The organism is Pseudoalteromonas sp. H103, from assembly GCF_001469205.1.
GTDB lineage: Bacteria > Pseudomonadota > Gammaproteobacteria > Enterobacterales > Alteromonadaceae > Pseudoalteromonas > Pseudoalteromonas carrageenovora.
Genome location: NZ_LOFG01000001.1, coordinates 115,344 through 230,686, shown reverse-complemented (window position 1 = coordinate 230,686; position 115,343 = coordinate 115,344). Strand labels below are relative to the sequence as shown.

Here is a 115,343-nt window from a genome sequence, read left to right as displayed (position 1 = left end):
ACCTCGCCAAATAAAGCGCTTACCAGCGCAAATTCAACCAATACCCGCAGTGAATTACGACAAATGATCCGCGGAACAAACACTAAAATAAAAACTAAAAATTCAAAAAACAATTTTGCACTTGCTGTGCACCCGCTATCGGAGCGTTTTGGCTCAGTAGGCGGTAAAATGGAAGCCACGCTCAAAGTTGATCATGTAGCCCTGCGTGCAAACGATCCGAGTAAAAAAGCCGCGTATTCTGTGGTGGTTGGGCAAATACATGCAGGTAAAGATCAGGCACTTATAGACACTAAGCTGGGCTATGGCTGGGGTAACGAACCACTTAAAATTTATTACAAAAAATGGCCAGGGCATAAAACCGGATCGGTATTTTGGAACTACGAGCGTAACTTACCAAAAAAAGATCCTAACCGTACCGACATTACTTACCCTGTATGGGGTAACACCTGGGAAAACCCAGATGACCCAGCAGCTAACGGTATTGCACTAGGTGACGAGTTTAGCTACACCGTGAACGTACATAAAAATGTTATGCACCTTACATTTAGTGCTCAAGGCAAAAAAGACGTTAACTACTCTATTAACTTAGGTAATAACGTAGATGCTTATGGCAAAGTAGATGATAAAGATCATCCTAATGGCTACGCTGCCGATTGGCATTACTTTAAAGCGGGTGCGTATAACCAATGTAGTACCAAAAGCGCTAAAGGAATTTGGTACCCAGGTTGTTTAGGTACCGGTGATTGGGCTACAGACAAGCAAAATGGCGATTACGCGCAAGTAAGCTTTAAAAAATTAGTATTAAGCCCATCAACTAAGCCGTAAGCGTTGTTGTAGTTAAGTAGTTTTTAAGTGATGTAAACAGTGGCGATGGTAAATTATTAATGTCGCACCAGCGCCACTGAATACATTTATTTGGCTCGTTTAGCACAGGCTCACCGCCTTCGTAATCGGCTTTTACATATAAAGTAATGTAATGTTTATTTTCAGCACTAAAAAAATCGTTAGTAAAATCTAGCTTAGTTACTTTACTTACATTTAGCCCTGTTTCCTCACATACCTCGCGTATTGCACATTGCTCAACGCTTTCGCCAAATTCTAAATGCCCGCCGGGCGTTGCCCATGTATTTGCACCATGTGCACCTATTCGCTCACCTAATAAAATAGTGTTTTGGCGCATAATAATAACCGCCACGCCTACTCGTACTGTATTACTCATAAATTTTTTCACTCATTTTAATTGCCCGCATGCTGAGCCACACACTTTATTTTGTCAATTTTGCTATATAAAAAACACTTTTCTGATTAACTTTTAGCCGACCATAGTCGAATACCTATTGCTTAAAAAAAGGCCTACTTTTGTAAGGTCTCTCACACACATTTAGTATTAGGAGCCAATTATGTTAGGCCCATATAAACAGCATTATAATAATTTTAAGCAAAGCCCAGAGCAGTTTTGGCTCGAACAAGCAAAGCGCCTACCTTGGTACAAAAAACCCGAACACGCCTACACACAAGACAACGACGGCCTTTACCACTGGTTTGACGGTGGCCAATTAAATAGCAGCTTTTTAGCGCTCGACCAGCATGTAATTGCTGGCTTTGGTGAACAAACAGCTCTCATTTACGACTCCCCCGTAACCAATACCAAGCAAACGTATAGTTACTTACAACTACAACAGCAGGTAGCTAAATTTGCAGGTGTAATGCAATCGTTAGGCGTTACTAAAGGCGACCGAGTTGTTATTTACATGCCTATGATCCCCCAAGCTGTAATAGGCATGTTGGCCTGCGCCCGCTTAGGAGCAATTCATTCAGTGGTATTTGGTGGATTTGCAGCCCACGAATTAGCTGTACGCATTGATGATGCTAAACCAAAGCTAGTACTGAGCGCTTCATGTGGCGTAGAGGTAGATAGCATTATTGAATACAAACCACTGCTAGATAACGCTTTAGACCTTGCCACACACAAGGTAGATCATTGTGTTATTTATCAGCGCGAGCAAGCAATTGCGCCATTAACGCCTACACGCGATATTAATTGGGACAACGCAATGCAAAGCGCCAAAGAAGTTGCGCCTGTTGCCGTTAATGCAAGTGACCCACTTTATATTTTATATACCTCTGGCACCACAGGCACACCTAAAGGTGTTGTTCGCGAAAACGGCGGTCACGCAGTTGCTATGCACTACAGCATGGAAACCGTTTACGGCATGCAGCCCGGTGATGTGTTTTGGGCTGCTTCAGATATTGGCTGGGTAGTTGGACACTCATACATAGTGTATGCGCCGCTAATGTACCGGTGCACCACTATTTTATTTGAAGGCAAACCTGTACGCACTCCCGACGCCAATGCATTTTGGCGAGTGGTTGAAGAGTATAAGGTAAATGCATTATTTAGCGCGCCAACTGCATTTAGAGCTATAAAAAAAGAAGACCCTAACGCAGAGGGCTTTAAGCAATACAACACCAGTAGTTTAAAACGCTTATTTTTAGCGGGCGAGCGGCTAGACCCGCCAACTTACAACTGGCTAAAAGAAAAAACCAACCTACCAATACTCGATCACTGGTGGCAAACCGAAACCGGCTGGGCCATTGCTTGTAACCCTGTAGGCATAGAAGAATTAGTAACAAAACCAGGCAGCTCAACGGTGCCAACCCCTGGGTTTGATGTGCAAATACTAAATATGCATGGCGAGCAATGCGCGCCAAACGAGCAAGGTGCTGTAGTGATAAAACTGCCGTTGCCACCAGGTTGCATGCCAACCATTTGGCAAAATACACCACGTTTTAAAACAGGTTACCTAACGGAGTACCCGGGTTACTACCTTTCGGGCGATGGTGGCTACATAGATGGCGACGGCTACTTATTTATAATGGGCCGCACAGACGATGTTATAAATGTAGCAGGCCATAGGCTTTCAACTGGCGAAATGGAAGAAATAGTCGCGGCGCACCCAGCCGTTGCCGAATGCGCTGTGTTTGGTGTTACCGATAACCTAAAAGGGCAATTACCTATGGCGATGATTGTTCTTAAAAACGACTTTACCGGCTCCCCTACCGATGTAGAGCAAGAGCTTGTGCAAACAGTACGCAACCAAATAGGCGCTATAGCGTGCCTTAAAACGATAGTAAGCGTAGAGCGATTACCAAAAACTCGTTCAGGTAAAATATTACGCAAAAATTTACGCCAATTGGTCGATGGCGACGAACTACAAATACCTTCAACCATAGACGATGCCGGTATTTTTGAAGAAATAAACCAACAAATAACTCAACGCTAAACCCAAAAATAACATAGCTATTTGTATAAATAGCTATGTTAGTTAACTTTTGCCGCCAATTTATTTAATAAAATTATTTTTATAAAAATCAGATAACTATTAAAAATTCTAGTAAAGTACAAAATGTAACTATAATAAAAATATACCCATAATAATGTAGGATTTATTGATGTTTGTTTTAAGTAAAAAGTACCTAGAAACTAAAAACTATAACGAAGAGCTAGCAAAACAAATTGAAGAGTTAACTGCGCATAACGAACTACTATTACAAGAAAACAAACACTTAGAACAACAGCTAAGCTTTACACAAACCACAAATAACGAACAATTTACCGAAAACTTACTTTCAAGCTCTATAGATTGCATAAGCCAAATTGAAGGTGTTCGCCAAACGGTGCTTGAGTCTTACTCAACCATTGAGCAAGAGAGCCAAGTTAGCTATAAAATAAATGAGCTTTTAAATAACTCAAACGAATCATTAATGCATATAGCCAGCGAGATGGAACTTATGACCCATAAAATGGGTAGCATGAGTGAAAACATATCTGGCCTTTCAAGCCTTGCTGGTAGTATTAATACCTTTGTATCGACCATTTCTAAAATATCGGATCAAACAAATTTATTAGCACTTAATGCCGCCATTGAGGCTGCCCGAGCAGGTGAAGCTGGCCGAGGCTTTAGCGTGGTTGCCGACGAAGTACGCGTACTCGCTACTAACACAAATAAATCGGCTCAAGAGGTTGCCGACCTAGTAAAAGAAATTATCGATAAAACAGAAGTAACTGTAACTTCCGCCGACGATATACAACAAAATAACACACAACTTACTAGCAATTTTGCATCGCTGAATAGCGATTACGCATCAATCATTGATTTTTGCACCAGCATGAAAAACACCATTTCGCAGGCATCTATACGCTCATTTATTCAAACCGTTAAGTTAGATCATATTGTATGGAAAGGTGAAGTGTACGCCGTAGCCAATGGCAAAATTAATAAATCGATAGATGATTTTACCGATCACACCATGTGCCGCTTAGGTAAATGGTACAAGTCAGACGAATCAAATGAATACAAATCACTAAGCGCATTTAAACAAATAGACAAGCCCCACAGTGAAGTACACAAAAACGGCGTACAAGCGCTACAACTAATTAAGCAAGGCAAAAAAGCCGAAGCTGTTAAACACATACACTTAATGGAATCAGCCAGTGAACAAGTAATACATTTACTCGATCAGCTAGTTCGTTAAAAAAATAGCGGGCTAAATTACCTTTAGCCCGCTACCTTTTCTATAAAAGCTGAAATTTATTCCTTACTTGCACTTTCTTACTTAACTAACCTATAAAAAACGTTAAACAGGAATGTGCATGTCTCGCTTATTACAAACACTAATCGCTACCAGCCTATTACTTATTGGTTTTATGGCTCAAAGTTACGAAATTGAAGATTTAGGCGATGGCCTCCACCGCTTCATTGACGACAGACACCGCTCGGTATTTTTAATCACTCCACAAGGTGCAATAGTTACCGACCCACTTAATAAAAAAGCTGCTACTTGGTTAAAGGAGCAAATTAAAACTCGCTACAACGTACCGGTAAAATATGTTGTATACAGTCATAATCACAGCGACCATATTTACGGCGCAGAGGTATTTAAAAGCCCGAACACAACCTTTGTTGCGCACAAATTTACCGCGCAAGATATTAAAAACACAAAAATGAAAACTGTTATGCCTAATCTTACCTTTGATGACGAACTAATACTTACCCTTGGCGGCTCAACCTTAAAACTTAACTACCACGGTCCTAATGATGGACGAGGCTCGGTAAGTATGCTGTTCGAAAAGCAAAAAACACTATTTGTGGTCGACTGGATAGTTATTGGCAGAATGCCATGGCAAAAACTATGGAGCTACGATATTCAAGGTATGATTAATTCAACCCAAGCGGTTTTAAAATACGACTTTAATACCTTTGTGGGCGGCCATGCCGATATGGGTAATAAAGCCGATGTAGCACGTTACTTACGCTATATAGAGCAGCTTTACAGCCAAGTAACCGCAGGCGCACTTGCAGGGCAAAGCCTAGAGCAAATAAAACAAAACGTTAAGCTCGATGAGTTTTCAGATTTAAAGCAATACCAAGCATGGTTGCCACTTAATATTGAAGGCGTATACGAGCGCCTTATGGAAGAGTCGGGCATGGGCTGGCGCAGCGATTTATAAGCTTGCACTCAGCGCTGCAAGCTCAAAGTTCAAAACTCAATATTATAAATAAAATTGATATAAGCATTGGTATTAGCGTATTAAACGCAGTACCAATGTACTTATTAGTTATGACTTCAAAAGCCCTCTAAGCCACCTTTACAATACCCTTACGTTTGCTTACAGCACTATACAAAAAAAGGTTTATCTTAAGCTTATACAAAGCCAAAGAGGATAAATACCTATGAACTTATCTTTAAAAATTATCAGCGTAGCAGCAATAGCATTGATCATGAGTGGCTGCACTGTGTATCAACATGGTCCCAGTGCGTATAAACCACATAAAAAAGTCGTTAAAGTGGTTACTCCAGCCTTAGTAACTGAGCACAACTCTCCCAACATTATTATCGTAAAAGCCAAGCCGACAAGAGAGAGCTGCACTAAACACAATGATCATTGGCATTGCAGGGCTCGATAAAAATGCTTTTTTAGTAAATTTACTTAGGTAAAAGAAGTCAATTACGCTTTTTATTAATATAGAGTTGATTAATGTTGGCAGTGCTAACGTTGCCAACATTTACTGCGCCTAGTTCATTTACACAAACCCACGCATTGGGAATAACCCTGCTTTATAGGCTTGAGATATTTAGGTATTTTAAAATTGATTAGGCTTACCAAGCATTCATAGGAACCTCTAAAGGAACTTGGCTACCATCCTCATTTTCTAAAACTAACTGTAAGATATCTCCTGACTCCTTGCGCATTAATTTTTTTGCTTTACTGGCAGGGCAGCCCGGAATTTTACAGCCTTCTATAGAAATAATTTTTTGCCCTGCAACAATCCCTGCTTTTTCAGCGGGTGAATTAGGCTTTACGTTTTCAATAATAAATGACATTACTTTTGGGCTAAAAAAGCCATCCGCCCCAACGTTCCCTACAACTCCAAGTTTCACTTCTTCTGCTGCCAAGGCATTAAAAGAAATAATTGATATTAAAATAATTATAATTTTGAACATAAAAATAAACACTCCATGTTATCTAACACTAAATATGTTGGTATCGTTTTTTGTATTGTTTGCTAAATATATGACTATTAATCATTCTCTGGGTCGCCGCGTTTGTTATATCGCTCTTTGAATGACTCATAGTCTTCGCTTTCAAGTAATAAAACATTTTGTAAAGTATAACTAGCCGCACCATATGTAAAATCAGCTGAAACAGAAACACTTTCCCCTATTTCAAAATCAGAACGATTAAACCCGCTAATTTCAGACTTGTTTATAGCAGCACACAACGAAGCTAACTTCTTTCGACCACTATTAATACTTATGCATAACTCAGATATTGATTGGCCTTGCTGATCAACTTCGGGGTACATTAGTATTATCCTGCTATCGTCCAAATTTTCACTATTTCCATCAACTAGTCGATGAATGTGTAATTTTTTTGCTTCATCTGAGCTCAGTACATTTTCAGAAATAACAAGCGATGTGTTTTCAGCACTACATACCCAAAATGGGCAAAGTAATATAAAAACTAAAAGTATCTGCATACATTTCCTAAAATAAAACATTCAATAATCGCAACTAGTTTGTACTGGATTGCCCTGATTACTATAGAGCAATTTCCCATTCCCAGTTTCACACTCTACTATCGCATACTATTTAATCAAATATTTAATTTCACATAAAAAACCGCACTAACCCTTTATAAAAAAGCTTTAGCGCGGTTATCAATACTTTCAAGCCTAATTAACCAAATAACTAACTAAAATCGACCACCACTTCATAGCGCCCTGGCATGTCGTTTACATCGTAAACCCAGCCGTGGCGTTTTATTATTTTTTCGCTTAATTGCAGGCCTAGTCCGTACCCTATGCTGGCGTGTTTTGCTGAGGGCTCGCTCGCTTTAGGGGCATCGTCTTGCTTACTACAATTAACAATAGTCACTTTACTGCCTTGCTGCGTAATGTGTACTTGGCCAAATTGGGTATGTTGGTAGGCATTACGAATTAAATTAGTCAGTACAATTTGGCACGCAGTAGCATCGGTTGTAATAACGCTCTCTTGTTGGGTGTTTAAAACCACCTCAACGTGCTTCGCATTAAGCAAGTATTTAAGCTCGTTACTCAGGGTTGTTATTTTATCACTAAGGTTTACAGGTTCTGGACAACTTTGCTGATCTTCGTTGCGGCTTAGCCATAATAACGTATCGGTTAAATCGCTCATGGTTAAACCGGCGCGCCCTATACGCTCAAGTGTAAGCTGTTGTTTATAACTTAACGGGGCTTTTTCGCTCAGCCGATTGAGTAGCTCAACGTTACTGCGAATAACCGAAATTGGCGTACGCAGCTCGTGGCTAGCATAGCTTAAAAAGCGCTGCTCACGCTCTACGCTTTCATTCGCCGAAAGTAAGCTGCTGCGTATTAATGTGGCTAAAGTGTTTAGTTCGTTATATGTAAAATCGGGCGGTGTTTGCTGCAGATTAGTTTGGTTTAACGATTTAGCCCAGCCCCTTAACGTCTCCACTGGCTTGGCTATTTTTTTCATTACCATAAACAAAAAAAACGCAAATAACACAATGGCAGCAATGCCTGTAATAGCAATCCATAGCATGCGTTGTTCGGGCTCTATATTAGCGAGCAATTGTGGTTTGTCTTTTTCGAGCATAATACGCGATATATAACGCGGCTCGCCTTCGGGGCTTGGATAATACACCACAAAAAATAAATTTTGCGGCATAGAAAACATCGATGGCCTGTCTTTTGTTTTATGTAAAAGCCCCACCTCTGTTGGTTTTTTAAAACGCTGCTGAATTGACGCAGGCATGTCTTCCCAGCGGCTTGCTATATTAAAGCCCACCAGCTCTTTTGTTTCCCCTGGCTTTACTTCTGTGGTTTGCGAAAGCTTTAACATAACCCCGTTTAAGCCTTTATCTAGCCCATCAATAAAGTAATTTACACTTAAAAACGAAAAGCCAATGGCCATAGCAGAGCTAAGCACCACCATACTGGCAAAAAAGTAGAGCCTTAAACTAGGCCTTATTTTCATTGTGGTTGCCCTTCATTTGCTGTTATTGCAAAGCCCACACTAGGAATGGTCTCAAGTGTAACTTGGTGTGTGGTGGCTTCTAATTGCTTACGTAAATGATGCACATGCACTTTTAAACTGTTGCTGTCGGGCTGCTCTTCGCCCCATATAGCTTGCATAATTACACTGCGCGTAACAGGCTGCGGCGCATGGCGTACTAAGGTTTCTAGCAATTTAAATGCAATGGGCGATAACTTTAATGTTTGCCCCTCTACATCGGCACTGCGCTTTGCTAAATCTAAATTTAAATTAGCTAAGGTGAGGCGTTTTGCCTCACCACTTTTGCGCTTTGCCAGCACTTGTACCCGCGCTACTAGCTCTTTCATGGCAAAGGGTTTTACTAAATAGTCGTCGCTACCGGCGGCAAAGCCCTCTAGTTTGTTATCGAGGCTATCGCGTGCGGTCAACATTAATACCGGAATATCTTTACCTTGTTCACGCAATGTTTTGCACATTGTTAAGCCGTCCATTTTGGGCATGTTTACATCTAAAATAATCATTTGATAATCATTAACTTGCAGTAAATTTAAGCCCAAAACGCCGTTACTTGCATGGTCACACTCAATGTCTTCTATATCGAGGTAATCAACAATGGTTGTTGCCAGGTCTATGTCGTCTTCAACCAGTAGTACGTTTATCATTAAGAGGCAGCTCCTTGGGTGCGTTTACCACTTAAAAAGTCTAACACATTGGCAAGTAAGCGCTTAATGTCTATTTGAATCATTAATAATGCCGGAATAAGGATTAACGTAATAACCGTGGCAAACAAAATACCATAACCAAGTGATGCCGCAGCAGGGATTAAAAACTGTGCCTGCATTGAGGTTTCGCTTAATAACGGCACTAAGCCCGCATAGGTTGTAATTGAGGTAAGCATTACCGCGCGCAGGCGGCTTGTGCACGACTCTACAATGGCATCGTGCGTGCTCATGCCTTCATCTTTTACCAGCTCGTTAAAGCGCGATACCAATAATAGGCTGTCGTTTACAACCACCCCACTGAGCGCCAAAATACCATTTAAAGAAAGTATGCTGATGGTTAAGTCGTTCCACCAATGGCCTAAAATAGCACCCACAATACCAAACGGAATCGCCACCATAATCAATACTGGTTGAATGTACGATTTAAGCGGAATCGCCAGCAATACGTAAATAACTAATAACGCGGCTATAAACATAGTGGCCATTGAGCCTGTTGTTTCGTCTTGCTCTTCGGCTTCTCCGGCAAAGTGAATACTTAAGTTAGGAAATTGCGCGTTAAGCTCAGGTACTAAATCGCGGCTTAAGTTAGCAACTAATTCGTTAGATGCCACAATGTTTTTATCTACTTGTGCGCTTAAGTAAATTGCCCGTAAGCCATCAATGCGGGTTATTTCATCTTGCTGATATTCGCTGCTTATATTGGCTACGTTAACTAAAGGTACTACGGTGCCATCGGGTAACCTTATACGCGATTGCATAATATCGGCTGGTGTTTTACGGGCGTTTTCTGGGTAACGTACACGTACTTTTACTTCGTCTTTATCGCGCTGGTAACGCTGTACAATTGCTCCACCAAAAGCTTGTAAAACCTGCTCTGATAGGCTCGCCGTATCCATACCTAAAGCGCGCCCTTGTGCATTTAAGCTAAATTTAAGCTGTGGCTGACCTGGGTTTAAATTATCGTCTATGCCATTAACACCAGCGGTATTTTGTAAGCGCTCTTTAAACAGTGCGCCTGCGGCCATTACGGTTTCGTCATCCCAGGCTTTTAATTCTACTTTAAAGTTATCAACCATTTTACGTGTAGCCAATACTTGTAGTTTTTTGCTGCCCTCTGGCATACCGGCAAGGCGCTGCCATTCTTGTGCAAATTCGCTTGCTGTAAAGTCGCCCTCGTTTAATAGCTCAACACTTACCGTACCGCTAGTATCGCTACTGCTCACTAATTGTAAGCTCGTTATTTCGCTTTCTTGCGAGTCAAACTTATCCATTAAATTTTGCTGGGCTTGTAGTGCACTTTGCTCAAGCGCTAACAAGTTTTTATTAGTTTGCCCATACGCTGCATCGTTTTGCATAACAAGCTCAGCGGTTACGGTATCGCCGGCAATACTTGGGAAAAAACCTACTTTTACTGCGCCGGTCATAGGCATACCAACAACCAGAATAAAAAAGGCCACAAATGCAGCAACAATGGCGTACCTAAATCGTAACGAGTATTCAATAACGCGGCGGTACACTTTATCGCTAAACCAAGTTAGACCGCTGTCGGCGCCGTGCTGCACCTTTGACCACAAGCCACTAAGGCCCGACTTTAACTGGCGTTTAGTGCTTACGTGGGCTAAATGCGACGGTAAAATAAGTTTTGATTCAACAACCGAAAGCAGTAAACAAATCGTCACTACGGTCGCAAACTGTGAGTAAATTTTACCTAAATTGCCAGATACATTCGAAAGCGCAACAAACGCAGCTACCGTGGTTAATACGCCAAATATGGTGGGTACAGCCACCTTCATGGTGCCTAAAATTGTGTTATTAAGGGTGTCGCCGTGTTTTTTGCGAGTGGTGTAAATACTCTCCCCCACAACCACGGCATCGTCGACCACGATCCCCAGCGCCATAATAAAACCAAAGGTGGTCATTTCATTTATGGTCAGCGCGGTGTAGCTGTCGGTCATAAAGTACAGAGTGCCAAAAAATACAAATGGCAAGCCACCTGCAACCCATAGTGCAACGCGTACATTTAAAAATATCGCTAAAATAACAAACACCATAATAATACCGGTTACGGCATTTTTAGTAAGCAGCGATAGGCGCTCGGTGATCATGGTGCTTTTGTCGTGCCAGCTTTCAAGCTCTACATTTTGCGGTAATAAGCCGCGCTCGTGCCATGTATCAATTACGCTTTGTGCTTGCTCAACTATGGTGGTTATATCGCTATTTTCATCCATTAAAATTTCAATGCCTACGGCATTTTGTTGGTTATAACGACTTAGTGAGTTGGTATCTTCTGCGAAGGTGTCGGTAACGGTTGCTACATCACCTAATTTAATTTGTGTGCCTGATTGCGTTGTAAGTAACACAATATTGGCAAAGTCGCGCTGCCAGTAAGCTTGATCTGCCGCTTTTAGGCGCATTATTTTATTGCTATCGCGCAAGCTAGTAGAAAGCGGGCTCGATGATTCGTTGTTAATCACCTCGCTTACATCGCTAATTGTTAAACCGTAGGCTTGTAGTTTGCCTTCGTCGATTTCTACCGACATCATAGGGTCAAGCACGCCCGATTGCTCTACATCGCTAATGCCCGATTTAGCTAATAAATCGGCTTTTAGTTTTTCACCTAGGTTTTGCAACGTATGGCGGTCGGCATCACCAAACAATTGTAAGGTTAATGCGTGATCTTGCCTACGCGCTTTGTCGATAACCGGCTCTTCGGCATCTGCCGGAAAGTTATTTATGGCATCAACTTGGTTTTTAACATCGGTGAGTAGCTCATCAAGCGAGTAATCGGTTTTTTTCTCAATGCTTACATGACTGCCGCTGGCATCAGATGTAGAGGTAATACGCTTAATACCCGGTACGGTTTCAAGTGCCTCTTCTACTTTTAGGGCGATGCCTTCTTCTGCTTGTAAGGCATCGCCACTGTCGTAAACCACCGATACCGAAATAGTATCTGGCTCAAGGCTTGGAAACGCCTCTTTACGCAAAGTAGAAAGCGACATTATGCCCATAACTATTACGCTAATGAGTAATAAATTGGCGGCCACTGAGTTGTTAGCAAACCAGCTAATAATGCCGTGCAAAGGGTTAGTATTATTAGGTAATTGCGGTGCTTGATGCGGGCTCATTATGGCATCTCCTCAACAATTGGGTTTACTAACATATCGTTTAAGTAGCTTACGAGTGGGCGAGCCACCACACGTAAATTAGTGTGTCCTTCAATAGGAGAGATATAAACGTAATCGCCGCGCTCAAATAGTTTTTGCGCTTGAATGCTCATTAACGTGTTTTGCTCGTTTACGTACCAAATTAAGCCTTCTTGCGATACTGCTGAGGCGGGTAATTTAATTACGTTGTTAAGCGCTTTACCGGCAATTTGTACCGCTAAAAATGTACCTGGTAGCAATGGTGTTGCTTGCTCAAAAGGTTTGTCTAGCGCAACCACTACACTGCGCTGGCGAGAGCTATCGTCAAGATGCTGCTCAAAACGAGCAATGTAACCTTGCCACTGATTCTGTGTTGTTACATCATTTAAAATAACCTCGCCCGACTTATCGCTTGCCAGGTTTTGCCATTGGCTTAATGAAAGCGGTACGCTAATTTCTACTTTGTCGGTGCTATTTAATGTAGCCAGTGTATCGCCAATGCTTACGTAAGTGCCTAAATCTACATCGCGCGATAAAATAACAGCATCAAACGGCGCACTTATATGGGTGTTTTTTTCATCACGCTGCGCAGTTTGTAGTGCGTATTGGGCGTTATCAGCCGTTGCTTGGGCGGCTTCTAGCTGTAGCGTTCTAAATACTAAAGGTGAGCTTGGCGCTTGTGTTACGCCCGAGCGCTGCCATTCACGCTTTGCTTGGTTTCCTAAGTCTTGCTCTTCTTGTAGGGCAAGTTTGGCATCTGCCAATGTGGCTTTAGCGCTCGCGACTGCTTGTAAGTATTCGGTGTTATCTATTTGTGCAAGCACTTGGCCCTTTTTAACTACATTACCGGTAGCAAATTGCTCGCTCATATTGGTTATTTCGCCCTTAACTTGTGCTTTTAAGCTAAGTGCCCAGTGTGCTTTAGCCTCACCGTGGCCGCTAACATAGGCTTGATACGTACTTGGCACAGCATTTATAACCGATACATTGGGTGCCACAGATTTAGCTGGCTCTGGCTTTGGGCCATTTGCTTGCTGCGCCATTTTTTGGCCGTTATATGAAATAGCAAGCCCTATACAAACAATGGCAACAAGAGTTACAACAACAGGTACTGGCGAAATTTTCATGACGATACTCCAAGGCCCAAGGCAAGGCCTAAATCTATACGGTTAGTTAAAAGGGTGTAATTTATTTGGCTTAGCTGAGCTTGTAGGTCGTATACCTGCTGCTGCACGGTTAGTAAATCTAAAATATCAACCAAACCTTGCTGGTATTTGCTTTGGTAGTTGCTATAACTGCGCTTAGCACTGGCAAGTGCTTTACTAATTTGTAGCTGCTGCTGTGTTAATGATTGCTCTTGGCCTAGTGCGTTTTCTACTTCGTTTACGGCGCTAAGTAGCGTGTCTTGGTATTCCCAAAAGGCTTGTTCGGCATTTAATTTTGCAATATCAACTTGTGCACGAAGTGCCCCGCCTTGAAACAATGGCGCACTTAAACTGCCTAATAAGTTCCATACTGGGCTGGTTAATAATGCTTGGCTTGGTGTAGTTGCTAAATCGCTAAGCGATGCCGAAAGCGTAATGCTTGGCAGTAAATCTTTGTAAGCAACATCCACTAAATAACGTTTAGATTGAATATTGTAATAGGCACTTTGTAAATCGGGGCGACGCGCTAAATCTTGCTCTGGTAGCGCGCTTAGCGGCTCAATAACCTCAGGTAAAACAGAGGTAGTAGGTAAGTTTTCAAGTTTATCAACGCCCACTAATAATACTAAAGCACGTTTAGCTTGCGCTATTTGTTCTTGATAATCGGCAATAGTGGCTCGGGTGGAGGCGGTATTTGTACGCGCGGTATCAAGGGCTTCTAAATCACCTAAGCCGTATTGGTAACGCTCAACAATACTTTGCTCGTTATTTTCTAAAACCGTTAAACGCTGCTGCTCTATGTTAAGTAAATCTTGCTGCAAAATAATGTTTAAATACGTGCGCATCACGCTGGCTACTAAGGTGTCTTTAGCGCCTTGGTAAGTGGCCTGATTACTGGCTATGGTCATGTCTTGCGCGGCTACGTTATCAGCAATTTTTTGCCATACGTCGGCTTCCCAGCTAACCCCTAGCGATGAGCTGTACTGTGTGCCAGTTGTTTCGTTGCGCTGAGCGTCAAAATCGGCATCTACACTAAACCACTGGCTTGCTGCGGTAACATCGCGCTGCGCATAAGCAAGTTTTAGCGCCACATGCACTTGGTTAAATGAAGGGTTATTTGCAACGGCTTGGTTAATAAGCGAATCAAGCCCCGCTATATTCACTAAATCAGTGATATAACTTACCTCGGTTGCATCATCTTGTGTGTATTGCCAATTTGCATGCTGCTTTAGCGATTGCTCGGTGCTATTACCTGTATAGCTTGGCTGGCTACTACACGCAGCAAGCGTGCAGCTAAGTGCAAGCAACAAAACCGTTGAGCGCTTTTTAAAATAAACCATTTAACTGTGCCTAATTTACATCATTACACACAGTGTATTAGGGCAAGGGTTAAGGATGGGTTAACTTACTTTAGACAAATTAGTATTTGCCTCGTTTAGCCAAATTACGTAGCCTTTGGCAAAAATACTCACTTAAAACTCATATGCATAAATTAATTTTTACCCTTTTTTTAATACTCCCTACGTTATTGCAGGCTCAAGTAACCTTAAGTGATAAAACCATTATATACAGTGGCCAAATCAACAAACAAAATAACAATACGGCAGCTGAGCTTTTAAAAACTAACCCTACAATTAATACATTTACGATTACCAGCGGCGGCGGAAACATAGATTTAGGGATGGACTTAGCCGAATTAATTTTGGCGCATAAGCTAACAGTAAACATAAAGCAGTTTTGCTTTTCGTCGTGTGCTAATTATGTGTTGCTTGCTGGGCACCCTACTACAATTGAGCCCAATACGATTATCGGCTGGCATGGGGATGCTGCCTCAGCTAAATGGTTAGATAGTGATATTGATGCCATGGTAAAGCACTTAAAAGAGCCACAAAAAAGCCAAAAATGGCAGACATTACGCGCCCATTACGATGAGGTGATAAATAAAGCAAGCCTGCGCGAAAAAGCCTTTTACACAAAGTTAAATGTAAATCACGACCTACTCACTGTAGGGCTAAAACCCAGTTTACGCAGCGCCGCCATAAAGCAACATGCGCGTGGCTGGACGTATTCACCTAAGGTGCTTAACTATTTTGGAATTAGCAATATTAGCTATAATAATTGGCAACCTCGTTCAGTTAAAAATTTTCCGCTGCTTATTATTAGCGACTTAAACTAATAACCCCCCCTCTCTTTACTAATCTCATTTTTACTCATAATAAAGCCCTGTTAATAGCAGGGTTTTGTATTTTAGCTGTCTTATAAGTACTTTATGGATACTCACTATTAGTATGACAAACACTTCGCACTTTAAAATCTAATTGATATGTATTATCATTCGCAACATCATTAACTTTTTATATTAACAATAATGAACAAGCTAATTAAATTTACCCCAATATTATGCGCGCTTACGTTGGCAGGTTGTGGCGGTGGCTCTAGTAATACTGCTCCACAGTTTTCTCAGCCTAATTTAAGTTTTACTGTAAACGAAGACACCACTTTTTCAAGCCAAGTAAAAGCCACCGACGATGACGCCTTAAGCTACACGCTTGCCAATGCACCAGGTAACGGGACTATACAGATAGAAGCAAATGGTGGGTTTACGTATACGCCTAACGCCGATTTTTTTGGTAGCGATAGTGCTTCAATTTCAGCTAGCGATGGTTCTCTTAGTTCAAATGTAACGCTAAACTTTACGGTCGAAAATGTTAATGATATGCCGGTATTACAAACAACAAACGTATTTGTTACCTCATCATCAACAACAGAGGGGACTATTAATGTAGTTGATGCCGATGGAGATGAAATAACATTTACGCTGGTAACCTCCCCTGAAAATGGTGTAATTACAATAAACGAAAGCACGGGCGAGTTTATCTTTGAAGCGCAAACATTAAGTTCAGTTAATGAAGCATTCGTAATAAGCTATACGGATGGCGTAATTGATGAACCAATTACGGCCAGTATTACACTAAGCCCTTCTTATATTACAAATGAAGACAAACGTAATTTTTACTACAGCTCTAGTAAATCACACTTAAAACAAGCCGATATTGTAAACGAAAGCATTAACGATGAAATTTCACGTTATACCGTATACCAAGTTCAAGCAGCGGCGTATGCACGTGCTGGGTTTTTAGATACAGCCGAAGACTATTTATTACTCATTAACGAGCAAACAGCTCTTGCTGGAGGCCTAAGAGATGTAGGTGTTGCGTTAGATAGCATCAATGAAAAAGAGCAAGGTGCACAATATCGCTCACGCGCTTTAGCCGCTTACAACCAGTACTTAGCTGAAAAGGGCTTTGAAAATATAAACAGTAGTGATGCGTCTTGGTTACTTGGTTTATTAAATGATTATATGGATGTAGGGCAAACTGAAGAAGCAGAAACCCTACTAAATACCATTAACAGCTACGCAGAGATTGTACGTGAAGAAGAGTACACAAAAACGTATGGTTACTTTCAAACAGCGTTTAAAAATGCAGCCGAAGGTGCATTAGACGTATATGCAGCTGACCCAACTGATACCAATCAGCTTACAGCACAAACATTCGCTGCTGCACTGGTAAACATTTCGAGTAACACAGGTTACCAAATTCACAAAAGCGGTGAATTTAAAGGTAAAAAAACACAAAGACTAAAAGCGCTTTATACCGCATGGGCAGCAGAGATTTTATTTCGTGCAAACTCGCTTGAGTTAGCTCGAGAATACGTAAATCTAGCGCTGTCGTTTTATGGTATAACGGGCATAGATAGCAACTATGACTTTGCTGTTTCAGAATACACTGAAGCCAATTTAGGTACTTATACTTATCCACTACAAACTCTGGCCGGATTACTAGAAGGCCTGTACGATCTTGAGGAGAACCCTGCGTTTGCCTTACTTTCATCTGATTTTGATATCAGTGGTGCTAATCAAATTATGTATAGCTTCAGCGTAGCTAAAAGTATTATATCGGGCTCTTCAGTGGACGATGCAGCCGCTGAGGCCTTTACCTTTTTTACCGAGGAAGGTGATTATAATGAATTTTTTAGAAGTTTAGTCGAAACAGACAACAACGCAGGCACAGCGCAAATTTTATATCAGTACGGGTATACCGAACAAGCGAAAGACGTATTAACGTATGCGGGTGAGTTTATTTCATCTGACAAATACATAAGTGCAGAGTCATCTACTTCTTTCTTAGCTGGCTATAAAGGCTGTGGTTTACTAGTCACCATTAGTAGAGAAGTCGGCGCAGATACTGCTGCTGCCGCAAATCGCTGTTTAACCATGTTAAATAAACTAAATACAGGCACATTACGAACTTTAACCGACACTTCTGCAATTGTTGTTCACAGCAATGTAATGGTATCACTTGACCGCGCAGGCTTAACTGACGAAATCCCCGCAATAAACACGCAATTACTTAGTAAAATTAGTGTATTAGATGACATTGAAGACCGCTTTGAATACCGATTAGAAACATTAGGCTATTTAGTAAACGCAGGGTTTACCGACTTAGCCTTAACTACATTTAATAGTGCAATAGTTGAAGTAAACGAAAATTTAAGCACTTTAACAAGTAACCAACTACTTGAGGTACTCGAATCACTAAAAAATGAAACAATACTACTTAGCCCGTCTGCAACTGGCTTTTGGGAGCGTTACAGCATGCTTTCTAGCATGGGGGCTAATGCCGGCAGTATTACTGACTTTGCCAGCACTTACAGTAGTGTGAAAACACAAACCTCAGCACTTCTCGCTGATATTGAAACGCTTATTTTAGCGCAAGCCGATACTGTCATTATTGATGCCATGGAAGATTTAGTCGAAGCACATACCTTACTTGGCGAATACGAGCAAGCGACAGCGCTTGTCACTAACGAGGTAAATGGTGAAGCCGACCAACTTGACCTTTACACCACAATGGCTGAATTAATTGCAAGCAAAGATGACTTTAGAGATAACCGTGTTGCCAGTGTTGATACTGATAACGACGGGCTTCCAAACTTCTTCTTAGCAAATGTAACTGATGAAGATGTTACCGCTTCGGGTTTAACAGCCGATGAAGATGCTGACAACGATGGTATTGCTGATAGCGAAGACAGCACTCCAATTGGCAACTAAATAAGAGAAAACAATGCAGACACGTTATATTTATGCGTGTCTGTTTTTGCTTGCCCATAATTCATATGGTGCGACCGAGCAAAAACAGACTCCTCCCCCACCTGAAGATTGCAGCACACTCACTGATGAAAAAAAAAGTTTATGTGAAGCTATCGAACACATTGAAGTCAAAGGCCAATTTATAGGGATAGAAGTTCCTGAAGTTATTGGTCGTTCGTATTTAGACCGCAGTTTTATTGATGCAACAGCCAAAGGGAATGGCGACATAAATGAGCTAATTGCCCTTTTACCTGGCGTACAATTAAGCAATGAGGCATTCAGCATTGAAAGCTTAGCAGAGATAAGTGCGCCAGAAATATCCATCTCAGGTGCCCAACCTTGGCAAACAGGTTTTTCACTTGATGGTATGAACTACAATAATCGTATTGATCCCGCCAGTAGTAGCCGCTTAACATCATCAAGTAATGACGTGTCAGGCGGTGTGCAAAGCATGAATGTAAACTCTGATGTAGTTGAGTCAATCACTGTGTACGACCATAACATTCCGGCTGAATTTGGTGGCTTTTCTGGCGGTGTTGTTGATACCAAAACAAAAGAAACGTTTGGCAAAGATAGTTTTAGCTTTACTGTACGCGGGAATCACAGTGATTGGGCTGATTATCATTATATTCAAGCCGACGATCAAACTGAGCAAAGCAGTACAGATGAAGCTGAATTAGAGGCTCCAGTATACGAAAAAATAAGCTATTCATTGAGCGGTAAAAAGCAACTTAATAAACGTCACGGTGTAATGCTTAGTTTAAATTACCTTAACAGTGATATAAGTGACTTATCACTGGGGCAAACAAAAACCCAAAGCCGCCGTAACATTAACGCTATATTTAAATATGGTTATAAGAACGGCTGGGTTGATAATTTTACGATAAGTATGATCTATTCTCCCTACGAGGTGAATGGTTTTATTACTGATGCACTTGATAGTGACTATCAGTTAGAAGGTGGCGCATATGGTAGCGCAATACAATTAAAGCAAGATTTTAAATATGTAACATGGGCAAGTAATTTAAGCTTTAACATAAGTGATAGTAGCCGAGATGGCCCAGCGCATTTTTATAGTTGGCTGCAAACAAAAGGAAAAGACTGGGGACAATACGCTAACCAAGGTGATGCAGACGAACGCTTTTCACGCCAAGGTGGTTATGGCGCGTTAGATAACCGCCAATTCACTACCAATTGGAAAAATACATTTAATCTAGAAACTTTTAAATTTTTAGGATTAACCCACTCAGTTGTGGCTGGTGCAGAAATTAAATATCAGCAAATAGAACGTGAGCGTTTTCAAGATGGCTATAACTACAGTTCGCCTGTTATATGGTCTAGTGCTACTACACCCCTTAATTGCAGCGGTTATTCACTTGATTGTCAAGCACTCGAAACTCTCATCCCTATAGAAGAATTAGCTGAGCAATTAGGTGGGGAGATTGACTTTAACAACTCGGAACACGTCACCGCATACAGTAATAATATAACTACTACAGCGCAATTTTTTAATGGCCGAACTGTTAGCCCTGCTGAATACATAGATGTAAATTTAAACCGCAACGCACTCTACGTTACCGACCATATTAACTATGGCAAACTGGATGTGAATTTAGGTATGCGCTACAGCTATGATGACTTTTTACGAAACCATGATGTAGCACCGCGAATTTCATTAGGTTACGACGTATTTGATAATAAAAAAACCATTATTAGTGCCGGCCTTAACCGCTATTACGACTCTGCAATTATCAGTTATAAAATAAAAGAGCAACAGCAGTTTTCGTACCTGCAATACAGACCTATCGAAAGTGGATATTTACAAAACTGGTTAGATTCAAATTACACTGGTAGCTTTAAATATCGATTTAATGACGTGGATACCCCTTACGATGATGAACTTGCACTGGGTATCGCTCACGCATTTGAGACAATGGGTAATGTGTCTTTAAAATACATAAAACGTAAAAAACATCAGCAGTTCTCTCGCACTACTTCAGACGAAACAGATCTTGATGGGTACACTTATATTGATATTAGTAATGAAGGAACGGGAAGTTCAGAACGTATTTCACTAGCATGGAGCGCACAATTTGGTGCCCATTCAGTATGGGCAAATACATCGTATGCCGAGAACGAAATATCAAATGACAATTATAATGCAACCGTAGATAACACCCCACTTGATGAGCTCGTTTACTATGTTAATGCAAAAGATGAAGGATCACTGGTCACATTAAGTCAACTATCTCAGATACGAACTAATTTTGGAGCACCTATTACAGCAGCCTTAGGCTGGAACGTAGATTGGGTCGATTCATTTAGCACTGGATTAAATATCTCATATTCAGGAAGCTACGATACAGCTGTACGTACAGGAGGAAGCGAAAGTATTGATATAGAAGATGTCTGTGCTAGCTGCCCAGTTGTTTCCACTCTATTTGATGTATACCAGGAACAGACTATACGTGCCAGGACAATGCTAAACCTAAGTTTAAAATACAAACATAAACTGACCCGCAACCAAAGCTTAGAGTTACGCGCTGATATTTCTAATTTATTAAATGATAGAACGTATACAGTTGCAGAGGGCGCATCAGGTATTGAGCCTGGTCGAGTGTTTTGGTTAGAGCTGAGCTACAAGTATGATTAAAGTTATTTTTGTAGCCCTTGCTGTATTCTTATTTACGGCTGATTCGAAAGCTTTAAACAATAACGATTTACGCTCACATTATAGCAAAGGCCAAGCTCATTGGCCTGCTATTCAAACCAGTGACGGAAGAAGCGTTGAGCCCATGTCGCTTTTGACTGTAGCCTCGCCAAAACCTGAGCATGTTGCTTTAGGTGACAAGCTTTTTCATGATGTGCAGCTCTCGCGTAATAATACCGTTAGCTGCGCAACCTGCCATGATCGCGACAAAGGCTTTCATGATGGCCGTACAACTGCCATAGGCATTGACGAGCAAATAGGCACACGTAACACCCCTGCTATTTTTGGTATTGATCAGTGGCAAAGCTTTTTTTGGGATGGTCGTGCAAGCACGGCAGAGCAACAAGCGCTAATGCCCATAGCAAACCCAATTGAAATGGACTTAGACCCTGAGATAGCTTTAGCGCGGGTAAATAAAGATAAAAGCTACAGTGTATTTAATCAAAGTGCTTTTAATAGTAATACCCTCACTTCAGAGCAAATGGCAAAAGCCTTAGTTGCGTTTGAGCGCACATTAGCACCCCCAAATAGCCGCTATAAAATTTTTTTAACGCAGCTTAATAAAAATCCAATACAAGCAGTTAATAGCCTAAGTGATAGTGAGTTAAATGGCCTGCACCTATTTAGAACTAAAGCTAAATGCATGACTTGCCATAACGGCGCACTACTCAGCGACAACCAATTCCATGGCACAGGGCTGCATTATTACGGCCGCCGTTTTGAAGATAAAGGCCGCTACGATGCCACCCACAACTCTGAGCATATTGGCCAATTTAGAACCCCATCACTATTAGGGTTAATGCAAACATTTCCGTGGATGCATAACGGCTTATTTGAAGATTTATCAGGCATCGTAAGTATGTATAACCATGGCGGAGCTAGACCAAGACCACGAAAAAACCAACTAAACGACCCACACTTCCCTAAAACCACCGACCTGCTTATAAAGCTTAATTTAACCAAGCAAGAACAAACAGACCTAGTGGCATTTTTACGGATTTTATAAATAGTAAGCTACTCACCTAAAGTGCGCGTGAGTAGCTTAGCGATATAAAATCGAGGCCTGGGTTGGGCTTTTTAATACCAGCGTTTGAATAATGAAAATACTTAAGCGACACGCTGTGTTGCTCAGCCTCACCAAACTTCATGGCAATGCCTAGGCGGTCTTCAAACTGGTAATGGGTGCTTATGTTTTTTCCTGCAAATTTGGTGTCGTCTAATAAGCTTAAACCAATACCAAACTCGGCAAAAACGCGGTTCCCAGCAATACTGCCAATAGGATAAAAAATAACAGGCGAAAGCGATAAGCCTAAATTAGCGTCGTAGCGTTTTGGGTCATCGTATTCAAAAAAGTTGGCATTGGCTTCTAGGTAAATCTCTAGCTCTTCAAAGCCTTCTATTTGATAATCTAAGGCATATTGATAAGCCACCTTAACCCCTCGCACGTCTCCTTCACCTTGAATATAGCTCATCGAAAAGTAATCTTGTGCAGCCGTTGCAGCGCCTGCGTATAGCGTTATAGCTATTAAAAACAATTTATAAAGTTTCATGTTATTCACCTCAAGCAGCTCTATTTTTATTGCAATTACTTGACCTAAACACAGCAAATTTAACTGCTATAGATTAAGCAATGATTCAATGAGGTGCATACTAATTACATTTAACTATTTTGATAATTGCAATTTAAGTGGAATAACTTTCTTTAATATATTGATAATTAAACAGTGATTGAGCGCACGCTAACGTGTGTTGTTAACCGCTTATATTGCTGCTTAAAAAGCTGCCAACCCACAATACCCGACAAGGTATTACCGCATGCCATACCGATAAATAACCCTGTTAAACCGTAAAAATACGAGCCTAACCAAAGTAGTGGTAAGTAACACAAAAAGAGCCGCAATATGGAGATAAATAAGGCCGTGGTCGCAAACCCCAGCGCGTTACATACCGATACCGTGATCATACATACACCCAAAGCCGCGTAGCTCAGGGGCACAAATGCAAAGTAATCTGTTAGGTTAGCAACTATTTCACTATTATTGCTAAGCGCATTTGCAAGCGGGTTAGCCACACCTAGCATAATAACCGCTAATAAAATTTGTATGCCAATTACAAAACCGCAAGCAAGTTTTACTACGCTTAATATTTGACTAAGCTCGCCCCGCCCTTTTAAATTTCCAACAATGGGGGGCAGCGCCATGGTAAGCGCTAAAATTAAAATAATCGCAATATATTCAATACGGTTTGCAAGCCCCCAAGCTGCTACAACAAACCCACCATACGCGGCAATCAGTGCCGTTACTATCATGGCTGAAATAGGCGGAATAAACTGTGAAAGTAAAGCCGGTGCCATCATTTTTGCAATGGCTTTTATTGCCTGCTCGGTGCGGTTTTTTAAAACGTCAAAAGTTATAAGTTCTCGTTTAATAAGCGTGTAAAACACCACTACTAAGCCTATTGCAAAAGCAGCACAGCTTGCCCATGCAGCACCCGCTAACCCCATATCAAAGGTAAACATAAACAATGGGTCGAGCGCTATATTTAACACGCTGGTTAGCACCATAATTCGCCCAGGCAATAAGGTCTCGTTATGAGCACGGCAAATGCTGTAACCAAAATAAAGCAGCGATCCAAGCCAGCAGCTTATTAGCCAAGGTAGCCAGTAAAGCTCGGTTAAATTAAATAACGAAGGCGTTGCACCCAGCGCTAAAATTATAGGCTGCTGAAAAAGCCACAACGCCAAGCACAATAGCGTTACTATTACGGTGCCAATAAATACGATTAAACTACCTAAGTAGCGTGCGTAGTTAACTTTATTTTCCCCAAGTGCAGTAGAAATGGTCGCAGTTGCCGCAATACCTAAGCCTACTTGTACTCCAACAATTACCTGAAAAATAGCAATACTAAAGGCAACTACAGCGAGCGGCTCAGCGCCTAGCTTAGCAATAAAAATACTATCAACCAGCTGGCTTCCCATAATAGAAAACAAGCCAACCAACATAGGCCAAGTTTGCTTAAATAAATACTTTAAAAGTAATGATGTATTACGGCTCATAAGGCAGGCTCACTCTAAACTTAAAAATTTAAACGAGAAAAATACCGAAAAAAAAGGCGCTTATAGTAAGCGCCACAGGAAAAGTCACAATGAATAAGCTGCTAGTATATTTACACAACTAAGTATTGATAATATAGTTGTTTAAATAATCAGTTTATTGAAAAATTTGATAATGAACATTGCCCATTTAAATCTGTTTGTAAGAATAGCAACAACACACAATATTAGCTTAGCTGGCAAGGAGTTAGGTTTGTCGGCTGCGGTTTCTAGCGCACAAATGAATAAGCTTGAAGAAACCCTAGGCGTTAAACTTATGCACCGTACAACGCGTAAAGTGTCGTTAACTGAAGAAGGCCAAGCCTTTTTACCTCACGCCGAAGAAGTACTTGCTAATGTAGAAATGGCGCGTGCATCGGTAGGTATAGGCAGTGTTACCCCACAAGGTAAGCTACGTATTACTGCACCAGCCTCATTTGGGCGTATGCATATTATTCCTGCATTGGCTGGATTTATTGAGCAATACCCCGATCTCACTATTGATTTACGCTTAAGCGATAGCATTATTGATATGGTGGGCGGTGGCTTTGATATAGCAATACGCGACGCCGCCCTAAACGACTCAACCCTTATAGCCCGAAAGGTTGCCCGCGACAAACGCTTAATTTGCGCATCGCCTAAATACCTTGCTAAACACGGCACACCTAAAACACCACAAGATTTAAAAAATCATACCTGTGTTAATTTACATGGTTTAACTACGTGGTCGTTTATTACACCCGAGGGCACACAAAACATTAAAACCAATAACGTATTACAAGCTGATAACGGTGAAGCGGTGCGCGATGCGTGCGTGCAAGGCTTAGGTATTACGTTAATGTCGAGCTGGTGTGCCTATAAAAAACTACAAAGTGGTGAGCTGGTACAAATTTTACAAGACTACCCACTGGCATCCGACACCGCTATTTGGAGTGTTTACCCAAGTTCGCGTTTATTAGCGCCAAAAGTAAGGGCCTTTATAGACTACTTTAGCGGCTACTTTGGTGACGAACCCTACTGGGAAAAAATATAATTATTTAACTGTAAAATATAAAAGCACAAACCTAGGTTTGTGCTTTTTGCGCTTTAAATATATGGAGCTTTATTGGTAAACCTTGGGCAAGTAAAAACAGCAGTTGCTAACTTGTACTTTTATACTTCGTATTTAATCGTGTAAGTTTATTAAATAACTTAATAACAACTCCCAATAATGTTAATTAAAAGCTAGCCATACATCTCAAACATATCAATAACTCTTTTAAAACTTTCATTTTATTTGCACAATTTATTGCCATACTAAAACCTACGTATATAAATCATTTTGGGGTAAGTATGAGATCAATTAAACGAAGTCGTTTAAAAGCGCCTAGCGTTAACACTACAAAGACTAAACTCGCATTTTGCCTGCTTAGTGCCACGGTACTTTTAACTGCATGTGGCGAGCAGATAAAAAGCGAAAGTACACCTACCTCCCCAGAAGCTAAAAGCGCTAAAAACACGCTTATAAATACCGATGAATTTAATATTAAAGCCATGGTAAAGCTGCCACAAACTGTAGAGTGTACGCTTGAAAACGGCTTACAAACTCAGTGTGCTCAAGTGGTTTTAAAATATCAGCCCGACAACATTGAAGTCGGCCCTTTTTGCCCAGAAACACTCGACGACGTAGGCGGAATTTGGGATTGGGATGGCACCGATGCAGGGCTATATAGGTTAGATAAAGCATTTTTAACCATGCTTAACGAGCAAGGTTTTACCTTTTACGATGAAGACGGCAACGTGCATATTGTTGATAACGCGACCATTCGCCCAACAGTTGATCATGCATGTATTAATGTATCGGTAGATAAAAGCGTGGAAATTACCGCCCTTTTACCACTGCACCCTGTTATGTCTGAGCAATCAACACCGTTGGGCACTGTATCTAAAGTGGGTATAGCGCTTGCGGGTGTGCCTATTTTTTCGGATGCGCCAAGTGTGCAACATACTGGGCATTTACCCGCGCTTGATACGTGCGCAGGCCATATTGACCCGGGCGGTTGGTACCACTACCACGGCACCGCCAGTGATATAGACAGCGTATATAAACACGAACATGTAAACGCCAACTGTAATAATTTAGCGCAAAAGCCAAGCGCCCTATTTGGTTATGGCTTTGATGGCTACCCTATTTACGGAAGCCAAGAAATTGATGGTACATCCCCAACCGATCTTGATAGCTGTAATGGCCACACAGGCCCCGTGGGTGAAAGCGGCATAGTTACTTACCACTACCATGCAAGTAATACATTCCCTAACTTACCTAAGTGCTTAAAAGGCGTGGTTGCACAAAACAACTTTACGACCACAGCACAAGCGGGTGTAGGGGCCAAGCCACCTGAAGGCACTAAGATAACTCGCCATGAACCACCTGGTGGCGGCGGTCCAAAGGCGGGTGCTCCTAACGGCGGCATGTCGCCACCGGGGTTTGCTGAGGCTGCTAACAAACTAGGCGTTAGCGAAGAAGTGCTTATGCAAGCAATGCAAAAAGCCGGCGGCCCTAATGCCGATTTAACGGTTGTAGCAAAGGCACTTAACGTAACACCGGAGCAACTAAAAGCCGCCTTACCAGAAAAACCTAAACGCTAATTAACCTGAACTCTGGTTAGAGATTTACTAACATATTGAACCATAATGATATTTAAGTTTATTTTCTCTAGCCAGAGATTTTCAGTAAATTCAACGCTGTTAGCGCTGAAAATAGCTGCTCGAGATAGATTTATTATCCAATGATTCAGGCTAATTATAGATTACGGCAAGTGTTAAAAGCACTTGTCGTAACAATTAGTTACGCAACTTAAAGTGTTGTAAAAGTTCCTAAAATCGTCAAAAATGTGAGAAAGCGTTGGCTTGTGTCAAGAACAGTAAACGTTAGTAAAAAGCTGTAAACATACTCTCGTTAGCCGTTACATGTCAGTTACCATTCAGTTTAAAGCGCTAGTATTGAACCCAGTTATGTAAAAACATACACGAGGCAATATTATGAAACTCACTTTTTTACTCCCAGCTCTACTTGCATTAGGCGCAGTATCTGGCTCTGCGCTTGGAGCACCAAACGAGCGAGAGAACAGCAAAAATTTTAATAACGACCGCGCTAAACGTATTCAGTACAAACGCGATGAACGCCGTGAAGATAAAAAGCAACGTATTGAATATAAACAAAACAAAAGGGAAGATCGTAAACAAGAGAAACGCGAAAAGCGTAAAGAAACAAAACGCAAAGTAGTGCGTTACAAGCAAGAAAAACGCAAACGTACTTACATAAAAAATAACCGCCACAATGTAGTTACCTACAGACCAGGGCGCTACTTTAATCATTTACCGCGTAACAGTGCATCAATTAGATTTAATGGTATTTCGTTTACCTTTAGTGACGGTATTTATTATCGTAAAGCGAAAAGAGGCTACCATGTTGTTAAGCCACCAAGAGGTTTAAGAATACGCTCATTACCTAGGCACTACTCGCATTTTAAGCGCCATAATACCACTTACTATACCTACCAAAATGTATTTTATGTGGCAGACAATAATGGTTATAGAGTAGTTGATGAGCCTAAAATAGTTGTTAATCAGGCTATAAAAGTAGGCAGTGCTAAAAATTACGATTTAGGCCAAACCTACGACACCCTCCCTATTTCGGCAGAGGCTGTCACGATTAACAATCAACAATATTTTAAGTACCAAGATATTTATTTTTTACCGCAAATAAATGGTGATGAAATAAAATATTTAGCTATAAATTTAGGTTAACAGCCCGTCATAACAAAAGAGCAAGCGGCTTTATGCATCTTGCTCTTTTGACATTAAGTCAGCCATTCTTCGATTGATTTCTTGATCTGTTAAATCTTCTTTGTGTGTGCCTATGGTCCACATATGGCCATATGGGTCTTGTAAAGTGCCCGCTCTATCACCATAAAATTGATTGTGCACTGGGCGTATTTGCGTGGCACCTAGTTCTATGGCTTTATTAAAAACTGCATCAACGTCTTCAACGTACAGCATTAAGCTTACCGGTGTGCCTCCAAGCTCACTTGGGCTTTTAAAAGACTCATCTGGGCATGAATCTGAAATCATAATATGTGAGTCGCCAATAATAATTTCAGCATGTGCAATACCGCCTTCAGGTAAAGGCATTTGCATAACAAGTTGTGCATCAAATGCATCGCTATAAAAGCAAATGGCTTGCTGAGCGCCATCAATAATTAAGTAAGGTGTTATTGAAGTAAACCCTTTTGGGATTGCTGAAACTGCCATAATGTTCTCCTTTACTTACGCGGTGTTCTTTAATTCTTAAGTAACTAAATATGCGTTTAATTGCCTCTACACTTAAGCTTAGCTCATACAAAAAATTGCGTTACTTTTCGAGGTTTAAACGCTGATGCCAAGCAGCAATACTTTCATCAGGGTACTCTTCAAATTGCTTATCATCTTCATTAATGGGTGCATTTACCCAATTGGCTTTACTACCAAGCATTAAATGAGTGCGCTCTGGCGGTATGGGTAACTCACTATCAATTGCACCAGCAAAGGGATGAACTTGCTCTGGCCAACGTGCATTGTATAACCACAAGTTAGCGCTACAATGCTTACAAAAATAACGCTCTGCTGGGCTGACTTTATCGCCTATTTTTGCATGATAAACAGTTATGTGTTCACGCCCTTGCACTTCAAGCGTTTTATACTCTGCGCTTAAATTAATAACAAACCCGCCGCTCCCAGCGGTTTTACGACAAATAGAGCAGTAACATAAATTGTAAGGATAAGGGTGTTTTGAGTTAACTATAAATTTCACTTTGCCACAGTGGCAAGCGCCATTAAGCTTCATAATAAATCCAATTTTATTGCTGGCTTGAATTAATCCCTTAGCTAGGTGAGCTTAAAAAAACCACAACAATTCATGTTGTGGTTTTTTAATTATTGAGCTTACTAACGTTTCCAGTATCTTAAATTTCGTAATGTATTTATAAACTTATCGGCTGAATGCGCCTCTAAATCTATCCAACCATCATCTGCTTTTCCATCAAGGCCTGCCGCTTTAAATAAAGGCATAGCCTCTTGCGTATAGCCAATGTATTTCATATGAGCAAATGCATCGTTTACAAAGTCTTTAGCCTCAGGAATACCAGCAAGTTTTTCAGCGCCCTCTTGAGTCGCCAGTACCATTACCGCATCGTACAATACCGAAGGGCCACCATTAATTACTTGGTCCGCTGCAATATGCTTACCTTTACTACAACATGCGCCACCAACTTGCGCTGCAATAATTTCAAAGTTTGCGCCCTCGGCTTCAAGTTCATTGACAACTGAATCAAAAATATCAGCGTCAAAGCCATCGCTTATTAAAATACCTAACTTGCGGCCTTTAAAGGTGTTAGGCGCATTTTTTAAAATACTAAGCGCATCTGAAGTAGGTAAGTCGTCACGAGTTGGCATTGCGGCTTCTGCCGGCTCTGGCATTTCTTGCAAGCGCAAGCCTTTGGCAACCTCTTGCGCTAACGTGTCGTCTATATTAAGTAAGTGCGAAACTACACGCTCACGTATTGGTAAATGCTCAACTTTAGAAAGCTCAAATACCAGTGCGTATTGAATATGCGCTTGCTCAATGTCTGTTTGGCTTAAATAAAATTGGCGTGCTTGGCTGTAATGATCGCTGAAAGTTTCTGAGCGATAACGTAATTTATCTCCGCCGCTTACTTCAGGCTCGCTTGAGCTTTTAAAGCCATGAACAGGGCATTCGCGCGGGTTATTTTCACCGCCGCTCCACGAGTTTGGCTCGTAATTTACACGCCCTTTTGGATTGTGCATTGCCATGTGGCCATCTTGCTGAAAATGACGCATTGGGCATTTAGGAGCATTGACCGGAATGTGCGTAAAGTTAGGCCCACCTAAACGCTTAGTTTGAGTATCTAAATATGAAAAGTTACGACCTTGCAGTAGTGGGTCGGGTGTAAAGTCGAGCCCTGGTACAATATTTTGAGTACAAAAGGCAACTTGTTCTGTTTCTGCAAAAAAGTTGTCTACAACACGGTCAAGCACCATGCGGCCAACAATTTGAACTGGCACTTGCTCTTCAGGAATAAGTTTAGTGGCATCAAAAACATCAAATTCAAATTCATCCGCAAATTGCTGATCAAACACTTGCACACCTAACTCCCATTCAGGGAAGTCGCCATTGCCAATAGATTCCCACATATCTCTGCGATGAAAATCAGGATCGGCGCCGTTAAGCTTAAGTGCTTCGTTCCATACTACCGATTGCATACCGCCTTTTGGCTTCCAATGAAATTTAACAAATTTTTCATCGCCTTTGGCATTAATAAATTTAAAGGTATGAACACCAAAGCCTTCCATAAAACGTAAAGAGCGCGGAATAGCTCTATCAGACATTGCCCACATAACCATGTGCATTGACTCAGGTGACAAGCTCACAAAGTCCCAAAAGTTATCATGCGCTGTCTGCGCCTGCGGAAAACCACGATCAGGCTCGGCTTTAGCGCTATGAATTAAATCAGGAAACTTCATTGCATCTTGAATAAAGAATACGGGTATATTGTTACCCACTAAATCCCAGTTTCCCTCTTGGGTATAAAACTTAACCGCAAAACCGCGTACATCACGTGCTAAATCTGGTGATCCTTTATTACCTGCAACCGTAGAGAAGCGAGTAAACACTGGCGTTTTTTCACCTTTTCGCTGAAAAATATCTGCACACGTTAAATCTTCAAGCGTGTCGTAAGTTTCAAAATATCCGTGTGCACCATAACCCCTAGCGTGCACTACTCGCTCCGGAATGCGTTCGTGATCAAAGTGAAAGATCTTCTCACGCATTATATGATCTTCTAGTAATCCGGGGCCACGTTTGCCCGCACGTAATAAGTTTTGATCGTCGCTTACAGGGCAGCCCTGCGCGGTGGTAATGGTAGGGTGCTCATCCGATGCCTTTTGATGCAATTCGCCGCCATGCCCTTTATTACCTGAGTATTTAAATGATTCAGCCATGTTTAGTCCTTCATACAGTTTGATTTAATGGGTCGATAGTTTTTATGGGCTTTAAAACTAAAAGCGACTATGCAAATGCAAAATAAAGACCAGCCATCCAACCTAGTAAAAAAGGGTCATACAGGCAAAAAAGTAGTTTTTAGAGGATTTTAAAAAAGAAAAATGTACACAGGTATGTAACTTTTTCAGACAAAAAAGAGCACGTAAAAGTGCTCTTAGATTTAGGCTTTTTAAATTTAGTTAGGGCGTGTTGACCTTTGTGGATTTAAATTTGTTCAATCTAGGGGCGATTTAATCGCGGCGCGAGGTTTGTAACCTAGTGGGCTAAGTAAAAACCGAGCAACAAAGAGTTAATCGTCCCTAGAAAGAACCCAAAGGGCAGCGCATGTTTGGCATTTATGCTACGTTATCGCCTATTTATGGGGAATAACCACACGACATAGGCTCTGCCTTGCCTAAAAACCAAACATACTGCTGCAAAATCAACCACGAAAGGTCAACACGTCCTAATCTTTATTCTCGTTAACTAAAATAACCTTACGATGCGGGAATGGGATTTCTATATTGTTTTCATCAAGGGCTTTTTTAATAAGCTCCGGCACTGTGTATAAAATTTCAAAGTAATGCTCGCCTTTACAAAATGGCCTTACTAAAAAGTCCACTGAGCTGTTGTTAAGGGTTTCTACTTCTACAAATGGTGCTGGGTCTTTTAAAATATGTGGGTGTGCGTCTAATACACTATCTATTACTTTACGTACTGCGTCGGTATTTTCGTCATAAGCCACACCAAAGTGCATATCTACACCACGAATTGGGTGGTGTGAGTGGTTAATAATTTGCGCACCCCAAATCTGGCTATTTGGAATAATAACCTGTTGATTATCGAACGTTTGCAAAATTGTAGTAAACATATCTACTTCAGTTACTTTACCAAAGCGCCCTGCTGCTTCAATAAAATCATTCACTTTATAAGGTCTGAATATAAGTAACATTACGCCAGCAGCTAAGTTAGACATCGCACCTTGTAATGCTAAACCAATTGCTAAACCTGCAGCGCCTAATAACGCAATAATTGAAGCCGTTTGTACACCAAAACGGTTTAACACTGCAATAAACACAAACGCTAAAATAATGTAACGGGCCATACTGCCTAAAAAGCGAAATAGTGTGTCGTCTAAGTGAGTATACTTGTGGCACAAACCAATAATTATGCCTCTTACTTTACCTGCTAACCATAAGCCTAAAAGTAAAATAATAATTGCTAGCAAAATATTAGTTGCCCAATCTATTGCCGCAGGTAAGTACTGATTTACATCAAGATTATTTATTATGTCGTCCATTTTTTTTCCTGTTGAACTGTTTGTAAATTATTAAAACATTGTAACACCGACATATTAACCTTTTATTAACTAAAATACGACTTTACAACGACCTAAAGCTAAGCGCATTACTTTTTATGCAGTAATAAAGCTTAAAAAATCACATTTATGAATATAAAGTGAGCAAACCCTAATGTTTTTGTGTATATATTGTTCAATTTGTAAATAAAGCCAATGTGTTCTAAACCTTTAATAGACACCTTGTTAAGGAACATTGTTATGCCAACAACAAATACTATTAATAAAAATACCGAATTTGCACGCTGTATTGAGTGCAATAAGGTTGATACTTTTGCCGCCTTTCATTGGTTAGCGCTTGCATTTAAAGACATGGCACGGGCCCCCATACTAAGCCTCATTTACGGGGTTATATTTACGCTTATTCCTGTTGCTATTGTTTATTCAGCTGTGTTTACAGGCACCTACCTCGTTATTTTACCGGCAACCGTTGCCTTTGCTTTAATAGGTCCTGCATTTGCAGCAGGGCTTTACGATGTTGCGTGGGAACTTGAAAAGGGCCACAAACCAACGTTTGCCCACTCTATTAAGTCGATGTTTAGAAACCCTGTAGGTGAATGGGGTTTTGCTATATTGCTTATGGTAATAATGATTGCTTGGATGCGCTTAGCTGCATTAGTACACGCCTTATACCCAAGCCACGCCAACCCAACCTTTGAAGAGCTATCGGCGTTTTTAACACTGGGCAGTATTATAGGTGGAGTACTGCTAGTAACAGTATTTTCGCTTTCGGCATTTGCCCCACAAATTATGATGGAACGACGCGTTGATATAATGACAGCAGTGATCAGCTCTATGAATGCAGTAAAAACTAACTTTGCTGCCATGGTAGTGTGGTCTATCTGTATATTTTTATTGGTAGCTATTGGTTTTGCTACCGGGGCAACGGGGTTTATTATCATTATGCCGCTACTTAGCTACGCTAGCTGGCATGCCTATATCGCAGTTATTAAGACTAAAAAACCTCGCGGATACGAATAAAGCTTTACCAACCACATGAGTTAACAACCACAGTAAACAAAAATAGCGCCTAAGGCGCTATTTTTTTATTCGTTTTAAAGTGCTTAAAACATACTAATTAAAAAACCCAAATAGCATGTAAAAATGGTTGGTTTTCTATTTCATCAGTACCTAACTTGTTGTACCAATAACGCCATTCAACCCCAACCATTAATTGCTTGGCCTCTAAATTAAAGTTTTGACCAACATCCCAATGCACTGCGGGCTGCGCGAGCAGCCATTCGTTTACTTTGCTGCCTTGCTCGTCATCACGCCCTGAAATATATTCAACGTGGCCAGTAAAATAAAATGCTTGGCTACCTAACGAAAAAGGTGCGCCCCATGCAAGATCCACAAAAATACTGGTATCTTGCTTAGCTAGCTGATCTTTTTGTACACCGCCGTTAGCATCGATGTATCCAGCAAAAGTAGTGGTTAAAAAATCAAACCCAGGGGCATCCCAACTTAATTTTACACCGGGCGTGTATTTCATTAAGCCTTCTTCGCCTGCATTAATACCAAACACTAAACCTGTATCTTTTATTGGGCCGTACTTTAAAGAGGTATTAAGTGCTTTAGATAAGCTAAGTGTTGTGTACCACTCACCATAAATACCCGTATCTTGAAAACCATCGGTAAGACTGTCGTTTAAAAAGTCGATAAATAAGTAGTTATCACCGAAGTCATGCTCAGATGCATGCTCTATGGTATATGTGCGTGTAAATGACGACTCCCCTGTAAATGGGTTTACAGCATTACCAAAATTTGTATGGAGCTGTGTAACACTCCAGTTTTCTGCCAATGCTGAGTGAGACAAAAGCAGTATAAATGTTGTAAACAGTGTTTTTAAAAAATTCATAAATTATTAACAGACCCCAATTAAAATGCGGCAGGAGTATACCAGTGAGTATTCACCAACTGAAGTAGGTAAATAATAAAAAGAGATTAGATTTTAAAAATTAACCAATACAAATATTAGGCTTACTTAGGGCGTGTTGATCTTTGTGGATTGAAATTTGTTCAATCTAGGGGCGATTAAATCGCGGCGCGAGGTTTGTAACCTAGTGGGCTAAGTAAAAACCGAGCAAAGCTTCCGCGTCCTGCTCACGCCCCTTACCTACATCCATGTAGGCAACAAAGAGTTAATCGTCCCTAGAAAGAACCCAAAGGGCAGCGCATGTTTGGTCTTTATGCTGCGTTATCGCCTATTCATGGGGAATAACCACACTAAATAAGCTCCGCCTTGCCTAAAAACCAAACATACTGCTGCAAATACACCCACCAAAGATCAACACACCCTAGTTCTGCTTTATATTTAAGGGGCTAATTAGCAGTGTGCATAATTTACAAAGGAGCTGCAGATAATTCATAAGCACATTTTATTTAGAGTCTAATAAAAACTTAAATTTAAATTATACCCTTATAAAACAGCATGTTATCTAAATTTAAAAATTCGGCATACGTATTGCTTAATTAATACCAAGTCATGTTTGTAATTAGATCTACAAACAATAAATCATACCAATCTGCTTATGTATGGGGTCTATTTAACGTGAAGAAAATTATGCTAGAACTAGGCAAAAATTTTTGTATCTAGTTGTTCTAAATGAAAAATTTTTAACGACGTTATAGTGCAATTTAATTCGTTAAATTGATCAAAGATTTATGCAGGTTGGTATCACATAACAGGAGACATTATGAGTAATACAAATAAAGTAGCCGAATTTACAGCACCCGGTATGGATAACGATGCAGCGCAAAATACAATTGCCACACTCGACAACCGTATGGTTGCGCTTATTGATTTACAGCTTACTTTAAAGCATATTCACTGGAATGTAGTTGGACCAAACTTTATTGGCGTACACGAAATGTTAGATCCACAAGTTGAAGCTGTACGCGAAATGACAGATACAATCGCGGAGAGAATTGCGACCCTTGGCGGTATACCCGTTGGAACGCCGCAATCGATAGTAGACCGTCGCTCATGGAATGAATATTCTATTGGTAAAGGTTTAGTAACCGAGCATTTAGGTGCACTTGATAAAGTGTACAACGGTATTAATGGCGATCACCGCAAAGCAATCGAAACGCTTTCAGAGCTAGATCCTGTTTCTGAAGATATGATTACTAGCCAATTAGCTGACTTAGAGCAATTTCAATGGTTTGTACGTGCTCATATTGAATCAGCTACAGGCCAACTGCAAAGCTAAAATTTTTAATCTATACAAGCCCTGCATTTATGCGGGGCTTTTTTTTGCAAAAAATAAGCTCATTTACCATTTTGTACAACATCCCACCACATATCCATAATATAAATATAAATTAAACACAATAGAAAATTGGTATTACCAAATAATTAACGCAAATAAAAACCAGTAATTTCAACCTAGTTATTTAATCGTAACAACTTTAGGTTTACTTAATCTATTAAGAATAGTAACGCCTAATTTAGACTCATAATTAACACACTAAATACCTAAATAAAAAATTTAAATTAGTCATAAATACCTCATTAAATATTACAAATCATACATAAAATGGCTTTGGTAATGGTTATTTTCCAATTTATATTAAATATTATTAAAACATTTCATTAATCATAACTTATTGAACAAATTAACTTTAAGTAAATTTAATAACAATTTGTAATACATTTTATGAAATTTTGGTAAACAAAGGTTGTAATAAAATTTAAATTGTACTAATTTCAACCACACAATCTGTATGACACAAACAGATCAAACACAACAAAATTGGTTAACCAAACCATATTGCAACACACACAATGACGCAAGTCGTACCCCAACGGGAGAGATACATGAAACTCAATCAAATTACTTCATCGCTAATTAATAAGCACCAAAAAAGTAGCTCAATAACACTCAGCGCTGCTGCCCTTTTATTAATGGCGTCTTCTACTATTTCAGCACAGGAAGCGCCGACAACTTCAGATATACCAACTGATGATATAGAAGTTATTGAAGTAAAAGGCATGTTAGGCAGTATGAAAGCGGCTGCAATGCTTAAGCGTACTGACGGACGTATTGTAGATGCTGTTGTTGCAGAGGATATTGGTAAACTGCCTGATAATAATATTGCTGAAGCACTTCAACGTATTACAGGTGTATCTATTAATACCGATTTTGGAGTGGGTGACAGTGTATCGATTCGTGGTTTACCGCAAAACCGCGTTGAATTAAATGGCCGCTCTACCATTGGTGACTCGCGTGATGGTATTAGCCTACAAGATTACCCTTCGAGTTTCTTAAAAACGGTAGAAGTTGTTAAATCACCTACCGCTGACATGATTGAAGGTGCGCTAGGCGGAACCGTTAGCTTAAAAACAGTTCGCCCATTAGAGCTTGATAAACTTACAGGTGCTATTTCGATTGATGGCGAATACGCAGATAAAACCGAAAATGTAGCCCCTATTTTTAGTGGTTCAATTGGCGACAATTGGGACTTTGACGAAATGGGTACATTTGGCGCTATTGTGATGTTTTCATATCAAGATCGTGAAATTCGTCAAGATGAAACTTCAAGCCGTGTTAAGCCTCAAGATATTGAAATTAACGGCCAAGAAGGTAATACACCAAGTGGTAACGCTATCGTACGCGACGAGCACAGTGTTGAGCAATACGTAGAAAAACGTGAACGTACCGCTGTAAATTTATCTCTGCAATGGGCACCGCAATCTGGTAATGGCATGGTGTACCTTGATTTGAGCGGCACTAAACGCTCAGGCGAACAAGCTGGTAACTCAATTTTAGGTGTGGCAGGTTCTTTATCAACCGATGCAAATACCACTCAAGGTGCGAATGGTGTAAATAATTACACACTAACAAACGAATTTGGCATTCCAAAAACATACAGTGACTTTAGAGAAACCGACTCGTTTTCTAATGCACTTGGTGCAGAATGGAACATTACTGATAATATAAAAATTTCAGGTGAAGTTGCTGTTGCATCATCTGAAAGCGTAAGACCTGATTCTGAATTTACTCTTCGCCCAATCGAAAAATCGACATTTGAAGCAAGCGGTGGCGTTGATTTAGTAAACCATTTATACGATGGCGCTTTTTCACAAGACGGTAATAAACTCCCAAGTATTATTCACTCAGATCCAAATGCATTTACCGACCCACAAAACTTAGCATTACGTACATTTAAAAGTGAAGATAGAAGAACTGATAACGAAGAAACAGCTATTCGTTTTGATGTAGAAATGTTTGAACCTATCAGCAGCTTAAGCTGGGTATCTAAAATAAAAACCGGTGTACGTGTTACCAACCGAGATTACGAGTACGAGCAATACAAAGTTGAAGTTAAAGACATTTATAAAAATGCATTTAATGACTCCGACGGTTCATTAGCGACTTTATGGGTAGATGATTACAATGCTGCGTTTTCAAATAGCTTTACAACTGTTAGCCACGATAACTCATTTGATCAATTAGGTAGTTCTGGCCAAAACGACCTATTAACGTTTTTAAGCTACAACGGTTTATCTAACCCTGCGAATACTTACGCTCAGTTACAACAGTTACTTGCAGGAACTAACTTAGCAACAACAGGAAGCCTTTCGGACAACCAAGAGTTTCAAGAAAGTGCGTACCGTAACGTAGTTGAAGATACAGCCGCAGTTTATATTTCAGCCTACCTAGATTTTGATAACATCACTGCAATTGTAGGTGGTCGTTATGTGACAACAGATTTAGAATCAAGCGTTTATTTAAATGGTGAAAAAGTAACAGGTGAGAATGACTACAGCGACTTTTTACCAAGCTTAAACGTTACCTATAACTACTCAGACGAAACATTATTCCGCTTTGCAGCTGCAAAAGTAATGCGCCGAGCAGATTTTAGTGAGTTAAGCCCAGCGTTTGACGTAAATAACGATATTACAGGCGCAACGCAAGGCTCTATTGATTTAGAACCATACCGTGCAACACAATACGACTTGTCAGTAGAGCATTACTTTGATGAGGGTAACGTAATATCTTTTGCTGTGTTTTATAAAGATGTTGAATCTTTCTTAAGTAACGAAAGCAGCTGTCAGGCTTCATCTAGCACCGCGGGTCAAAATGTAACGCAGTGGAACCAAGTATGTCAGCTAGATACCGCGGGTGTATCTCAAGATAACTTAGTTTACTCAGATACAACCGATTTTCCTGTTGATGCCGATGGCTTTAACCATGTTTCAGAGCTTCGCGATGCAGGTTTAACAGGTATTGATACCGTTAAAAATGTAAATGGCGAAAATGGCTCTGTTCAAGGTTTTGAAGTAGGTTACCAACAGTTCTTTACAAGCTTACCTGGTGCTTTTTCTGGCCTGGGTATAAACGCAAACTACACCTACGCAGACAGCGAACAACCTAACGGTAACCCACTGTTAGATATTTCTAAAAACACCTACAACTTACAAGTGTTTTGGGAATACGAAGGATTCTCTACACGTTTAGCTTATAACTACCGTGATAGCTTCTTAGATACTGAAAACGAAAAACGCGTTGAAAATATTAACTCAGACGGCAGTATTTCAGCAGAAGGTACAGTTTACGGTAACAACTACCGTGACGACCGCGGCCAGTTAGACTTCTCAGCAAGTTGGGACATTAACGAAAACGTGACCTTAGTAGGCAATGCAACTAACTTAACCGGTGAGCCTTCTATCTACCTATCTGAACTAGGTGGTGCTTGGAAGTACACTGAAGCAGACCGCAGATACAGCTTTGGTATCCGTGCTAAGTTTTAATTTCCCCTGAAAACTAAAGCCTGCTTTATGCAGGCTTTTTTTATTCAAAAATAGCTGTGTTAAAGCACAATTGAATTACTTTACGATTAAAGTTTAAATACTCCCCTCCTCCCGAAAAGTAATTTTTCATCTTTAAAGCCAACTTGCAGCTTTACCATAAAGTATCTAGTATTCAGAAATCGTGCTTAAATTTGGTACAAAAAAAGGATTTCTAATGTCATTCGAATATATATCTAAAATATCACTCACATTAGCTTTAATGTTAGCGTTAACTGCGTGCGGCTCTGAAGGTAATGACTCAAAAATAGCTGAGAATAAAGAAACACTAACATCACCACCTGTAACTAATAACAATCCACAAGGTGATTACAAAATAATTATTTACGGTAATAGCCATAGTTCAAGCTTAGGTGCTTTATTAGAAACCATAATTACACATCAACTATCTAATACCTCAGTACAAACAATGACTGTTGGCGGGCGGTTTTTAGATGAAATAGCCGAAATAGACTCTAATATAGATAAACTAAGTGAAAATAATTGGAGTCATGCTATTTTTCAAGGCCAGAAATATTCGCAATCAGGAGCCGTTGACTACCCGACCGACGCCACCGAGCGTATGATCTCAGTTGCTAAAGAACAAAAAATAACCCCCATATTATTTCCAGAGCATCCTCAAAAGGGTAACTCTGCGGAAGCAAAACAGGTATACGATCTACATTTATCGATAAGTACAAAGCAGCCTAGCTGCGTCGCGCCTATTGGTTTTGTATGGAACCGAGTATTAGAAATAATGCCGAGCGTAAATCTTTATAATGCAGATGGAAATCATGCTTCATATGCAGGTAATGTACTCACTGCCATGGCTTTTTACGAAATAATTACCTCTGAGCTAGCCGATACCATGAAATTTGATGCAGATATAAATTTAAGCCAGCAAGAGCAAGCTATGTTTGCACAAGTAGTAACTGAAGTACTTAATTTGTACCCAGCATGTGGCGCTCAATAAAAAAGATTAAATGTAGTACTTAGTTTTGAACAAAAGTAATAATAATTAATACAAATGCACAATAGCTCATAGCTTAAGCCAACACCAAAAGTAGGCGTGTATATTTAATCTAAAAATAGTGGTAAATAAGTAACCATCACAGAACTACTCATTTACCTCTGCTTTAAATTACCCTACGATTTAGGGTAATTAGATGGAAAAAACGCGCGCTTGGCTTCTTCATCAAACTCTTTTTTGAAGGCTACATCGGTACCAATTTTACGCGCACGAGCAACAGCTGGGCGACTATCTATACTTTCAAACCAACGTTTTAAATTAGGGTATGGCGCTAAGCCCTCTTCACCTAATACTACTGGCGCTTTATCAATCCAGCCCCAAGCAGATACATCAGCAATGGTGTATTCATCACCCACTATAAAGTCGCGACCTTCAAGGTGTGTATCAAGCACTTCGTAGTGACGCTGAGCCTCACGCAAGTAGCGATTAACCGCGTAATCAAGCCCTTCAGGTGCCATATGTCTAAAGTGAACACTTTGTCCTGAGTATGGACCTAAACCCGATGCAATAAACATTAACCATGAAAGCATTTCAGCGCGGTTTTCAGCTTTACCTTCTAGCTTTGCGTATTTTTCAGAGAGGTACATTAAAATAGCATTCGAATCGAACACACGAGTTTCGCCATCAACAATGGCAGGTGCTTTTGCATTAGGATTAATAGCTTTAAATTCGGGTGTATGTTGCTCACCTTTTAACGTATCAAGTGGCACAAGTTCAAACGGCAAGCCTGTTTCTTCTAAAAACAAAGCAACCTTCATTGGGTTAGGTGTATGGTGAAAATAAAATTTGATCATGAAACGCTCCTAAAAGTAGTGACTACAATTAAATCACAACTTGAGCAATCGTTCAAATTCTTATTTTCCTCAGATAAACAGCTCTTAAGTTTGGCCTTACTTTCTTCAGCAGAATAGCTAAAAGGTGGATAAAGCTATATTAATTACAGTTTTTATATAAATGAAACTTTAAAGTTAAATCATTAATAACATTGCGTTTACAAGGTTTTTTGTTTATAAAGTCGCTTAGAATGGATTCTTAAACTTTATACTCGTATAAGCTCCTTTCTAAATTACTTCTGCATTTATTTAAACGGATATGAAAAACTTATGCTCATAAGCAACAAACACATTAAAACAATAATAATTTCAGCACTGACTGCATCTACCTTATCTGGCTGTGCAACTACATCGTCAAAAGTAGTTGAAACGCCAACTGTAGCAAGCTACAACACAACCTACTCTGGTACAAAAAGTAAATTGGTCGTAGGTCAATTTGTAAATCGTTCTAGCTTTCAAAACGGTATTTTTTCCTCAGGCCAAGACCGATTAGGCAACCAAGCAAAAATAACACTAATGAGCCACTTACAACAAACAAATCGCTTTAGTGTGCTTGATCGTGACAATATGGCAGCCCTTGCAGAAGAAGCAAGATTAACAGGTACAAAACAAGTTCTTAGTGGTGCTAAATTTGTTGTAACTGGTGATGTTACAGAGTTTGGCCGTAAAGCCATAGGCGATCGCCAACTGTTTGGCTTATTAGGTAAAGGTAAATCGCAAATTGCGTATGCTAAAGTGACCTTAAATATTGTTGACGTAACAACTTCAGAAGTTATTTACTCAGTTCAAGGCGCTGGCGAATACAGCTTATCTGAGCGCGAAGTTATTGGATTTGGTAGTACAGCTTCTTATGATGCTACTTTAAATGGAAAGGTGCTTGATTTAGCGATTCGTGAAGTCGTTAATAAGCTTGTTACTGGTTTAGAGTCAGGTCAGTGGGGTGATAAATAATGAAAAAATTATTATCTCTTGTTATGGTCTGTGCTGCCCTAGCAGGCTGTAACTCAACTAAAGAGCCAATTTATTATTACGGCGATTATAGCACTGCAGTTTATGCCTACTTAAAAGCAGATGAAGTATCAGCTGAAGAACAAATTAGTATGCTTGAGCAAATAATAAGTGAAGCTGCGGGTAAAAATAAACCTGTTGCGCCAGGCCTTCATGCTCACTTAGGCATGCTCTATTTTGAAACAGGTAATCCTTCTTTAGGTACCACTCACTTTGAAACTGAAAAAATACTTTTCCCTGAGTCTGTTCAGTACATAGACTTTCTTTTAAACTCAGCAAAAGGTGCCTAACATGTTCAATTTGAAAACACTTACAACGGCAGCGTTATTAGCACTACTTGCAGGGTGTGTATCGCCTCCACCAGCGCACGATTACACCGCATTCAAACAAGCAGATCCTCATTCTGTAATTATTTTACCGCCATTAAATAATACACCTGAAGTAATTGCACCATACAGTGTTATGACTCAAATGGTTGCTCCTATTGCTGAGTCTGGTTTTTACGTATTTCCAGTAGCTCTTGTTGAGCAAACCTTCAAGGGCAATGGCCTTACGGTTGCGAGTGATGTACACCAAGTACCAGTAAAAAAACTACATGATATTTTTGGTGCTGACACAGCTCTATACATTACTATTGAAGAATATGGTACTAGCTACGTTGTAATTTCTAGCGAAACCGCTGTAACTGTATCAGCTTCATTAGTAGATTTACGAAGTGGCGAGCAATTATGGCAAGGTAAAGCAAGAGCCTCTTCCGCTGAACAGCAAAATAATAGCGGCGGCGGACTTGTAGGTATGCTTGTAGTTGCTGCAATTAATCAAATTGCAGAAACTGTAACCGATAAAGGTTTTGAAATCGCAGCAATGACTTCAACACGCTTACTTTCTTCAGATGTTTACAACGGCTTATTATATGGACCTCGTTCACCTAATTATGGCCAACCGGCACCAAGCGAAAAGAAGCAATAAACTTTATAATTACTAATCTATTTTAGAGTTTTAAAGGCCGTACTACCAAGTAGTAACCGGCCTTTTTTTAGCGCTCAATTAGTACCGACTCTATGCGCAAGAGCCGAACGACTATGAACACTCCAAACCAACCACTTTAGCCGTCGTTCAATTTACTTATGTTTACAAATAATTATAATTTAACTAGATTTCTAGCTTATTTTTATTCACAATTCGTTCACTTTTATCTGTTAGTTATGCTCAGTGTCATGGCTAATCTTATATTTCAGTTTATTTATATGGCTTGTCAAAGCTAAGATTAAGGAAGATGTAATGCGTAAGCTACTCTCTGTAATATTTTTATCAACGATTTTCACTTCCGGCTGCGGTGGAGGTGGCGGGGGTGAAGATGCCGCTAATTCCGCCGTCCCTATTGCTAATAAAACATCAAAATCAATTAGTGCAACTTGGTTTTACGAGTACCCTAATAAATGCTTAGAAACATTTCAGTTTAATACAGATGGTAGTTTCGAAATCAATTCTAATCAGTCGAATGTAACCGGTAGCTACTCATTTGATGCATCTGTTGATAGCGGTGAACGTCACTCATTAACCCTAAGCTTTGAGCAACAAAATCAAGGGTATGACTGTGAAAGCTCTTTTGATTATATTGTTGGGGCTAACTTTGAGCTATTTGCTAGTTTTCCTAATGAACAACAAATGCAATGGTATGAATCAGGCACTGGCGGCAGTGCTATTTTTACACTTGATAGAGCAATAACGTTGTCTTTATCAAGCGTACCTACTGAAGCAAAAGCAGGCGAAGAAGTTACATTCAATGTAAATAAAGATACTGAGTCAGACACCCCAGTCGAGTTATTATACGGACCCACTGGAATGACAGTATCAAGCAAAGGGGAAGTAAAATGGACCCCACTATTGCCTATGATAACGCAACAAAATACAGTTAAATTTGCTTTTACGTCTGATAGAACCCTTGAGCCATTAGTTAGTGAAATAAATGTAACAATACCAAACTTTAAAGCACCTACAATGCGAAAGGATATTGAGCTTACCGATACATCGAACGGCATGCAAATTGGTAACTTCATTGGCGATGAAAATAACGAAATGTTGGTGCTTGATAAATTAGGAGGGCTGTCTGTTATATCTCAAAAAAGCGATGGATTCGAATCAATTTACAGCTACCCATACTCTTTTGGCGGTAATCATAATGAAATGCGCCTGTCTGTATTTAAAGAAGATAATGGCGCAAACAATACCTTTGTAAAAACAAATAATAATATCTATCAAGTAAGTGATTTTACACAGCCCCCTCACAGTGTATTTTCGACAAGTAAAACTATTCACAATTTTATGGTAAAAAATATTGATAGTGATAGCGGACCTGAATTAATCGTAATTTTTGGTGAAAGCTATAGCGCTAAAGAAGCTATTGTTTACGACAATAATTTTCAAACGGAGCTTTTTAGCTTTTCTCTAGAGGGAAATTCTCCTATTGAAATAGCTGTTGAAAATATCGATAGCGACACATCATTAGAATTAATACTCTCAAACGGTGAAATTTTTGATATCCAAAGTGCTAGCAGTCAATGGTTTAACGCTGACGGTTTTGGCCCAATTATGGCTATAGGTGACGTAAATAGCGACGGTATAAATGAGATCATTAGCACTGGAGGATGGAATTCGATAACAGTATGGAATGCTAATGATCGCTCTCAAATCCTAACTATTAATAATCAGGATAATTGCTCTGTAGCCACAGCAAATATAGATAACGACCCAGCCGATGAGATAATAATTGGCGACTGCCAATGGGGTCAAGTTCACGCCTACGATATTACTGATAATACCCATGCAGAGCTGTGGACACTCCCACTTATAGATCATGGCAGCGCTGCGATGGTTGTTGGCGATATTAATAATGATGGTAAAGAAGAAATTGTTTGGGGGACAGGCTTAAGCAGTTCAGGTGAAGATATACTAGTAGTCGCTGGTATTGCTCTAAATCCTGAAATTTTATGGCATAACGCAAATAGAGAATCATCTTCACAATACGATTCCTATATTGCAGCTGGGTGGGCAAATATAAGCCCTGAAAAAGAAGCGGCAATTTATATAATTCCTAGTACAAATAGTGGCTATATTCACCCTCGATACTTAACTATGAATGAAGATGGTGAAGTTACACCTAATTATAAAAGCTCATCAAATATTCTCGAAGCAGCCCTAGCTGCAATAGGTGATATAGATTCAGACAATTATGATGAATTATTTATATTTGGAACTCGCAATTACTCTCCTTCCCTAAACGTAATTGAATTAGAGGCTGATATTTCTAAATGGCAAGTAACTTCAAAGGATGATTCTTCTAATTATAATGCTTTAGAAGTTACTGATATTAATAACGATGGCTATGACGATGCATTAATAGCCACATATGACACACTTACCGTACATGACATTAGTAACAATAATATTCTAGCTACATGGACAGCTAGCAGTGCCATCACCTCAATTACTGCCACAACAAGTACTTTAGGGGAAAAATTAGTAATACTAAGTACTCGAGATAGCTTAACAACTCTTACCTTTGAAAATAATAAACTGAGCATGCGCTCCAGTTCAGTAAACTCAGAGGAATGTAAGAGTCTTTATGCACAACCTCAAACAGATAGTGTTTTATGTTTTTCTCCTGAATACTCATACCAGGGTAATTTAGTTACTTTTTCATTAGACTTAGAACTATTACTAAAAGCTCGAATTAATGGTGAAATAACAAGCCTAGTACAATTACCTGATTCTGATAATGTATTAATAACCACAAACTCAAGTGACAATAATTATTATTCACAATCAAGTCTTATCTCTGAAGTTAGTACAAAGACAGGTGACATTGTATGGCAAGGCTACCCATTAGCAGGAGAAGTAATGGGTAACTCAATAAAATTTGGCAACATAGGTAAAGGTACAGTGCCACTAGTTTTTGGCACTAATGTTGGAATGTTTTTAACTCATTGATTTAAATTAAAGAGCTACTTGTGGTTTATTAAAAGAAATAAACCACAAGTATGCGCGAGAACGTAGAGTTAATTTAGTTTTGACTAAATAAAGATGAGGTTCAAAAACTAAAATTAATAGCAACAGAAAAAATAGTTTTTATAAAAATACTAACTAAAAAAGCCATCATAAAAAACATAGCAAATGCTGAAACAGCCCCACCACCGGTATACCCTGCTTTAGCTTTTTCCACCATCAATACATAAATTCCTAATCCTACGCTTACCTTAAACCATAGCCAGTAATCGTTGCTAAAAAGAGGAATTGCAGCAAAGCCAATAACGGGGACTAATATTTTGGCTTCTTCGTTTTTGTGTAATAAATAAAAAGCCATAATAGCTATATAAAACAGTGCCGTTACATCGGGCATATAAATAACTTCCTTGTAAACATTTAAAGTAAATTTTAACTGTTGCGCTTATTAAGCATCGCTTTTAAATCAGCGAACGGAGAATGCGTTGCAGCTTCAACTTTTCGCTCTGTAGTCGACCCGCCATACATAATATGCTCGTGGTATTTATTGTGCTCATTATCGTGGCAATAAATACACAATAGCTCCCAGTTGCTGCCATCTTCAGGGTTATTACTGTGGTTATGATCTATATGATGCACCGTTAACTCACGTAAGTTTGAATACTCAAATTCACGAGCACAACGACCACACACCCAAGAGTATAACCTTAAAGCTTTTATTCTATAACCTTCCTCTTGCTTCATATAAGTCTGAGGTACATGGCTGGTCTTACTCATAATATTCCTGCTTAATATGCTCTTATAGTGTTTAACAACAAACTTAATGTAAGTGTTCCAACCTATACTTTTCATCATGTAGTAATTATATATTTATCGCAGGGTATAATAAAAAACTAACTAAGCAAGCCATTATTAGCTACTACGGTTGCGTGAGCAACACGCAAATAAACACAACAGAAATAGAGTTCTACCTAAACCGGAGCGCACAATAGCCTATAAACGTTTAAGCGAATACACCCTTAAAGCTAAAAACTGGAGAGTAATTTTTTAATCTTATTTCAGTCGTTCAAAAAATTACTACCTTAGACCAAGCCAGAAAATACTCAAATAATAATAAAGCTAGTAAGTACTTTGGCTGATATTTTTAGCTAGAAGAGCTGAAAGCTCGGCATTAAAATATAACTGTTGAGGGTACTGAGTGGCCATCAAAAACTTTAGCAAAAGAGTCAGAGTTTTTTAAATTGAAGACTAAAACTCTTTCAAATATATCAACGTTTAAACTCTATAAAACCAAAAAGGTGGAGCACTTTTTAATTGAGCACTCCACCTTTTTTAATATTAAAACAGTGTATGTTTTAATTAAGTCGCGGTGTAACCGCCATCAACTACTAGGTTTTCACCATTTACCATACCGGCTGCGCCGCTAACTAGGTATAAAGCCGACATTGCAATTTCTTCTGGTTGAGCAAAACGACGCGCGGGTACTTTTGCTTTAAAGTTTGCACCTGTTTCACCAGACCAATATCCACCTGCGCCAAGCTCAGTTTCTACAACGGTAGGAGAAATCGCATTAACCGTAATGCCCTCAGGGCCCCATTCCATTGCCATTACGCGAGTCATGCCTAACACGCCCGCTTTACTTGCACAGTATGCAAGGTGGCCATCAAGAGCAACCAACGCCGCTTGAGAAGCTAGGTTAACAATGCGTCCACTTTTTTGCTTAAGCATTTGTTTACCTACTTCACGGGCATATAAAAATGGGCCACGTAGGTTTACAGCCATGGTGATGTCCCATAAATCGGCTGGTGTCTCTTCCGATTTAGCCAGAGGGCCAATACCAGCGTTATTAACTAAAATATCAATACGACCTAGCTTTTGCGCCGAGTCGGCAACAATTTGCACTGCAGACGCTTCATCAGATACATCAGCAACCCATGACAGGTTATTTTCACCTAAAGCGCGAGCCGTTTCATGAACCGCTTCGCTTTTATCTACCAAAATAAGTGTCGCGCCACGCTCAGCAAATAGCTCAGCAATACATTTACCAATACCTGATGCACCGCCAGTGATCAGAGCAACTTGCTCTTTAAGGTCAAAGGCTTTATCGAACGAATATGTCATTACTATCTTCCTCTTAAATGCGCTTAATACGCACTATTTTACTGCAAGTCCGCTAGCGCGGGCGTAGGTTGATACAACTTCTTGGATCCAGTGTCTGATCAAAGAAAGCGGATCGTTATTTAATTGTCCTGCACGAAATGCCGCATATTGAAGTGGCATAAATTGACTCAGCAAGGTCATTGGCGCTGGCTGCTCAGTTAAGTTATTAATGAGTGTTTGAACACTTTGATCAACAATAGGATCGGCCCAATAGTAACGCGATCTATCGCTAAAGCTATATTTTCGTGCAAAGGCCTGCTCTTGCTCTGTACCTGTGTAATACTTAGCCCAGTTTTTAGGGTTTTCGAGCATGCGCTCTTCAAGCACTTGGCGCAAATTAGAAAGAGGCTTATTGGTTATCCACTCTTGCTCAATATAACTAAGTGCAAACAACGCTTCGCGCGCTGCATAAGTAAGCCCTGGGCCCACTTTTAAAATAGCAAAGTGGTCGTTAACCAAGTTAGTTAACGCTGTTTCGGTTTGATAATCGGTTGAATGCGCTTCATAAACCAAATTATCAAAATCTAAAATAGTTTTACTTAGTGTTTGTGCTTTTTCGCTTTGATAGCCAATTACCATCGCGTGGTCAAACTCAACACCAGGCTGCACTACTACACCAATTACTCTATCCCATGCGTCTTGCAAACCGTTTTCGCTAAATTTTGCTTTATGGGTTTTAATGGTTTGTTTTAAATCATCAATATTGGTTGTAGCAAGTTCGTGTAAATCTTCTTGTGCGCCACCTGGTACCGGCACTTCGGTACCAATAATATACATTGGGGCTGCATTTTTATCGCTAACAGCAGCTTCGCCGGCAGCACATAAAATAGTGGCGCGCTGCGCTATAACCTCATCAGCAAGCGGCTCTACATCATCTGCACATGCCATGCTTGCATCTAAATGTATTTTTGAAAAGCCCGCACTTACGTAATCAGCAACCATTTTTTTGGCCGCTTCCATTGCCTGTGCAGCTGGTAGGTCAGTCCACGGGTTAGGCCCTAAGTGGTCGCCCCCTAAAATAAGTTGCTCTTGGGAAAAGCCCACTTCTTTTGCAATATCTAACACGTATTTGCAAAAGTCGCTTGGGGTCATACCGGTATAACCACCTTCGTGATTAACCTGATTACATGTTGCCTCTACTAACAGTGGTGAGCCATCGCTTTTGGCTTGCTGCATAGACGCTTCAATAACAAGGCGATGCGCAGAACAAACAGAGTAAATACCTCTGCTACCACCGGCTCTGTTTTGTTGAACAATTTCTTTCAGAAAATCTGTAGTCACCCTTTTATCTCCTCTGATTGTATAAATTGATCCAGCTCGCTTACTGTAGAGTTACCTTCCATTGGGCCGCGTTTAGTCACTGCCATTGCACCTGCTGCATTAGCAAGTTTTAATGCGCGATCTATTTCTACACCTTGGGCTAAACAGGCAATAAGAGTACCGCCAAAGCAGTCTCCGGCTCCGGTGGGGTCAACTTCAGTCACTTTAAACGAGGGCATATGTATTGAGCGTGCTCGATCGTAGTAAACACAGCCTTCATCGGCATTTTTTACTACCACCATTTCCATTGAATATTTACTTAGTAGTGTGTTTACAGCTTCGCTCTGCGCTACATCGCCACAAAAATATTGCAGGTCAATTTCACTAGGAAGCAAAATATCGCACGCTTCTAAAATGAGCTGAATTGCTTCTTGAATAACTGGCGAGGCCATAATTTCAGGGCGAATATTAGGATCAAACGAAACCTTAGCGCCACTTTGCTTAACCAGCTCCAATGCACGTTTAACCGCCGCAATAGAACCCGCATTACCAAGCGACGACCCCATTACATGAAAATAGCGGCAATTACTGGCAAGCGCAGAGCTAACAGAATCTTCGTTAATAAGCGCTGCAGCACTGTTACTAATATTAAAAATAAACTCGCGGTTACCATCTTCTTTATAAGTAACAAAAGCAGTGCCTGTTGGTAGTTCGTCTGAGCGGCTAATACCGCTTACGTCTACACCACTTTCACGAAGGCGGTTTAATATAAGCTCGCCAAAACCATCGTTTCCTGCGCACCCAATAAAGGCGACTGATGCCCCAACTTTAGCTGCCTGATCGGCAAAAATTGCTGGTGCGCCACTTGGGTAAGGCCCCAAAAATACACCCGGCTCTGTAAAGGTTTGACCAATTTGCTCGGCCATAATTTCAGCGAGTAATTCGCCCATACATAAAATGTCAGTCATAGCTCAACTCATTAATGCGTGCCGTCCACTTTTAGCACCAGGACAACGGTTTTTTACACAAGCAACTCACGTTTTTTATTAAACCGAATTACTACTTTTAATCATTTTTGTGGCACTTTTTTAAAAGTGCTTACTTTCGAATTTGTTTACTAAGCGTTCAACGAGTACTTAAAACGGCTGTTATATAAACGCCCTATTACGCATTTGCACTCTGCCTAGTTATAAAAATTACTGATGTAGCAGCAAAACCAAACTCGAAACTTTCGAAAGCTTTAACTTTCCATTCATCGATAGTAACGCTGCAAAAGTGATGCGTAAAGCAATTTCGAAGATTTCGTAAAAGAAATAATTCATTCGAAAGCAAAAGTGAAAAATAAACGTTTAAAATGTGCTTAAAACAAAGTACATCGCCGGTATAAATTTGTAATTTTTTATATTTAAGAGGGTGTTCAATGTGCTAAAGCTAGCAAGGCAGGTGGAGCGCTATTAATAAAAAGCGTTAATAGCTACATAAGCTTATTTTGTAGCTAAGCAAAATGACTAAGCGTTTAAGCTTAGCCATTTTATTAACATTTTGCGTGGTAGTTACCCACCAGCTATGTGGTTGTATTTAATATTTTGTGGCGTTTAAGCGACCAATAAGCTGTTACAAAGTAAATAATCGTACAAATAAAACAAGCTATTTCAAACTGAGATTTATTACCTGCGTAAATGATCATACTGTCGCTAAAAAACATTACTTGGCTGGCAAAGCCAAAAATAACTAATAGCGAAATAGTCGATGCGCCATTTAATAGTTTAGTTAGCATTGAATTATCAATTACCGGAGCCTGAACCTTTTTAGCAAGTTCTGCTTGGTACACTTTTATGTTTTTAAGCTCTTGTTCTTCAGCTGCTATTTCTTTGGTGTAGTCATCACTCGCGCCGTATTTTTTAGCAAGCAACGTGTAAACTACAATGGTAAAACACCAAGTAGGAATAAATAAGTAATAAAACGACATTACATCAATCGCATTTAAACCAAAACCAAACACAAGTGCTAACGCCCAAGAAGCAATAGCCGGTACGCTACGGGTAATATTTTTGTATTTAGCCCAGTAACGAGTTAAACCAATTTTAGGAAATAAAACATGCTCGGCAAATACAATCCCACCCACAGGGACTACCAATAAACCTGCGTAGGTTAGTAGTGGTAGCATTTGCGAAAATACAAACGGGAAACACGCAATTATAACGGTAACAATACCTACAATAGCAGTAGTGCGCTCACGCGATTGCTTAACAAAAATAGATTGTGCCGCAAGGCCCGCACGGTAAAGGTTTGCATTAGCAGTTGTCCAACCTGCAATAAGTACAATAACAAAGCCCGTCCAGCCTAGTGCATGGTATGCAACATCACCCGGATCAAGCGCCGAAATAGTTGTTTTAAGTAATACCGCCACACCTGCGCCCATAATACCGGCAGAGATCCACGCAAGGTAATGGCCAAAAAACATACCCACGCCTGAAAACAAACCATAGCTTTTACGTTTAGCAAATCTAAAAATGGCCATATCAATTAAGCCAAAGTGAGTAATAGAGTTTGCAGCCCATGCAAAACCAATTACTTCTAATAAACCTATGCCTTTTTCGCCGTCGGAGTTAGTGCCGGTCCAAATAGAGGAATCCCCTATTGCCATAAAATCATCAAACCCTGTTAACGATGTAACCCCTAAAACATGGTTAGAAAGCTCAGGAAATAACACAAACGAGCCCGCTATAAAGATGATAAATAACCATGGCGCACAAATTTTAGAAAAATCAGCAACCGTAGAAAAACCATACATAGCCACAAATACAACAATTGAACCCACCGCTAAAACAATGGCTACAAACGACAAACTATTAGGATACCAATCAAGTTGGGCAGGTATATCAAACAAAAACCTAACGGCCGTGGCTGATACGGTGATCATGGCCGCCGATATCACACTAAATATAACCACATTTGCCCAATTATAGAGCTTGGTCATTGAGTTCCCGGCAATTTTATTTAGGTAGGTGTATAAGCTTAATCGGGTTTCTACTGCAATTGGCGAAGTAATTAACCACCAAGAACACATTGCTAATAGGTTACCTATTAATAAACCTAATAAAATATCTATGGTAGAGGCGCCTAGAGCAACAAAAGTTGCACCAATAACAAACTCGGTTGCTGCAACGTGCTCACCTGCAAATAAGCCTGCAAAGTGCTTCCAACCATGTAATTTATGATCAGCAATAGGAAGCTGCTCTTCGTTTATATTATTTAATCTATTTGTATGTGTGTTGGTCGTCATAGTGTTCCTACTCTTACTTATAGTGTTGCTTATAACTGCGTTATATTATTTTTCATACTCACTAATTATTGATTTGCTAAGTATTTATTAAGTACTTGCTACTCAAAACATTTACTTTCGAATGTAATGTATAAACCTAGGCTTAAAAGCTTAATACACTGCAGCCTTTGGTAGGTGGCTTTAGTAACTGCTGTTAAGCAATTACAAATCGAAAGTTTCGAAAGCTTAAACTTACTATCTCCCGATAGTAACGCTGCGTTAAGGATGCGTAAAGCTATTTACGTAAATTTCGTAAAATTAAATCTTCATTCGAAAGTTTTTAGATGCTGGGTTGGTATGTATTAATAAAGGGTGGATAAAGCGCAAAATTAAAGAAAAGAGAGGTATTTTAATGCAGCCATAACTTACATTATGGCTGTATTAGGGCGTGTCGATCTTTGCGGTCAAAGCTCAACACACCTTAGTATTATTAATAAATGAATCAAGCTCAGTAAAGCTTGAAGTGCCTTCCATTGGGCCTTTATGAGCCACAGCAAGTGCACCACTGGCGTTAGCATATCGCAACGAATCTTCAGCCGACATCCCTTGTAAACGGCACACTACAAAAGTTGCACCAAAGCAGTCGCCAGCACCAGTTGGGTCTATTTCGCTATTTGCAAAAGCAGGTAACGATATTTGCTCAGTCCGATTATAAAAGCTGCCACCATTGCGGCCGCGTTTAAGCGCAATTTCGCGAACGCCAAGGTCTAAAATTTCTTCAATGGCTTCATCTTCTTTCGTTGCGCTAGTTAACATAGAAATATCAGCGCCACTTGGTAAAAATATATCTGTGTATTCTAAAATAAAGTTAAGCGCTTCACGCATTTCAGGAATTTTAAGCATTTCTTTGCGAATATTAGGATCAAAAGAAATAGTCCCGCCATTACCTTTTACTATTTCAATCGCCTTTTTAATTTCATCAATAATTCTAAACGAAAATAACGACGACCCCATTACATGAAAATGCTTACAGTTTTTAAGTAACAACGTTGCCGAAGGCGTTAGCGATAAATGAGCACAGGCACTATTTGTAATATTAAAAATAAAATCGCGAGAACCATTTTTTTGATATGTAACAAAGGCAGTTCCTGTCGCCACTTTTTTATTAATGCTAATGCCGCTAATATCAACGCCATCATCGCTTAAGCGAAACATATTAAGCGCGCCAAAGTCATCATCGCCTACGCTACTGATAATGCCACATGGCTGTTTAAGCTTAGCAACTTGGTCAATAAAAATGGCCGGAGCACCACTTGGGTAAGGACCTGCCAACGCACCGGGCTGTCGAAAACTTTGGCCAACCTCAGTTGCCATAATTTCCACCAAAATTTCGCCCATGGTCATAATTTTGCTCATTTACACTCCATTATTACTTTGCCTTAGCAAGGTACGTTTAATGATTAACTGCCGCTAAATACTTTATAGCTATCGTGAGTACCGGCCTCTGCCATATTTGCTTGATCAATTAAGGCTTGTTCTTGCTCGCCAATATCGCAACTTACAATAAGCGTATTAAGCTCAGCCAATTTGCACACGGCAAATCCCTCACTTTCCGCAAAATCTAAACGCGAAATTAGCCCCACGTTTATTTCACCATGGCTTACTATATCTTTATACAAGCGTGCCATAGCGGCATTTTTTAGAGTAAGGAAGCCTTCGTCGTTTACGCCCATAAACTCAATAAAGCATTTATTCATAAGCTGTAAACGCACTGCTTGCTCTGCAATTGGGCCTACTAAAGCAGGGCAGTCTTCAATAACGGCTCCGCCTAAAATTTGTAAATCGCAATTTATAAACTGCTTTATACTAGGCACTATTTCAAAGGTGTTTACTATTAACGACAAGCTTTGCTGGTGCGCCAAAAAAGGCACCATTTTATGTGTTAGTTCGCTCGCGCCTAAAAATAGCGTATCGCCACTTTGCACCATATTTGCCGCTAACTTTGCAATATTAGCCTCATCCGCTTTACTAAGCGTAGGCTCTACAGCCCCATTAACGGGGTATGACTGCGACGAGCTAGAGTTAGGGTTATATTTAGCGCTACCAAAAGAGCGCACAATAAAGCCTTGCTCTTCTAGGTAGTTAAGATCACCCCGAATGGTAACCGTAGACACCGCAAATTGCTGACTTAACGCTTCAACTTTTGCTTCGTTTTGTTGGCGTATAACATCTAAAATTTGTAAACGGCGTTTAAGTGAACTGTTTCCAGTCGATCTGACCAAATTAATACCCTCTTTATAATAGGCCAGCATAACTGGTAAATGTGTATAAATACGCCTACGAAGCCAGGTTGCTTGTGTAGCGCGTGTGCCCTGCATTTTACTAAAATGTAAAAGGTGCAAAGCTTAACTCGAATAATTCGAAAGTAATTACTTACAACTGGAAAATACTAACGCCAACGCCTTTAAGGGTCAAGGCAGTGCTAGCTTAATGCACATTTAAATAACTAAAAGTAAGCTTTTAATGCTTATTATTAGTTTAAAAAGGAGTTTATGAGGCTTTGCATAATACGTACGCTGCAGTAATAACTATCTAATTAAAGGGTTCTTTTAACTATTCAGCATTTATTGCTTCAAGCGCGTGCTCATTTACATGATTAATTAACTCAGGAAAAAATGCTAAAAATACCACTTCTAATTCATGGTAGTTACGCGTTATATCCTCAGCAGTACCTGCAAAGTTATTAGTAAAACGAATGCGTTTGGCTATGTTATCGAGCGCAAGCCCCACTCCATTAATTGTTTCGTATTCTTTAAACCAATCGTTTTTGGTCATACTGGTTACAACCTGTTGCATGCGCGGCGGCATAATAGGCATACGTTTATTTAAAAGCGCAAAGCTATTGTACTTAAAGTCGCTTAAAGGCTGCAGATTAAAGCGCTGCCAATGCATAATTAAAAAGTGATCAAACACTACGTCAATAGCCACGCCTGCAAAGCGCTTACGCTCAGATGAAAAGTACTGCTTGGCTTCTTTTACTAACGGGTGAGAGTCGGTAAATTTATCGACTAAGTAATGGTTGTTTAGCGCGTTTTTAACTGTGTTTGGCAATTGTTCTACATGTCTTTTACCACCAAAATCACCCAGTAAATTTCCAAAGTGCGAATCGGCTGTAGGCTTTGCTAGATAAAGGTGAGCTAAATAATTCACATGTCCTCTGTTTTGGAAGTTAATACATTTTGATGGTAACTTAAATTTATCTAAAATTCAGATGCCGGCCTCTCAAAGTAAAGTAATAAAAGCACCAAACGTTATAAACACCCTTACCAATTACAATTGTGTTTTATTAATTCAGTAAAGGGTCAGCCTTATTTTGTTATCACTACTGCTCATTTTTCGGTGCGCATAAATCGTAAAATACTTTGCTAATTTTCTTTTTATATTGCCCTGCTATTTGCAGATATAGGCCTTACATGGATTACCAAAACAACTTTTTAAGTCAATCACAACACGCTGCACTGCAACAAGCACTAATCAATACCAAGCTTTTAAGCTGCCTTTCAGTAAATAGTGAAGATGCTCCTTCACTTGAGCAACAAGCTTATGGGGCTATTGCAGTTATGCTTTATCGCTTTAATTTACAAAAAATAAAATGGTCGTCATTTTTAAAAACTGCAATAAACTCAGCTACCAATACCTGCCAATGGTTAACCACCGAACTTGTAAGGTGCCAGCAAGAATACAAAGCCCAACCAAACGACGCTGTAATCGTTGAGCAAGGTGCATTTTTTAACGGAATTTTTAGTGAAGAACTCGCCTACATCAACGCCTTACTAGGTACTGACACGCAAACTTAATATTATTGCTAAGCATAAGTAAAATGGATTTTTAGTTAATAGCTGTGCTTATTATCCTCAAACGTCTATCGGTACGTAAATTGCTGTTATTAATATTCTTACTTTAAGAGTTAACAACTAATAACTCTGCCGCTATTAAATAAAACGAGGACAATATGAGTAATAAACAACTAATTACGACGATAGGTATAGGTCTCGCTGCTGCTTCTGCCGGTATGTTAACAAGGAAAACTTTACAAAAGTCGTGGGAAAAGGTTACCAACGAACCGGCCCCAAAAGACAAGCCAAGCGAAAAAACAGATCTTAAAGAAGCCGTTACATGGGCGGTAGTCTCAGGTATTGGAGCGGGCGCTGCAAGAATGGCCGTACGTTACGTACTAGATAAGCGCAAATCTAAGTAGCCAAAGTCAGCCACTCTTATAAAAAATATCTCTTATAAATACTTATTTTTATAAGAGATATTTGTTGCTAACTTTATAAATAACACGCTTAATCAAATCAATAATATTGATCACTCTATTTAAAAATTAGCACAAAAAAAGGTGAAACTAAGTTTCACCTTTTTTATTAAATCAATAAATAATTATGCAGTAGATACGTTGCTTGCCCCTGCATTGTTAAGTATTTCTTCAATAGCATTTTTGTTGTCGCTACTGTACTTAACGCCAATTAAAATAGAGCCTTTTTCAATCGCATCTTCATAATATTTAATTTCGTGCTCAGGAATAAACGCACCGATTGCAGCACCTAAAGTACCACCTACAGCAGCACCAGCACCACCCGCTGCAAACGCGGCCACTAATGGGCCTGCTACTAATAAACCAGTACCACCTGTTGCCACTGTACCTACGGCGGTAAAGCCACCAACAATGGCTGCAATAATACCACCTGAAGCCGCACCTACAATGCCGCCCTCAGCAGCTTTTGTTCCTTCGTCAACAGCAAAATCTTCCTTTGCGTATGAGTCGTTAGCTACAACACTTATGTCAGCTTCGCTAACGCCTAACGCTTCTAATCTATAAATAGCCAGTGTTGCTTGTGATGCATTATCAAATAACCCAGTAATAACGGTACTCATAATAACTCCTTTTTAAATTTAAAAAATACACGTATTACTAAGCAAAACCTAAACCAGATATTTAATCATTAAAATTCATACGGTTAAATAAAAAGCTGATACTAAATAGCTTGTTTAAAAGGTAAAAATTGCTGAGCTTTGTAAAAAACTCCTACCTAAAAACTAAACTTACTGGCAAACAGCCCACAGCATTCATAAAAATAAAGTTATACCAATCCGCTTAATTAAGTGAACTATTTTGAGGATGGAAAAGCGTGTTGTTAGTAAGGCAAAAATTTCGCTATTTAGTTGTTCTCGGCAATTGCTCCTGCATTGCTCTACCTTCTGCATCCATGCAGTCGTAAATGAGAATTTTTTAACGCAGATAGCGAAACATTTAGCCCCTAAAATGATTAAGTATTATTGCGAATTGGTATTATTACTTACTCCAGGTGATTTCGGCTAATTGGTTGGTCGCTGTTTGATGAATAATTAAGCCGTTATTACCCATACGCATGTGCCTAATTAAGCCAGAATAAACCCCTTCTTTACTCGGGATTTGCCAGCTCTGCATGGTTTCGGTATTAAGATCAAACCTAACTAGTGTTTCGGGGCGTTTAGCCGACTCGTTAAACCAAATAGCGCTGTCGGCATACTCAATGGCATACGGGTGGCTGTTTTTACCGCTTGGGTTATTCCACTCGGTGATATTGCCGTTTTTAGGGTTATAGCGGCCAAGTTTGCCCATGCCAGAGTTTACATAAAACACCATATCATCAGGCGTAATAGCAAGGCGCCTAGTATGTGTTTTAGCACCTGGGAGTTTTATTTCGCTAAGCTTCATGGTGTTTTTATCAACTTTAATCAAACAGTTACTGCCATTACACGACACCCATGGCGACCCGTTAGAATCAAGCTTAATACCATAAGGCCGCGAGCCTTTAGTGGGTAAAGTAGCCAGCTGAATATCACCGCTTTTAGGATCTAGCTTGCCAACCATGTTGCTGTGCTGCAGGGTAAACCAAAAAATGCCTGCGTTATCAAACACGCCAGTATGTGGGTCTCGGGCGTTTTTATTAGGCATTTTATACACTTTAAATTTTTCGGTTTTTAAATCTAAATACCCAACCGTGCCATTTTTATTACCTAAAAACCAAGGGGTTTGGTTTTTATCAAGCGATACACTGTGTGCATAAGTACCACTTGGCAAAGTGTACTCTTTCATTTCACCGGTTTTAGGGTTTAACCTACCTAAAATATTGCCCCACTGGCCAACCCACCAAATAAGTCCGTTTTTACCTTGCACGGGGTCACGAGCGCGCTGCCCAAGCGTAGGCACTTGCCAGTATTTAAAGCTAAGTTTTAAATCGCCTTTTACCACTGTTGACTCGCGCTTAGTGTTAATAGGGTAATGCTTTGCCAAATACGTGCTTATATCTTTACTAAGGGCAGTGCCTTCACCTGTATCAACCATATAGCCTATGAGTGTTTGCCAATCCTCTTGGCTATAACCCGCACTGCGCTCTAGGTTGTTTAAACTATGGCAACTGGCACAAAGCTGCTCAACTAACACTCCTGGCTCATTACTCAATACAGGTAGCGGCGCAGCCAAAGCCCCTAGCGCAGCCATTGCCACAACGTGTTTATTAAATAAAAATCGATTTTTACGCATAACGCCTCCCTTATTTTTAATATTAAAGCATAGGGCGAAAGTGTTTACTATGTGAGCGACATTAGCTTTTAGCTTTTAGCTTTTAGCTTTTAGCTTTTAGCTTTTAGCTTTTAGCTTTTAGCTTTTAGCTTTTAGCTTTTAGCTTTTAGCTTTTAGCTTTTAGCTTTTAGGAAAATAGTTTAAGTGTCGGTGCATGAGTCGCTAGTTTTGCGGCGAAATAATGATTCACAAAAATTCAGATATGCTTTTTCTGGTTAAAAAACTAACACTAACTATTTCTACATCTTAAACCCAATATTTCGGGCTTGCGCCCGACACGCCAGCAAGCTAAGCGCCTACAAGTAATAGCATTTGTATTTATTGTGATTATTACATTGGCTATGCGTTGGGTTTCGCGCGCTCAAACCAACCTTCGGTTGTTGCCTGCCTGCAAGCTTGCGTATAATGCCCGCATTCTGGCTGTATGTATTAGCCGCTAATTTGGATTTTAATAATGAAAAAACTCTCTGCAGTGCAAGTAAAACAACAAGCACTCGTGCTTAATGTGGCCGATAAACTAGAAGCACAAGGGCGAGAAGAAATCCCTGGTATGTTGCAGTGCTGGTTTGATGTGGAATACCACTTATTTCCAAGTTCACTACTGCTTTGTTTTCAGTTTGAAAACGAACAAGCTTTAGCAGCCGCAGAGCCTGATATATTAAAATGGCAAAAGCGTTTAAGCGGCGCAATGCTAAAAAAAGGCGTAATTTTAAAAGATATGCGTAAACATTTAGTGTTTACTTTAAAAGGGCCTGACGATTAATAAAAGAGTATTTAAAAGGATATAAGGCCTTTCGCTCGTATTACCGAAGCGCATAAAACCATAACCGAAAGCCGCTGCATTACTGCAACGGCTTTTTACTTTTATGAGCACTTAAAGTAGAACCCATAAAGATCAATTTTGACTCAAGGATTTTTATTAGCCGACAATCTAATTGGCCAGTTAAACAATACCAATGCTCGGCAAAAGCAAATTTTAGTCGATTCAACGTTAATAGGTTGCTCTAAGTTAGCAATCGTAGGATAGTAAATTACACATAAAATAATCGCTTTATCTTAGGAATATCATGATCAAAGTATTACTAGCGACTAGCTTAATTGCCTCTTCATTCGCTGTTTTAAGTAACCCTTTAACTGTTGAAGAACAGCGTATCAACAAAGCCCAAACAGCTATGCCAAGTGTTTTAAAAGCATTTACCCCAGAAGTATCAAGTTTTGAGCAACAATTTAAAGAACTTAACAACTTTAAAAGTGCAAAAATATTAGTACAAAGCTTTAGCTTTGAACTGTGGGAAAACGCCAAGCAACGCATAGTAAAAACCAATAATTACGACGACCGAGAACTTTACTGGGCGCGCCTACTTTCAAGTAAAGTAATACGCACAACATCACCTAAGTTTTCAATTACGCAGGCTCAACTAAATACTTTATTAACCCTACTTGAGGAAGGCAGCAGAGGCCGTACCGACCTTGCTTTTTCGTCAGGCAGCACTAAAAAAATATTACTAACGGGTTTTGACCCTTTTTTACTCGATAGAAACATAAACCAAAGTAACCCCTCAGGTGTTGCAGCGTTATTACTCGACGGCCAAGTTATTAATTACAACGGCGTGAGCGCAGAAATTAACACCGTTATGGTGCCTGTGCGCTACGAAGACTTTGACCAAGGCATAATAGAATCGCTACTTGCCCCCTACTACACACTTAATAATGTAGACATGGTAGTAACCGTAAGTATGGGCAGAACAGAGTTTGATTTAGAGCACTTTCCGGGTAAACGTCGCAGTGTAACCGCCCCAGATAATGCCAATATTGTGTATGGTGGAACGCAAACAAGCCCAGTAATACCAAAGCTTAATGGCCGACCACTCCCGGGCAACGAGTTTGTAAAATTTAGCTTGCCTGTAAGTTACATGCAACAAGCCAAAGGCCCTTATAAAGTTATCGACAATCACGAAGTCACCACGCTTGAAAAAACCTATAAAGCAGGTTCTTACGGCGAGCTTAAGAATAGTATTGCGGTAAATGGCGGCGGAGGTGGTTACTTGTCTAACGAAATATCGTACCGAAGTATTCGCCTGCGTGACGCACTTAATTCAAGTATACCTACAGGGCATATTCATACCCCACGTATACAACAATTCGAACCTGAAACAGAAGCTAAAATAGTAAAACAAATAAAAGCAATGCTAGAGCAGAGCTTAGTAGCGCTATAGTTTATAACAACCAATTTAAGAGTATAAAAAAGGGCAATTATTGCCCTTTTTTATGCGCCCTCTGCCATGGTCAATCACATGATAAACGCATTCTTAAACTTTATTCGCCGTGGTCTCGACAGAGTAATTAACTCGATGAGCAATATACTAAAAACCTAGTTACTTGATGTGTAGTCAAACTTGGCGCTCTTGGTTCCAATAGAAAGTCGACTTGCTGCACAAATATTATAGGGCTTTGGGGAACTGCATGAAGGCTAAATCCTTTTACCATACTATAGAAATAATTAACCCCTCGCAGGGCGCTGAGCTTACGGGTAGCGGGAGGGGTGTTGTTACGGGTAATTATAAGACTTAAAAGTATAACTTCAAGATATTTGTAGCTTGGCTGATATTGGCGCTAAACGATGACTGAGATTTAAGCCAAGAGCCTTAATTAATCATCAATAATGCTTAATTAAACTGCCTAAATTCATATGGCATTCTTTATTCAAGCCGCGGTGAATATTCACACCAATCGACGTCATTACTAGGTGCGTAGTCATATTTAAATTGAGTTTAAATAATAAGAACACTTAGTTTTTGAATAAAAAATATCAAGAAAACACAGCTGCCTGCTTGACCAGAACTTTCTAATGGGTGACCCCTTTGATTCTTGGACGGTAAAGAGGTTGAGAAAGGAGGTTAGAAATAAATATTTAGCTATTAATAACTAAATTTAAAATAACATTGGGGTTACCATAGAAATTAAAAAGCCAGCATCGAGCTGGCTTTAAATAAATTTAATCGATAATTGGTGGAGTAATATCATCTAAAGTTCTTGTTTCATTCATCATAATGTTCACCAACGTTGTTTAATTTAAAAGTAGTCAGTCCGTAAGACTGTCGATTAACTCTGTTTACAAGTTTAGTATAAATCAACAACAATAAACAAGCCTTTTCGTAAAATATAAACTATGTTATTGAGCTACCTTATACTTTTCAATAAGGCTGACAAATGCAGGTTCATTGCGTATATTTTCAAAGTCAGACTCAGTTGATAGGTGTGATATTACAGTCGTTCCATCATCTTTCTCAATCGCGATCTCAAGCTGTTCCATGACTTTATCTACACTCTGCTTATTTAAAGATAAGTAACATGCATAATTATAAAAAAGTAAGTAGTTAGAGGTAGCATCATCGCTGTATCTAATTGCTTTTTCAATCAATTCTAATGCATCAGCATACTGTTCTAATCTCTTATAACAACATGCTAGTTTCCATAGTACGCTTGGATCATTTGGATTTGCTTTAAGATATTCTTCAAAATAACTTACACCTTTAGCATAACTACACTCATGTAAAGCCATCGCACCTTGCAGTTTTAAATGATTGAGTTTAAGGGCCTCGACATCATCAGAGAAATCTTTGGTGCATTCCTCTGTTGCAGAATCATAATTATTCATCTCTCCCTTGCTTCTCAAGTACTCAATAAAACTAACTAAGATGCCCAATCTTTCACCACAAACACTCAAAGCGCAATCTTCTATACGAACAATTTCTTCTGTTTCTAACTGAAACAAAGTCACATTTAAAGTGTTATTTCTAAATTTAATTTTATCTTTTTTAGAGCTTAAATATTTTCTTAGCTTTTCTGGGTTGCTCAATAAGTATTCTAAGTCCTGAATACACCTTTCAGAGCCACTTAAGTAAAGCCTAAAGAAAATTTCATCTCTGAGGGATATTTTTGATTCATTGTATTCTTTAAATGTTTTTACAAGCGCTTGCCTTTTTTTCTTTAACTTCCACTCATGAAATTTTTCACTTATCGTGACCAAATAAGCTAAAACAAAGAAGAAAGCGATCCCATAAGTAAAAATTCTAACAGCTTGCATTCCAAGAGAGCCTGAAAACGAGCTTCTAAGAAAAGATTTTTCCTCAATACTATTTACATTAAACAGCACATCAATTTCATCCAGAGAGGCGACCTTTCCCAATGGCTTTATCGACGGGTTATTACCTGACTCATATAAAATCAGTAACTTAATATCAAAATAATGTTCTGGATCTAAAATAATTTTATTAAAACCTACGTCTGTAGAATTAATTTTCTTTACTTTTAGATTAGTTTTCAAATACTCTTGGCTGAACGCTATATAGGAAGGCTCTTCAGCAACTACACCATCTGTTATTGAAAAGCCAATAGGTAACTTCGAATCATATGACCCCTCTGTTATAGCTGTATCACCATTATTTATAACTCTTACAGTCATAAACCGAAGTTCTTGATTTTTTTCTTTTAAGCTATTGCCTTTATAAAGAATATCTAATTCCCCAAGCTTTTCTTTAACATCTAGTACAGCAGAATTTGATGTAATTATATAATCTAAATCCGGTACTGATTTTTTATAGAAACCTAAATAAACGGAAAGCGCTCCAAAGATAACTGCCAAAATAAACCCAGAAAAAGACCATGGAAACTTTTTTTCAACTCCCTTGAAAGCCTCTAACACTATTTTCCCCAAAATACTGAAACAATAAAGTTATAGAATACATAAGTTTGACAAATAAACAAAGAAAGTCCTATTTGAGAGTTACTCAAAATTATAGGATAGTGCTGAGTGCTATGGAGATAAGCAAGTCAGGTTTTGATTCTTGCCAAGACCAAACACCAATCTCACGTTTAACACCCTTCCCCGTCATCACGCCCTGAAAACAAGCACTTGATGAGTAATGTCGCGCATGGATGCGCGATAAGGCGAAACTAGGCCATGGATGGCCTATCTTCGCCGCTTACGTTCACATCAATTGTGGTTTGAAGGATTAAGCGTGATGCTCGGGTGGCGCTGAGAGTGTCCAGAGAGGGACCAGCGGCAGCCCCTCTTTGGCTGCTGTCGCCAGCGCGACAAAACCTTGAATAAGGTTTCTAATCTTTAAAAGTACCAAACGCATTCACATTATCGGTGACGATAACCTCAAACACCTATTCAAATACTCATTCGGGCTACCGCCCGCGCGCCGGCAAGCTTAACGCCTACAATAAATAACACATATTCTTGGTTTGTGAGCGAGTAAGTATATTTGGGATTTGTTGGGTTTCGTTTCACTTTACCCAACTTACGCTACTTGTGTTGTAAGGCGAAAGTTAAGTGCTTTCATCACTTTAAAAATAGTTTCCCAACGTGGCTTGGTTTTACCGTTAACGGCTTTATATAAGCTTTCACGGTTTAACCCCGTTGCTTTAGCAATATCACTCACGCCATGTTTTTTTACTAATAAACCGAGTGCTTCAATAAAGGTATTTGGATCATCATCAGCTAAACACTCTTCTAAAAATGTATTAATTTCTTGCTGTGTTTCCATATAGTCAAACGGGTTAAAATCTGATGTTTGTAGCGCCATAATAATTACTCCAATTCACTTAAAAGGGCTTTTGCTTTGGTAATGTCTTTACCTTGTGTGCCTTTGTGTCCACCATTGAGTAGTAAAATAACTTCACCGCCTCTAATTATGTAATAAACACGATAGCCTTTCCCTACGAAAATTCGCATTTCAGATATGCCACCACCAACGGATTCACTATCGCCAAAGTTACCGTTTACAGCGCGTGTAATACGTTTAGCTATAGCCATAAAAGCTTGACGATCTTTGAGCTTTTTAAGCCATTTATCGAACTCGTCGGTTTTCTTAATACGATATTTCATAAAACAATTGTAGCCCAAAGGCTACATACGTGCAATTTTATTTAAGGGATACCAAATTTTGATTTAACAATCAACGCGTCAGCAAGCTAAACGCCTACAATAAATAACACATACTCTTGGCTTTTGAGCGAGTAAGTATATTTGTGATTCGTTGGGTTTCGTTTCACTCAATCCAACCTACGTTCATATGATTAATGACGAATCATCAAACACAAAAAAGCCGTTGCATTGCTGCAACGGCTTTTATAATTTTGATAAATTCCCAAACTATAATGGAACTTACTACCCATTAAAGTTCAAAAATTAGTCTGTGATCTTAGTCGCGATAAGTCTCAACCGCTGGGCATGAACATACTAAGTTACGGTCGCCGTATACATCATCTATACGTGTAACCGTTGGCCAGAACTTGTCTTTTGCTACCGAAGGCACTGGGAATGCAGCGTAAAAACGGTCGTACGCGCGCTCCCATTCGTTACCAAGTACGTCAGCTTGTGTATGCGGTGCAAACACAAGTGGGTTGTTTTCGATTGACCATTCGCCAGAGATTACTTTGTCGATTTCGCCTTTAATTGACACCATAGCTTCGATAAAGCGGTCTATCTCGCCTTTTGACTCAGACTCAGTTGGCTCAATCATCAATGTGCCCGCAACTGGGAACGACATAGTAGGTGAATGGAAGCCGTAGTCTTGTAGGCGCTTAGCCACATCCATTTCAGTAATGCCTGATTGCTCTTTAAGCGGGCGTAAGTCAACAATACATTCGTGAGCAACGCGGTTGTTGCGGCCACGGTATAAAATTGGGAAGTGCTGGCTTAGCTCGTGCGTTAAGTAGTTAGCATTAACGATTGCCATTTCGGTGGCTTGTTTTAAGCCCTCTGAGCCCATCATGGTAATGTAAGCCCATGAAATAGGTAAAATAGCGGCTGAGCCGTAAGGCGCTGCTGATACTGCACCGTTGTTAATGTTTGTACCCGGTACGTTAATTACGCTGTGGTTTGGCATAAATGGCGCAAGGTGCGATTTAACACCAATTGGGCCAACACCTGGACCACCGCCACCGTGTGGAATACAAAACGTTTTATGCAAGTTTAAGTGCGATACGTCTGAGCCAATAAAGCCTGGGCTTGTTACGCCCACTTGTGCGTTCATGTTTGCGCCGTCCATGTAAACTTGGCCGCCGTGCTCATGAATAATGTCACAAATTTCGCGAATGGTTTCTTCGTAAACACCGTGTGTAGATGGGTATGTGATCATAATACACGATAAGTTTTCAGACACTTCTTCAGCTTTCGCTTTAAGATCAGCCATGTCTACGTTACCGTTTTTATCACAGTTAACTACCACAATTTTCATGCTTGCCATTTGCGCTGATGCAGGGTTAGTACCGTGCGCAGAGCTTGGGATTAAACATACATTGCGGTGTGCATCGCCGCGTGACTCGTGGTATTTACGAATCGCGATTAGGCCTGCGTATTCACCTTGCGCGCCAGAATTTGGCTGAAGTGAAACCGCATCGTAACCGGTAATGTTAACTAGCCAGTCGTGCAGCTCGTTAATCATTATTTGGTAACCCTCTGCTTGATCTAGCGGGCAGAATGGGTGAAGATTTGCAAATTCAGGCCATGTAATTGGGATCATCTCAGCGGTCGCATTTAGTTTCATGGTACATGAACCTAATGAGATCATTGAGTGGTTAAGCGCTAAATCTTTGTTTTCAAGGCGCTTAATGTAGCGAAGCATGTCTGTTTCGCTGTGGTAGCTGTTAAAGTTTGGATGCGTTAGTACTTCATCATCACGTACTAAGCTTGCAGGAATAGAGTCGCTACCGTTTGCTTCAATATCAGCTGCAATACTGTCTACGCTTAGACCGTGGCCTTCACCTAGTACAATATCAAATAACTGCGCTACGTCTTCACGTGTGGTGGTTTCTGATACTGAAATTGAGTATTCGCCGTCGTGGTTTGTAGCAAAGTTAACGCCTTGTGCAATGGCGCGCGCTATTACGTCGTCTTTACTGTCGCTTACTACTGTTAGCGTATCAAACCATGTGCTGTGCTTAAGTGCGATGCCTTTAGCCTTTAGGCCTGTTGCTAAAATATCAGCAAAGCGATGTATACGCTGCGCGATAGTTTTTAAGCCTTGTGGGCCGTGGTACACCGCGTAAAACGCTGCCATGTTTGCAAGTAGTACCTGCGCTGTACAAATGTTTGAGTTGGCTTTGTCGCGGCGAATGTGTTGTTCGCGCGTTTGCATTGCCATACGTAGTGCGTCGTTACCTAAACGGTCTTTAGATACACCAATAATACGCCCTGGTAATGAACGTTTGTATGCGTCACGTGTTGCAAAAAATGCAGCATGTGGGCCGCCGTAGCCCATAGGTACGCCAAAACGCTGAGCCGAACCAAGTACTACGTCGGCACCCAATTTACCCGGTGCTTTTAATAGTAATAAACTCATAATGTCGGCAGCAACACAGGCAATGGCCTTTTTGCTTTGTACGCCAGCAATTAGGTCGGTTACATCTACTACTTCACCCGATGTAGATGGATATTGGAAAAGCGCACCAAAAATGTCGTGGTTAACGGCATCTGCTGCTTTACCTACAATTATTTCAAAGCCAAACTGCTCGGCACGGGTGCTTACTACGTCAATAGTTTGTGTGTGTACGTCGTCGGCGATAAAAAAGGCATTGGCTTTTTTAGCTTTAGATACGCGTTTTGCAAGGCCCATTGCCTCTGCAGCAGCGGTTGATTCGTCAAGTAACGAGGCGCTTGCTAAATCAAGGCCTGTTAAATCTAGGGTCATAGTTTGAAAATTTAATAACGACTCTAAACGCCCTTGCGCAATTTCTGGCTGGTACGGTGTGTACGCTGTATACCAACCTGGGTTTTCTAGTACGTTACGTAAAATTACGTGCGGTACGTGCGTTGGGTGGTAGCCTTGGCCAATGTACGATTTGAAAACTTTATTTTTGCTTGCTACCGATTTTAAGTAGCTTAGTGTTTCAACTTCAGTACGACTTTCGCCAACTGTTAATGGCTGCTCTAAGCGAATGCTTGCAGGTACAGTTTGGTCGATCAGCTCTTGCACACTTGATACTTCTAAAGCACTTAGCATATCGCTTACTTGTGCTGGGCTAGGCCCAATATGGCGGCGAATAAAATCTTGCTTTTGCTCTAGTTGTTCAAGAGATTTGGCGTTTGACATGAGTCTAGATTCCTATGATCCTAAATACTAATGGGTAATTAGTATGATTAAAATATGTGATGATTTAATAACTTACTGTGTATGGAGTAGGCTGTTAAATCATAAAAGCCCCGATATTTATATAAATACTCGGGGCTTTAGACTAAGAGTATTACTCTTCGTCGATTGTGTTAGCGTAATCTTCTGCGCTAAGTAGGTTTTCAAGCTCTGATTCGTCAGATGCTTTAATACGGAATAACCAACCGTCGCCGTAAGCGTCGTTGTTAACCGTCTCTGGTGCGTCTTCTAGTTCTTCGTTAATAGTAACAATTTCGCCACCAATTGGTGCGTAAATGTCTGATGCTGCTTTAACCGACTCTGCTACTGCACAGTCTTCGCCAGCGTCTACTTCATCGCCTACTTCTGGTAATTCAACAAATACCATGTCGCCAAGAAGCTCTTGCGCATGCTCAGAAATACCAACAGTAAATGTACCGTCACCTTCGTTGCGAACCCACTCGTGTGAAGAGGCATATTTTAAATCGCTAGGGATATTGCTCATTGTTTTGTCCTTTGGTTTATATTGGGAGGATACCAATCACAATAATTATTGTGATTGGTATAACCAAATTTTTAAATTATTGATTTGCCGTTACGTACAAAGCTAGGCTTTACTACTTTAACGTTGACTAATTTTTTGCGCATTTCTACTTGGGCTGTATCCCCTATTGAACGCGGTACACGTGCAAGGGCAACACTAAAACCAAGCGTTGGTGAGAAAGTGCCTGAGGTAATTACCCCTTCACCACCATCAACAATTACTTTTGAGCCGCTACGCAATACGCCTTTTTCTTCAAGCACTAAACCTACCAGCTTTTGAGTGCTTTTTTCGGCGCGTTGCTTAACAAGTACGTCACGACCAATAAAGTCACGATCTTCAGGTTCCCATGCAATGGTCCATGCCATGTTAGCTGCAAGTGGCGATACGTTTTCGTCCATATCTAGGCCGTAAAGGTTCATACCTGCTTCTAAACGGAGCGTGTCGCGTGCACCTAAACCGGCTGGCGCTACACCTGCATCTAGCAGTTGTTGCCATAAATCGGCTGCTTGCTCGTTCGGTACTACAATTTCGTAACCGTCTTCGCCAGTATAACCCGTTGTGGCAATAAATAAATCACCTACTTGAACACCAAAAAACGGCTTCATGCCTTCAACGGCGGCTTGTTGTTCAGCATTTAAAAGTGTGGCTGTTTTTGCTTTAGCGTTAGGGCCTTGCACTGCAATCATTGCAAACTCAGGGCGCTCAGTTACGGTTACTGTAAAATCAGCTGAAACAGTTGCTAAATGTGCTAAATCTTTTTCGCGTGTTGCTGAGTTAACAACTAGGCGGTAAAAGGTTTCGCTAAAGTAGTAAATAATTAAATCGTCGATTACGCCGCCTTGCTCGTTAAGCATGCCAGTGTAAAGTGCTTTACCAGGGACTGTTAATTTAGCTACGTCGTTTGCTACTAGCTTTTGTAAAAATGCTTTAGCTTGCTCGCCTTCAATATCAACAATAGTCATGTGTGATACGTCAAACATACCAGCATCGGTACGCACGGCATTGTGTTCTTCTATTTGTGAGCCGTAGTTGATTGGCATTTCCCAACCATGAAAATCAACCATTTTTGCGCCTGCTTCAAGGTGCTTAGCATGTAGTACAGTTTTAGAAGTCATAACATTCCTTCACGTTTTAAATTAACCCTGTGCGGGCGTGGCTTAAATTAGGTCTAAAAACAGATAAGCACATGTGTGTTTACCCGCTAGTTATTTGTGTTTAGGCAGCTTCACCATGCATAAGTGCAAAACCTTGTGCTTGCATATAGCTTTGCCATTTTTGTAGTTCTTGTTGTTTAGCGACTAATACAAAATGTTGTTCGTCATTTTTGTCTATTGCGGTAATAAATACATCGCCGCTTTGAGCACCGTAACATAATTGCGGATTTGATAAACGCAGCCCCGGCGTTAATTTAAACGCATCGATTAATGCGTCAAATGCGTTATTTCCGCTTAGGGTAAATGTAGAAAGGTCGGTGCGTATTACGTAGTCAATATCAAAACGAAGCTGTTGCTCATTTATAAGTGCTTGTAATTGCAGGCTTGCGCTGTGAGGTAATATAAATCTAAAAGCGGTTTCGCTAAAGTAGTAAACAGCAAAGCTGTACTGAGAGTTGTAGTCGCCATCAAGAGTGCCTTTTAAGCCTAAACCGCTGGCGGTTAGCTTAGTTAAATCTAAGCCTAAAATAGTGCTTAAAAATACACTGGTTTCGGTGCCGCTAAAATCCATTACAACGTGAGCATTGCTAGTTTGCAAAGCATTAGTAACCGCACTACTTGCATTGCTGTGACGGGCAAACATTATTGGGTTAAAAGTCATAACAAACACCTGTGTATTTTTGATTCTAAAAGTATATTGCGCACGTCTATCAACAACAAATTGTAATTATTTATCAATTGATAAATAATACTTATATATATAGCCGTATAAATTGTAATTTTAAATATGAAAAATATATCAACCGATGGTTTACGTACGTTTGTAATGGTAGTTGAGGTAGGTGGTTTTGCTAAAGCCGGCGATTTGCTTGGCCTTTCGCAACCCGCTGTAAGCTTACAAATAAAGCGCCTAGAAGATATGATTGGCTATAAACTATTTAAAAAACAAGGCCAACGCCAAGTGCTAAACCAGTACGGTGAGCTATTACTGCCTATGGCAAAACAAATGATGCAACATAACGATGCTATTTTGCAGCAGTTCACCTCAGAAAACATTGCCGGTAAAGTGCGCTTAGGTATACCCAGCGAATTTGCGGCGCGCATACTCCCCTCTATTATTGGCGACTTTGTAGCGTTTTATCCTGAGGTGTCGTTAGAGGTTAAATCGCGCTTGAGTAAGCATTTGCTTTCCGCTTCAAGGCAAGATCAGTTTGATTTAGTACTTGCCCTTAACGAGCGACTCAACTCTGATAAATTTCCTATTTTTATGCAAGACGAGCTTGTATGGGTAGGCGACCTTTCACTTGCAAAAAATGCAGTAGTGACCTTAGTTACAGCGCCCGAGGGCTGTATTTATCGTCGTAGAGCCATTGATGCATTAAAAAATGCAGGCATAAAATACCGCATTGTTTACAGCAACGCCGATTTAACCGGCCTTATTGCCGCTTTAAAAGAAGGATTGGGTATTACAGTACTTGCTAAAAGCACTGTGCCTAGCGATCTTAACTTTCAAATTCAAACAAAACATTTACCAAGCTTAGGCAGTATCGGCATTAGCTTAATTAAAAGCGGCGGCGAGTCGGAGCATGCTGTAGATAAACTTGCTGAATTTATAGCGCTAAGGCTTGGCTAAATAAATACACAAAACCGATACTTAAGAATGAATGCTAAATTGAAAGCACCATACAAAAGAAACAATTTAGTTAACAAAGTAGCATAAGTAGGTGTTTTTAATTCTAAAAAACTAAACTATTAAACAGTTAATAACATTGATTCGTATTCGTTAACGTGTTCAAATTACGCCAATTAAGATAATTGACATGATCAGGACACACAATGACCACTAAGTTTTTAGTATCTACCCTTGCAACTGCGGTTGCTTTGTCTTTTAGTGCTACTGCAATGGCACAAGGCAGTTCAAACCAAGATCAACGCTTTGAACAAATTACCGTTATTGGCTCACAGCAGGCTATTAACGATATTCCAGGTTCTGCGACGTTTATTTCTGACGAAGAGCTACAAAAATTTGAATTTACCGATATTTCACGTGTTTTAGCGTCTGTTCCGGGTGTATACGTTCAAGAAGAAGACGGCTACGGCCTTCGCCCTAACATTGGTATGCGCGGTACAGGCACTGGCCGTAACGATAAAATATCAGTAATGGAAGACGGTGTATTAGTTGCACCCGCTCCTTACTCGGCACCTTCTGCTTACTACTTCCCTACTATGGGTCGTATGGAATCTATTGAAGTATTAAAAGGCGCTGCCTCTGTTAAGTATGGTCCGCGTACTACGGGTGGTGTTTTAAACTTACTTTCTCGCAGCTTACCAACTGAGCCAAATAGCTCAAAAGGCATGGTTGATGCAGCCCTTGGTGGTGATGGTTATTACAAAGGCCACGCTTACTTCGGTAAAGAAAAAAACAACACAGCAGGTTTAATTGAAGTATTTACTTATGGCGCCGACGGATTTAAAGAGTTGCCAGTAGGTAGCGATAACACAGGCTTTGAAAAAACAGATTTATTACTAAAGTTTGGCCATACATTTGGTAAAAACGACGCCCACAGCCTAGAGCTAAAAATTAAGTACTCTGATGAAACATCAGACGAAACTTACATGGGTTTAACTGAAGAAGATTACAAATCAAATCCTAATCGTCGTTATGCAGCATCGCAAAACGATGAAATGAACACTCGCCATAATGCTTACCAACTTAACTATGCTTACCAATTTGGCGAAGGTTACGAGTTATTAGCAACCGCTTACTTAAACGATTTTCATCGTAACTGGTATAAAGCAAGCAGTGTAGGTACAAGCACGCTTGAGCAGTACAGCGAATTTGAAGCAAACCCAACGAGTGAAGGCATTGAGGGTATTGGCGTAAAAGCGAATAACCGTGATTACCAAGCAAAAGGTATTCAGTCTGAGTTACACATACCTGCAGGCGATCACTACGTGACTGTTGGCGTACGTTACCACGAAGACGAAATGGACCGTTTTCAGTGGCAAGATACCTACACGTTAAATCAAGATTTAAGTATGACGCTAACATCGCAAGGTATCCCAGGGTCTGACAGCAACCGTGTAGATAGTGCCGATGCACGTACTTTGTTTGTTCAAGACGAGTGGACAATAGACGCTTTAGTAGTAAGTGCTGGCCTTCGTTATGAAGACATTACGATTACGCGTGAAGAGTGGTCTAAGTCAGATCCAACGCGCAGCAATGGTTTAACTAAAAATATATCTAACGATACTGAAATTTTAGTACCGTCATTGGGTGCTACTTACACGCTTAACGAAAACGTAACGCTACTTGCGGGCATTCAAAAAGGTTACGCACCTGCGGCGCCGGGTAACGCTGACCAAGACGAAGAAGAAAGTGTAAACATTGAGTTTGGTTCGCGCTTTAACGCCGCTGGATTTACAGGTGAAGTGATTGCGTTTTTCTCTGACTACGACAACATGCATGGTAACTGTACTGCTGCGGTTGGCTGTAGTGATGACAATATTGGTGACCAATACAACTACGGTGAAGTAGAGGTATCGGGCTTTGAATTTAGTGCAGCACGTACGTTTAATACCAAGCAGGTTGCTTTTCCGGTTAAGTTAACTTACACCTACACAGATTCTGAGTTTCAAAACGATTTTGATTCAGAAATTTGGGGCTCGGTAGAAAAAGGCGATGCAATGCCATACGTACCAGAAAACCAAGTTGCTTTATCGTTAGGCGCTGAGTTTGCATCGTTTGTGGTAAATAGCCAAATGCGTTACGTATCAAGTGCACATGCCGATTTAACTGACTCAGGCTTAGATGCTATTGATAGCCGTGTAGTATGGGATTTAGCGGCTAAATACTTAATTGATGCTAACCAAAAAGTATATTTAAGCGTAGATAACTTACTTGATAAAACCTACATTGCTAACCGCGCTAATGGCGGTATTCAGCCAGGTAAGCCACGTACAGTACAGGTAGGCTACACATACTCATTCTAACGAGTTAAATAACTCTCTAGCTGCGTTAAAAATAACTCATATAAGAACACTATATTTCGTTATTTTTGCCTTGTTATAAAGCTATTTTCCTATCGCTATAATAGAGTATCAGTTGATATAAAATTAAAAGCGTAAATTACAAACACAAAAAAGCCGAGATTGAATTTCAATCTCGGCTTTTTTAATACATTAAACTATATTAGTTATTTGCGTTACGTTGGCGTAATACTTCAAATAAACAAATGCCTGTAGCTACCGATACGTTTAAGCTTGAAACTGTACCCGCCATCGGAATTTTAACGAGCATATCGCAATGCTCACGCGTTAAGCGGCGCATGCCCTCGCCTTCTGCGCCCATAACAATAGCCATTGGGCCTGTTAAACTTGCATCAAATACGTGGTTATCAGTTTCGCCAGCAGTACCTACAACCCAAACACCTGCGTCTTTAATTTCGCGCAGCGTACGTGCAAGGTTAGTAACTTGAATAAGCGGTACTGTTTCGGCTGCGCCACAGGCCACTTTACGTGCAGTGCCGTTAAGCTTAGCTGAGCGATCTTTAGGTACAATTATAGCGTGAACGCCTGCGGCGTCTGCACTACGTAGGCATGCACCTAAGTTATGTGGATCGGTTATACCATCTAGCACAAGTAAAAACGGTGTGTCTTCACGCGCGATGATCGCATCTAAATCTTTTTCGTTAAACGTTGGTGCAGCTTTAACGTTTGCAATAATGCCCTGATGTTGCTCACCTTTTGATTTGCTATCAAGCGCTTTACGCTGCATAAACTGCACTGAAATACCAAACTTACGTGCTTCATCAATAATCGGGGTTGAGCGTTTATCGTCACGACCTTTAAGGGCGTAGATTTCTATAAAACGCTCTGGCTCACTTTCTAAAATTGCTTCAACAGAATGAAAGCCAAAAATTAATTCATTACTCACGTATTATCTGCTCCTGGGCTATTACGTTTACGGGCATTTTTGCCTGGTCTTTTAGGCTTTTTAGCTGCCTTTTTCTTTGGTTTTTTCTTAGCTGTACCATCAGCGGCTTTTACTGCTTTTTTATTAGCAGGCTTGCCTTTACTCGCTGGCTTTTTTTTGCCCTTAGGTTTTTCATCATCAGTAGATGATTTACCCGGGATTTTACCTGCTTTTAATTGCGAACGAACACTTGCAGGTGCATGGCCAGATTTACCCGCGCCTTTAGCACCACGGCGGCGTGAATATCTATCTTGTGCTACATCGCCTTTAAGCGTTAAATTTATGCGGCGTTCGTCTAAACTTACCGATGCAACTTGTACTGTCACTTTATCGCCAAGGCGATAAACTTTGTGTGTGTGCTCACCTATTAGGGTGTGTTTTGCTGCGTCGTGCTGGAAGTATTCATCACCTAAATTAGTAACATGAATAAGCCCGTCAATTTGTAAATCGTCTAGGCGAATAAACAAACCAAAATTAGTTACCGATGAAATAACCCCGTTAAACTCATCGCCAACGTGATCTTGCATAAACTCACATTTAAGCCAGTCGGCAACTTCACGCGTTGCATCGTCTGCACGGCGCTCTGTTGTTGAACATTGCTCGCCTAATTGATCTACTTCATCGTCGGTATAAGCATACGCGCCTGATGTTTGTTGACCTTGTGCTTTTATTACCGCTTTAATTGCGCGATGCACTACTAAATCTGGGTAACGACGAATTGGCGATGTAAAGTGTGCATAAGCCGAAAGCGCTAAACCAAAGTGGCCTATGTTATCTGGCTGATATACAGCCTGCTTCATTGAACGAAGTAACATAGTTTGAATAAGCTCAGCTTCTGGGCGGTCGCCTAAACGCGCTAATACTTGGGTTATTTCTTTTGGTGTTGGCTCATCACTTAACGTACTTTGAATACCAAGCTCAGTTAAAAACTTAGTAAAGTTACCTAGTTTTTCTTGATCTGGTTCGTCGTGCACACGATAAAGCGCACTCGCTTCGTGTTTTTCGAGTAATTTAGCCGCCGAAACGTTGGCTAAAATCATACATTCTTCAATGAGTTTGTGCGCGTCGTTACGAATAACAGGCACTATTGATTCTATTTTACGTTGCGCGTTAAATACAAAGCGTGTTTCGAGTGTTTCAAACTCAATAGCTCCGCGCTCTTGGCGAGCACCTTTAAGCGCCATGTACATTTGCTGTAGGTCAGTTAAATGCGGCACTACGGCTGAGTATTCATCGCGTAGTTTTTCATCACCTTTTAAAATAGCGTTTACTTTGGTGTAAGTTAAACGTGCGTGAGAATTCATCACTGCTTCGTAAAACTTATAACCCGAAAGCTTACCCGCATCCGATACGGTCATTTCGGCAACCATACATAAACGATCTACTTTAGGATTAAGTGAGCATAAACCGTTAGACAGCACTTTTGGCAGCATAGGAATTACTTGCTCAGGAAAATACACTGAGTTACCACGCGCTATGGCTTCTTTATTAAGCGGCGTGTTCATGCCTACATAATGCGATACGTCGGCAATGGCAACCCATAAGCGCCAACCGCCTGATTTTTTACGTTCACAATATACTCCATCATCAAAGTCGCGTGCATCTTCGCCATCAATAGTGACAAGCGGTAAATTACGTAAATCTACACGGCCTTGTTTATCAGCGTCTTCAACAAATTCGCCAAGGTGAGCCACTTGTGCTTCTACTTCTTCTGGCCAAACATGAGGAATATCGTGATTACGAAGCGCTACTTCAATTTCCATACCTGGGGCTAAATGCTCGCCAAGTACGTCAACCACTTTGCCCACGGCGTTCATATTACGACTAGGGTTTTGAGTGATTTTTACCTGCACCATTTGGTTGTGGCGGGCACCGTTTTCGTTGCCTGGTAAAATCATTATATCTTGGGTAATGCGCGGATCTTCGGCGACTACAACGGCCATGCCGTGTTCAACAAAGTAACGCCCTACTATAGGTGCGCGCTCGTTGGTAAGCACTTTAATAATGCGGGCATCACATTTTGAGCCAGAGCCACGTTTTGTGCCTTTAGCTAGTACAATGTCGCCATGTAACACCATGTTCATTTGGTGCTTAGCTATAAACCAATCTTTGCTCTCGCCTTCAACTTCTAAAAAGCCAAAACCGTCTCTGTGGCCTATTACTTTGCCTTTAGTTAAACCGGCTTCGTCTATTAAGGCGTAACATTTAAACTTATTGAAATACAATTGCCCGTCGCGCTCCATAGCACGAAGGCGGCGTTTAAATGCTATTTGGCGCTCTTCATCGTTTACCGCAAGCTCTTCGCATAATTGTGCGTAGTTAGCTGGTTTTGAACGCTCTTGAAGGTGAGTAAGTATAAACTCACGGCTAGGGACTGGGTTTTCGTACTTTTCTTGTTCTCGACTGAGATTTGGATCTTGGTTTGACATTCACTATCTTGTTAGTTGGTTATGTAGGTATTTTAACCCATATACGTAAAATGAGACAGGTAAAAGCTATTAAACTTTTACCAACTTAATTTTGTGTTTAAAAATATAAGATAACAGGACTTAACACGTCCTTAATTATGCTGCGTGTTTGTTTCAATAATAAGTTAAACACGCAGGATTTTAGTCTACTTTTTCTGTAGGTTTTTCCAGAGCAGTTTACTAATATTTTCTATAAATGCTGGGTCTTCTTGTTTTATTGTTTGTAAAATATGTTTGTTTATTTGCGTTTTATTTTGAGCGTAAATCCAGCGATTTTTATTAAATTGCTGTGCAAATTCAAGTACACCAGCTTGTAGCTCTTCGTTATTAGTAAACACTTCTTCTATTACATTGTTTGTTAAAAGATCGCTTGCACCAACACGCTGCCCAGACATAGCTAAGCGGTTAAAATAGGTGTGAGGAATTGCTTTATGAATAATAGGGATCATAGAAGGCACAAACGGGACGAGTACATCAACCTCAGGAAAACAGAAAAAGCCTTTGTCTGATTTCATAAATCTAAAATCACACGCACACGCAAGTACAGCACCATTACCATAAGTATGGCCGTTTAACGCTGCAATAATAGGCATCGGAAAGGTAACAATACGCTTTAATAGCTGAGTTATTTCAAGCATAAAGTTAGCGATATCTGTAGGTGTGTTACTTGAGTTAGACATCCATTGTAAGTCGATTCCAAGTGACCAGTTTTTATCACTCGATGATGTTAATACTACCGATGTAATGGCTTGGTTACTTTCAATGTTATCTAGGTGTTGGTTAAGCTGCGCTAAAAATGCGGGGTTGTGGCGGTTTTCAGCGGTGTTCATGGTTAATATAGCGGTGTTATTTTCGTTTTTAAACTCTATTAATGCTGTCATTAAACTCTCACTTGTTGTTTTTTAGCGTAACTTTAAGCGCTGTTCGTTACTTTTATAAGTAACATAGTAATACTTTACTTATAATTTATAAACCTAAAACAAGTTAAGAGCCCCTCCTGCGTTATTTGTGTGGCTTATGGCTATCGCATTAAATTAGAGAGTTATTTGACGCGATAGCAAATTTGTTTTTAATAAATGGATACTAAAGCCAGCCTTTTTGCCTTGCAATACGCGCGGCATCTACACGGTTTGTTGCGTTTAGCTTGGCTATAGCATCAGACAAATAGTTACGCGTAGTGCCTTCGCTTATAAAAAGCTGCTTAGCAATCTCACTTGTTTTAAGACCATCGCTTGCAAGCTTGAGTGCTTTGCGTTCTTTGTCGGTCAGTGGATCGGCGTCGTCTAGGGCGTTAATAGCAAGCTCTGGGTCTATTACCTTTTGCCCTTGCATTACTTTTTTGAGCGCGTTGATAAGCTCATCGCTCGGGGCTTCTTTTAATATAAACCCTTTAACACCCGCACTTAATGAGCGCCTTATATATCCCGCTCGTGAAAACGTGGTCATTATTACCATTTTTATAGCAGGAAACTTTACCGCTATTTGCTCACTCAGCTCTATGCCATTCATGTTAGGCATTTCGATATCCGTTAAAATAATATCTGGCATGCTATCGTCTGTAAGGTTAGTAATTGCTGTTAGCGCATCTTGGCCGTTACTTGCTTGGCCTATTACCTCAATATTAAAATCAAGGCTTAGCAAAGCAGCAACTGCGTCGCGAACCAGCGCTTGATCTTCCACTAAATATACTTTGATCATTGTAAATCCTTAGCTGTAATTGGCAGTATTACATTTAAAGTAAAGCGCTCGCCACATGTAAAACTAGCACTACCATTAAGTTGCTCTGCGCGCTCTTTTATACCGTTTAAGCCATTGCCTGCGTTTAACGTGCTGCAAGGTGCATGATCGATAACCGTTATAAGTAATTGCTGCGCTGTTTGCTCTATATTTATTTCGCTGTTTTTTGTACTGCTATGGCGCAGTAAATTAGTAACGGCTTCTTTAATTATAAGGCCTGCTAAGCCTTCTACTTTAGCGGGCAAAGTATTTAAAACCACGTTAAATGTAACGTTAAACTCTTGCTCTATAAGCCTTTGTTTAAGCTGCGCTATTTGGCTTACTAAGTTAAGTTGTTTTAAATCGCTTACTGCATTTCTTACATCGCTAAGTAACTGCCTAGCTAAATCGGCTACTTGGGCTATTTCGTTATTTGCCTGCTCATAGCGCTCACCTTGGTTTAATTTATTGGCAAGCTCTGCTTTTAACGCAATTGATGAAAGTGAATGGCCTAAAATATCGTGCAGGTCGCGCGCTATTCGTTCACGCTCAGCAATGGCCGCTAACTGCTCTAGTTGGTTAGCACTTTCTTGCTCACGCTTTTTATGCCGACGCTCTTTTTGGGTTGCTATACCAAAAGCAAATAAAGCGCCTGAAATTAATAACGTACCCGCTAAAAAGAACTTTACGTTTTCCATATCAGCTAAATAAGCACTTAATAACACCGTGAAAGCAACACTAAAAACAGCGTACAACCTCTGTTTTTTACTATATGCTTCACCCGCGATAAAGGTAATAAAACCGTACAAAGTAGAAGTGCCTGAGGTATAAAATGTGGCGCTAAAGCAAACCGCTAACATCATTATAAACAGTTTAGAGATAGCTTTTGTTTCACAGTTCATTGCTTTTATGTAAAGCAAAATAAATACAATATAAAACGCCACGCTCATGACAATTGTATTTACCGGCAAATGCGATAAGTTAAAAAGCGTTGGTAATAAATAAAACCCCGTAAAAATTAATGGCGCGTATTTCCAAAAATTTTTACCTGTTGGTTTTGAAAGTGTGTTTACTTCACTCATACCCATACCTCTAAGTTATTATTTTTATTTAAAGCATTATTTTTATTAATAAATATAAATAACACAAAAATACTAATGAGTATAAAGTAATCATTTATTGAAACACTAAAGCTAAGTGATTCTAAAAACTCGCTAATAGCTAGGCTTATTAAAACTAATGTATTCATAGCAACCTCCAAGTAAGTAAGGTAACTATGCCAAAGCCCAAAATTAATAAGAGTGTGAAATGTCATTAACTTTGCTGACAATTGTCATGTTTTATAAATTTCATCCTGTAGGCGTTCGTCCAGTGATAACATATTAAAAAAAGGAGATGATGTTTAAATGCAGCCACAACAGCAAAGTTTAATTTACTTACATATTGCCGTATTACTTTTTGGGGGCACTGCCCTTTTTGCAAAACTAATCGGTTTAAATGCGCTTGATATTACTGTTTATAGAACCGCCATTGCTGGTATGGCTATTTTCGCCATGCTGTACTTTCAAAAAAAACAAATAATGCTCAACAAGCCAAAAGACTATTTAATAGCGCTATTTTTAGGTGTAGCAGTAGGCTTACATTGGGTAACTTACTTTGCAGGCATGCAAATGGCAGGTGTTACTATTGGTATGCTGGCTTTTTTTAGCTACCCCGTGATGACTGTTTTTTTAGAACCACTATTTAATAAAAGTAAGCCCCAAGCAAAAGATATAATAAGTGCAGCTGTTGTAGTAATGGGCATATATTTACTCGTACCAAGTGCCGATTTAGGTGACGATGTAACCCTTGGTGTAATTACCGGGATTGTATCGGCTTTGTTTTTCTCAATTAGAAATATTACCCACAAGCGCTACTTTAGCCAGTACGGCGGCCCACAAACTATGTTTTACCAAACCTTAGTGGCAAGTTTAATGTTATGCGCATTTATTGAAGTTCCCGTGTATGAAGTTAGCGACCACGACCTAATTTTAATTGCTGTGGCGGGTATTATTTTTACAGCTACACCGCACTCGTTATTTGCAGCCAGTTTAAAACATTTATCTGCATCAACTGCGGGGTTAATTTCTTGCTTACAACCACTTTATGGCACAATACTGGCTATAGTAATTATTCATGAACGCCCTACTTTAATGACCCTCCTTGGCGGTGCGCTTATTGTTAGTGCTGCATGTTTTGAAACCTGGTCTATCACTAAAAAGGCTCGACAATGAAAGTATTTGCACACCGAGGTGCCAGCGGCGATTACCCCGAAAACACTAAAAGCGCAATTTTAGAAGCACTAAAAGCGGATATTGATGGCATTGAGGTTGACGTTCAAAGTGCGCTTGATGATTACATGATTATTCATGATTCATGGCTCGATAGAACCACCAACGGAACAGGTAAAGTAAGGGCCTTTAATGCCCAAGCTTTATTTAAATTAGATGCGGGCAACGGCGAAAAAATACCTACGCTTCAGCAATTACTAGAATGGAATAACAATAAAACATTATTAAATTTAGAGCTTAAACACACCTTTGAGCTTGAAAAGTTTGCAGCTGTACTTGAGAACAATATTGCAGCTGGCAACATATCAAAAGATAACGTTTTAGTGTCGTCGTTTGATCATCATCAATTACAGTTCCTAAAAAAAGCACTACCATGGCTTAAAATAGGCGCACTTACATCGTCGATTCCTCTACATTATGCAAAATTTGCTCAAGAGCTAAATGCATTTAGTGTTCATGTAGATAAAAGCTTTGTAAATAAAGCATTTGCAGATGATGCTAAAAAACGGGGCCTAAAGATTTATGCTTATACGGTCGATAAAGAGCAAGATATAACACTAATGCTTGAGTATGGCGTAGATGGAATTTTTACTAATTACCCTGCGCAAACTAAAGCTTATTTAGCGTCGAAATAGCAAAGGTAGCTTACCTATTGCTAATAAAAATTACAGGGCTTGAGTTTAATGAGTAGTTTTATGAAAATTTATAATTATGTAGAACAAACATTCTTTTTTACGCTAACCCGTAAAATAGTTGGCAACTTGAGCTTTGTATTTTTGTTTCAAGCAATTACATTATTTTGGTTATACCAAAGCTTGAGCGAACAACAGCAAAGTACGGGGCTATTTTGGTTGCTAACTTTAGTGATTATATTTGGCTTTGTTTTTACTCTTTTTTATATGCGCTTTTTAATTGTACGCCCTGTAACTGCAATGCGAGATACCTTAATACAAATAAACCAGCAAGATGCCAATTTAGCAGCCAAACTCCCTCATTTTTCTTACGATGAATTTAAAGATTTAAGTACGCAATACAACCTATTTACTACTCATTTAAGTGAGCTATTAAGTACTACGCACAATAGCGCTCAAGCTAGTGCTCACAGTAATACCCAAGTGACTGAGTCTATGCAAAGTACTGAGCAATCAAGTGAGCAGCAAATTAATTTAAGCCACAGTATTATTAATGCCAGTATGCGAATAACGCAAAGCTTACAAAACATAGTAAGCAACACAGACAGCGTGCATGAGGTAAATAATGAGCACCTAAATTTTGTAAAGCACTCAGCATCAGAGCTTTTAGCTTTAGTTGAACAAGTTAAACTTATTACCAATATGCTAGGTAACTTTTCAAATACGGTGGCAGGGCTTAAAGAAAACAGCGAAAACATTCGCAGCATATTAAAAATGGTTGAAGAGTTTTCTGATCAAACTAATTTATTGGCACTAAACGCTGCAATTGAAGCGGCTAGAGCCGGTGAAGCTGGTAGAGGCTTTGCAGTTGTTGCTGATGAAGTACGTACGCTTTCAATAAAAGTAAGTGGTGCAACTAGGCAGATTAGCGACTTTATAAATCAAATGAACGAGCTAGTAAGTGAAACAAACAAAGAGTCAGAGCAATTAATTGCCCACTCTAATAGCGCGCAAAGCGCAATAAGTAATACATCTGATGGCTTTACTAAAATGCTTAATGAGTTTGAACAAAACCAGCAGCAACTCCAGCAAATAGTAAATGCAGTACATATGTTGGAGAACACTCAAACACAAACTCATCAATCAGTAGAGCAGATTGTAGCGCTTGGTGAGCAAGCTAAACAGCAAATAGACACAGCCCTTAACGATTGCCAAAAATCGCAGCAATTAAGCTTACAAACCCAGCAACAGTTAAAGCGTTTTGTACTTTAACAGGCGTTTTCGCCCACCAGCAAATATGTTAAATTACGCGGCTACTAATTTAAGCGTGAAATGTGTGTGAGCAACCCTACTCCAAATTATGAACAACTAGCCCAACAAATCAAAGTATGGGGGCAAGAGCTTGGCTTTAGCGAGGTTGGCATAACCGACATTGATTTATCTAAACACGAAGCACAATTACAGCGCTGGCTTGATGCGGGTTATCACGGGTCAATGGATTATATGGCGGCACATGGCATGAAGCGCGCTCGCCCTGCTGAACTAGTACCCGGAACTCAGCGCGTTATTTCGGTAAAAATGAATTACCTTCCCCCTGATGCAAGCTTTGCCAAAACACTTAAAAATACCGAAAAAGCCTACATTAGCCGCTATGCTTTGGGCCGCGATTACCATAAATTAATGCGTAATAGGTTAAAAAAGCTAGGCCAAAAAATAGAACAAGAAATAGGCGCTTATGGCTTTAGGCCATTTGTAGACTCAGCGCCGGTGCTAGAACGCCAACTTGCTGAAAAAGCAGGGTTAGGCTGGCGTGGTAAACACTCTTTATTAATAAACCAAGAAGCCGGTTCGTGGTTTTTTTTAGGTGAGTTATTTGTTGATTTACCTCTACCAATTGATGATGAAAACACCTTTGAAGGCTGTGGAAAATGTGTAGCCTGCATTACGCTTTGCCCTACAGGTGCGATTGTAGAGCCTTATGTGGTTGATGCACGTAAATGCATATCGTATTTAACTATTGAGCACCAAGGTGCTATACCACAGCAGTACAGAGCTTTATTAGGTAATCGTATTTATGGCTGCGATGACTGCCAACTTGTATGCCCATGGAACCGCTATGGAAAAATAACCGATGAGCAAGATTTTCATCCTCGTACACAATTAAAAGATAAAGACTTACTTGAGTTATTTGCTTGGGATGAAGCAACGTTTTTAAAAAACACCGAAGGCAGCCCTATTCGCCGTATTGGCCATGAGCGTTGGTTACGTAATTTAGCGGTGGGTTTGGGAAATGCCGATTTTAGCCCTAAGATAGTTTTTGCCCTTGAAGATAAAGCACTAAAATGTAGCGAGCTTGTTTTAGAGCATATTAATTGGGCACTTACACAGCAAAACGACAAACAGCGTGTGCAACTTCGTAAAACCCTTAGGCTGATTAGAATTGTAGAAAAAGGTTTACCCCGAGATGCTTAAATACTCGGGAGTAAACCTCTAGATTTAAACGTACTAGCTTTTTAACAGCAACGATAGATGTTGCTCAATTTCAGCAAAGGCTGCTTTTACTTGTTTTACAGACTCCTCTCTAGCAATTGAATTTTGGATTGTTTCATCTACTTTTTTATAAATAAACACCTCCTGATCTTCATCTAGCCCCATTGTGGGGATACGCTCTTCAAGCTCTTCTTGTAATTGTTTAAATACTCTTTCGTTACTTTGGCGGTTCTCATTTAATAAGCTAATTAGCCCATGAAATTTACTGTGGACCGTACTTGCAACAGCATTGAGCTTTGCCTGCTGCGACTCGAGCATTTTTTTGGTCATAATTGCACGTAATTGCTGCTCGGTAACACTTACAATAAAACAAACATGATCGCGTATACGTCCGTGCTTGTCTGGATCATGATCTGGCATGTTTAAAATAAGCAGGCTGATCAGTTCATAATTAACTAAAATTCGATGCGAAAATTCATGTAAGCGCCCTTTATTTTTAAGCATTTCAAATAGCTCAACAACAATAGGCGAGCATACGCCACTTAGCGCAAAGTGATTGATTTCATCGCCTTGTCTAAATTCAACATTGCTTTGTAAATCAAATGACTTGAGGCAATCAATAAGTGCTTTACCAAGCTCTTCTGGTTCGTTAATAAACCCGATGTTTTCAACATAATTAACTATTTCGCCCATTTCACTACTGTTGGCCATCGCATTAAATGCAGTAGAGGTCGCGTCTTCAACTTGCTTTTCAAGGCTTTGTTTTTCAATAAGTACTTGGTTTAAATTTTTAAGTTTAGATTTGAGCTCATCGTGGCCAAACGGCTTTACAATATAATCTTCAGCCCCAACAGAGTAGCCTTCCATTCGCTCTTCAACCGTGCCACGTGCCGATACAAACATGACAATAATGTGCGCTGTATTTGGGTTCGCTTTAAGTGCTTTACATACTTCGTAGCCGTTCATTTGCGGCATACTTACATCAAGTAAAATTACTTGCGGCATATAGCCTTCAACCATTTCTAAACACTCAGGGCCACTGGTTGCTACTTGTAACTCAAAATCAAGTTCTTCTAAAATCTCTTCAATTATTTCAAGGTTAAACGGCTCGTCATCGACGGCAAGAATTTTAGTTAAGGCCATAATTTATCATCCATTCAAATTCTTCAAAAAGTTACTTGGCGTGCCAAAAAAACAATCAATGATTTTGCTGCTCTAATTGTTCTTCGGCCAAATGTTCATCTAGGTTTATTTCCAGCGGTACTTGTATGCATACAGTTGCACCACCGTTTTCGTTATTTTGCGCAGTTATTTCACCTTGGTGTAAAGACACAAACTCTCTACACAAGGCAAGGCCTAAACCGGTACCACCTGCGCCACTGTTTGTTTTGCTACTTTGCGCAAACTTGGTAAAAATATGTTCAAGCTCATCTTCAGGTATACCAATGCCGTTATCGATTACTTCTATTGTGGCAAGCTTATGATCTGACTCAAGGGTTACTTGTATTTTACTTTTTGGCTCACTGAACTTTAAAGCATTGCCTAACACATTTCGTAGTAATTGATTTATTTGCTCTTCATCGCACTGTGCAATAACAGGGAGTGGTTGTGCAGTAAAAGCTATTTCAATTTCTTTTTCCATAGCAGTACCCGATACATCATCAATGCTTGTTTTAATGATATTTGCCAAATTATATGGCCGAGGATTAAAAGGAAATTTACCCACATCGAGTTTAGATAAATCGAGTAAGTTATTTAGCAACGAAAGTAGACGCTCGCCACTACTTTCAATGCGAGATAAGTACTTAACGAGTTTTTCTTTGGCAAAATCGCCTGCAGCTAGCTTGCTCAAACCAAAGCGCGAAAAGCTTAATATTGAATGCATTGGTGTGCGTAGCTCATGCGACATATTCGCTAAAAACTCTGACTTACTGAGATTGGCAGCTTCAGCTACGTTTTTAGCATGTTCCAGCTGTGAGGTACGCGCTCTTACTTGCTCTTCAAGTACGTCTTTGGCCTCTAGCAATAAGTCTTCTTTTTGTTTTAGATGAGTTACATTTTTAAAAATTACAGCTAGTGCAATTTCACCGTGGTGATCTATTTCGTTAAAAGAACCTACTAGCGGAATATAATCACCGGTCGTTTTAGATAACCGTAAATCACAGCTAAATTGGCGATTACTATTTAGTGTTGTAATTTTATCTTTTATACCACAAATAGAGTCGTCATCTAAAAAGGTAAATACAGATTTACCCTCTAGTTCATTAAACGGTAAATTAAAGAGTTTTAAACACGCATCGTTAGCTTCTATTACTTTACCACTGCGTTCAAATAACATGATGGCGTCTGGCGTATGTTTATAAATAACTTGGAGTAAGCTGTCTTTTTCGATTAGTGCATCTACGGTATCTTGCAACCTTTCGACAAGCTCTGCATTATGGCGTTTTAGTAACTCTGTTTGCCATAATTTATGGACCGACTGTAATAAAACGCTGTCGTTTAAAGGCTTTATTAGTACATCTTCTACGCCTTGGCGAATAGCTTCTATCATCGAGACTTGATCGGGGCGAGAGGTAAATAATAAACAACGGCAGTGCGGCTGAGTTACTTTTAATTTCGAAAAAATATCTAACCCAGTACCATCATCTAAAATAAAGTCGCTAATTAATATATCTATATGCTTATCTTTACATATTTCCAGTGCTTGGGCGCTGTTAATGGCGGTATGTGTTTCTATATGCGCACCCACCAAACTGTTTTTCATTTTCTCGAGGCGCTCAGGAATGTGATCGACTAATAAAATGGTTGGTAATTTTAATATATGGTTTGAGCCCAGCTCTAATAAACTCTCTAGTAGCGAGGTGATTTCTTTGTTAGAAAAAAACGGGTAAACCACCGTTGCATTGGGAGCAACATGGTTTAATTGACTAAAGGCAGATAACTGCTCACCGTTTTCTGCTTTTGGTGCAAGCAGCATAAAGCGCTCTTGCGCAACTTCGCTTGCAAGCGGTTTAATAGCATCTACAGGTACACCATGGGCCACTATAACAAGGTCATAGTCAGCTATGCGGGTGTACATTTCTAGCATGCTAAAATGAATTAATTCGACTTCACATCCTATTAATTCTAAAAGCACCTTCACCCTCATGGCGATGACGCTGCTACTATCAACAATTAATATTTTTCGAATCATCAAGCTACACTTAAAAATTAATAAACTTAATATGTTAATAGCGTAGTCTATTTTTATTTAATTGGCATAAGTCCTTGTACTTATTTTGTAAAAAAATATTACCCGAATATGAAACACCTTTAATTAAAGGTGTTTTCCAAAAATAGTAAGGCTATATGGTGTGTCATCCATAATGGCAACATTGGGTAATTCGCCCCATACATCAAACTCAAAATGCTTAAATAACTTTATGCTTGGCACATTATGGCTAAATATAAACCCAAGTAATACTTTAATACCCAACTGCTTAGCTGTAATTTGAGCAAACTGCATTAACTTTTTACCTAAACCTTTACCTTGTGCTTTGCTGGTAATGTAAATACTTACTTCTACTGTACCGTCGTATGCGGGACGCCCATAAAACGACTTATAACTTAGCCAAGCAAGTACTTTTTCATCTTCGCAGTAAACATATATAGGTCGATTTGCAGTATGGCTATTAAACCACTCACGTTTTTGTTCAACGCTTACTTCTTCGGTATCTGCGGTGACCATTCGAGACGCAATTGTTTCGTTATAAATAGCGACTATTTCACTTAAATCATTAATATTTGCAAGGCGAGTTGTCATAGTTACTTGAAGGGTTGATCAATTTTGTTCATATTAGCGTATGTTCCCCCTATCAAACAATCGTAAATGTAGGTGCAAGTTATGCTAAAAAAAATTATTTTAGGGTTAGCTGCGTTATGTATAAATATACCATTGCACGCATACGCATCGTCTGCTGAAAACGAGCAAATATGCCAAGACTTTACCAATGTAAATATACGAAAGCTGCGCTCTGAGGAAACGATTAACTTATGCCAGTTTAAAAATAAGCCTTTGCTTATTGTAAACACAGCCAGTAATTGTGGGTTTACCTCGCAATTTAGAGGGCTTGAGGCACTTTACAAAGAATATAAAGATAAGGGATTGGTAGTGCTTGGTTTTCCGTCTGATGATTTTTTTCAAGAAGAAAATGACGAAAAATTAACAGCAAAAGTATGCTTTATAAATTATGGCGTAACGTTTCCTATGTTTGCCACCAGCGAAGTACGTGGTAGTAATGCTAATGCAATATTTAAACATTTAAATAAGCAAACAAGCTCACCTAATTGGAATTTTTATAAATATTTGGTGTCTGCTGATCGTAAAACAATTACTCGCTTTAACTCTAAAGCTGAACCATCGTCAGCACGCTTAGTTAACGCAATTGAAAAAGCACTATCTAATAACTAAACTGGTACAATTAGTGTAATCTGACTAGACTAGTTTTCATTCGATTAAAAAAACATCACTTTAAATCCAGGAGATTTTAATGACAGTAGCAAGCGCACGACACATACTTGTAGACAGCGAAGCACAATGCTTAGATCTAAAAACACAAATTGAGCAAGGCGAAGATTTTGCTGAATTAGCAAAAGCACATTCTAACTGTCCTTCGGGTCAAGATGGTGGTGCTCTTGGTGAGTTTGGCCCAGGCATGATGGTACCTGAGTTTGATAAAGTAGTATTCTCTGCACCTATCAATCAAGTGCAAGGCCCTGTACAAACACAGTTTGGCTATCATTTACTTGAAGTTACAAGCCGTTCAGAATAACGTTGTGTTATTGCAACAAACAAAAAGCCGCTTATGCGGCTTTTTTTAGGAGTAATTATGAAGCTTATTGGTACTGATGCCTCACCTTATGCTCGCCGCATAAGAATATGGGCACTTGAAAACAACTGTAATTTAGAATTTGTTACTTTAAATATATTTTCTGAAGAAGGCCGACCTACGCTTGCTAGTAATAACCCTGCACGTAAAGTACCTATTTTGGTTGATGGCGATCTCACGTTAGGCGATTCAAATACAATTTTACGCTACCTTCTTAAAAAAACAGCCCAGCCCGATCTTTCATGGCCGCAAGAGCAATTACTTACAATCATTAATGCCTGTAACGACTCGCTCGTTGAAATGGCAATTTGTAAACGCTCAGGGTTTGATACTCAAAGCGATAAATTATTTTTTAATCTGCAAAACGAACGCATTGCTGAAACATTAAGCTATTTAAATACGCATTTAGCTGATGATGAATTTAAAAGCTGTGAATACCTCAACATCAGTTTATACTGCCTGCTTGATTGGATTTGCTTTCGCGAACTGACTGACTTTAGTCAGCACAGTGAGCTTGTTGCTTTTTATGAGCAATATAGCAAGCGCCAAGCAGCAATAAATACCAGTCCTAGTCTCTAATTTAAAAAGGTAAACACATGAGCGATATCGAAATAGAATCACAACTAGTTAGCTTTGTAGAAAAAGTACGTGTAAGCGAGCAAGTATGGGCACTAAGCAGCGATGATGGCGGCTTTGTTGTATGTGAGTCAAATCAGTTTGCAGAAACTGACGTATTACTTTTGTGGGAAAGCGAAGAAGCAGCTAAAGCCCAGTGTAAAGACGAATGGGCAGAATATAGCCCGGCCGAAATCAATCTTGATGAGTTTTTAGATGATTGGGTTGAAGATTTAAACGAAGATAGCGCTTTAGTTGGTCTAAATTGGAATGACGACCAAGTATGTGTAGAAATAGAACCCGTAGGTTTAGCACGCGCTTTAAGCGAATAAATTACGCTATAAAACTGATAGCGAATAAAAACACCCTGCCTATTTTTATGCAGGGTGTTTTTGTTTGCAGCTAAATACATAAATTCTAGAATCGATACTCGCATCTTTGTATAGTTTAAGTATAAAATAGAACACGTCATTACTTTCAAGGTATTACGTTGAAAACCCATCTTGGTCGTCGCCCTTTTTCAGCTATGGAACTGCATACACTTTATAATGGATATATATATGGTGATGTTAAAGTTGCACGTGAGCAAGCTAAACACTGGCACTTTTGGCTGCCTTTAATCGCTTATTATAGCGGTGCGTATAGTGACGAAATAGGCTGTTTAACACTTGATGATCTTGTTTTTGAGCAAGGTATTTTATGCTTTAGTTTTCATACCCACGGAAAAATAAAACCACGCTTAGTACCTGTGCATCATGCCTTAGTTGATGCAGGCTTTAATGACTATATTGAATTTATAAAAGCCCATCACCATACTCGCTTAATGTTCGACTTACCTGCCAAAACAGGCCGCTATAGCGAAAAAGTACGTATATGGTTTTCAGGTGAAGGAGAGCGCGCTGGGTATTTGCAAAAATGCGCTATTCCTAATGTAGATCAATTAGGAATGAAAACTGCTGTTAGTAGTCTTCGTCTTAACTTTGAACAACAAATTCGTATCTATGCGCTGCAAGCTAGCTCAAAAGATGCCTTTAATTACTTAATGGGCTTTAACGAATATCAGCACGATAAATTTGACGACATTTCATTATTAAATAATGTGATTCAGCAAATTCGTATTATTAACCCTCACGTGCATTGGACTCGTTTTACCCTTCGTGAAAGCCACTGACAAACTTTGTTACTCTTTAGCCTCTTTTTGACTATTCTATCTAAGCTATAATCAATTACTCCATTCTAAAAAGCTGTTAGGATATCCACACTCTAAATAATTAACGCATAAAAAAGCCTATTTAGAGTAGTTTCTAACAACAACAATCTAGGGATTATTATGTTTTTTAAAAGCTTCTTAACGGTGAGCGTTGCTTTAGCAATGAATGCTGCAAACGCTAACGAATTCGTTATTGAAAAACTCGCAAAACCAAGCTCACAGCAGGTATCGTTAACACTCGACCCAAGCCAAGATACATTCACAGGGATGACTGAAATAGCCCTAGAAGTACTAAAACCAACAAAATACATTGAGCTAAATGGCGTAGCTTACGCTGTAAAAATGGCGCAACTACTTGGCGAAGAAAGCTGTAATTTAAGCAATGAAATGCTTAAAACCGGTAAAGTTAAATTTAGCTGTAATGAGCAAATTCAGCCGGGTAAATACACGCTTAAAGTTGACTTTTCTGCGCCTTATAACCGCCAAAGTGTAGGCTTATATAAAACGTTAGACCAAGGCACGCCTTATTTATTCACTCAATTTGAAATGAGTGATGCACGCCGTGCATTTCCTGTTTTTGATGAGCCAAATTATAAAATTCCATTTCAACTAACAATTACCGCACCTACGTCTCAAAAAGTATATGCCAATACGCCAGAGCTTAAAACAACGGTTAACGGCAATATGACCACCCACTATTTTGATAAAACACCGCCAATTCCATCGTATTTAGTAGCGATGGCTGTTGGCCCGTTTGAAGAGTTAAACATTGAAGGCATGCCTATTCCTGGTCGTGTTATTACGCCACAAGGTAAAATTCACTTAGCCAAATACGCTAAAGAAAATATGCCAAAAGTACTGGGCGCACTCGAAGCCTACTTTGGTATTCCTTATGTTTACAAGAAGCTAGACTCTGTTGCTGTTCCTGAGTTCCCGTTTGGCGCAATGGAAAACTCAGGCCTGGTAACTTACCGTGAAGATATTTTACTTGTTGATTTAGCAGCAGCAACACGTAGTAAAAAGCAGCGCAACGTGTCTATTATTGCTCACGAACTTGCTCACCAGTGGTACGGTAACTTGGTAACCATGAAGTGGTGGAACGACTTATGGCTTAACGAAGCATTTGCAAGCTGGATGGCGGCTAAAATTACTAAGCAGCTTAACCCTGAGTTTGAATCACACCTTGATTTACCACAAAACAACGTAATGGCACTTGATGCTCGCCTAAGTACTAAACCTATACGTAAGCCAATTAAAACCGAAGCCGATATTATGGATGGCTTAGGCTTAGCATACTCTAAAGGTAGCTCAGTACTTGCAATGGTTGAAAACTGGATTGGCGAAGATGCATTTCAAAAAGGTATTCAGAGCTATTTAAAAGAATTTTCATACAAAAACGCTGAAGCTGCAGATTTATGGGAAGCGTTAGGTAAAGCGTCAAATAAAGATGTAGCAAGTGTTTTAAAATCGTTTATTGAGCAATCCTCATTTCCGCTAGTAAATGTTAAACAGCAAGGTAAGAAGCTTACTATTTCGCAAAGCCGTTTTGCAAACGCTGGGGTTGATGCCCCTGCACAGCTATGGAATGTACCTGTAGCTATAAAATATGGCGCGGGCGATAAAGTAAAAACGGCTAATATTTTACTCAATAAACAAAGCCAAACTCTTGATCTAGATTTTGAACCTGAGTGGATTTATCCTGACCAAGGTGCTTTAGGCTACTACCGTTGGGTAATGGATGATGCACAATTTAGCGCACTCATTAAAAAAGCCCCTAGCGTACTAAGTGATCGCGAGCGCCTAGCACTGCTTTCAGCTACTGATGCATTACTTGATGCGGGTGTTATATCTGCTGCAAAATTAATGCAAACGCTTGAAGTATTTGTAAGTGATAGCCATCCTCGCGTAGCTAATACTGCACTGGGTTATTTAGTATCGCAGCAGCGCACCTTTAAAGATCAAAGCAATAAAGATCTATGGCCTGAATTTATTCGTGGTGCTGTAACGCCTGCGGCTAAAAAATATGGCCTAGAAGCGAAAGCCGGTGAAGACGGTGCTATTTCACAGTTAAGAGCAGCGGTTGTGTCTCGTTTAGGTTTTGATGGCGAAGATCAAAATGTAATAAATAAAGCAAAAGAGCAAACACAAGCTTACTTAAAAGATCCGCAAAAGGTAGACCCTTATTTAGCAGGCACCTACTTAACACTTGCCGCTTTTCATGGTGATGAAGCATTACTTGATCAATTCATGACGACGTTTAAAACGACTAAAGATCCGCAAGTACGTACTAATATGCTTGCTGCAATGAGCTTTTTTGGCGAACCAAAGCTTCAAAAAGCAGTATTGGCTTATAGTCTAACGGACGAAGTAACGGCTTCTGATATGCGCACTATTTTATCTGGTCAAAGCTATACAGACGAACGCCAAGCGCTATTTATAGATTGGGTATACAGCAATTACGATAAAGTAACTGCAAGCTTGCCACCGTTCTTTATTCCTAACTTACCGTACTTTACAACTGCAAGCTGTAATGCAGAAAGTCTAGCTAAAACAAAAGTATTTTTTAACGAAAAAGTAGCTGATGTAGCTGGTTATGCGCGTACATTAAGTAAGCTTGAAGAAAGCACAAATGATTGTATCGCCCTTAAAACACGTGAGCTTGAATCGGTTAATAGCTTCTTAAAAAGTAAGTAATTCTTAGATTCATTAAACTATAAAAATACAAAAGCCGCTGAATATAAATTCAGCGGCTTTTTAATAAGTATCTTAACCAAGTTTTTGCTTAACTAAGCCTTTTATTAACCACCAATGATCATAGTTAATTTAGCTATAAAGTCTTTTGCAGCTTGCTCTGAGTTTATTTTAAACGCCACGCCGTAATGAATTGGCTGAGCACTTTTAAATATACGCGTTGGAAAACGGGTCATTTCACTACTGTGAAAATAACCGGGAGCGCGAACAACTCCGTCTATATCACTAAAGTCATCACTAAACACTTCGAATGCTGGTCGAATTACAATTTTACCTTTACCGCTTTCGCTGTGAGTGTAAAACGCTTCTTTAGAGTTTACTAACATGTACTCTGCAATGTTCTTAATTTTAAAATTACTTCTGCACTGTAATTTAATGAGTTGCTCTGTAAGCTCTTCTGCGCTGTAGGCCACGTTGTAAATCCTATAATAGTAAGTTGCGCAATACAGTAACGTATACGCACTGCAAAGTCCGAATTTATTTTACATCACACACAAAAGCGAGCTTATCACTGTTATAGCTCATACGAGTGATTGTAGTATCGCAGTAAGTACTTAAATCTAACCACTGAGAAACCTCATTCTTACCTGTAAGTTGACGTTGATACACACGGTTTTTAATTGCATAAGCAATCGTTGCATCATCTTTTAAAATAAAATCTTGTACATTAGCTGGTAACCTTAGTAAGTCTTCAACTTGCTTAGTTTGTACATTAAAACTCGCTAAAATATGCTGATCATTTTTAGTGTAACTAAATAAAAATTTAGCCATTGAATGATTATAAATTAACGTCCGGCCAATATTACTTGCCGCAATATGCCCTTTTGCAGCCTCTACAGAGGTGTATTGCAGTGTATGCGGTTCACCTAATATAAACATGACTAAATCATTTTGAATACCCCAAGCGTGGTAGCCTACAGGCTCTATCCAATCAAAAATACGACTTGGGCTTTGCTGTGTATCTAACGGGTATTGCCATAGTTTTTGCTTAGAGTCAGACTCAACCACAATGGCAGATAAACTCTTTTCGTTTGGCATAACTGTTGGGGAATATTCACTTACAGGTGAGTTTGTAAGATTGCTAACTTGTTTTGTAGCTAAGTCGTAATACGCAATATCTGTTTGGCTATGCTGATTAGAGATAACTTCATGGGTAAAGTAAATACCCGAATTAGTTAAATAAGGTTGGTTGTTATAGCTCTTTTTATCGCTTATTACCTTAACCTGTACCCCATAAGGTGTATTTAAATCTGCTAGTAATATTTGGCTCTTAGGCATGCTAGCCTGCGCCATACTTAGGCTAAGCGCCGTTATTGAAAATAGTCCAAGCAATGGTTTAATAAGTTTCATGCTTTCTCTCGTTTTAATTTTAAGCACCTCATGATAACGTTATTTGCTGGTGGCGTCACTTGAGCAGAGCCAGTAAACTCTTTATAACTAACGTGGTCCTAAAAAAGAGAAAAAAACATGTCAGCTAAACATCCTATCATTGCTATTACAGGTTCTTCTGGTGCGGGTACTACTACTACAACCAATGCAATTAAACACATTTTTCGTAGCCTAAATATAGATGCAGCTTTTGTCGAAGGGGATAGCTTTCACCGTTACACTCGCCCTGAAATGGATAAAAAAATACGCGAAGCCCAACAAGAAAGTAAGCATATTAGCTACTTTGGCCGAGAAGCTAACGACTTTGGCGCACTAGAAACATTATTTAACCAATACGGCGAAACAGGCCAAGGTAAGCTACGTCGTTACTTACATACTTTTGACGAAGCAGTACCTTATAACCAATTACCGGGTACGTTTACACCGTGGCAAGATCTTGAATCGAGTACAGATTTAATGTTTTACGAAGGTCTGCATGGTGGTGTAGTTGATCAAGATCATGATGTAGCTAAGCACGTTGATTTACTTATAGGCATGGTACCTATAATTAACCTTGAATGGATCCAAAAGCTGATCCGCGATACTCAAGACCGTGGCCACTCTCGTGAAAAAGTAATGGATTCAATTGTTCGCAGTATGGACGACTACATTAACCATATTACGCCGCAATTTTCACGTACCCATATTAACTTTCAGCGCGTACCAACTGTTGATACATCAAACCCTTTTAGTGCAAAAGATATTCCTTCACTCGATGAAAGCTTTGTCGTTATTCGTTTTAGGGGAATTGATGATGTTGATTTTCCGTATTATTTACAAATGATTGAAGGCAGCTTCATGTCGCGAATTAATACACTTGTGGTGCCCGGTGGTAAAATGGGTTTAGCAATGGAGCTGGTTCTTACTCCTCTTATTAAAGATATTATTATTAAAAAGCGTGCCTTAGAAAACTTAGCACCTCTTGATATACCTATTTAACGCCTCTTCTAAGATTGAGCTCTCTCACGTACACTGCTGATTTTTAGTAACAATAAGGGACATTGTGTTGTACTCATTAAAAATTGTAGTGGGTTCTAAAAACCCCGTAAAAATTAACGCGGCTAAACATATTTTTGCAATATATTTCCCGGATCATGAAATTGATTGCCAAGGTGTTGATGCCCCATCTAATGTGCCAGATCAGCCTATTGGTGAAGAGCAAACACGCATTGGTGCACAAAACAGGGTAGCCTTTTGCAAAGACACCTACAAAGCACACTACTACTGCGCAATGGAAGGCGGTGCAGAGCAATTTAGTTACGGTGCAGCAACCTTTGCCTATGTGGTAATTAATAACGGCTCAGAGCAATCTGTAGGACGCAGTAGCAATTTACCTTTACCTCAAGTTTTGTATAACGCGCTATTAAACGGTGAAGAACTTGGCGATGTGATGGATAAAGCCTTTAATACTCAAAATATTAAGCAAAAAGGCGGCGCTATTGGGCTTCTTACAAATAACCATGCAACCCGTGAAAGTACTTATACTCAAGCACTTACTTTAGCAATGGCGCCTTTTTTACACCCTGCTTTGTATAACAAATGAATTAATTTAGGAAGTTTAATGAAATACAGTTATGTACTGTTTGATGCCGACGAAACATTATTTAGATTTGATATTCTCGCGGGTATGACCCGTATGTTTAAAGCATATGATATACAATTTACTAAAGACGACTACGTACACTATCAGAAAACTAATAAGCAACTATGGGTTGATTACCAAAATGGCACTATTAGTGCCGATTATTTACAAGTAACCCGCTTTAACGAGTGGTCTGAAAAACTAAATGTACCAGCAAAAGAATTAAATGATGCTTTTTTAGATTCTATGGCGCAAATTTGCGAGCCTTTGCCTGGCGCCGTAGAGCTTTTAAATAAACTAAAGCCACATGCTAAATTAGGTATCATAACTAACGGATTTGCCCGTCTACAAACCGTGCGCTTAGAACACACTGGTTTAAAAAATATGTTTGAGTGGTTGGTAATATCAGAGCTAGTAGGTATAGCAAAACCTAATAAAGCTATTTTTGAGCACACATTTGAGCTTATGGGTAACCCTGATAAAAGCCAGATCTTAATGGTGGGTGATACTGCCTCAAGCGACGTACTTGGCGGTAATAATGTTGGTATTGATACCTGTTGGTTGCAACACCCTGGTGAGCAGTTACCTGAAGGGATAACTCCCACTTACACAATAACTACCTTAGATCAATTGCAGTCCATTCTTAAAATTTAGTTAAATTAAAAGCAAAAAATGACGCTAATAAGCGTCATTTTTTATAACTGTTTGTGAGCGTGTATTTTTAAAATACTAAGTTAGGCAGTCGCTAACTCAAGGCCGGGTGCAGGCATCGTAACAGGCGTTTCAAATGTTGCCCACTCCCATGCTGACTCTGTAGCCATAACTTTGCGAAGTAACTTGTTGTTTAAATCGTGACCCGATTTAAATGCCGTTACTTTACCTAAAAGGTTGTGACCTGTCATAAACATGTCACCAACACAGTCTAGTATTTTATGCTTAACAAACTCATCGCTGTAGCGTAAACCATTAGGGTTTAAAACTTTAAACTCATCAAGTACTACTGCGCTATCCATGCTACCACCTAGTGCTAGGTTGTTAGCATGCATGTATTCTATATCTTTCATAAAACCAAAAGTACGTGCGCGGCTAATTTCTTCAGTAAAGCTTTGTGCCGTAATGTCTAAACCAACACGTTGGCGGCTTTCATTAATTGCCGGGTGATCAAAAGCAATTTCAAAGTCGATATGAAAACCATCATATGGTTCTACTTCAGCCCATTTATCACCTTCTTCAATACGTACTTTTTCTTTAATACGAATAAAGCGTTTCGCGACATTTTGCTCTTCTATACCGCCTTTTTGTAACAAGTATATAAATGGTAATGCACTACCATCCATAATTGGCACTTCTGAGCTATCTAATTCTACAATTAGATTATCAATACCCATTGCGGCAACAGCTGCAATTAAGTGCTCAGTAGTAGATAAGCGAACGCCATCTTTGTTAATTAAACAGGTACATAGCTGTGTATCACCAACGGCTTCAGGTGTTGTTTCAAATTCAACAACCGGATCAAGGTCGACACGACGAAATACAATCCCAGTATTTGCGCTCGCAGGTCGGAGAGTTATTGTGACCTTCTCACCTTTATGAAGTCCAATTCCTATGGCTTTGACTACTTGTGCAATCGTACGCTGTTTAATCATAGGTTCGCTCACTTTAAAATCAGTTACAGTTAGACGGCGGAGTGTAACATAAATCCTTTTGCCTTTCAATATTTGTACATATTTCAAACAAAAGTATTATTAAATGTTAATCAGCCTGTTTACGTAAAAAAGCAGGAATATCAAAATAATCACCACCTTCTGATTTATCCGCTTTTTTACTATTTTGCGCTGAAGAGCTAGTTGAACTGCTTGAGCTAGTAGATTCTGTTTGTTCTTTAGTTTCTACTTGCGTGCTAGCAGTGCTTTCTTCAGAGCTTGTACCTTGGCTTGCAAAGCTTGGTACGTACATACTACTTGTTTGGTTTGATGAACCAGTAACATCAGAACCTGATGCCTTTTTAATACCGTTATCAACAATACCAAATTGTGGACGACGATCGCCGCCTAAACCAGTTGCAACAACCGTTACACGTAACTCGTCGCTCATTTCTGGATCAATAACCGCACCAACAACAACTGTTGCATTTTCAGACGCTAACGCCTTAACGTGGTTACCAACAATTTCAAACTCTTCAATCGCAATGTCCATACCTGCGGTAATATTAACTAAGATACCTTTAGCACCAGTTAAATCAACGTCTTCTAGTAATGGGCTTGAGATTGCGGCTTCAGCAGCTTCTTGTGCACGATCAGGTCCAGACGCAGAAGCAGTACCCATCATAGCAGTACCCATCGCTGACATTACTGTACGTACGTCGGCGAAATCCACATTAATTAAACCAGAACGTGTAATCAGCTCGGCAATACCTTGTACTGCGCCAAATAATACGTCATTAGCTTTAGCGAAGGCATCTAGAAGTGTAGTCCCTTTTCCTAAAACTTTAAGCAATTTATTGTTCGGAATTGTAATAAGTGAGTCTACAATTTCTGACAATTCATTAATACCTTGTTCAGCCGCAGCGGCACGTTTTTTACCTTCAAAATCAAAAGGACGTGTTACTACTGCAACCGTTAAAATACCTAATTCTTTAGCGATTTTAGCAACCACTGGTGCTGCACCAGTACCCGTACCACCGCCCATACCCGCTGCAATAAATACCATATCGGCACCTTCAAGGCTCGCACGAATAGTTTCTGCATCTTCTTCAGCCGATTGACGGCCTACTTCTGGGTTTGCGCCCGCACCTAACCCAGAGGTTATTTGCGTGCCAAGCTGTACCGTTATATCTGCTGCTGAATTACGTAATGCTTGTGCATCCGTATTAGCGGCAATAAAACGTACGCCTTCAATTTGTTGTTTTACCATGTGCTCAACAGCGTTACCGCCGCCACCGCCCACGCCAATTACCTTTATTACGGCTTCTTCGCCGTGCTGTTCCATCATATCAAACATGTTTACTCTCCGACTTGAGTATTAAAACTCGCCTTGGAACCATTTAGTAATGCGGTTCCACCAATTATTGTTATCCTCTGCTTTCGACTTTTGTGCATTCATCGATTGCATAGTGCGCCCGTATTGTAACAAACCAACAGCGGTTGCGTACGAAGGATCATCTACATAGTCTGTCAAACCAACCATCCCGATTGGTTTGCCTATTCTTACTGGCATTTGAAAGATGTCTTCTGCCACTTCCATAGCGCCAGTCATTTTAGCAGTCCCGCCCGTGATAACGAGGCCTGCGGCAATTTGGTCTTCTAAGCCTGAACGACGAATTTCTTCCATCGCTAATTCAAATAATTCTCTAAAACGAGGTTCAACAACCTCAGATAACGTATGACGCGACATTAATCTTGCAGGTCGCCCACCTACGCTTGGTACTTCAATAGTGTCTTCACTACTGGCCATTTGGCTATTTGCACATGCGTATTGTACTTTGAGTGACTCTGCATGTGATATAGGTGTACGAAATATTTTTGCAATATCCCCCGTCACTTGGTTACCAGCCACTGGAATAACAGCTGAATGACGCTGAGCACCATTAATATAAATGGTGATATCCATTGTACCACCACCAATATCAAGTACGGCTACACCTAGCTCTTTTTCGTCATCAGTTAAAACTGAGTAACACGACGCCAGTGCCGTAAATATAAGTTGATCTACTTCTAATCCGCAGCGCTGAACACATTTTTCAATGTTTTTAGCCATGTCGTTCGAACACGTAATGATGTGTGCTCGTGCTTCCATACGCACGCCGCTCATGCCTAGTGGGTTTTTAATCCCTTCTTGCATGTCGATGCTGTACTCTTGCGGTAATGCATGTAGCATTTTTCGCTCTGCAGAAATAGGCACTGAACGCGCAATATGAATGACGTTTTCAATGTCTTCATCTGTCACTTCGGTGTTATTGATTGCAACTACACCGCTTTCGTTTTGACACTGAATATGTTTGCCAGAAATCCCCAAGTACACTGAGCTAATTCGACAATCAGCCATTAATTCGGCTTCATCAATAGCTCGGCGAATCGACTCAGACACTAAGTTTAAATCGTTAACGCCGCCTTTATCCATACCATGAGATACTTGGCTGCCCACACCAACAATGCTGAGCTTGTTATCTGCGGTGATTTCACCTACCGTGGCAACCACTTTCGAGGTACCAACGTCTAATCCAATCACGAGGTTTCTTTCTGCTGACTTAGTCATGCCTTACTCTTATTTTGTAATTGTTCTTCTTGCAGTGGCTTAAAGCTCACAGCAAGGCCGGTATCATACCGTAAATCGATTGTATCTACTTGTGCATCTGCACGTTGTTCCATTCGCGGGTAAACATCTATAAAACGTTGTACGCGTTTGGCTTTATCTTTACGCCCTAAATCTAAGCGTATTCCGTTATCTAACCATAACTGCCACGAAAACCGCTCAGAGAGGGCAAGACTTGAAAGCGTCAGGTTATTTACCTTTAGCATTTCATCAAATTGCTTAAACGCAACCCATGCCTCTTCTTCGCTGCCTTCAGGGCCATATAATTGTGGTAAGTCGTGTAACTTATCACTACTTGCTTGAAACGCTTGGCCACTTTGGTTTAGCAATAAGTCACTATTCCAATGGGCTACGGCTTCATGTTCAACAACATATACTTGTATGGTGTCTGGCCATTGTTTTCGTACTGAAACAGTAGCAACCCAAGGTAAATCTTGAACAAGCTGCTGCACATGCTTTACATCTAATTCAAAAAAGCTACTTAAGTCTGCTTTTTTTATTGCTTTTATAATTGCTGTTTCATCAGTGTACTTTGGATGCCCTTGCACAATTAAGTGCTTTATTTGCGCATCTTTGTTCTCTACTAGCCAATCTGATACACCCGTAGTAATTTGCACCAGGCCAATGACTACTACCAGAAAAAAACTCACCCCAAAAATCAGCGACCAATTTAGTTTCAGCTTGATTTGTTGAGCTTTTTCTAAAAGGGGATGCATATTAAAGCGTTTGCTCTAAAATGCGAACAACTAATTGCTCAAAAGTTGCCCCATTTGCTTTTGCTGCCATTGGCACGAGCGATTTTTCAGTCATCCCGGGTACTGTATTTACTTCTAGTAAGTAAAAATTACCTTGCTCATCTTGCATAGCATCTACTCGGCCCCAGCCACTTGCACCGACTAAATCAAATGCATCAAGCGATATTGTTTGCAAATATTGAGTGTCTTGCGCAGATAAATCCGCTGGGCAATGGTACTGCGTTGTATTTGATTGATACTTAGCTTGGTAATCGTAAAAACCGTTAGGTGTGGTCATCTCAATAACGGGTTGTACTTCATCTCCAAGCACTGTAACGGTAAATTCTCGTCCTGTTATCCACTGCTCGACTAATACCTGATTATCAAACTTAAATGCATTGGCCAATGCTTCTTCTAGCTCTTGTGCGCTACTTGCTTGTGCCATGCCAATGCTTGAGCCTTCATGTGATGGCTTAACCATTACTTTTTTAAACTCATCCATAATGGCTTTAGCATCAAAACCTTTTTTAGCATCCACTACTGCATAAGGTGCTGTACTTAAACCAGCAGATTTAAATAGGTGCTTACAACGAACTTTATCCATAGCCAGTGCAGATCCAAGCACATTACTACCTGTGTAAGGTAGATTCATAAACTCAAGCGCACCTTGCACAGTGCCATCTTCACCACCACGGCCATGAAGAGCGATAAAAACACGATCTACATTTAATTCTTTTAATTCCCACAACGAGCGATTTTGAGGGTCGAATGCGATTGCATCTACGCCACTATTTTGTAGCGCGTTTAAAACAGCCTGACCCGATCGTAAAGACACTTCACGCTCTGCTGAGTTTCCACCTAGCAGTACCGCTACTTTACCAAATTGTGTATTTACCTGAGTCATACTTCACCCTGTTTAAGTTTTTCTATCGACATACCCGTTGCAGCTAATGTTTTAACTAGTTGACCTATGTTACCAGCGCCTTGGGTTAATACTAAATCATTATTTTGTAAGTTTGCTGCTAGCACACCTGCAAGTTCAGCATTGGTAGCTACGTGCAGAGGCTCTTTGCCGCGTTGACGTAAACTACGGCACAGACTTTTACTATCTGCTCCTACAATGGGGTCTTCTCCGGCGCTATACACATCAAGTAAAAGTAATTGATCAACATCGGCTAATACTTTTACAAAGTCTTCGTATAAGTCACGAGTACGGCTAAATCTATGTGGTTGATAAACCATTACCAAGCGCTTATCTGGCCACCCTTCACGAACAGCCGCTATAGTAGCCGCTACTTCCGACGGGTGATGACCATAATCATCAACAAGCATTACATTACCGCGCTCGTTCTCAAATTCACCGTAATGCTGAAAACGACGGCCAATTCCTTCAAACTTTTGCAGTGCTTCTAAAATCGCATAATTAGCAATGTTTTGATCTTTAGCTACAGCAATTGCAGCAGTTGCATTTAATGCATTGTGCTTACCAGGCATATTAAGCGTAGCAGTTAAGCTATCGCCATTTTTACTTGTTACGGTAAACGTACACGTATTGGCAGATTGACTAAAGTCGCTCATGCGATAATCGGCATCGCGTGCTTCGCCATAGGTAATTACAGGGCGAGCAAAACGTGGGATTAGCTCGCTGGCAACTTCTGAGTCAATGCACACGACAGCTAAGCCATAAAACGGTAGGTTATGGATAAAATCTACATAGGTGTCTTTCATTTTCTCAAGACTACCGCCGTAGGTATCCATGTGATCTTCTTCAATATTAGTGATCACCGACACCATAGGCTGTAAATGTAAAAATGACGCATCACTTTCATCTGCTTCTGCAATTAAAAAGTCGCTTTTACCAACCTTTGCATTACTACCTGCACTATTTAATAAACCACCAATAATAAAGGTAGGATCAAGCCCTGCTTGGGCATAAATACTGGCAATTAAACTCGTTGTAGTTGTTTTGCCGTGAGTACCCGCAATAGCAATACCATGGCGAAAACGCATTAACTCGGCAAGCATTTCTGCACGGCGAACTACTGGTATACGCGCCGCTTTTGCAGCTATAATTTCCGGGTTTGTTTCATCTATTGCGCTTGAAACAACCACTACGTTTGCATCTTTTACGTTATTTTCGTGATGGCCAATAAAGACTTCTGCACCGGCTTTTATCAAGCGCTCTGTCATTGCACTGTGCGCAATATCAGACCCTGTAATACGATAACCTTCAAAAGCAAGTACTTCTGCAATACCGCCCATACCAGCGCCACCAATACCTATAAAATGTATGGTGTCTATTCGACGCATCGCTGGTCGTGAATATTTTTCTTGTAATGACGTTTCTTTCACTTATTTTCTCTTATTTGTTACTTGCTCACAGTGCGCAGCTACGCTTGCTGTGGCATCTAAAATGGCTTGCTTTTTAGCATTATTAGCCATTTCATCAATTAATTTTGGTTGTGCTAAATAAGGACTCAACAGCGCAACAATAGACTGTTTATTAAATTGCCCTTGTGGCATCAATAAAGCGCCATTAGCCATTACTAAATACTGTGCGTTAGCAGTTTGATGATCGTCAACGGCATGCGGAAATGGTACAAATACGGCCATTTTACCCGCTGCGGCAATTTCGCTTACCGTTAGTGCACCCGCTCGGCAAATAACAATGTCGGCCCAGCTATAGGCTGCATCCATATCATCAATAAATTGTGCTACCTTTACTTGCTGCTCAGTAAATTGATGTAGTTTATAAGCAGCTTTAACGCTCTCTAAGTGCCCTTTACCCGTTTGATGCCACACATTTAAATCACATGTGTTTGCCATAACTTTAAATGCTTCAGGTAAGGTCTGGTTAAGTACTTGAGCACCTAACGAACCACCTACAACGAGTACATTTATAGGGTTTGAAACTTCACGCTTAGGCACATCAGCCACACTTTGGCGAACAGGATTACCTACAAGCTCAGCTTGGCCTTTATCAAAAGCACTCGGAAAAGCGGCTAGTACTTTATTAGCAAATTTAGCCAACCATCTATTACTCATTCCAGCAACCGCATTTTGCTCATGAATAACCAGTGGAATACCCAAACTTTTAGCCGCAATACCGGTTGGCCCGGTTACATAGCCACCCATTGCAAGTACTACATCAGGTTGTTGAGATTTCAATACCTTACGCGCCTGCAATATTGCATTAAGTACCATGAATGGGGCTTTAATAAGACGCTTTAAGCCATTACCGCGTACGCCCTTTACATTAATAAAATCAATCTCAATATTGTGCTTTGGCACAACCTCGGCTTCCATTCTATCGGGTGTGCCTATCCAGCTGACTTCCCAGCCTTGGTTTTTTAAATAATCAGCTACAGCAATACCCGGAAATATATGCCCGCCAGTTCCGCCTGCTACTACTACTAATTTTTTACTCATCGCTTACCTCCACGTGAGGTGGCTTGCTTGGTTGCCATTTTAGTTTCAAAATCAACACGCAATAAAATACCAGTGGCAATCGTCATCATTAATAAGCTTGAGCCACCATACGAAATAAACGGCAATGTTAACCCTTTTGTGGGTAATATTCCTGCACTTGCACCTACATTAACCATGGTTTGAAACGCAAACCAAATGCCAATTGCTAAGGCTAAATAGCCCTCATATTCTTTACCATTTTTAAGTGCTGTTTGGCCAATTAATAAAGCCCTAAACACCAAAGTACCTAACACCATTAAAATGCTTAGTACGCCTACAAAACCAAGTTCTTCAGCGATAACAGCAAAAATAAAGTCGGTATGAGCCTCTGGTAAGTACTGTAACTTTTGTACGCTATTTCCAAGTCCTTGACCAAACCAATCACCTTGACTGTATGCCATCAATGACTGCACTAACTGATAGCCTTTACCAAATGGATCATCCCAAGGCTCTAAAAAACCAACAACACGTGCCATTCGATATGGCTCTAAAACAATTAAGCCAACAACCAGCGCAACGCCTGTTAAAATTAATGCAAAAAACTGCCAAAGCTTTGCGCCAGCTAAAAATAAAAGGCCTACCGTTGTAACAAACATAACAACCACGGTGCCTAAATCGGGCTGTAATAAAATAAGTAATGCGTATACAGCAAACACTGCTATTGGCTTTGCAAAACCTTTAATATTTTCTTGTACTTCTTCTCGCTTACGTACCAAATAACCGGCTATATAACTAAAAAAGAATAACTTAGCTAGCTCAGATGCTTGTATATTAAAAGGCCCTACAGGTATCCAACGCGTTGAACCATTTACCTCACGGCCAACAATTAGCACTACAAGTAGCAGCACTAAACCTATTAGCAATAAATAAGGGTTGGCTTTTTTCCACCAACTCATAGGCACTAACGTGGTTATCCAAAATAAACAAAACGACAACGCTAAAAAAATACCGTGTCGAATTGTAAAATGGTAAATATCACCAAACAGCCTATCTGCAGTAGGCATTGAGGCGCTGGTCACCATTACAAAACCCACCCCAATAAGCATTAACATGCAATAAAGCAAAGGTACATCATAAAGCTGGGCTGATGGTTTAGGCGTTAGGGCTTCTTTTAAATCAGCAAAAGCAATCATAGTTGCCCTTCCACTACACACTGCACAAAGTCATCACCACGTTGCATATAATTGTTATACATATCAATGCTGGCACACGCAGGAGCAAGCAAAACAATATCACCACGTTTGCTAAGTACTTGTGCAAGTGCCACAGCTTCTTGCATATTATTTACTAAATGAGATTTACTAGTAAGTGCCGCAAGTTTATTTGCATCTTTACCAAAGCAAACGAGCGCTTTTACATGATTTTTTATATATGGTTTTAGCGCACTTAAATCAGCACCTTTAGCATCGCCACCAGCTATTACAATCAGGTTTTCGTACTCTGAGGCTAAACTATCTATTGCCGCAATGGTTGCGCCCACATTAGTGGCTTTAGAATCGTTAAAGTACTTAACGCCATTTTTATCGCTTACAAATTGGCAGCGGTGCGCTAAACCATGAAATTGGCTAAGTGCTGTTGTGTACTGAGCTTTGGTAATATTAAACGGGCTCAATAACGCCATAACAGACAGGGTATTTAAGTAATTGTGCTTACCTACTACCGCAAGCTTACTAACAGGTAAATATGCCTCGCCCTTCGCTATAAAGTGCAGCTCACTATTATGCTCAGCTAAGTGATAATCACCTTGGTCGGTGCCAAAACTCATTTGCGGCGCTAAAGAGCGGCTAATAGGCTTAGTTTGAATATCATCTGCGTTTATTACTATAAGCTCAGCATTGTTATAAATGCTTAATTTTGAATCGATATAAGCTTGGTAACTGTCGTAACGATCTAGATGATCTTCAGATACATTTAATACCGTCGCGCTAATAGGTTTTAAGCTCGAGCTTGTATCAAGCTGAAAACTTGAAAGCTCCAGCACATACACGTCAAAATCATCGCTTAGTAAATCTAATACCGCAGTACCAATATTCCCGCCAAGCGCAACTTTATAACCTGCCGCTTTTAGTACTTCATAGGCAAGGGTTACAACGGTTGATTTACCATTAGAGCCCGTTACTGCTACAACCGGTTTAGTATTTATGCGAGCAAATAACTCAACGTCACCAATAACTTCAACGCCTGACTCAATAGCCTTTGCGATTGCAGGTATTTTTAAGCTAAGCCCTGGGCTAATAATGATCATGTCACTTTTACAAAGTGCTGCACCGTCCAAGTTACCAAAGTGAGTACTTAGCTGTGGCGCATGCTCTTTTAGCCAATCAATCCCGGGGGGATTTTTGCGGCTATCTATAACCTTTGGCGAAAAGCCATGAGATAATAAAAAACGCACAATGCCCAGACCGGTTACACCGAGTCCGAGCACTGTTATTTGTTTGTTTTTTATCTCGTTTAAATACTGCATTTATCGAATCTTTAATGTCGCTAGGCCTGCAAGCACAAGCACAATAGAAATAATCCAAAAGCGCACAATAACGCGTGGCTCAGGCCAACCTTTTAATTCGTAATGATGATGGATAGGCGCCATTCTAAAAATTCGTTGTCCGCGTAATTTGTATGAGCCCACTTGTAAAATTACCGATAAGGCTTCCATTACAAACACGCCACCCATAATAATAAGCAGTAACTCTTGGCGAACTAAAATAGCAATAATCCCCAGCGCACCACCGAGTGCAAGCGAACCTACATCGCCCATAAATACTTGTGCCGGATAAGTGTTAAACCATAAGAAGCCTAGCCCAGCGCCAACAATAGCGGTGCACACCACTACAAGCTCACTAGCAAGTGGTAAATGCGGAATATGTAAGTAAGCCGAAAAGTTAATGTTACCCGTTAAGTAAGCAATTATGGCAAGTGCTGCCGCGACTAAAATAGTAGGTACTATAGCTAAGCCATCTAGGCCATCGGTTAAGTTTACGGCGTTTGAGGTACCGACTAATGCAAAGTAGGTAATTACAATGTAAAACAAGCCTAACTGCGGTAATACATCTTTAAAAAATGGCACAACGAGAGAGGTTTCAGCCGCTTGTGTGCTGGTTGCGTAAAGCGCTGTGGCAACCACTAAAGCAATTACCGATTGCCAAAAATACTTCCATTTAGCAATTAGACCTTTTGGATCTTTACGAATAACCTTACGGTAATCATCTATAAAGCCCACCACACCTAGCGAGCCAATTACAAATAAAGTAGCCCACACATATTTGTTTGATAAATCAGCCCACAGCAAGGTACTTGTAAAAATAGCACCTAAAATTAATATGCCGCCCATAGTAGGCGTGCCTCTTTTAGACAAATGCGATTCAGGGCCATCGTGGCGAACAACCTGGCCTATTTGCATACGCTGTAATGCACGAATCAGCTTTGGACCGAAATATAACGACATCATTAACGCTGTCAAAATACCTAAAATGGCACGCAGCGTTAAATACGAAAAAACATGAAAACCACTAAAATACTGAGTTAAATACTCTGCCAGCCAAACTAACATGATGATACTCCATTGATGGCATGTTGCTGGCCATTTACTAAATCGGTTACTAATAATTCCATACGAGAACTGCGAGATCCTTTCACTACTATTGTGGTTTTACTATCTACTTTACTAAGACTTAATTGAATTTGTTTGAGCATCTCATCACGATTTGAAAAATGACGATTAGGCTTTTCAAATACATCACTGGCTGATTTGCTAAGCACACCGAGGGTAAACAGCTCATCAATCCCTTGCTCTAATGCATACTCGCCAACTTCTTGGTGATACATACGGGCATCTTCACCAAGCTCTCCCATATCGCCAAGCGCTAAAATACGGTGACCTTTAATATTACCAAGCAAATCAATAGCGGCTTTTACCGACTTAACGTTTGCGTTATAGGTATCATCTATTACCGTTAATGTGTCACTGACATTAATTAGATTTACGCGGCCTTTAACATCGCCCATAGTGGCAAGCGCATTAGCAATTTCTTCAAGAGATACGTCAAATTCGCTGGTAAGTGCTGCGGCTATGAGTGCGTTACTAATATTATGTTTACCCGGAAGCGCCAAAGTTACAGGTACTTGCTTGTTGTTAGTACAAAGGGTAAAGCTTGCTCTTGCGTTTTCGTCTAGGCTAATATTTTCAGCCCAAATATCGAGTTTTTCTGTACTTGATAAGCGCTTAACGTTTTTATCTGTTAACTTATCAAGCCAATATTGGCTAAATTCGCTATCGCAATTAACAATGGCAACGCCATCATCTTTTAAGCCATCAAAAATCTCACCTTTTGCTTTAGCTACACCCATTAAGCTGCCAAAACCTTCTAAGTGTGCAGCCGCCACATTACATACAACAGCTACATCGGGTTTTGCCATTGCTGTTGTGTAAGCAATTTCACCTAAATGGTTTGCTCCAAGCTCTATTACAGCAAAGCGATGGTGTGGCTCTAAACGTAATAAAGTAAGTGGTACACCAATGTCGTTATTAAAATTGCCTTTAGTGGCAAGTACATCACCCTGCACAGATAAAATAGCAGCGCACATTTCTTTTACAGTGGTTTTACCCACGCTGCCGGTAATAGCAATTGTTTTAGGAGCAACTTGCGCCATTACCGCTGCACCAATATCACCTAACGCAATGCGCGTATCGCCAACAACAAATTGTGCAATATCAACAGCTACTTTGTGTTGAACAATGACACCTATAGCGCCTTTTTGTTTAGCCTGTTCTATAAATTTATGGCCATCAAAATTAGGGCCTTTAAGTGCTAAAAACACTTCACCTTCGCAAATGCTGCGGGTATCAGTGTTTATATTAATCACTTTTTGATTATCACCTTGATAATCGGTTGCTAGCACATTAGCCAGCCAATCAAAATCCATTGGGATCATTGAGTTATCCCTCTTACTGCTTTTTTTAGTTGTTCTTGTACATAACGGCGATCGCAAAAGTCTATGCGCGTATCGCCAATTATTTGATAATCTTCATGCCCTTTACCAGCAATTAAAATAACGTCGCCGGCTGCAGCATTATTTATTGCGTAACTAATTGCGGTTGCTCGGTCGGCCTCTAAATGGGCCTTTTCAGGATGCGTTAAACCTGCTGCTACTTCTGCAATAATCGCGTCTGGGTTTTCTGAGCGTGGGTTATCGCTAGTAATAATAACCTTATTAGCATTTTGCTCAGCAGCTTGCGCCATTAGAGCGCGCTTGCCTTTATCTCTATCGCCACCACAGCCAAACACACAGCTTACACCGCCTGGCACATGTTTTTGCAGCGCTTGTAATGCAAGTGCTAATGCCTCAGGTGTATGTGCATAATCAACAACACATGTTGGCTTGTCTGTTTCGCTAAATGCTTGCATACGCCCAGCAACAGGCTGTAAATGCGCACAACCTGCAACAAGTTGCTCCAGCGGATAACCTAAACTAAGTAATGTAGCGAGTGCAGCAGTTAAATTATATAAATTAAATTCGCCAAACAGCGGGGATTTTATCTTAACATCACCCCAACTAGTGATTAATTGCGCCGAAATACCATTGTTAGAATATTCAATGTCAGAAAAATACACAAATTTGGCATTAGCGGGGGCTAAATTTTTACGCCCATAACACACTAAGTTATTAAAATTGTATTTTTCTAGCCACTGCTCTGCTTGTCCGTCATCTTGATTGAGCACTACATGCTGTGGTTCAAAATCGCGAAACAACATTAGCTTTGCATCGCCATAACTTGCCATATCACCATGATAATCTAAGTGATCACGCGATAAATTAGTAAACACCGCCGCTTTAAATTGACACTGTGCTACACGGTGCTGCACTAAACCGTGCGATGATACTTCCATAGCAATCAGTTTTTTATGCTGTTGGTTTAAATCGCTTAATATATGCTGTAAATCAACAGTCGAAGGCGTGGTATTAATAAGTGGCGTAAGTGTGTCTGGGTGACCATACCCTAGCGTGCCAATAATGGCCGAATCTGTACTGCAAAATTGCGCTAAATGAGCAATCATTGCTGTTGTGGTTGATTTACCGTTAGTACCCGTTACGCCAATCAAATCTAAATCATGACTCGGTTGGTCATAGAAACGACTTGCTAGTTCTGGCAGTTTTTTATCAAGCTCTGTTACTAAATAAAGAGGTTCAAAGCTTACGTCAAATTCACATAATCTATCTGCAATAATAGCTGTAGCGCCGTTCTCAATTGCTTTATCAATAAACTGCCCGCCATCTAATTGATGACCTTTTATAGCAACAAACACATCTCCGGGTGTAACATCACGGCTATCGAGTCGTAAATGTTTAACTACCTGCGAAGGTGCATCTATATCAATGTATTTTAAAATAGCCTTTAAATCACGCATCGTTATCTTTACCTTTTACGTACGCAACCTCTTCCTTATCTGGTGCAACGTTTAATATTCTTAATGCGTTAGAGATGATTTCTGCAAATGCAGGGCCAGCAGTGGCACCTCCATAGTACACATCACCACCAGGCTCGTTAATCATAACTACCACAGCCAAGCGTGGGTTACTCGCAGGTGCAACACCCGCAAAATAACCTACGTATTCATCACCATAACCACCAGCAACAGCCTTTTTAGAAGTCCCTGTTTTACCAGCAGCACGGTATCCATCAACTTTTACGTTTCGCGCGGTGCCATCTTTTTCAAACACGCTTTCCATCATGTGTACTACGGCTTCTACATCTTTTTGCTTAAAAATACGCTCGCCTTCAGGTACATTATCTTGCTTTAAAATAGTAAGAGGACGATTTACGCCACCTGCCCCTAACATGGTATAAAAACGCGCCATTTGTGCGGTACTTACCGAAATCGCATAGCCAAAAGACAGCGTTGCAATTTCAAAGTCTGACCAACGACGGTTTGGATAAAACAAACCACTGCTTTCACCCACCATGCCCGTGCCTGTGTCGCTGCCAAAGCCTACTTTTTGGTATAACCCTACTAGGTAATCTTTTGGCACTTGTTGCGTTACTTTGGCTACGCCCATGTTTGATGAATATTTTAGGATTTCGCGAAGTGTCATTTCACCGTGATTACGGGTATCTCTTACTAAGCTACCACCTAAACGCATCCAACCTGGGTAGGTATCAATCGTGTCGTCAGCCTTAATTGCGCCGTAGTCTAGCCCAGCCAAAATGGCTAGTGGCTTAACGGTTGAGCCAGGTTCAAACAAATCGGTAATAGCACGGTTACGACGCTTATGCGGGGCTGCATCATTTAAGTTATTTGGATTAAATGAAGGGCTGTTCACCATGGCAAGAACTTCACCGGTTTTAACATCAACCACCATGGCCGACCCCGATGTTGCTTTATAGGTGAGTACTGCAGATTTTACTGCTTTATAAGCTATAGCTTGAATACGTTGGTCAATACTTAGTTGAATGCTTTCTGGCTCTACGCGTTCACGTTCATCAAGTACTTCAACTTCACGACCTTGAGCATCTTTACGAATAGTACGGCGCCCTTCTTCGCCTGTAAGTGCATTTTCGTAGAGCTTTTCAATGCCCTCAATGCCTTTACCATCAATGTTTGTAAAGCCAATGATATGAGCTGTCACTTCACCTGCAGGGTAATAACGTTTAGATTCATCAAGTAAATGAATACCAGGTAAGCGTAAGTCGCCAATATAATTTGCAACTGCAGGAGTAACTTGGCGCTTTAAATACACAAAGCGGCGGCTAGGATCGTTTAAAAGTCGAGAATTGATCTTTTTAGGGTCAATACGCAGTACATCAGCAAGCTCGCGCCAACGTAAATCGTTTTTATAATATAAGCTGGTACGTTTATCTAGTTCAGCTGCGTTTTCAGTGAGCGCTAAGTGATCTTCACCGTCTTTACGTGCTTGTTTAACTACTTTAGCAACAAGTGATTTATGCAGCGCTTTAGGATCTGCATACACACTCACCACAGGTACACTTACAGCAAGCTCTTTACCGTGACGGTCAAATATCATCCCGCGCTGTACATGTAATTTTTCTACTCGTACAGTACGTTTGTCGCTTTCTGAGCGCGCTTTATCAGGCTCGATTACTTGTAAATAAGCAGCACGAGACACCAGTGTAACAAACACCATAAACACCACACCACACACCAGCATAAAGCGCCATGTGATTAAGTTTGCTGCTGGTTTTTTGCCTCTACTTGTTCTCATTGTACTATTATTACCTGCTCATCTTGACTGGTAGGTCGTTTCATTTTTAATTGCGATGTAGCCACTTCTTCAATACGCGCATGCTGCGAGTAAAACTCTTCCTCTACAAGTAAATAGCGCCATTCCAAATCAAGTTCATCACGCTCTTGCAGCAGCGTATCTTGCTTAATAAGCTGTCCACGAGCTAAGTGAGTCACCTGCACAACAGCTAAGCTTGATGCGAATATCACAACCAACAAGGCCGAGGTTAGCTTGTTAGCTCCTAGGCCTTTTAATATTTCTAAAAATAAATTAGGTTGGCGATAGTTCGCTTTTTTACTCATCCCAACCTCTGTGCAATCCTAAGTACTGAGCTACGTGAACGAGGATTACGCTCTATTTCTGCAGCACTTGGTTTAATAGCTTTACCCACTGCTTTTAACGTCAGGTTTTTATTTATTTGTGCATCGGTTAAAGGCAGACCTCTGGGTAACGCTTCTCCCTTACTCTGTTTTCTAATAAATTGTTTAACAATTCTGTCCTCAAGAGAATGAAACGAAATCACCACTAAACGCCCGCCAGGTTTAAGCACTTTAACGGCAGACTGTAATGCAGTTTGAATCTCTTCAAGTTCACTGTTTATATAAATTCTAATTGCTTGAAAGGTCCGTGTAGCTGGGTGCTTATATTTATCTTTTACCGGTACGGCTTCATCAACTAAATCAGCAAGCTGCTTAGTTGTAGTAATTGGCGTATGTTCACGAACCTCAAGTACTTTGTGGGCGATACGTTTACCAA

Annotated in this window: 99 protein-coding genes (2 of these 99 cut by a window edge); 38 read left to right on the top strand and 61 right to left on the bottom strand. The window is 40.0% G+C overall.

Going from position 1 to position 115,343, the window contains the following annotated elements; all coding sequences use genetic code 11:
* A protein-coding gene (locus tag ATS74_RS01100) for a polysaccharide lyase family 7 protein (protein ID WP_058547105.1) crosses the window boundary here: on the top strand, positions 1-825 show its 3' portion. Its footprint begins 264 nt before the window's first position; only the last 825 of its 1,089 coding nucleotides appear in the window; the start codon falls outside the window, past its left edge; the stop codon is at positions 823-825.
* On the opposite strand, the gene ATS74_RS01095 is transcribed toward ATS74_RS01100, so the two are convergent.
* A complete protein-coding gene (locus tag ATS74_RS01095) occupies positions 815-1,219 on the bottom strand; it encodes a nucleotide triphosphate diphosphatase NUDT15 (protein WP_058547104.1) in 405 nt (134 codons plus the stop codon). The two genes, ATS74_RS01100 and ATS74_RS01095, sit on opposite strands and share 11 nt — an antisense overlap.
* A 181-nt stretch (positions 1,220-1,400) precedes the next feature.
* On the opposite strand from ATS74_RS01095, the gene ATS74_RS01090 reads away from it, so the two are divergent.
* From ATS74_RS01090 to ATS74_RS01080, 3 genes are all read left to right on the top strand, one after another.
* Positions 1,401-3,284 carry a propionyl-CoA synthetase gene (locus ATS74_RS01090; RefSeq protein ID WP_058547103.1) on the top strand — a complete coding sequence of 628 codons (1,884 nt, stop codon included), beginning with the start codon at positions 1,401-1,403 and terminating at the stop codon, positions 3,282-3,284.
* Positions 3,285-3,453: 169 nt separating this feature from the next.
* On the top strand, positions 3,454-4,536 hold the full coding sequence (locus ATS74_RS01085) for a methyl-accepting chemotaxis protein (RefSeq protein ID WP_058547102.1): 1,083 nt from the start codon (positions 3,454-3,456) through the stop codon (positions 4,534-4,536).
* A gap of 118 nt (positions 4,537-4,654) precedes the next feature.
* Positions 4,655-5,512 (top strand): MBL fold metallo-hydrolase, encoded by an 858-nt coding sequence (locus ATS74_RS01080; RefSeq protein ID WP_058547101.1) that lies wholly within the window; start codon positions 4,655-4,657, stop codon positions 5,510-5,512.
* A 352-nt stretch (positions 5,513-5,864) separates the two neighbouring features.
* Here ATS74_RS01080 and ATS74_RS01075 read toward each other — a convergent pair whose 3' ends face one another.
* The 8 genes from ATS74_RS01075 to ATS74_RS01040 form a co-directional block, all read right to left on the bottom strand.
* Positions 5,865-6,068: a hypothetical protein gene (locus tag ATS74_RS01075; protein WP_058547100.1), complete on the bottom strand. Its 204-nt coding sequence runs from the start codon at positions 6,066-6,068 to the stop codon at positions 5,865-5,867.
* Positions 6,069-6,162: 94 nt separating this feature from the next.
* Positions 6,163-6,507: a PDZ domain-containing protein gene (locus ATS74_RS01070; protein ID WP_024033228.1), complete on the bottom strand. Its 345-nt coding sequence runs from the start codon at positions 6,505-6,507 to the stop codon at positions 6,163-6,165.
* Between the two features lie 77 nt (positions 6,508-6,584).
* Entirely contained in the window at positions 6,585-7,043 is a 459-nt protein-coding gene (locus tag ATS74_RS01065; protein WP_058547099.1) for a hypothetical protein, read from the bottom strand.
* Between the two features lie 211 nt (positions 7,044-7,254).
* On the bottom strand, positions 7,255-8,541 hold the full coding sequence (locus ATS74_RS01060; protein ID WP_058547098.1) for a sensor histidine kinase: 1,287 nt from the start codon (positions 8,539-8,541) through the stop codon (positions 7,255-7,257).
* A complete protein-coding gene (locus tag ATS74_RS01055; RefSeq protein WP_058547097.1) occupies positions 8,538-9,221 on the bottom strand; it encodes a response regulator transcription factor in 684 nt (227 codons plus the stop codon). Before ATS74_RS01055 ends, ATS74_RS01060 begins: the two co-directional genes overlap by 4 nt.
* A complete protein-coding gene (locus tag ATS74_RS01050; protein ID WP_058547096.1) occupies positions 9,221-12,406 on the bottom strand; it encodes an efflux RND transporter permease subunit in 3,186 nt (1,061 codons plus the stop codon). The genes ATS74_RS01055 and ATS74_RS01050 overlap by 1 nt, the downstream gene beginning before the upstream one ends.
* Entirely contained in the window at positions 12,406-13,551 is a 1,146-nt protein-coding gene (locus ATS74_RS01045; protein WP_058547095.1) for an efflux RND transporter periplasmic adaptor subunit, read from the bottom strand. Before ATS74_RS01045 ends, ATS74_RS01050 begins: the two co-directional genes overlap by 1 nt.
* Positions 13,548-14,909: a TolC family protein gene (locus ATS74_RS01040; RefSeq protein WP_029772928.1), complete on the bottom strand. Its 1,362-nt coding sequence runs from the start codon at positions 14,907-14,909 to the stop codon at positions 13,548-13,550. The genes ATS74_RS01045 and ATS74_RS01040 overlap by 4 nt, the downstream gene beginning before the upstream one ends.
* Before the next feature lie 143 nt (positions 14,910-15,052).
* Here ATS74_RS01040 and ATS74_RS01035 point away from each other — a divergent pair, with 143 nt between their 5' ends.
* The 4 genes from ATS74_RS01035 (at position 15,053) to ATS74_RS01020 (ending at position 22,437) form a co-directional block, all read left to right on the top strand.
* Positions 15,053-15,745 (top strand): hypothetical protein, encoded by a 693-nt coding sequence (locus ATS74_RS01035; protein ID WP_235591981.1) that lies wholly within the window; start codon positions 15,053-15,055, stop codon positions 15,743-15,745.
* A gap of 192 nt (positions 15,746-15,937) precedes the next feature.
* Entirely contained in the window at positions 15,938-18,682 is a 2,745-nt protein-coding gene (locus ATS74_RS01030; RefSeq protein ID WP_058547093.1) for an Ig-like domain-containing protein, read from the top strand.
* 13 nt (positions 18,683-18,695) lie between these two features.
* Complete coding sequence (locus ATS74_RS01025; protein ID WP_058547092.1) at positions 18,696-21,374, top strand: TonB-dependent receptor plug domain-containing protein; 2,679 nt, start codon at positions 18,696-18,698, stop codon at positions 21,372-21,374.
* Positions 21,367-22,437, top strand: a complete 1,071-nt coding sequence (locus ATS74_RS01020) for a cytochrome-c peroxidase (protein WP_058547091.1) — start codon at positions 21,367-21,369, stop codon at positions 22,435-22,437. The genes ATS74_RS01025 and ATS74_RS01020 overlap by 8 nt, the downstream gene beginning before the upstream one ends.
* A gap of 16 nt (positions 22,438-22,453) precedes the next feature.
* Here the strand turns inward: ATS74_RS01020 and ATS74_RS01015 are convergent, their stop codons facing one another.
* Complete coding sequence (locus tag ATS74_RS01015) at positions 22,454-22,981, bottom strand: acyloxyacyl hydrolase (RefSeq protein ID WP_058547509.1); 528 nt, start codon at positions 22,979-22,981, stop codon at positions 22,454-22,456.
* Between the two features lie 167 nt (positions 22,982-23,148).
* A complete protein-coding gene (locus tag ATS74_RS01010; RefSeq protein ID WP_058547090.1) occupies positions 23,149-24,486 on the bottom strand; it encodes an MATE family efflux transporter in 1,338 nt (445 codons plus the stop codon).
* A 172-nt stretch (positions 24,487-24,658) separates the two neighbouring features.
* On the opposite strand from ATS74_RS01010, the gene ATS74_RS01005 reads away from it, so the two are divergent.
* The 3 genes from ATS74_RS01005 (at position 24,659) to ATS74_RS00995 (ending at position 28,311) form a co-directional block, all read left to right on the top strand.
* On the top strand, positions 24,659-25,555 hold the full coding sequence (locus ATS74_RS01005; protein ID WP_058547089.1) for a LysR family transcriptional regulator: 897 nt from the start codon (positions 24,659-24,661) through the stop codon (positions 25,553-25,555).
* Positions 25,556-25,854: 299 nt separating this feature from the next.
* The gene (locus ATS74_RS01000) at positions 25,855-27,150 is read left to right on the top strand and encodes a YHYH protein (protein ID WP_058547088.1); all 1,296 of its coding nucleotides are present in this window, start codon (positions 25,855-25,857) and stop codon (positions 27,148-27,150) included.
* A 393-nt stretch (positions 27,151-27,543) separates the two neighbouring features.
* Positions 27,544-28,311, top strand: a complete 768-nt coding sequence (locus ATS74_RS00995) for a DUF6515 family protein (RefSeq protein WP_058547087.1) — start codon at positions 27,544-27,546, stop codon at positions 28,309-28,311.
* 30 nt (positions 28,312-28,341) lie between these two features.
* Here ATS74_RS00995 and ATS74_RS00990 read toward each other — a convergent pair whose 3' ends face one another.
* The 4 genes from ATS74_RS00990 to ATS74_RS00975 form a co-directional block, all read right to left on the bottom strand.
* Positions 28,342-28,815, bottom strand: coding sequence for a VOC family protein (locus ATS74_RS00990; protein WP_058547086.1), 474 nt, complete (start codon positions 28,813-28,815; stop codon positions 28,342-28,344).
* 100 nt (positions 28,816-28,915) lie between these two features.
* Positions 28,916-29,386 (bottom strand): GFA family protein, encoded by a 471-nt coding sequence (locus tag ATS74_RS00985; RefSeq protein WP_058547085.1) that lies wholly within the window; start codon positions 29,384-29,386, stop codon positions 28,916-28,918.
* 101 nt (positions 29,387-29,487) lie between these two features.
* Complete coding sequence (locus ATS74_RS00980; RefSeq protein ID WP_058547084.1) at positions 29,488-31,560, bottom strand: catalase; 2,073 nt, start codon at positions 31,558-31,560, stop codon at positions 29,488-29,490.
* A gap of 506 nt (positions 31,561-32,066) precedes the next feature.
* Positions 32,067-32,900, bottom strand: coding sequence for a mechanosensitive ion channel family protein (locus ATS74_RS00975; protein ID WP_058547083.1), 834 nt, complete (start codon positions 32,898-32,900; stop codon positions 32,067-32,069).
* Positions 32,901-33,158: 258 nt separating this feature from the next.
* Between ATS74_RS00975 and ATS74_RS00970 the strand changes: the two genes are divergently transcribed.
* Complete coding sequence (locus tag ATS74_RS00970; protein ID WP_058547082.1) at positions 33,159-33,938, top strand: DUF2189 domain-containing protein; 780 nt, start codon at positions 33,159-33,161, stop codon at positions 33,936-33,938.
* A 97-nt stretch (positions 33,939-34,035) separates the two neighbouring features.
* Here the strand turns inward: ATS74_RS00970 and ATS74_RS00965 are convergent, their stop codons facing one another.
* Positions 34,036-34,815 carry a nucleoside-binding protein gene (locus ATS74_RS00965; protein WP_058547081.1) on the bottom strand — a complete coding sequence of 260 codons (780 nt, stop codon included), beginning with the start codon at positions 34,813-34,815 and terminating at the stop codon, positions 34,036-34,038.
* 838 nt (positions 34,816-35,653) lie between these two features.
* On the opposite strand from ATS74_RS00965, the gene dps reads away from it, so the two are divergent.
* The 3 genes from dps (at position 35,654) to ATS74_RS00950 (ending at position 40,723) form a co-directional block, all read left to right on the top strand.
* Positions 35,654-36,169: a DNA starvation/stationary phase protection protein Dps gene (gene dps, locus ATS74_RS00960; RefSeq protein WP_058547080.1), complete on the top strand. Its 516-nt coding sequence runs from the start codon at positions 35,654-35,656 to the stop codon at positions 36,167-36,169.
* 608 nt (positions 36,170-36,777) lie between these two features.
* Complete coding sequence (locus ATS74_RS00955) at positions 36,778-39,714, top strand: TonB-dependent receptor (protein ID WP_058547079.1); 2,937 nt, start codon at positions 36,778-36,780, stop codon at positions 39,712-39,714.
* A gap of 214 nt (positions 39,715-39,928) precedes the next feature.
* Complete coding sequence (locus ATS74_RS00950; RefSeq protein WP_058547078.1) at positions 39,929-40,723, top strand: hypothetical protein; 795 nt, start codon at positions 39,929-39,931, stop codon at positions 40,721-40,723.
* Positions 40,724-40,896: 173 nt separating this feature from the next.
* Here ATS74_RS00950 and ATS74_RS00945 read toward each other — a convergent pair whose 3' ends face one another.
* On the bottom strand, positions 40,897-41,574 hold the full coding sequence (locus ATS74_RS00945; RefSeq protein WP_058547077.1) for a glutathione S-transferase family protein: 678 nt from the start codon (positions 41,572-41,574) through the stop codon (positions 40,897-40,899).
* A 309-nt stretch (positions 41,575-41,883) separates the two neighbouring features.
* Between ATS74_RS00945 and ATS74_RS00940 the strand changes: the two genes are divergently transcribed.
* From ATS74_RS00940 to ATS74_RS00925, 4 genes are all read left to right on the top strand, one after another.
* Positions 41,884-42,564, top strand: coding sequence for a CsgG/HfaB family protein (locus ATS74_RS00940; RefSeq protein WP_058547076.1), 681 nt, complete (start codon positions 41,884-41,886; stop codon positions 42,562-42,564).
* Entirely contained in the window at positions 42,564-42,911 is a 348-nt protein-coding gene (locus tag ATS74_RS00935) for a DUF4810 domain-containing protein (protein ID WP_058547075.1), read from the top strand. Before ATS74_RS00940 ends, ATS74_RS00935 begins: the two co-directional genes overlap by 1 nt.
* A gap of 1 nt (position 42,912) precedes the next feature.
* Positions 42,913-43,590: a DUF799 domain-containing protein gene (locus ATS74_RS00930; protein WP_058547074.1), complete on the top strand. Its 678-nt coding sequence runs from the start codon at positions 42,913-42,915 to the stop codon at positions 43,588-43,590.
* 312 nt (positions 43,591-43,902) lie between these two features.
* The gene (locus tag ATS74_RS00925; protein ID WP_058547073.1) at positions 43,903-46,611 is read left to right on the top strand and encodes an FG-GAP repeat domain-containing protein; all 2,709 of its coding nucleotides are present in this window, start codon (positions 43,903-43,905) and stop codon (positions 46,609-46,611) included.
* 100 nt (positions 46,612-46,711) lie between these two features.
* Here the strand turns inward: ATS74_RS00925 and ATS74_RS00920 are convergent, their stop codons facing one another.
* The 9 genes from ATS74_RS00920 to ATS74_RS00880 form a co-directional block, all read right to left on the bottom strand.
* Complete coding sequence (locus ATS74_RS00920; RefSeq protein ID WP_058547072.1) at positions 46,712-47,020, bottom strand: hypothetical protein; 309 nt, start codon at positions 47,018-47,020, stop codon at positions 46,712-46,714.
* Between the two features lie 35 nt (positions 47,021-47,055).
* On the bottom strand, positions 47,056-47,400 hold the full coding sequence (locus ATS74_RS00915) for a YajD family HNH nuclease (RefSeq protein WP_058547071.1): 345 nt from the start codon (positions 47,398-47,400) through the stop codon (positions 47,056-47,058).
* A gap of 582 nt (positions 47,401-47,982) precedes the next feature.
* Positions 47,983-48,744: a GolD/DthD family dehydrogenase gene (locus ATS74_RS00910; protein ID WP_058547070.1), complete on the bottom strand. Its 762-nt coding sequence runs from the start codon at positions 48,742-48,744 to the stop codon at positions 47,983-47,985.
* Between the two features lie 33 nt (positions 48,745-48,777).
* A complete protein-coding gene (locus tag ATS74_RS00905; protein WP_152996100.1) occupies positions 48,778-50,064 on the bottom strand; it encodes a D-tagatose-bisphosphate aldolase, class II, non-catalytic subunit in 1,287 nt (428 codons plus the stop codon).
* Positions 50,061-51,011, bottom strand: coding sequence for a sugar kinase (locus ATS74_RS00900; RefSeq protein WP_058547068.1), 951 nt, complete (start codon positions 51,009-51,011; stop codon positions 50,061-50,063). The genes ATS74_RS00905 and ATS74_RS00900 overlap by 4 nt, the downstream gene beginning before the upstream one ends.
* Positions 51,012-51,607: 596 nt before the next feature.
* Positions 51,608-53,329 carry a purine-cytosine permease family protein gene (locus tag ATS74_RS00895; RefSeq protein WP_058547067.1) on the bottom strand — a complete coding sequence of 574 codons (1,722 nt, stop codon included), beginning with the start codon at positions 53,327-53,329 and terminating at the stop codon, positions 51,608-51,610.
* A gap of 450 nt (positions 53,330-53,779) precedes the next feature.
* Positions 53,780-54,724, bottom strand: a complete 945-nt coding sequence (locus ATS74_RS00890; protein WP_058547066.1) for a tagatose kinase — start codon at positions 54,722-54,724, stop codon at positions 53,780-53,782.
* A gap of 44 nt (positions 54,725-54,768) precedes the next feature.
* Positions 54,769-55,590, bottom strand: a complete 822-nt coding sequence (locus ATS74_RS00885; RefSeq protein WP_161936773.1) for a DeoR/GlpR family DNA-binding transcription regulator — start codon at positions 55,588-55,590, stop codon at positions 54,769-54,771.
* A 331-nt stretch (positions 55,591-55,921) separates the two neighbouring features.
* Positions 55,922-56,518, bottom strand: coding sequence for an acyl carrier protein phosphodiesterase (locus ATS74_RS00880; protein ID WP_058547064.1), 597 nt, complete (start codon positions 56,516-56,518; stop codon positions 55,922-55,924).
* A 263-nt stretch (positions 56,519-56,781) separates the two neighbouring features.
* On the opposite strand from ATS74_RS00880, the gene ATS74_RS00875 reads away from it, so the two are divergent.
* Together ATS74_RS00875 and ATS74_RS00870 are read left to right on the top strand one after the other, a co-directional pair.
* Positions 56,782-57,165 carry a hypothetical protein gene (locus ATS74_RS00875; protein WP_058547063.1) on the top strand — a complete coding sequence of 128 codons (384 nt, stop codon included), beginning with the start codon at positions 56,782-56,784 and terminating at the stop codon, positions 57,163-57,165.
* Between the two features lie 155 nt (positions 57,166-57,320).
* Positions 57,321-57,566 carry a DUF4235 domain-containing protein gene (locus ATS74_RS00870; protein WP_058547062.1) on the top strand — a complete coding sequence of 82 codons (246 nt, stop codon included), beginning with the start codon at positions 57,321-57,323 and terminating at the stop codon, positions 57,564-57,566.
* A 182-nt stretch (positions 57,567-57,748) separates the two neighbouring features.
* Here the strand turns inward: ATS74_RS00870 and ATS74_RS00865 are convergent, their stop codons facing one another.
* Both ATS74_RS00865 and ATS74_RS00860 read right to left on the bottom strand, forming a co-directional pair.
* Complete coding sequence (locus tag ATS74_RS00865) at positions 57,749-58,243, bottom strand: hypothetical protein (protein WP_058547061.1); 495 nt, start codon at positions 58,241-58,243, stop codon at positions 57,749-57,751.
* A gap of 418 nt (positions 58,244-58,661) precedes the next feature.
* Positions 58,662-59,894, bottom strand: a complete 1,233-nt coding sequence (locus ATS74_RS00860; protein WP_058547060.1) for a Vgb family protein — start codon at positions 59,892-59,894, stop codon at positions 58,662-58,664.
* A gap of 493 nt (positions 59,895-60,387) precedes the next feature.
* On the opposite strand from ATS74_RS00860, the gene ATS74_RS00855 reads away from it, so the two are divergent.
* Positions 60,388-60,696: a hypothetical protein gene (locus ATS74_RS00855; protein WP_058547059.1), complete on the top strand. Its 309-nt coding sequence runs from the start codon at positions 60,388-60,390 to the stop codon at positions 60,694-60,696.
* A gap of 304 nt (positions 60,697-61,000) precedes the next feature.
* Entirely contained in the window at positions 61,001-62,149 is a 1,149-nt protein-coding gene (locus ATS74_RS00850) for a hypothetical protein (protein WP_058547058.1), read from the top strand.
* A 956-nt stretch (positions 62,150-63,105) separates the two neighbouring features.
* Here the strand turns inward: ATS74_RS00850 and ATS74_RS00845 are convergent.
* The 7 genes from ATS74_RS00845 to ATS74_RS00815 all read right to left on the bottom strand — a co-directional run bounded on the left by ATS74_RS00845 (position 63,106) and on the right by ATS74_RS00815 (position 71,432).
* The gene (locus ATS74_RS00845) at positions 63,106-64,638 is read right to left on the bottom strand and encodes a tetratricopeptide repeat protein (protein ID WP_058547057.1); all 1,533 of its coding nucleotides are present in this window, start codon (positions 64,636-64,638) and stop codon (positions 63,106-63,108) included.
* 604 nt (positions 64,639-65,242) lie between these two features.
* On the bottom strand, positions 65,243-65,527 hold the full coding sequence (locus tag ATS74_RS00840; RefSeq protein WP_007579952.1) for an addiction module antidote protein: 285 nt from the start codon (positions 65,525-65,527) through the stop codon (positions 65,243-65,245).
* 5 nt (positions 65,528-65,532) lie between these two features.
* Positions 65,533-65,829: a type II toxin-antitoxin system RelE/ParE family toxin gene (locus ATS74_RS00835; RefSeq protein ID WP_058547056.1), complete on the bottom strand. Its 297-nt coding sequence runs from the start codon at positions 65,827-65,829 to the stop codon at positions 65,533-65,535.
* Positions 65,830-66,145: 316 nt separating this feature from the next.
* Entirely contained in the window at positions 66,146-69,037 is a 2,892-nt protein-coding gene (gene gcvP / locus ATS74_RS00830; RefSeq protein WP_058547055.1) for an aminomethyl-transferring glycine dehydrogenase, read from the bottom strand.
* A gap of 151 nt (positions 69,038-69,188) precedes the next feature.
* Positions 69,189-69,578: a glycine cleavage system protein GcvH gene (gene gcvH, locus ATS74_RS00825; protein WP_058547054.1), complete on the bottom strand. Its 390-nt coding sequence runs from the start codon at positions 69,576-69,578 to the stop codon at positions 69,189-69,191.
* A gap of 71 nt (positions 69,579-69,649) precedes the next feature.
* Positions 69,650-70,732 (bottom strand): glycine cleavage system aminomethyltransferase GcvT, encoded by a 1,083-nt coding sequence (gene gcvT / locus ATS74_RS00820; protein WP_058547053.1) that lies wholly within the window; start codon positions 70,730-70,732, stop codon positions 69,650-69,652.
* 100 nt (positions 70,733-70,832) lie between these two features.
* Positions 70,833-71,432 (bottom strand): hypothetical protein, encoded by a 600-nt coding sequence (locus tag ATS74_RS00815; protein ID WP_058547052.1) that lies wholly within the window; start codon positions 71,430-71,432, stop codon positions 70,833-70,835.
* 126 nt (positions 71,433-71,558) lie between these two features.
* Between ATS74_RS00815 and ATS74_RS00810 the strand changes: the two genes are divergently transcribed.
* Complete coding sequence (locus tag ATS74_RS00810) at positions 71,559-72,404, top strand: LysR family transcriptional regulator (RefSeq protein WP_058547051.1); 846 nt, start codon at positions 71,559-71,561, stop codon at positions 72,402-72,404.
* Between the two features lie 203 nt (positions 72,405-72,607).
* Positions 72,608-74,764 (top strand): TonB-dependent receptor family protein, encoded by a 2,157-nt coding sequence (locus tag ATS74_RS00805; protein ID WP_058547050.1) that lies wholly within the window; start codon positions 72,608-72,610, stop codon positions 74,762-74,764.
* A gap of 199 nt (positions 74,765-74,963) precedes the next feature.
* Here the strand turns inward: ATS74_RS00805 and rlmB are convergent, their stop codons facing one another.
* The 6 genes from rlmB to ATS74_RS19975 form a co-directional block, all read right to left on the bottom strand.
* Positions 74,964-75,707, bottom strand: coding sequence for a 23S rRNA (guanosine(2251)-2'-O)-methyltransferase RlmB (rlmB, locus tag ATS74_RS00800; protein ID WP_058547049.1), 744 nt, complete (start codon positions 75,705-75,707; stop codon positions 74,964-74,966).
* The gene (gene rnr, locus ATS74_RS00795; protein WP_058547048.1) at positions 75,704-78,175 is read right to left on the bottom strand and encodes a ribonuclease R; all 2,472 of its coding nucleotides are present in this window, start codon (positions 78,173-78,175) and stop codon (positions 75,704-75,706) included. Before rnr ends, rlmB begins: the two co-directional genes overlap by 4 nt.
* Before the next feature lie 185 nt (positions 78,176-78,360).
* Complete coding sequence (locus tag ATS74_RS00790; RefSeq protein ID WP_058547047.1) at positions 78,361-79,095, bottom strand: enoyl-CoA hydratase/isomerase family protein; 735 nt, start codon at positions 79,093-79,095, stop codon at positions 78,361-78,363.
* Positions 79,096-79,297: 202 nt separating this feature from the next.
* Entirely contained in the window at positions 79,298-79,912 is a 615-nt protein-coding gene (locus ATS74_RS00785) for a response regulator transcription factor (protein ID WP_058547046.1), read from the bottom strand.
* Positions 79,909-81,012, bottom strand: a complete 1,104-nt coding sequence (locus ATS74_RS00780; protein ID WP_058547045.1) for a sensor histidine kinase — start codon at positions 81,010-81,012, stop codon at positions 79,909-79,911. The genes ATS74_RS00785 and ATS74_RS00780 overlap by 4 nt, the downstream gene beginning before the upstream one ends.
* Entirely contained in the window at positions 81,009-81,179 is a 171-nt protein-coding gene (locus tag ATS74_RS19975) for a hypothetical protein (RefSeq protein WP_201023011.1), read from the bottom strand. The genes ATS74_RS00780 and ATS74_RS19975 overlap by 4 nt, the downstream gene beginning before the upstream one ends.
* A 157-nt stretch (positions 81,180-81,336) precedes the next feature.
* Between ATS74_RS19975 and ATS74_RS00770 the strand changes: the two genes are divergently transcribed.
* The 4 genes from ATS74_RS00770 (at position 81,337) to queG (ending at position 85,364) form a co-directional block, all read left to right on the top strand.
* A complete protein-coding gene (locus ATS74_RS00770) occupies positions 81,337-82,203 on the top strand; it encodes a DMT family transporter (RefSeq protein ID WP_058547043.1) in 867 nt (288 codons plus the stop codon).
* Positions 82,200-82,895, top strand: a complete 696-nt coding sequence (locus ATS74_RS00765) for a glycerophosphodiester phosphodiesterase (RefSeq protein ID WP_058547042.1) — start codon at positions 82,200-82,202, stop codon at positions 82,893-82,895. The genes ATS74_RS00770 and ATS74_RS00765 overlap by 4 nt, the downstream gene beginning before the upstream one ends.
* Positions 82,896-82,943: 48 nt before the next feature.
* Positions 82,944-84,164, top strand: a complete 1,221-nt coding sequence (locus ATS74_RS00760) for a methyl-accepting chemotaxis protein (RefSeq protein ID WP_058547041.1) — start codon at positions 82,944-82,946, stop codon at positions 84,162-84,164.
* A 66-nt stretch (positions 84,165-84,230) separates the two neighbouring features.
* Complete coding sequence (gene queG, locus ATS74_RS00755; RefSeq protein WP_058547508.1) at positions 84,231-85,364, top strand: tRNA epoxyqueuosine(34) reductase QueG; 1,134 nt, start codon at positions 84,231-84,233, stop codon at positions 85,362-85,364.
* A gap of 33 nt (positions 85,365-85,397) precedes the next feature.
* Here the strand turns inward: queG and ATS74_RS00750 are convergent, their stop codons facing one another.
* The 3 genes from ATS74_RS00750 to ATS74_RS00740 all read right to left on the bottom strand — a co-directional run bounded on the left by ATS74_RS00750 (position 85,398) and on the right by ATS74_RS00740 (position 89,184).
* Complete coding sequence (locus ATS74_RS00750; protein WP_058547040.1) at positions 85,398-86,525, bottom strand: response regulator; 1,128 nt, start codon at positions 86,523-86,525, stop codon at positions 85,398-85,400.
* 55 nt (positions 86,526-86,580) lie between these two features.
* Complete coding sequence (locus tag ATS74_RS00745; protein WP_058547039.1) at positions 86,581-88,575, bottom strand: ATP-binding protein; 1,995 nt, start codon at positions 88,573-88,575, stop codon at positions 86,581-86,583.
* A 123-nt stretch (positions 88,576-88,698) separates the two neighbouring features.
* On the bottom strand, positions 88,699-89,184 hold the full coding sequence (locus ATS74_RS00740; protein WP_058547038.1) for a GNAT family N-acetyltransferase: 486 nt from the start codon (positions 89,182-89,184) through the stop codon (positions 88,699-88,701).
* An 81-nt stretch (positions 89,185-89,265) separates the two neighbouring features.
* Between ATS74_RS00740 and ATS74_RS00735 the strand changes: the two genes are divergently transcribed.
* The 6 genes from ATS74_RS00735 (at position 89,266) to ATS74_RS00710 (ending at position 94,769) form a co-directional block, all read left to right on the top strand.
* Complete coding sequence (locus ATS74_RS00735; protein WP_058547037.1) at positions 89,266-89,832, top strand: glutathione peroxidase; 567 nt, start codon at positions 89,266-89,268, stop codon at positions 89,830-89,832.
* 79 nt (positions 89,833-89,911) lie between these two features.
* Complete coding sequence (locus ATS74_RS00730) at positions 89,912-90,193, top strand: peptidylprolyl isomerase (RefSeq protein ID WP_058547036.1); 282 nt, start codon at positions 89,912-89,914, stop codon at positions 90,191-90,193.
* 57 nt (positions 90,194-90,250) lie between these two features.
* A complete protein-coding gene (locus ATS74_RS00725; RefSeq protein WP_058547035.1) occupies positions 90,251-90,829 on the top strand; it encodes a glutathione S-transferase family protein in 579 nt (192 codons plus the stop codon).
* A gap of 17 nt (positions 90,830-90,846) precedes the next feature.
* Positions 90,847-91,197 (top strand): DUF2750 domain-containing protein, encoded by a 351-nt coding sequence (locus tag ATS74_RS00720; RefSeq protein ID WP_058547034.1) that lies wholly within the window; start codon positions 90,847-90,849, stop codon positions 91,195-91,197.
* 158 nt (positions 91,198-91,355) lie between these two features.
* Positions 91,356-92,036, top strand: coding sequence for a hypothetical protein (locus tag ATS74_RS00715; RefSeq protein ID WP_058547033.1), 681 nt, complete (start codon positions 91,356-91,358; stop codon positions 92,034-92,036).
* Between the two features lie 159 nt (positions 92,037-92,195).
* Complete coding sequence (locus ATS74_RS00710; protein WP_058547032.1) at positions 92,196-94,769, top strand: M1 family metallopeptidase; 2,574 nt, start codon at positions 92,196-92,198, stop codon at positions 94,767-94,769.
* Between the two features lie 104 nt (positions 94,770-94,873).
* Here the strand turns inward: ATS74_RS00710 and ATS74_RS00705 are convergent, their stop codons facing one another.
* Positions 94,874-95,239, bottom strand: a complete 366-nt coding sequence (locus ATS74_RS00705; protein ID WP_058547031.1) for a hypothetical protein — start codon at positions 95,237-95,239, stop codon at positions 94,874-94,876.
* 64 nt (positions 95,240-95,303) lie between these two features.
* Positions 95,304-96,176, bottom strand: a complete 873-nt coding sequence (locus ATS74_RS00700) for a TolB family protein (RefSeq protein WP_058547030.1) — start codon at positions 96,174-96,176, stop codon at positions 95,304-95,306.
* 117 nt (positions 96,177-96,293) lie between these two features.
* On the opposite strand from ATS74_RS00700, the gene ATS74_RS00695 reads away from it, so the two are divergent.
* The 3 genes from ATS74_RS00695 (at position 96,294) to yjjG (ending at position 98,490) form a co-directional block, all read left to right on the top strand.
* A complete protein-coding gene (locus ATS74_RS00695) occupies positions 96,294-97,193 on the top strand; it encodes a phosphoribulokinase (protein ID WP_058547029.1) in 900 nt (299 codons plus the stop codon).
* Positions 97,194-97,257: 64 nt separating this feature from the next.
* Positions 97,258-97,797 (top strand): inosine/xanthosine triphosphatase, encoded by a 540-nt coding sequence (gene yjjX / locus ATS74_RS00690; protein WP_104642016.1) that lies wholly within the window; start codon positions 97,258-97,260, stop codon positions 97,795-97,797.
* An 18-nt stretch (positions 97,798-97,815) separates the two neighbouring features.
* Positions 97,816-98,490: a pyrimidine 5'-nucleotidase gene (gene yjjG / locus ATS74_RS00685; protein WP_058547028.1), complete on the top strand. Its 675-nt coding sequence runs from the start codon at positions 97,816-97,818 to the stop codon at positions 98,488-98,490.
* Between the two features lie 80 nt (positions 98,491-98,570).
* On the opposite strand, the gene lpxC is transcribed toward yjjG, so the two are convergent.
* From lpxC to rsmH, 15 genes are all read right to left on the bottom strand, one after another.
* The gene (lpxC, locus tag ATS74_RS00680) at positions 98,571-99,482 is read right to left on the bottom strand and encodes a UDP-3-O-acyl-N-acetylglucosamine deacetylase (protein WP_058547027.1); all 912 of its coding nucleotides are present in this window, start codon (positions 99,480-99,482) and stop codon (positions 98,571-98,573) included.
* Between the two features lie 106 nt (positions 99,483-99,588).
* Complete coding sequence (gene ftsZ / locus ATS74_RS00675) at positions 99,589-100,836, bottom strand: cell division protein FtsZ (RefSeq protein ID WP_058547026.1); 1,248 nt, start codon at positions 100,834-100,836, stop codon at positions 99,589-99,591.
* Between the two features lie 21 nt (positions 100,837-100,857).
* Positions 100,858-102,090 carry a cell division protein FtsA gene (ftsA, locus tag ATS74_RS00670; protein ID WP_058547025.1) on the bottom strand — a complete coding sequence of 411 codons (1,233 nt, stop codon included), beginning with the start codon at positions 102,088-102,090 and terminating at the stop codon, positions 100,858-100,860.
* Positions 102,087-102,863, bottom strand: a complete 777-nt coding sequence (locus ATS74_RS00665) for a cell division protein FtsQ/DivIB (RefSeq protein ID WP_058547024.1) — start codon at positions 102,861-102,863, stop codon at positions 102,087-102,089. The genes ftsA and ATS74_RS00665 overlap by 4 nt, the downstream gene beginning before the upstream one ends.
* Position 102,864: 1 nt before the next feature.
* Positions 102,865-103,785, bottom strand: coding sequence for a D-alanine--D-alanine ligase (locus ATS74_RS00660; protein WP_058547023.1), 921 nt, complete (start codon positions 103,783-103,785; stop codon positions 102,865-102,867).
* On the bottom strand, positions 103,782-105,233 hold the full coding sequence (murC, locus tag ATS74_RS00655; RefSeq protein ID WP_058547022.1) for a UDP-N-acetylmuramate--L-alanine ligase: 1,452 nt from the start codon (positions 105,231-105,233) through the stop codon (positions 103,782-103,784). Before murC ends, ATS74_RS00660 begins: the two co-directional genes overlap by 4 nt.
* Complete coding sequence (gene murG / locus ATS74_RS00650; protein WP_058547021.1) at positions 105,234-106,310, bottom strand: undecaprenyldiphospho-muramoylpentapeptide beta-N-acetylglucosaminyltransferase; 1,077 nt, start codon at positions 106,308-106,310, stop codon at positions 105,234-105,236.
* The gene (gene ftsW, locus ATS74_RS00645; protein ID WP_058547020.1) at positions 106,307-107,482 is read right to left on the bottom strand and encodes a cell division protein FtsW; all 1,176 of its coding nucleotides are present in this window, start codon (positions 107,480-107,482) and stop codon (positions 106,307-106,309) included. The genes murG and ftsW overlap by 4 nt, the downstream gene beginning before the upstream one ends.
* Positions 107,479-108,813, bottom strand: a complete 1,335-nt coding sequence (murD, locus tag ATS74_RS00640; protein WP_058547019.1) for a UDP-N-acetylmuramoyl-L-alanine--D-glutamate ligase — start codon at positions 108,811-108,813, stop codon at positions 107,479-107,481. The genes ftsW and murD overlap by 4 nt, the downstream gene beginning before the upstream one ends.
* Complete coding sequence (mraY, locus tag ATS74_RS00635) at positions 108,814-109,896, bottom strand: phospho-N-acetylmuramoyl-pentapeptide-transferase (RefSeq protein ID WP_058547018.1); 1,083 nt, start codon at positions 109,894-109,896, stop codon at positions 108,814-108,816.
* A complete protein-coding gene (locus ATS74_RS00630; RefSeq protein ID WP_058547017.1) occupies positions 109,890-111,278 on the bottom strand; it encodes a UDP-N-acetylmuramoyl-tripeptide--D-alanyl-D-alanine ligase in 1,389 nt (462 codons plus the stop codon). Before ATS74_RS00630 ends, mraY begins: the two co-directional genes overlap by 7 nt.
* Positions 111,275-112,753, bottom strand: coding sequence for a UDP-N-acetylmuramoyl-L-alanyl-D-glutamate--2,6-diaminopimelate ligase (murE, locus tag ATS74_RS00625; protein WP_058547016.1), 1,479 nt, complete (start codon positions 112,751-112,753; stop codon positions 111,275-111,277). Before murE ends, ATS74_RS00630 begins: the two co-directional genes overlap by 4 nt.
* Positions 112,746-114,566 carry a penicillin-binding transpeptidase domain-containing protein gene (locus tag ATS74_RS00620; protein WP_058547015.1) on the bottom strand — a complete coding sequence of 607 codons (1,821 nt, stop codon included), beginning with the start codon at positions 114,564-114,566 and terminating at the stop codon, positions 112,746-112,748. Before ATS74_RS00620 ends, murE begins: the two co-directional genes overlap by 8 nt.
* On the bottom strand, positions 114,563-114,889 hold the full coding sequence (gene ftsL, locus ATS74_RS00615) for a cell division protein FtsL (protein ID WP_058547014.1): 327 nt from the start codon (positions 114,887-114,889) through the stop codon (positions 114,563-114,565). Before ftsL ends, ATS74_RS00620 begins: the two co-directional genes overlap by 4 nt.
* Positions 114,886-115,343, bottom strand: partial view of a 16S rRNA (cytosine(1402)-N(4))-methyltransferase RsmH gene (gene rsmH / locus ATS74_RS00610; protein WP_058547013.1) — the end only. The gene runs 481 nt beyond the window's last position; the window shows 458 of its 939 coding nt (coding positions 482-939); its start codon lies beyond the right edge, outside the window — the gene reads right to left on this strand; it ends in the stop codon at positions 114,886-114,888. The genes ftsL and rsmH overlap by 4 nt, the downstream gene beginning before the upstream one ends.

Excerpts from the sequence above, each read along its gene's own strand:
- ATS74_RS00790 (WP_058547047.1), bottom strand. The coding sequence starts at position 79,095 with ATGACAGCATTAATAGAGTTTAAAAACGAAAATAACACCGCTATATTA.
- ATS74_RS01085 (WP_058547102.1), top strand. The coding sequence starts at position 3,454 with ATGTTTGTTTTAAGTAAAAAGTACCTAGAAACTAAAAACTATAACGAA.
- ATS74_RS00895 (WP_058547067.1), bottom strand. The coding sequence starts at position 53,329 with ATGACGACCAACACACATACAAATAGATTAAATAATATAAACGAAGAG.
- ATS74_RS00745 (WP_058547039.1), bottom strand. The coding sequence starts at position 88,575 with ATGATTCGAAAAATATTAATTGTTGATAGTAGCAGCGTCATCGCCATG.
- lpxC (WP_058547027.1), bottom strand. The coding sequence starts at position 99,482 with ATGATTAAACAGCGTACGATTGCACAAGTAGTCAAAGCCATAGGAATT.
- ATS74_RS00875 (WP_058547063.1), top strand. The coding sequence starts at position 56,782 with ATGGATTACCAAAACAACTTTTTAAGTCAATCACAACACGCTGCACTG.
- ATS74_RS00940 (WP_058547076.1), top strand. The coding sequence starts at position 41,884 with ATGCTCATAAGCAACAAACACATTAAAACAATAATAATTTCAGCACTG.
- ATS74_RS00725 (WP_058547035.1), top strand. The coding sequence starts at position 90,251 with ATGAAGCTTATTGGTACTGATGCCTCACCTTATGCTCGCCGCATAAGA.
- ftsA (WP_058547025.1), bottom strand. The coding sequence starts at position 102,090 with ATGACTAAGTCAGCAGAAAGAAACCTCGTGATTGGATTAGACGTTGGT.
- ATS74_RS00780 (WP_058547045.1), bottom strand. The coding sequence starts at position 81,012 with ATGAGTGAAGTAAACACACTTTCAAAACCAACAGGTAAAAATTTTTGG.
- gcvH (WP_058547054.1), bottom strand. The coding sequence starts at position 69,578 with ATGAGCAATATCCCTAGCGATTTAAAATATGCCTCTTCACACGAGTGG.
- ATS74_RS00620 (WP_058547015.1), bottom strand. The coding sequence starts at position 114,566 with ATGAGAACAAGTAGAGGCAAAAAACCAGCAGCAAACTTAATCACATGG.
- ATS74_RS00955 (WP_058547079.1), top strand. The coding sequence starts at position 36,778 with ATGAAACTCAATCAAATTACTTCATCGCTAATTAATAAGCACCAAAAA.
- ATS74_RS00920 (WP_058547072.1), bottom strand. The coding sequence starts at position 47,020 with ATGCCCGATGTAACGGCACTGTTTTATATAGCTATTATGGCTTTTTAT.
- ftsZ (WP_058547026.1), bottom strand. The coding sequence starts at position 100,836 with ATGTTTGATATGATGGAACAGCACGGCGAAGAAGCCGTAATAAAGGTA.
- ATS74_RS00975 (WP_058547083.1), bottom strand. The coding sequence starts at position 32,900 with ATGGACGACATAATAAATAATCTTGATGTAAATCAGTACTTACCTGCG.
- ATS74_RS00630 (WP_058547017.1), bottom strand. The coding sequence starts at position 111,278 with ATGATCCCAATGGATTTTGATTGGCTGGCTAATGTGCTAGCAACCGAT.
- ATS74_RS00950 (WP_058547078.1), top strand. The coding sequence starts at position 39,929 with ATGTCATTCGAATATATATCTAAAATATCACTCACATTAGCTTTAATG.
- ATS74_RS00835 (WP_058547056.1), bottom strand. The coding sequence starts at position 65,829 with ATGAAATATCGTATTAAGAAAACCGACGAGTTCGATAAATGGCTTAAA.
- ATS74_RS01015 (WP_058547509.1), bottom strand. The coding sequence starts at position 22,981 with ATGAAACTTTATAAATTGTTTTTAATAGCTATAACGCTATACGCAGGC.
- murD (WP_058547019.1), bottom strand. The coding sequence starts at position 108,813 with ATGCAGTATTTAAACGAGATAAAAAACAAACAAATAACAGTGCTCGGA.
- ATS74_RS00850 (WP_058547058.1), top strand. The coding sequence starts at position 61,001 with ATGATCAAAGTATTACTAGCGACTAGCTTAATTGCCTCTTCATTCGCT.
- ATS74_RS00990 (WP_058547086.1), bottom strand. The coding sequence starts at position 28,815 with ATGGCAGTTTCAGCAATCCCAAAAGGGTTTACTTCAATAACACCTTAC.
- ATS74_RS01020 (WP_058547091.1), top strand. The coding sequence starts at position 21,367 with ATGATTAAAGTTATTTTTGTAGCCCTTGCTGTATTCTTATTTACGGCT.
- ATS74_RS00805 (WP_058547050.1), top strand. The coding sequence starts at position 72,608 with ATGACCACTAAGTTTTTAGTATCTACCCTTGCAACTGCGGTTGCTTTG.
- ATS74_RS00730 (WP_058547036.1), top strand. The coding sequence starts at position 89,912 with ATGACAGTAGCAAGCGCACGACACATACTTGTAGACAGCGAAGCACAA.
- ATS74_RS00710 (WP_058547032.1), top strand. The coding sequence starts at position 92,196 with ATGTTTTTTAAAAGCTTCTTAACGGTGAGCGTTGCTTTAGCAATGAAT.
- murE (WP_058547016.1), bottom strand. The coding sequence starts at position 112,753 with ATGCGTGATTTAAAGGCTATTTTAAAATACATTGATATAGATGCACCT.
- ATS74_RS00735 (WP_058547037.1), top strand. The coding sequence starts at position 89,266 with ATGCTAAAAAAAATTATTTTAGGGTTAGCTGCGTTATGTATAAATATA.
- dps (WP_058547080.1), top strand. The coding sequence starts at position 35,654 with ATGAGTAATACAAATAAAGTAGCCGAATTTACAGCACCCGGTATGGAT.
- ATS74_RS01045 (WP_058547095.1), bottom strand. The coding sequence starts at position 13,551 with ATGAAAATTTCGCCAGTACCTGTTGTTGTAACTCTTGTTGCCATTGTT.
- ATS74_RS01070 (WP_024033228.1), bottom strand. The coding sequence starts at position 6,507 with ATGTTCAAAATTATAATTATTTTAATATCAATTATTTCTTTTAATGCC.
- mraY (WP_058547018.1), bottom strand. The coding sequence starts at position 109,896 with ATGTTAGTTTGGCTGGCAGAGTATTTAACTCAGTATTTTAGTGGTTTT.
- ftsW (WP_058547020.1), bottom strand. The coding sequence starts at position 107,482 with ATGATTGCTTTTGCTGATTTAAAAGAAGCCCTAACGCCTAAACCATCA.
- ATS74_RS00870 (WP_058547062.1), top strand. The coding sequence starts at position 57,321 with ATGAGTAATAAACAACTAATTACGACGATAGGTATAGGTCTCGCTGCT.
- ATS74_RS00770 (WP_058547043.1), top strand. The coding sequence starts at position 81,337 with ATGCAGCCACAACAGCAAAGTTTAATTTACTTACATATTGCCGTATTA.
- ATS74_RS01050 (WP_058547096.1), bottom strand. The coding sequence starts at position 12,406 with ATGAGCCCGCATCAAGCACCGCAATTACCTAATAATACTAACCCTTTG.
- ATS74_RS01075 (WP_058547100.1), bottom strand. The coding sequence starts at position 6,068 with ATGTTGGCAACGTTAGCACTGCCAACATTAATCAACTCTATATTAATA.
- ATS74_RS01080 (WP_058547101.1), top strand. The coding sequence starts at position 4,655 with ATGTCTCGCTTATTACAAACACTAATCGCTACCAGCCTATTACTTATT.
- ATS74_RS01005 (WP_058547089.1), top strand. The coding sequence starts at position 24,659 with ATGAACATTGCCCATTTAAATCTGTTTGTAAGAATAGCAACAACACAC.
- ATS74_RS01010 (WP_058547090.1), bottom strand. The coding sequence starts at position 24,486 with ATGAGCCGTAATACATCATTACTTTTAAAGTATTTATTTAAGCAAACT.
- ATS74_RS00985 (WP_058547085.1), bottom strand. The coding sequence starts at position 29,386 with ATGAAGCTTAATGGCGCTTGCCACTGTGGCAAAGTGAAATTTATAGTT.
- ATS74_RS00785 (WP_058547046.1), bottom strand. The coding sequence starts at position 79,912 with ATGATCAAAGTATATTTAGTGGAAGATCAAGCGCTGGTTCGCGACGCA.
- ATS74_RS01090 (WP_058547103.1), top strand. The coding sequence starts at position 1,401 with ATGTTAGGCCCATATAAACAGCATTATAATAATTTTAAGCAAAGCCCA.
- ATS74_RS01000 (WP_058547088.1), top strand. The coding sequence starts at position 25,855 with ATGAGATCAATTAAACGAAGTCGTTTAAAAGCGCCTAGCGTTAACACT.
- ATS74_RS00965 (WP_058547081.1), bottom strand. The coding sequence starts at position 34,815 with ATGAATTTTTTAAAAACACTGTTTACAACATTTATACTGCTTTTGTCT.
- ATS74_RS00865 (WP_058547061.1), bottom strand. The coding sequence starts at position 58,243 with ATGAGTACCGTTATTACTGGGTTATTTGATAATGCATCACAAGCAACA.
- ATS74_RS00750 (WP_058547040.1), bottom strand. The coding sequence starts at position 86,525 with ATGGCCTTAACTAAAATTCTTGCCGTCGATGACGAGCCGTTTAACCTT.
- yjjG (WP_058547028.1), top strand. The coding sequence starts at position 97,816 with ATGAAATACAGTTATGTACTGTTTGATGCCGACGAAACATTATTTAGA.
- ATS74_RS00855 (WP_058547059.1), top strand. The coding sequence starts at position 60,388 with ATGAAAAAACTCTCTGCAGTGCAAGTAAAACAACAAGCACTCGTGCTT.
- ATS74_RS00915 (WP_058547071.1), bottom strand. The coding sequence starts at position 47,400 with ATGAGTAAGACCAGCCATGTACCTCAGACTTATATGAAGCAAGAGGAA.
- ATS74_RS00860 (WP_058547060.1), bottom strand. The coding sequence starts at position 59,894 with ATGCGTAAAAATCGATTTTTATTTAATAAACACGTTGTGGCAATGGCT.
- ATS74_RS00925 (WP_058547073.1), top strand. The coding sequence starts at position 43,903 with ATGCGTAAGCTACTCTCTGTAATATTTTTATCAACGATTTTCACTTCC.
- ATS74_RS00815 (WP_058547052.1), bottom strand. The coding sequence starts at position 71,432 with ATGACTTTTAACCCAATAATGTTTGCCCGTCACAGCAATGCAAGTAGT.
- gcvP (WP_058547055.1), bottom strand. The coding sequence starts at position 69,037 with ATGTCAAACGCCAAATCTCTTGAACAACTAGAGCAAAAGCAAGATTTT.
- ATS74_RS01040 (WP_029772928.1), bottom strand. The coding sequence starts at position 14,909 with ATGGTTTATTTTAAAAAGCGCTCAACGGTTTTGTTGCTTGCACTTAGC.
- ATS74_RS01065 (WP_058547099.1), bottom strand. The coding sequence starts at position 7,043 with ATGCAGATACTTTTAGTTTTTATATTACTTTGCCCATTTTGGGTATGT.
- rnr (WP_058547048.1), bottom strand. The coding sequence starts at position 78,175 with ATGTCAAACCAAGATCCAAATCTCAGTCGAGAACAAGAAAAGTACGAA.
- ATS74_RS00700 (WP_058547030.1), bottom strand. The coding sequence starts at position 96,176 with ATGAAACTTATTAAACCATTGCTTGGACTATTTTCAATAACGGCGCTT.
- ATS74_RS00970 (WP_058547082.1), top strand. The coding sequence starts at position 33,159 with ATGCCAACAACAAATACTATTAATAAAAATACCGAATTTGCACGCTGT.
- ATS74_RS00765 (WP_058547042.1), top strand. The coding sequence starts at position 82,200 with ATGAAAGTATTTGCACACCGAGGTGCCAGCGGCGATTACCCCGAAAAC.
- ATS74_RS01055 (WP_058547097.1), bottom strand. The coding sequence starts at position 9,221 with ATGATAAACGTACTACTGGTTGAAGACGACATAGACCTGGCAACAACC.
- ATS74_RS00740 (WP_058547038.1), bottom strand. The coding sequence starts at position 89,184 with ATGACAACTCGCCTTGCAAATATTAATGATTTAAGTGAAATAGTCGCT.
- ATS74_RS01095 (WP_058547104.1), bottom strand. The coding sequence starts at position 1,219 with ATGAGTAATACAGTACGAGTAGGCGTGGCGGTTATTATTATGCGCCAA.
- ATS74_RS00930 (WP_058547074.1), top strand. The coding sequence starts at position 42,913 with ATGTTCAATTTGAAAACACTTACAACGGCAGCGTTATTAGCACTACTT.
- gcvT (WP_058547053.1), bottom strand. The coding sequence starts at position 70,732 with ATGACTTCTAAAACTGTACTACATGCTAAGCACCTTGAAGCAGGCGCA.
- ATS74_RS00660 (WP_058547023.1), bottom strand. The coding sequence starts at position 103,785 with ATGACTCAGGTAAATACACAATTTGGTAAAGTAGCGGTACTGCTAGGT.
- ATS74_RS00890 (WP_058547066.1), bottom strand. The coding sequence starts at position 54,724 with ATGAGCAAAATTATGACCATGGGCGAAATTTTGGTGGAAATTATGGCA.
- ATS74_RS01030 (WP_058547093.1), top strand. The coding sequence starts at position 15,938 with ATGAACAAGCTAATTAAATTTACCCCAATATTATGCGCGCTTACGTTG.
- ATS74_RS00840 (WP_007579952.1), bottom strand. The coding sequence starts at position 65,527 with ATGGCGCTACAAACATCAGATTTTAACCCGTTTGACTATATGGAAACA.
- ATS74_RS00810 (WP_058547051.1), top strand. The coding sequence starts at position 71,559 with ATGAAAAATATATCAACCGATGGTTTACGTACGTTTGTAATGGTAGTT.
- ATS74_RS00980 (WP_058547084.1), bottom strand. The coding sequence starts at position 31,560 with ATGGCTGAATCATTTAAATACTCAGGTAATAAAGGGCATGGCGGCGAA.
- ATS74_RS00910 (WP_058547070.1), bottom strand. The coding sequence starts at position 48,744 with ATGACATATTCGTTCGATAAAGCCTTTGACCTTAAAGAGCAAGTTGCT.
- ATS74_RS00695 (WP_058547029.1), top strand. The coding sequence starts at position 96,294 with ATGTCAGCTAAACATCCTATCATTGCTATTACAGGTTCTTCTGGTGCG.
- ftsL (WP_058547014.1), bottom strand. The coding sequence starts at position 114,889 with ATGAGTAAAAAAGCGAACTATCGCCAACCTAATTTATTTTTAGAAATA.
- ATS74_RS01035 (WP_235591981.1), top strand. The coding sequence starts at position 15,053 with ATGCATAAATTAATTTTTACCCTTTTTTTAATACTCCCTACGTTATTG.
- ATS74_RS00665 (WP_058547024.1), bottom strand. The coding sequence starts at position 102,863 with ATGCATCCCCTTTTAGAAAAAGCTCAACAAATCAAGCTGAAACTAAAT.
- ATS74_RS19975 (WP_201023011.1), bottom strand. The coding sequence starts at position 81,179 with ATGAATACATTAGTTTTAATAAGCCTAGCTATTAGCGAGTTTTTAGAA.
- ATS74_RS00720 (WP_058547034.1), top strand. The coding sequence starts at position 90,847 with ATGAGCGATATCGAAATAGAATCACAACTAGTTAGCTTTGTAGAAAAA.
- ATS74_RS00945 (WP_058547077.1), bottom strand. The coding sequence starts at position 41,574 with ATGATCAAATTTTATTTTCACCATACACCTAACCCAATGAAGGTTGCT.
- ATS74_RS00935 (WP_058547075.1), top strand. The coding sequence starts at position 42,564 with ATGAAAAAATTATTATCTCTTGTTATGGTCTGTGCTGCCCTAGCAGGC.
- ATS74_RS00760 (WP_058547041.1), top strand. The coding sequence starts at position 82,944 with ATGAGTAGTTTTATGAAAATTTATAATTATGTAGAACAAACATTCTTT.
- ATS74_RS00995 (WP_058547087.1), top strand. The coding sequence starts at position 27,544 with ATGAAACTCACTTTTTTACTCCCAGCTCTACTTGCATTAGGCGCAGTA.
- ATS74_RS01025 (WP_058547092.1), top strand. The coding sequence starts at position 18,696 with ATGCAGACACGTTATATTTATGCGTGTCTGTTTTTGCTTGCCCATAAT.
- ATS74_RS01060 (WP_058547098.1), bottom strand. The coding sequence starts at position 8,541 with ATGAAAATAAGGCCTAGTTTAAGGCTCTACTTTTTTGCCAGTATGGTG.
- murG (WP_058547021.1), bottom strand. The coding sequence starts at position 106,310 with ATGAGTAAAAAATTAGTAGTAGTAGCAGGCGGAACTGGCGGGCATATA.
- ATS74_RS00900 (WP_058547068.1), bottom strand. The coding sequence starts at position 51,011 with ATGACTGACATTTTATGTATGGGCGAATTACTCGCTGAAATTATGGCC.